Here is a 115,343-nt window from a genome sequence, read left to right as displayed (position 1 = left end):
ATGCCGCGAATGGTATCGTTGGTCTGTTGCAGCCCCTCAATGGAAATGCGAATGCCCACTTTTGGAAATCGGCGGCAAAGCTCTAAGATACGGTCCGTAAAATACCCATTGGTGGAGATCACAATGCGGTTGCTCTTTTTGTACAGCGCCTCCACAATATCGCCAATGTCCTTGCGAATAAAGGGCTCGCCGCCGGTGATGTTGGTAAAGGCCATTTCCGGCAGCAGGCGAATATCATCCAGGGTGATCTCTTCCTCCGGTCGGGTGGGATCCTTAAAGCAGTCGCACATATTGCAGTGGGCGTTGCACCGATAGGTAACAATCACAGTGCCGTATAGAGTTCGTTTAGCCATACTGATCTTCTTTCTTCAGTTTGATTTTATGCGTTATAGTCAGACAGTAACTTGTCTGTATAATCCTGTACGGAGAGGAAGGCGTCTGCCCGGCAGGCGGCGGTCATGGCCGCCAGTCGCTCCGGCTCCAGGTCCAGGCGGCACAGCGCCGCGCCCAGGGCCTTGGTGTCGCCGGGAGGCAGCAGCACGCCGGTCTTGCCGTCCTCGATCAGCTCCGGTATGCCGCCGATATTGGTGCCCAGCACCGGTGTGCCCAGCGCAATGCTCTCCATCACGGAGTAGGGGCAATTCTCATACCATACGCTGGGATAAATGCTGCATTTGGCTGCGGCAATGCGGCGGTATAGGTCGTCCCCGGTGCAAAAGCCTACATCTGTGGCATTGGGCAGTTGCTGAATTTCCTCTGCCATGGTACCGCTGCCGGCGAACACAAAGTGCAGCTGAGGCAGCGCTTTGGCGGCGGCCAAAAGGGTATCAATACCCTTTTCTTTGTCATAGCGGCCAAAGTAGAGCACATAGTCTTCTTTTTCCACCTGCGGGCGGGGCGGCACGGTGCAGAAGTTGTGCAGCACCCGGGTGCGCCCGGCCAGATCCGGGTGTTTTTCTATCTGGCTTTGCATAAAGGCAGAGCAGCAGATCACGCGGTCGATCTCTTTGTACGTATGCGCCTTGCGGTACAGGGTAGCCTCGGCAGCGCCAAGCAGGCTCTTAGCCCGTGAGCCGTGCATGCATCGGTGTTGCACGCAAGGGGTGTACTTGCCGCCCAAGCAGGCAGTGCAGTTCTCCATGGTGTCCGGCCGATTGAGCATGTGGTTGGGGCACAGCAGTTGGTAGTCGTGGGCGGTGTACAGGATCTTGGTGTGTCGTCCGGTGGCTTTGTCCCAGGCGCGTATTTCCAAGATCACCGCAGGGGTCAATTGGTAGTTAAAGTTGTTCAGGTGTACCACTTGGGGCTGCAGATCCTCCAGCACCCGGCGCAGCTGCCGCCGGGCGTGGGTGGAGTATACCGTGCGCAGAGCGTAGCTCACTTTTTTTACAGGGTTGGCGGTGTGGTAGTCGGTATCTTTGGTGTAGGCACCGACGCGGTTGCCCACGCAATTGCCCCGGTGCTCCATACCAAAGTATTCTACCCGGTGGCCTCGGTGGCTCAGCTCCGCCCCCAGCCCCATCATATAGGTTTCTGTTCCTCCTTTGGGGTACAGAAATTTGTTAATAAAGAGAATATTCATCTCATGGCTCCCTCGCAGGCCAGCAGCTTGGTGTTGTCTACCCATTGCAAGTGGGTTTTATTTTGCGCTTTTAACCTGTTCATACAGTTCCAGCGTCCTCTCGGTGACTTGGTCCCAGTTGTATTTTTGTAAAATATAGTCTGCGGCAGTGGCCTTGCAGCGCTTCACCATGTCTGGCTGAGATAGCAGCTGCTCCAGCAGTCGCTTTAAGTCTGCCGTGTTGCCTTTTTGGAAGGCAAAGCCGTGGTCACCGCATACTTCCGTGCACTCGGGTATGTCCGAGGTGACGCAGCAGTTGCCGTAGCTCATGGCCTCCAGCAGACTGATGGGCATACCCTCTAAGTCCGAGGGCAGGCAGTAAAGATAGGCACCGGCGTACAGCGCAGCCAGGGGCGCGCCCTGCACAAAGTCCGTAAAGACGATACGCGCATCTCCGGCGGCCTTGGCTTTCAGCTGATTGAAATATTCCTCTGAGTGGCTGGCACCACCGGCGATCACCAGCTTTTTATCCGTTTGCAGTGTGCGGTAGGCGTCGATTAAATAGTGGATGCCCTTCTCCGGGACAATGCGACCGAGAAACAGGATATATCCGTCCTTTTTCAGCCCAAAGCGGGACAGAGGGGACAGGTCCGCCGTCTCCGGTGGGTCAATGCCGTTTTCAATCCGCACGGTCTGGCGGTGATAGGTGTCAGCAAAATACTGCTGCATACTGGCAGACAGCACGATGATCTCGTCTGCATACTTGGCGGCCATACGCTCGCCAAAGCGGAGAAAGCGGGTGGCAAAGCCGCCCCACTTGGCCCGCTGCCAGTCCAAGCCATGAATGGTGACCACGCATTTTTTGCCAAAGCACTTGGCCAAGGGTACCATAGCCGCCGGACCCTCTGCGTGGAAGTGAATGATGTCGTACCCACCGAACAACGCCTGCACCGTGGCAAAAAAGCTGTATACAATGGCATTGAGCTTTTTGCTGTTCGGGGTGGGCACCCAGCGGATCTGTACCCCGTCCAGGTTGTGCAAGTGGCTGTGATCATCAAAGGCGGTTCCGGCCACATGGCGGCTTTTGCGATTATAAACGGTGACCTGGTGGCCCCGCTGTACCATACGGCGGGACAGGGCTTCTACCACAATCTCAACGCCGCCCTCTCGGGAGGGAATGCGCTTGTGACCGATCATTGCGATTTTCATGGTCGCCCTCCTTACTGTGCCCCGTGGCCGGTAAACACCACGCCTAAGGTTTTGAACAGAATCTTAATATCCAGGCTGGGGGACCAGTTGTCTATGTACTGGCAGTCCAGGCGCACCACTTCTTCAAAGTCCTCAATCTGGGATCGGCCGCTAACCTGCCACAGCCCGGTAATGCCCGGTCGCATGGACAGCCGCCGCTTGTGGTGAGAACTGTACTGCTCAAATTCGTCCAGTGTGGGCGGGCGGGTGCCAACCAGGCTCATATCTCCCCGCAGTACATTGTAGAACTGGGGTAGCTCGTCGATGCTGAACTTGCGGATAAAGCGGCCCACTTTGGTAATGCGCGGGTCATTGTCCATCTTGAACATCAGGCCTTGCATATGGTTTTTTTCTTCAAATTCTTTTTTGCGTTGCTCTGCGTCCGCGTACATGGAGCGCAGTTTATACATATAGAACAGACGGCCGTTTCTGCCCACCCGCTGCTGCTTAAAGAACAGGCCACCCCGGCTTTCCAACAGCAGGGGAACGGCCACCAGCAAAATAATGGGAGCAGAAACGATTAGCCCCACAATGGCGCCTATAATGTCTATAAATCGCTTCAGTCCCAGCATCTTGGAATTTTGCACGGCGGCAGATACGCCCACCATTGGGTAGCCGGCCACAATATCGCAGCGCATGTGGTTAAACTTACTTTCTTCTACAAACTGCTCCAGGGTGGGGATGTTGATGTGCACCAGCACACCCATATCTTCCAGTTCTTCAATAAAGGCGTTTAGGTTTTCCGTAGACCAGTTGGCCTTCTTGCCGGAGAAGTTGATGTACACCTCGTCAATGGAGGACAGGCGCACCCAGCTTAAAAAGCTGCTCAGATCCGGCAGAACTGCCACGCCGCAGCAGCGCTTCTCCACCGTGCGGCTGTGCATGGCCCGGTATGCGCCCGGGTTACCCACGGAGGCTGTGGCAGCAAAGGCTTCGGCATTTAGGATCGTAACGCCGTCTACCCGCTTGGTCCAGTCCTCTTGCAGCGATTGCACAAAGTGCTCTGCCCGGTCCGGGGTGGCGACCACACCCACCAGCGTGGCATTGCGGGAATTGGAGAAGTTGTTGGTCAGCACGCGCTTGAGCACATAGCGCCCCAGGCAGGAGAATAGGAAGAACAACAGGTAGGAACCGATAAACAGGTAACGAGAGTCGATCATCGGATTCTTAAACAACAGCAACAGTACCGCAAAACTCATGTAGGTTAGCGAGCAGTTACGCAATACAGCGAGCAGCTCCATTACCCGCTCCCGTTTGGCCAGATCAATGGAGGAGGCAAAGCCGACCGCGATGGCCGAGTAGGCCAAAAACATCATAAAGCAGTAGGATTTCCACTCGTCCGCGGTGTAGAGCAAAATGCGGTGCAACCCTTTGCCGAATACCAGATAGGTGATCAGGGTCGCCAGCACCAGTGCAATCCCATCGACGAAATATTCAGTTGTTTGCTGAACTTTTTGCCACTTTTTCAAGTTTGATCATTCCTGTGTTTATTTGTAGTTGTAGCTGTAACCGTAGTCGTAGCCGTATTTGTACTTTTGGCCATATTTATGGTAGTAGGAGTAGTATTTCTTTCGGTCCGGGGTGGCGTCATTGAGGATGAAGCCCACCACCTCCGCGCCGATGCTTTCCAGCGCGTCAACGGCGGATCGCACCTCGGGAATGTCCGTATTGCCGGCCTTAACGATCATCACATAGCCGGTGACCTTGCCTGCAAAGGCGCTGGCGTCCGTTACCAGGTTAATCGGCGGGGTGTCGATAAACACGCAGTCGTAATGCCCCTTGACAAAACTCAGCAGCAGATCCATTCTGGAGCTGGCTAGCAACTCTGCCGGATTGGGCGGGATTTTGCCGGAGGAGAGAATGGATAAATTTTCCACATTGGTCTTGGATACAGTGATGTTGTCTGTCAGCCCGGCCAATATTTCAGACAGGCCGTTGGTCACCGGAATATTGAACATACGATGAATGGTGGGGTTGCGCATATCTGAGTCAATGATCAGGGTGCGCTTGCCCATTTGGGCAAAGCTGATAGCCAGGTTAATGGTGTTGATGGTTTTGCCGTTGTTGGCGTCCGGACTGGTGACCACGAATACCGGACAACTTTCACCCTTTTGGGTAAACAGCAGGCTGGTACGGATGGTATTGTAGGCCTCTTTGATCACAAAGGGGGTGTCTGCTGCCAGCATTTTCTTTTGATCGTTACGGCTGAACCCGCGCTCGTCCGGGTTTTTCTTGTTGCGTCTCAGTGCCATGGTTACGCATCTCCTTTCATGGATACAGGGGGTTCCGGCGGGGCAATTTGGCCGCTGTCTGTAGGCGGTGCCTGCTTGTCGCGGGTGGCCACCAAGCGGGGAATGGTGCCCAGTACCGGAATTTGGAATTCACGCTCCAGATCCTTTACAGAGGTGATGGTGGCATTAAACGCCTCGCGTACAAAGAAGTAAACGAAGGAGACGGCAAAGGCAATTAACAGCCCCAGAAAGATATTTTTCTTTAAATTGGGGGAGGAGGGGGTCTTTGGTTCCTTGGCATAGTCGATCACGTTGGCGCCGCCGGCTTTGATGATCCGGGCAATCTCACCGGGAGCCACCTCCGCTACGGCGTTGGCAATGGATTGACTGGTTTTGGGATTGGTCGTGGTGACGGACACATAAAACACATTGGTGTCCTCGTCCTGGGAAGTGGTAATGCTGTTCTTAATGGTGCTGCCGTCCGTTAGCCCTACTTTTTCCGCTACCTTGTCCAGCACTGCGTCGCTCTCCAGCACGGCAAGGTAGCTTTTCACCAAAGCGGTGGAGGCGGTGTAGTCGTTGTAACTGATGGAACTTTGGGTGCTTAGCTGATCCATATCACTGTACACATACAAGGAGATTTTGGCGGTGTACTTTTGGTCGATAAAGAACTCGGTAAAGCAACCGGCGGCAATGCCCCCCAGCAGGGTGAACAGCAGAATGTAAACGACCTTCTTGCGCATCATAAAGAAGATCTTTTTCAGATCAATGTCAATTTCCTTGGTTTGGTCCATAATTTGCTCCTCTTTTATATATAAATTTATATATTATATAGATACATTCATTTTATCATTTTGGAGGGGTCGTGTCAATGCAAGGCGGGGACAGCGACATATTTTCGGCAAAGCGGCAAAAATGGCACTTGTTTTTTGTCTATTTCCACGATAAAAAAAGGCAAAAAAATGGCAGATAGTCCCATAGTGACTATCTGCCGGTGCGGCGATCTTGTTTTTATTCCACCGTGTAATCCATGGCAATGCTGTTTTCTGCCACGGCGTGCATGTGTTTCTTGACCACGCCGCAGTGGTACGGGTCCTGCTGATAGGCGTCCAAAGCGGCCATATCGTCCAACAGTACCTGCAGGATCACATCGTAGGAGCGCCCGGAGCGCAGCTCATCGACCCCCACTTCAATCCCACGCAGCAGCGGTACATTGCCATCCATGGAGCGGAGCACTTCCGCTGCCTTTTGGCAATTTGCCGGGGCGGGGTCAGCCAGCTTAAAGCATACAATATGTTTGATCATTGCGATTCCTCCAAAAAAATAAGGGACGGAAAGACCGTCCCTTTTGTTTGTTATTTTGCCACATCGGAAGCACGGGACTCACGAATAATATTGACCTTGATCTGGCCGGGGTATTCCATCTCGGACTCGATCTTCTTGGCAATCTCGTGGGCCACAAAAGGCATACGGCTGTCGGATACCACTTCCGGCTTCACCATCACGCGGACCTCACGGCCGGCCTGTATGGCGTAAGCGCGCTCCACGCCCTCAAAGCTGCAAGAGATCTCCTCCAGCTGTTGCAGGCGCTTAATGTAGTTCTCCACATTCTCACGGCGGGCGCCGGGACGGGAGGCAGATACGGCGTCTGCCGCCTGAACCAGGCAGGCGACCACGGTCTTGCACTCTACATCACCGTGATGCGCCTCAATGGCGTGCACAACGGCTTCGCTCTCTTTATACTTGCGGGCAAATTCCACGCCCAGGGCAATATGGCTGCCTTCCATCTCGTGATCCAAAGCCTTGCCGATGTCGTGCAGCAGACCTGCGCGGCGTGCCAGGCGCTCATCAGCACCCAGTTCCGCAGCCATCAGCCCGGCAATATAACTCACTTCCAGGCTGTGCTTGAGCACGCTCTGGCCGTAGGAAGTGCGGTATTTCAATTTCCCAAGCAGGCGCACCAGCTCCGGGTGAATGGAACCGCAGTTGGCTTTCAGTACAGCCTTCTCGCCCTCCTGCTTAATGGTGGCATTTACCTCGCGCTTGGCCTTTTCGTACAGCTCCTCAATGCGGGTGGGATGAATGCGGCCGTCCTGGATCAGTCGCTCCAAGGTCAGGCGGGCAATCTCTCTGCGCACCGGGTCAAAGGCGCTGACGGTGATGGCTTCCGGCGTGTCGTCAATGATCAATTCAACGCCGGTAATGGACTCAATGGAGCGGATGTTGCGCCCCTCACGGCCGATGATGCGGCCTTTCATCTCGTCATTGGGCAGTGCCACAACGGAGACGGTGGTCTCTGCCGTGTGATCGGCGGCGCAGCGCTGAATGGCGGTGCCGATGATCTCCCGCGCCAGCACTTCGCTCTGGTCCCGGGTCATCTGCTCATATTCGAGGATTTTTTTGCTCTTTTCCGTGTCCAGTTCTTCTTCCAGAGAGGCCAGCAGTTGATTTTTTGCTTCCTCCTGGGTCAGACCTGAAATACGCTCCAGCATATCAAACTGGCTTTTCTTGATGCCATCGACTTCGAGTAATTTGTTTTCAAGTTCTTTTTGCTTTTCGCTGATTTTATCATTTTTTGCTTCCAGGGAATCCGCTTTTTTGTCCAGATATTCTTCTCTCTGGTTCAGGCGTTTTTCCTGTCTTTGCACTTCGTTCCTGCGCTCGCGGATATCCCGGTCTGCGTCGGAGCGGAGCTTGTGCACTTCGTCCTTGGCTTCCAATACTTTTTCTTTCTTAGAAGCTTCTGCCTCGGCCAAAGCGTTATTGATGATCTTGGTGGCTTCTTGGGTGGCAGAGCCAATCTCTTTCTCTGCGGTCTTGCGGCGATGCGCCACACCCAAAACGAAACCTAAAACGGCAAAAACAACGGCGCAAACCGCGCCTACGATCACCGGAATCACAACATTACTCATAATCAACAGCACCTCCTTCTGCATAAATTTCTCGTTTTTGAGATGGAACTCTCGAATCGAATATCATCAGAAAAGGTACAGTTTAATTACATTTTAACGCATTTCTGTAAAGAAGCCTTACATAACAAAATGTAAAACTTCTGTATAATAATACACCTATATATGGTATCTGTCAAGTTTTTGTTTGCGCCGGAGGCGGAGGAAAAGGCAAAAAATTCGGCCGTTTCGGTTGACAGGGACGGTAAAAGGTGCTACTATAAGCCATAAGAAATAGAGAAAGCTTTGATGGGGACAAGAGCGCCGCTTTTTTGCCGTTTTTCAGAGAGTGCCTGTACGCTGCAAGGGCACACGGTGCAGCTGTCGCTTACCACCCCGGAGCGCCGCCAATACCGGCCGGTCGCCTGCCGTTATCCGGGCCTTGAGGTACAGCATCTTGCTGTGCAATTCAGGTGGAACCGTGGATCTTCATTCACCCTGTGTATGCAGGGTGATTTTTTATTTTTTGGAGGAATTGTTATGAACATTACACTAAAGGACGGCTCCGTTAAGGTGTATGACGCACCCATGACGGCGGCGGACATTACAAAGGACATTTCTATGGGTCTGTACCGTGCAGCCTGCTGCTGCCGGATCGACGGCCAGGTGCGGGACTTGCGCACCACCGTCAGCGACGACTGCGCCTTTGAAGTGCTGACCTTTGATGAGGAGGACGGCCGCCGCACCTTTAACCACACCGCATCTCATATTATGGCCCAGGCGGTTAAGCGCCTGTACCCGCAGGTGAAGCTGACCATCGGCCCGGCCATTGAGAACGGCTTTTATTATGACTTCGACTGCGGCGACACGCCCTTTACCACCGACGATCTGGTTAAGATCGAGGCGGAAATGAAGAAGATTGTGAAGGAAAATCCGGAAATCGAGCGCTTTGAGCTGCCCCCGGCGGAGGCCACGGCGCTGATGGAGGAGAAAGGCGAGCCGTATAAGGTAGAACTGATCGCCGAGCACGCCGGCAAGGGCGAGCACATTAGCTTTTACAAGCAGGGTGAGTTTACCGAGCTGTGCGCCGGTCCTCATCTGATGAGCATTGCCGCCGTAAAGGCCTTTAAGTTAACCAACACCACCGGCGCTTACTGGCGGGGCGACGCCCAGAATAAAATGCTCTGCCGCGTGTACGGTACTGCATTCCCCAAAGCGTCTATGCTGGAGGCCCACCTGCAAATGCTGGAGGAGGCCAAGAAGCGGGATCACCGCAAGCTGGGCAAGGAGCTGGAGCTGTTTACCATTATGGAGGAAGGTCCCGGGTTCCCGTTCTTCCTGCCCAAGGGTATGATCCTCAAGAACCAGTTGATCGACTACTGGCGCCAGATCCACACGGCTGCCGGGTATCAGGAGATCTCTACCCCCATTATCCTCAGCCGCAAGCTGTGGGAGCGCAGCGGTCACTGGGATCACTATAAAGAGAATATGTACACCACCGTTATTGACGATGAGGACTTTGCCATTAAGCCTATGAACTGCCCCGGCGGTATTTTGGTGTATAAGAACAAAATGCACTCCTACAAGGATCTGCCTCTGCGTATGGGCGAGCTGGGCATTGTGCACCGGCATGAGCTGTCCGGCGCACTGCATGGGTTGATGCGGGTGCGTTGCTTTACCCAGGACGATGCCCACATCTTTATGACCCGGGAGCAGATTAAGGACGAAATCAAGGGCGTGGTACAGCTGATCGACAGTGTGTACAGCACCTTTGGCTTTAAGTATCACATTGAACTGTCCACCCAGCCGGAGGACTCTATGGGCGCCAAGGAGGACTGGGACATTGCTACCCAGGCCCTGCGGGACGCCATTACTGAGCTTGGCTATGACTTTGAGGTCAACGAGGGCGACGGCGCATTCTACGGCCCCAAGCTGGACTTCCACCTGACCGATTGCTTGGGTCGTACCTGGCAGTGCGGCACCATTCAGCTGGACTTCCAGCTGCCGGAGCGGTTTGAGTTGGAATATGTGGGCGCGGACGGCGAGAAGCACCGTCCCATTATGATCCACCGTGTGGTATTCGGCAGCATTGAGCGGTTTATCGGTATTTTGACCGAGCACTTTGCCGGTGCGTTCCCCACCTGGCTGGCGCCGGTGCAGGTGAAGCTGCTGCCCATCGCGGACCGTCATATTGACTATTTGAACACCGTGAAGGCAAAGCTGGAGGCTGCCGGTATTCGCTGCGAGGTGGATGACCGCAGCGAGAAGATCGGCTTTAAGATCCGCTCTGCGCAGATGGAGAAGGTGCCCTATATGCTGGTGGCCGGCGACAAGGATATTGAGGCCGGCACCGTGTCCGTTCGTTCCAGAAAGGACGGCGACGAGGGTGCTTCCAGCCTGGAGGACTTTATTGCCCGCATTACCCAGGAGATCGCCACGAAGGCAAAATAAAAAACGGCAACAAAAACGCCCTGTACAGCTTGTACAGGGCGTTTTTGTGTGTGATGTAATCGGATAGCGTAGAGAGTCGGTAGGGTCTGCAACTGCCGATGGCTGCTTTTTCGGTCAGTGGAGGCCGAACTTATTCGTGCTTTAATACAAATACCAGCCAGCCTTTGTCTTCAAAGCGCTGCTGCACGGTAAAGCCGTTGGCGGCGAAAGAGGCCAGCACCTCGTCCTCCCGCACATCGATAATACCGCCGGTAATGTAGGTGCCGCCGGGCTTTAAGAACTGCGCCACCTGGGGATTGAACTGCATAATAATGTCTGCCACAATATTGGCTACAATAATATCGTACTGCCCGTTGACTTTGTCGGACAGATTGCCCTCCACGGCTGTGAACCGATCCGGGCCAAAGCCGTTCTCCAGCGCATTGGCGTTGGCAGTCTTGACCGCCAGTTTGTCAATATCTACGCCAAAGGCAGTTTGCGCACCCAGCAGTAGGGCGGCAATGGAAAGAATACCGCTGCCGCAGCCGATGTCCAGTACTGTAGCGCCGGGGGTGACCACCTTTTCCAGCGTTTCCAGACACAGGCGGGTGGTGGGGTGCGACCCGGTGCCAAAGGCCAGGCCCGGCTCAATGTGCAGTACCTTGCGGCCGTCTGTGGGGTCTGCGTCCTCCCAGGTGGGGCGGATCAGCAGCTTGTCGCCTACCGGCATAGGGTGAAAATATTTTTTCCAGTTGTTTACCCAGTCCTCCATGGCGCACAGGTCCGTGCCCAGGGTGTAGGCGATACCGGCGCTTTGCAGCCGCTCCTCTAAGAAAGAAACGGCCTCTGCCGGGTTCTCCTCCGGGCTGATATAAATGTGGATAATGCCCTTGGTGCGGTCCTTTTGCAGCAGAGACGCCTCAATCAGATCAATATGGGCGATCTCCATGGTCTCCTCTTCCAGAGCAGAGTAATCCTCAATATAAATGCCGTAAGGCACTACCATATTGGCAATGTTGCCGGCGGTCTCAATGTCTTTTGTATCCACGGTGACGGTGATCTCTGTCCACTTTTCTTGCGTTACTTCCATTGTGTTATTCTCCTAAGTTAACCTTGTGCTCGGTGGTGGTGCGGCCGTGGTTAAACAGCTTGCGATTGTCCAGCGCCCACTGCCGGTCGGTAAATTTGCCCGGCTCCACCTTGGAGGTGGCAGCGTGAATTTCAAAAATTGTGGCGTCCAGTGCGTCCAGCTGAGAGAGAATCTCCGCCTCCAGGAACATGGGCCGCACGGGGGAGCCGTACTCCGGCTGACCGTGGTGGGACAATAGCATGTGTTCCAGCAGTGCCGCCTTTTCCGGTGCCACGCCCAGGTCGCGTGCCTTTTCATCAATATACATAGCGCCCTTGACCAAGTGACCGATCAGTTCACCCTCGGTGGTATAGCCCTTGACCAACCCCAGGTTGTTCGCCTCCAGTTCCCATGTCTTGGCCACATCGTGGAGAATGGCACCGGAGAGCAGCAGCTCTTTATCCACATTGGGGTAAATCTGGCACAGGGATTCGGCCAGACGCACGATGGACACGGTGTGCAGCATCAACCCGCCCACTATGGCGTGATGCAGCCGCAGGGCGGCAGGATAGCGCACCAGTGCCTCCTTATGGTCCTCCATAATGCCGGATACAATGGCCTTAAAATCCGCGTCCTGAAAGGCATTTACCCGGCGCATCAGCATATCATAGATCTGGGTGCCGCCCACCTCGCTGGCGGGCACCAGATCGGACAGGTTGTAGTTGTCGCTGTCCGCTGCCGGGCGGATCTGAGAAATGCGGAACTGATCCCGACCGTTATACTGCTCCACAGTGCCCCGCACCTTGACCACCATATCCGGGGCAAACAGGCCGTTGTCCGTATAGTCCCACAGCTTGGCAGGCAACTCATCACTTTTGTCTCCCAGTACAAGATCCAGGTAGGCGGCGCCGTTTTTGGTCTTTTTTACATCGCATTTTTTCAGTAGGGCAAAGCCCTCGCACATGCCGTTTGGCAACTGCTTAAAATTCATATTCAAAAACTCCTTCGGTTCATTTGTTCTGTATCCCTCATTATACACGAAAAGATGCGCGGTTTCAACCGGCGGGGTAGGGGATGTTTACCGATTGTTTACGAAAGTGCGGTTGACAAAAAATCAACCGGCTGTTATTATAAAACTGCTATAGTATAAGGTCTTGATTTGGAGGGATCTTTTTTGGAAAATACAGATCGACTGTGTATGAATTGTTTTGCGCCCCTGACCGCAGGCAGCGTTTGCCCCGGCTGCGGGTTTGATAACGATCAGGAGAACGACACCAGCTTTCTGCCCCTGCGCACGGTGCTTCAGGACCGATATGTACTGGGCCATGTGCAGGCTTGGGAGAGTGACGCTGCGGTGTATGCCGCCTATGATCGTACTTTGCAGGCGCCTTGTGTGGTGCGGGAGTTCCTGCCCAAGGGCATTGCCAATCGGTTGGAGGGCAACCGGGATGTGCATGTGCGGGAGCGTTTTCGTAAGAATTTTGACGGCTATAAGCGGTCTTTTACTACTTTGTGGCAGACCATGATGCAGCTGCGCACCCTGGCGGCGGCACTGCCGGTGTATGATGTGTTTCCTGCCAACGAGACGGTGTATGCCGTGTCTCAGCCGGTGGACGGCGTGCCCTTGCGGGAATTTTTGCTGCGCACCCCGGAGGGCTACATTTCTTGGGAGCAGGCGCGCATTATGTTTATGCCGGTGCTCACCACCCTGGAGGCACTCCATGACCGGGGTGTGATCCACGGCTCCATTACGCCGGACAATCTGCTGCTGTGCCCGGACGGTAAGGTGCGCCTCAAGGGCTTTTGTATCGCCCAGTGCAATACGGTGCAGTCGGATCTGGAATTTAATTTGAACGAGGGCTACACCGCCATTGAGCAGTACGACAATGACCGCAAAATGTGCCCGGCTACGGATATTTATGCCTTTTCCGCCTGTATTTATCGGGCATTAGTGGGTAGCAATCCGCCGGATGCTCCGTCCAGAGAGACCAATGACAAGCTGATGATTCCCAACAAGATCGCCGAGAGTATTCCCACCCATGTGATTCGTGCTCTTGGCGCCGGGTTGCAGATCTACCCGGAGAACCGGGCACAGAGCGCAGCACGTCTGCGGGAGCTGCTGAATGCGGCACCTTCTGTGGTGGCGCAAGCAGCGGAAGCAGCCCAGCCGCCCCAGCCGGAGCCAAAGCCTCAACCTGCACCCCAGCCGGATGTGCGCCACAGCGCCCCTCCGACAGAGAAGCCCAAGGGCGGCAAAAATAAGACCGTCATTATTATTTTGGTGGTGCTGATTGTGGCTGCCGTGGCAGCGGGTATTTATGTGGTAAAGTTTTCCGGCCTGGTGGATGGCAGAGAGAATACCACGCAGACTGTCTCCTCTGTAAATTATACTGTGCCGGACTTTGTGTCTGCCGGGTACACCCAGAGTGACATTAAGAACAACGGCGCATGGAACAAGCAGTTTTCCATCACCTATGACGCCCAGTATTCAGACAAAGCAGCGGAAGGTGTAATCATCGCGCAAAGCGTGAAGAAGGGCGAGAGTGTGGCCCAGGGCACGCAGATTGTGTTGACGGTGAGCAAGGGAATTCAGACAGAGGAAGTGCCGGATGTAGGCGGTCTGGATGTGGCAGAGGCCAAGAAGCAGTTGGAGGCAAAGGGCTTTAAGGTGACCACGGTAACTGTCTATAACGACGGCAGCTATAAAGAGGGCACCGTGAAGAGCGTGTACGGTATGACCCCGGACGCCAAAAGCACTGCTGCCGTGGGCAGCGAGGTAGTGCTTCAGGTGTACGGCGCCGAACAGACTACCACGGAGCCGGAAAGCACAACGAAGCCGGAGACCACCGTGCAGGAAGTGCAGTAATCAGATAAACGGAAAAAAGAATGCGTACAATATGGCGGCGGAGTCTTTTGACTCCGCCGCCGTGCATTTCATAAGCACATCATCAACTTTAGCACCGTGCACTTGCCGTAGCGCCGCGGGCATTTAAGCGAGAAAGCGGTGGGTTATCCCTTCCGGCCGCTCTCCGGGTGGGATTACAACAAATGTTTCCCGGCGAATGCGCGACTGCGTCATTTGTACAAAAATAAAAAAACAGATGGCAAAACGAAACGCTTCGTTGCCAGCCAACTGTAAAAATTTTTCAGTTTTATTTGTCTTTGCGACACATACACTATTGGTGCAAACGCAAGTTTACGAAAAAGGAGTGTATTCGCAATGGCAAGCAACAAGAGTGTTGTGCCCGAGGCTAAGGAAGCCCTGAACCGTTTTAAGATGGAAGCTGCTTCTGAAGTGGGCGTAAATCTGAAGCAGGGCTACAACGGCGACCTGACTTCTAAGCAGGCCGGTTCCGTAGGCGGCCAGATGGTTAAGAAAATGATCAAGGCCTACGAAGAGTCCATGAAATAAGCGGACAAATGTAGAACTGAGCCGCGTGCAGGGCGGCTCCCGGCGGCGTAAGCCGCAAAAAAAAGGCACGGAGGCGCCAAACGGTGCTTCCGTGTTTTTTTTTATGATTCTGTTTTGGTTGCGGACTCTGCTTTGCGGCGAGCCCGAAGGGTGGCAAAGAAGTCGCTGAGCACGCCGGCACATTCCACTTGCAGCACACCGGACACCAGTTCCGGCTTGTGGTTATAGGGCAGGGAATTAAAGTCGATCACGGAGCCAAAGGACCCGGCCTTAGGGTCCGCGGTGCCGTAGATCACCCGGCGCAGGCGGGCATTGATGATGGCACCGGCGCACATGGGGCAAGGCTCCAATGTGACATATAAATCACATTGCCACAATCGCCAGCCGTTTAAGGCTTTGCAGGCAGCGTCAATGGCCTCTAATTCTGCATGGGACAAGGCGTTGCGGCTCTTTTCTCGCCGGTTGCGTCCCTCGCCGATGATCCGGCCGTCCAGCACCACCACGGCGCCAACGGGTACTTCACCCTCCAGCGCGGCCTGCCGGGCCAGTTCCAGCGCCCGGGACATAAATTGTTGATCCGTTGTCATAAAATCACAGCTTTTGAATGGAAAAGATGGTCAATACCATCAGCGGAATAAAGGAAACGATCATACCCGGGGTGCCAAAAAACGCGCCCATGCACTGGCCAAAGGTTGGGGCTTCCGGGTTCGGTGCAACTTGGGTTTTGGGGGTGTACAGCTGTTTTTTTACCAGTAGGTAAATGGTGGCGGCAGCGCCTACCAGCAGCCAAAACACATACATACCCACGGTGACGGAGTCGGCGGCCGTGTCGGTGGCAGCGTAGCGCACAATGCTGGCGACTACGGACATACCGTTATTCAGTGCGTGCACCAGAATCGCAGGCACTACGCTGTCGGTTTTGACGGTGATATAGCCCAAAATCAGGCCCACCAAAAAAGCAAAGACAAATTGGATCACATTGCCATGGAGCAGGCCGAATACGATGCTGATGCTCAGCACCGCAAAGCCATTGCCATATTTGCGCAGCAATTGTACGCAGCAGCATCGCATGGCGAATTCCTCACAAATAGCCGGTACGATGGCCGTGCCGATTAAGGCGATCACGCAGGCAAAAACGGAGGTGGGATCGCCGGCGCTGTTGGAGGTCAGCCCATAGCCAAAGGCCTTAAACAGCGGGATCACTCCAAAGGTGACCGCAAAGTTGGCACCCACGCAACACAGCATACCAAAACTGACCCATAACGCCATTTGACCGGGGCGCAGGGAGCGGGTGGGGATCACCGGACCGGTGTAGCGGCGGCGGTTGATCAGTGCCATTACGCCAAAGGGAACCGCCACGCTGCAAACGGAGATGAACAGCAGGCTAAAGCAGCTTTGAAAAACCGTTGAGCCTTCATAGATATCCTTCAGGTGCAATACAGATAGCAGCTGGGAAAACAGCAGTTGTAAGATGAAGTAGGCTAAAATCGCCAGTCCAATGCAGTTGCCAAAGCGGCGCAATTCCTGCTTTTGGGAGCGCAGCGCCAGGCGACGCCGGTTCTCCCGCTGAAAGTAGGCAGCCTGCCGAGGGTCCTGCCCATAGGTGCCATACGGCGGTCGGTAGCCGGTGCCCGGGGGCGGATAACCGCCGGGATTGTTGTAGTTATTGTAGGGGTTTTGACCGGGCGGCGTTTGACCGTTATTGGGCGGCACAGCGCCGTTTGTGGGTCTGCCGAACGGATCGTATTGTTGGTTCATGGTGTTGTCAGTCCTTTGTATCTGCAATCAGGGTCTTAAAGTAAGGCAGCTCCAGCGCCCAGTCGCAATAGGTGTGCCACTCCTCCAGTTTATGGCTGCGGCGGGCAAAATAAATATTGGCTAAGGTCTCATAGTTTAGCGTACAGGTGCGCATTTGGTTATAGGAGCTGGGTAGCAGCTGGATCATGGTGTACCAGGTCTGTTTGTCCTTGGTCTCCAGGTATTCCAGACGCAGCTGCTCCAGGGTGCGGATTACCTTTTCCATTGCGTCCAGCCCCCGCTGATCCATGTGATCTACGGAGAAATCCGCCAACTCAAAGGGCTTGGAGGCAATTTTGTGCATGGTGGAGGTGGAATTGGCAACGGTCCCCACCTTGTAGGTGTCATACTCTTTCCACCAGTACATGGGGGCGGTTACATCCACGGTGACAAAGATCATACGAATGAATTTGCGGTGGTCGGTGCCGGCCTTGCACAGGCGCTTGGCCAGGCTCAGATCGTTGGGACCAAAGACAAAGTTGCCGTCTTCGTCATAGTAGGAGTCGTAACGACCCCAGGAGTTCATGGGATTGCGGGCACCGCGCATGGCATTGTCAAAATTGGTGACGGAAGTGCGTTCCAGTTTGATCATAAGTATTAAAGTTCCTTTGCTAAGTTCTTGATGTATTCTTTCAGGCGGGCACCGGTCTCCGGGTGCTGCAGACCTACCTCAATATTGGCCTGCAAAATGCCGAATTTGTTGCCCATATCGTAGCGGGTGCCGTTGTAGTCCACAGCCACTACGCCCTCTTGCCGCGCCAGGGTGCGCATGGCGTCCGTCAACTGCAATTCGCCGCCGGCGCCGTTGGGGGTGTGCTCCAAAATCTCAAAAATAGAGGGAGGCAGCACCACCCGGCCCAGAATGGAGTAGTTGCTCATTACCTGCTCCGGCCGGGGCTTTTCGATCATATCCGTGCAGGTAAAGCAGTTGCCCTCCAGCGGCGCAACCGCCAGGGAGCAGTATTTGGTAATATCCGCCGTGGGCACTTCCTTTACGCCAACAGCGCCCTTGCCGTATTTCTCATAGGCGCGGCAAAGCTGGCCGGTGACCGGGTCGTCGCTGATGATTACATCGTCCCCATACAGCACCGCAAAAGGCTCGTTACCTACAAAGTTCTTGGCGCACAGCACCGCGTGACCCAGACCCTTGGTCTCCTTTTGGCGGATAAAATAAATATTGCCCATTTGAGAGCATTGCAGCACGTCTCGATACAGATCCGCCTTATTTGGATCCCCAGAGAGCTTGTGCTCCAGCTCTACCGCGTGGTCAAAGTGGTCCTCAATAACCCCCTTGCCCCGGTTGGTGATGATCAGCACATCCTCGATCCCGGCGGCGAACGCCTCCTCTACGATGTACTGAATGGCGGGTTTATCCACAATGTTGAGCATTTCCTTGGGCACGGCTTTGGAAGCGGGGAGCACGCGCGTGCCCAGCCCTGCTGCGGGAATGATTGCTTTTTTAATTTTCATTTTTCTTTTCCTCGTTCGGTATTTTTACAATATGCTGGACAGCAGTCCGGAGATCATATCCAAGATTAGAAACGCCATAATTGGCGCAAACACGCTGGTGCCGCCCATTTTGGACAGATACATGCGGCGCATTTCATCCTGGGTCAGACGCATTTGCTCCGGTAGCATAGGCGCTTGACGAAAGATGGCGCCGTCCTGCAGTCGATCATCCACCGTTTGTAGCACGGTAAATACTTTTCTGTGGTACAGACGATTGGCAAACAGGGCGATCACCAGGTGGATCGCCAGCCCTACGCCCATCATGATGGCTACAGCCGGGTATAAGGGCTCCACCAGCGCTGCGTCCGGTTGCATTTTGCCCTGCATAAGGGCAGTGTAGTTGGTGCTCATAAAGTCGGTGAGCTTGGCAAATTGGCTGGCGTAGGCGCCCTGCACAATCAGTGACGCGGCAAAGCGAATGGCCAGCGCCGCCGTGCCCTCTTTATACATTTTGCGGAAGAACAGGTAGTAGGGGCCAAAGAGAAAGGCCGCCCAGTTCCATCCGACCTTTTTATTCCGTCTGAACCGGGAAAGGAAGTAGCCGGTGTTGGTGCGTACCACCGCTGCCACATCGGCGGCCGCTTCACCCTCGATGGTGCCCGGGTATTGACTGGGATCCGGTGTCGTATCCTGCAGGATCGGCGGGCGATACTTTTCGCCGGCACCCGGTTGTCGAGCGCCGCAGTGGGTGCAAAAGACGGCGTCTCCGTCCAGCTCGGCATTGCAGGCCACGCATTTCTTTTTTTGCTCCGGGGCAGCGGTGTGGGTATCGTCGGCAGGCGCGCTTGATTTTTGCTCCGCAGGCGGATCCGCCGGGGTAAAGGTATATCCATCACCGTGTAGTGCCTGGTGGGCGCAGTGCCCCAGCTCCCGGTAGCACGCCCGGTGATGGGGTGTGCCGCATTCCGGGCAGGTAACAATATCGTCACCCGGCTGGAACTGCTTGCCGCAGACCGGGCAGCTGTTGTTTTCATACAAAGCCATTTTGTGTACCTCGATCTATATGCTTTCTTATCATTATACATTAGATTATCACAATAAATCAACGATTTGGTTAAAATATCTTAAACAAAGTGTGAAAGCACCGTCAATTCCGCCAAAAATCCGTGCCCGGGTGTAAAATCAGCGGTAAAGCCCTTGCAATGCAGCAGAGATTTATATATAATATTACAGTTATAATCATAAATTTATACAGAGAACTGCACGGAGCGTGGATATGGTAGAATTTGAAGAACTGCGGCTGCGGCTGCTGGACAGCGAGAAGCCCATTGAAAACTTAAAGGAAGCCCTGGCCATTGACAGCTTAAAGGCCGAGGTGGAGGTGCTGGAGAAAGAGAGCGCCGCCCCGGACTTTTGGGACGATATGGAGAACAGCCAAAAGGTGATGCAAAAGATCGGTTCCTTAAAGGCCAAGGTCACCGGCTATGAGAGCCTGAAAAGCGACTATGAGGACGCGCTGGTGATGATTGAACTGGCGGACGAGGAGGGCGATCTGTCCCTGCTGGACGACTGCACCGCCTCTGTTAAGGATATTGAAACGCGCGTTGAAGATATGACCCTGTCCACCCTGCTCAGCGGCGAGTTTGACGGCAAAAACGCCTTGCTGACCTTCCACGCCGGTGCCGGCGGTACGGAGGCGCAGGACTGGGCGGAAATGCTCTTTCGTATGTACAACCGCTGGGGCGAGCGCCATGGCTACAAGGTGTCTACGCTGGATTATCTGGACGGCGATGTGGCGGGGATTAAGAGCGCCACGATTTTAGTAGAGGGCGAGAACGCCTACGGTTATTTAAAAGGCGAGATGGGTATTCACCGCTTGGTGCGGGTGTCTCCCTTTGACTCTTCCGGTCGGCGGCATACCTCCTTTGCGTCCGTTGAAGTGATGCCGGAGATTGACGACGATGTGAATGTGGAGATCCGTGAAGAAGATATTAAGATGGATGTGTACCGTGCTTCCGGTGCCGGCGGTCAAAAGGTCAACAAGACCTCCTCTGCCGTGCGCTTGACCCATATTCCCACCGGGATCGTGGTCAGCTGCCAGATTGAGCGCAGCCAGCACCAAAACCGGGAAGTGGCCATGCGTATGCTCAAGTCCAAGCTGGTGGAGATCAAAGAGCGGGAGAATTTGGAACGCATTGAGGACATTAAGGGCGATCAAAAAGAGATTGCCTGGGGCTCCCAAATTCGTTCCTATGTATTTATGCCCTATACCCTGGCCAAGGATCACCGTACCGGGTTCGAGATGGGCAATATCACCGCCGTGATGGATGGGGATATTGACGGCTTTATCAATGCTTACTTAAAACAAAAATCTGCCCAGGAGGCAGAAGAGAAAGCGGAGGCTTAATTTAAAATGGAACGCTATGCGCATTTGATGGATATTACGGCGTTGTCCGGGTTTTCCATTCGACTGGCGCTGGCCATTATTCTGGGCTTCTTTGTAGGCCTGGAGCGCCAGTGGACCAAGCACCAGGCGGGTATACTTACCAATGTGATCGTGTGTGTGGGGGCGTATGCCTACACGGCGTTTTCCTTTGTGATCCACCAGGACAACACGGACCTGACCCGTGTGGCTGCCCAGGTGGTCAGCGGTGTGGGCTTTTTAGGCGCCGGCCTGATTTTGCGGGACGGCACCAACATTCGCGGGCTGTCCACTGCCGCTACCATTTGGACCACGGCGGCCATCGGCATTCTGTGCACCCTGCCCAAGGTGCTGTATGCGGTGATTGTGGCAGCGGTTGTGGTGGTGATGCACCTGGTGCTGCATCCGCTAAGCAACAAGATTAACAAGCTGCGCAGCTATGATAAAGAAAAGCGGGCCAAAGATGAGTGTATGTACAAAATCTCAGTGACCTGTTTGGATAACTTTGAGGTGGATATTCGCGCCCATTTAATGAGTGCTTTGAAGGACGCGCGGGATATTATTTTGCACAATTTGGAGTCCTCGGAGACGGACGACGGCAATACCAAAATCCGCGCTTATGTGTCTGCCGCCAAGAAGAACGATGAGGCCATTGAGAATGTACTTAACCGCATTGGCAAGGATGAGGGCATTTTGCGCGCCGGGTGGAATATTATTAACGAATGATTTGCAGTTTTTGCAAACATCGCCAATTTTCGCTAATCAAAATTTAACAGGTGAATTTGCTCCCTTTTCAGCACAACCTATTGCTGAAAGGGGAGTTTTTTATGCTCAAAAAATGCAGCAGTTTGCTGCTGGCTTTAGCGCTGATCACCGTACTGTTTACCGGCTGCCGGGGCAATGCAAAGAATGAGAACCAAACCGGCGATCCGGGCACCAGTACCACCTCTGCCACCACTGCGACCAAGACGGCGGACACCACCGTGCGCCCCACCAATGTGGGCAGCCGCAGTTACAGCAAGGAAAAGGTGGTGTGGGGGCCGGGCAACATTACCGACCACGCCAGACCGCAGGAGCCGGAACGGCTGCAAAAGCAGTTTGGCGCGCTGGACGCTCGCTTCTTGCTGGACAATAAAAAGCAGTTGTGCCTGACCTTTGACGAGGGGTATGAGAACGGATACAGCGGCAAGATATTGGACACGCTAAAGGAGAAGCAAGTCCATGCTATATTCTTTGTGACCTATGACTTTGCCAGCCAAAACCCGGCGCTGATCAAGCGCATGATTGCCGAGGGTCATGTAGTGGGCAACCACACCTATCGCCACCTGACTATGGACGAGGTGACCCGCGCGGCAGCCACAGAGGAGATCACCGTGCTGCACCGGTATATGGAGAAGAATTATCAGTACAAGATGACTTACTTCCGCTTTCCAAAGGGGGAGTTTAGCGAGGACACGCTGGCGCTGGCACAGGAGCTGGGCTACAAGAGTATCTTTTGGAGCTTTGCCTATGCAGATTGGGATACCCAAAATGTGGCGGAACCGGCAGCGGCGCTGCAAAAGGTGACAGAGAGCACCCACCCGGGCGCCATCTTCCTACTTCATGCCGTCAGTCCCACCAATGCGGAGATTTTAGGTCAGGCCATTGACAGTATCCGCAGCCAGGGCTACACCTTTACCACAGCATTATAGAAAAAAGCAGGCAGTGATCGCAATCACTGTCTGCTTTGTTTCTTATGTGGTGCTACGGCGGAACAGATCCTGCGTTTCCGTCAGCAGCGGCTGATTTTCCGGTTTGTCCAGATTGGGGTCGTCGGCCAAAATGGTGTCTGCACAGTCCCGGCACAGGCGCAGGGTGTCCATATCCTCCACCATATCTGCCAGTCGCAGCTCCGGCAGACCGTGCTGCCGCTTGCCAAAGAAGTCGCCGGGGCCGCGCAGCCGCAGGTCCTCGTCGGCAATCTGGAAGCCGTCACTGTATTTTTTCATGGTCAGCAGCCGCTGGCGGGCCGTATCACCCTTGGCGTCGCTGACCAGTATGCAGTAGCTTTTGGCGCTGCCGCGGCCAATGCGCCCGCGCAGCTGGTGCAGCTGGGACAGGCCGAACCGCTCGGCGTTCTCCACGATCATCACCGTGGCGTTGGGTACATCTACGCCCACTTCCACCACTGTGGTGGTTACCAGTACCTGCACATCGCCCCGGGCAAAGGCCTGCATGATGGCGTCCTTTTGCTTGGGGGTCATTTTGCCGTGGAGTAGCCCTAAGTTGTAGCCAAACAGCTCCGTTTCGCTGAGTTGGGCGGCGTAGGCGGTGGCGGCTTTCATCTCGCTTTCGCCCTCGTCTACTAACGGGCAGACGATATAGCCCTGCTCGCCCCGATCCAGCGCCGCACGCAGAAAGCGAAAGATCCGTGCGTGGTAGGCGGAGGTGACCACATCGGTGCGGATCTCCTGCCGCCCGGGGGGCAGCTCGTCCAGTACGGATATGTCCAGATCGCCGTAGATCATCATGGCCAGGGTACGGGGAATGGGCGTGGCACTCATTACCAAGGTGTGCACTTCTTCACCTTTCATGGCCAAATCCGCTCGCTGCTGCACCCCAAAGCGGTGCTGCTCATCGGTGATGACCAGCCCCAGGTTGGCGAATTCCACATCATTTTGAATCAGCGCGTGGGTGCCTACCGCAATGTGTATATTGCCCTCCAGCAGATCTGCCTTCATTTGTCGCTTCTCCTTGGCGGTGCAGGCACCGGTGAGCAGGCATAGGCGGGTGTTTGTGCCTGCAAAGAATTTTTGCAGTGTGGCATAGTGCTGGGTGGCTAAAATCTCCGTGGGTGCCATCAGGGCGCACTGGTAGCCGTTTTGCACCATCGTGTCCAGCAGAGCGGCAGCCACGGCGGTTTTGCCGCTGCCCACATCCCCTTGTAGCAGTCGGTTCATGGGATAGCCGCTTTGCAGGTCGGCAATGCACTGGGCCACTGCCCGGCTCTGGGCGCCGGTCAGGGTAAAGGGCAGACGGGCCGCAAAGGCTGCGGTGCAGTCTTTTTCAATGACCCGGGTGGTGGGGGTGCGCTTGCGCCCCTTAAGTTTTTTCAATCCGACAGTCAGGGTCAGCAGTTCTTCAAAGATTAGCCGGCGCCGGGCCGCTTCCAGCGCTTTTGCATTGGACGGAAAGTGAATGTTGCGCACGGCCGTGTCCAGGTCTTCCAGACCGTATTTTTCCCGTAGGGCGGGGGACAGGGTGTCCGGCAGCGGCGCCATGTGTGCCAAGGCGTAGTCTACCGCCTTGGCGATCAGGTTTGCATTTAGGCTGCCGGTTTGGGTGTAAATGGGGTGGATCCGCCCAGCGGTGAGCGGTTCAATCTTGGGTGCGTTCATCTGCACGGTGGTGAAGTTGCGCTCTACCTTGCCCAGCAGCAGGTAGTCCTGGTACATACGCAACTTCTCTGCCAGGAATTTGGTGTTGAACAGGGTGACATGGATCAGCGTCTCCCCATCGGTAAAATCCGCTTTGTAGAGGGTCATGCCCTTGCGGATCAGGTGGGTGCGCATGGGGGTCACCATGGTGGCCTGCACGCACACAGTTGTGCCCTCCGGCGCCTGGGCGGCAGGGGTGGTCACGCTCCAGTCCTCATAGGTGCGAGGATAATAGCGCACCAGGTCCCCCACGACAAATATGCCCAGCTTATGAAAAAGCCGGGCTCTTTTGTCGCCAACACCTTTCAGGTATTGAATATCGCGTTCTAAAAACTGGTCCATATCACTCAACAGAAAGCAGGAAGTAGTAGATGGGCTGTCCGCCGTCTACAATGCTGATTTCCATATCGCTGCCGTATTTCTCGCTTAGGCGGTTTTCCAGTTCCTGGGCCTGTTCCTCGGTGGCATCTGCACCGTAGATCAGGGTCACCAGGGCATGCTCGCCCCGCTTAAACAGCTTGTCAACGGTCTTAAAGGCAATGTCCACAATGTCATCGCCCAGGAATTTGATCTTGCTGCCACACATACCCATAATTTCGCCCTGTTTAATGGGGCGGCCGTCCAGCTCGCTGTCTCTGGCGGCAAAGGTGACAGAACCGGTCTCCACATGGGCGGCGGCGTCCATCATGGCCATCTGATTGTCGTCGGCAGACTGGGTTTCGTCAAACACCAGCATGGCGCTGATCCCCTGGGGAATGGTTTTGGTTTGCAGCACCCGCACCTGGCGGTCCTTGGCCAGGGGAATGGCCTGCTCGGCAGCCATAATGATGTTTTTATTGTTGGGCAGCACAAACACCGTCTTGGCGGGGGTGGCCATAATGGCGTTCAAAATATCGTCGGTGGATGGGTTCATGGTTTGCCCGCCGCTGACAACTGTGTCGGCGCCAATGTCGGTAAACAGTTCCTTTAGTCCATCACCGGCGCATACGGCCACAAAGCCGTAGTCATTCTCCGGCTGCACTACGGTGGGTTGGGGCGGTGTGTCGTTCTGTTTCACGCCCTCCTCCGCATTGCGGTGCTGGTAGCGCATGTTGTCGATCTTAATATTGATCAGCTGGCCGTATTTCAGCGCAGCCTGGATCACATCGCCGGGGCAGTTGGAATGCACATGTACCTTGATAATATCGCTGTCGTCCACCACCACGACGCAGTCGCCGATGGACTCCAGGTACGCCCGCAGCCGCAGCGGATCCTGCTGAGGGGCGTGGCGATCTTTTTCAATCAAAAATTCCGAGCAGTAGCCGAATTCAATCTCACCGGAGGCGGCGGCCACGGTGCTTTTGTCCGGGGTTTGTACCGGCGTGACGGCGCTGCCGGCAATGGGCTGCACCACGGTACCTTTTTCAAGCACGGCACCCATACCCTGGAAAATCAGAACCAGGCCCTGCCCACCGGCATCTACCACGCCGGCCTTTTTCAGCACCGGCAGCTGTTCCGGCGTTTTTGCCAGGGCTTCCTCTGCGGCAGCCATGGCTGCGCAGCACACGGCCCAGGCGTCGTTATTGGAGGCGGCGATTTGCTCCGCCGCTTCCGCCGCCTTGCGGATCACGGTCAGAATGGTGCCCTCCGTAGGCTTCATAACCGCTTTATAGGCTGCGTCTACGCCCTTGCGAAAGGCAGCGGCCACGGCAGCGCCGTCCGCTTCTTCCATGCCGCGCAGCGCCTTGGAAAATCCGCGAAAGATCAGCGAAAGAATGACGCCGGAGTTGCCTCGAGCGCCCCGCAGCAGGGCAGAGGCGCAGCGGGAGGAGGCTTCCTCCACCGTGCAGTTTTCCGGCAGCACTGCCATTTCCTTGGCGGCAGCGCCGATCGTCATACTCATATTGGTGCCGGTGTCGCCGTCCGGCACGGGAAAAATGTTTAGTGCGTCTACGGCCTGGCGGTTGTTGGCAATGTTGTTTGAGCCGGAGATGACCCCGTCCCGGAACATAAGTCCTGTTATCATCATGTGATGTTCTCCCATTCTAAGGTTAGTTCAGTGCATCCACATACACATTGACGGTGTTGACCTTCAGGTCTGTGGCTTCCTCCACCGTGTAGCGCACCTTGTTGATGATGCTGTCCACAATGGCAGTGATGTTGACACCGTAAGAGACGGAGATGTGCAGCTCAATCTGCAACTGACCGTCCACGCTCTTGACGGACACGCCTTGGTTGAATTTTTCGCCGGTGGCCTTGCTCTTAATGGCGCTGACGATGGACTCGTAAGCACTGCCGTTAACCATACCGGTCACGCCAAAGCAGGACTGGGCGGCACGCCCTACAAGGGTGGCGAAATAGGCGTTGGTGATCTCAATGTATCCGTTGGGATTTTCAAATTTAATCATCAATATATCCTCCGTGATTTATTGCAAACGCCGGGGCGTTTTTATCCAAAATACCAGTCTTCTATATTGGCAAAGAAGTTGCCGTACTGCCCCTGAATATCGCCTCTCAGGGACTTGGAATAGCAGATCATCCCCTTGCGGTACAATAGGGGGGCAAATGGCATTTCCTCGCTAAACGAGAGCATAAATTTGCCCAGCTCCGTTTTGCCGGCGGTGTAGTCCCGGTACAGGGCGGCCGTACTGCCCTTGTCTTGGCTGATGCCGTAGCGGGCGGCCCCGTCGGTACTGAAGAAGGGGTAAAGGCACATATCGTTTTGCAGCTTGACCTCGCCGATATAGAGGTCATAGTTTAAATTTTTAATCCGCGCCTTATAGTCGCTGAATTTGCTCACTTGCAGTTGTACGGTAAAGCCTGCCGCTTCCAACGCCGTTTTGATCTGATTGGCGGCGGCCAGCCGGTTGTCGTTCTGATTGACCAGCAGCGTGATCTTTAAGGCACTGTCGCTGACTTTGGACAGGGCGATCTGCTGCTTGGCGGCTGCCGCGTCTGCTGCTTCTGCAAACAGGCGGGTGCTGGCTGCCAATCCGAAGGCGGGGTTATATACGCTGCGGGCAGCGGTGGCGTAGCCGGCATAGGCGCTCTTAGCCAGCGCGTTGCGGTCCACCGCCAGGCTCACGGCCTTGCGCAAATGAGCGTTTGCAAAGGCACCGGATCGGTTGTTAAAGCCGATATACACCAAGTTGTTTTGGCTAATCTGCTTTTTGGTGGCGGTCATGCGCTTCGCGCTGTTCTCGGACAGATCCCGATAGGCATAGGTGATGTTGCCGATATTCACAGCATTGTCAATGGAGTCCGCCGCCGCAATGTTCACCAGGTGAATGGTGGTGATGTGGGGGTTAAAGTCGGCGGTCACGTTGGCCGCCAGCACCGGACCGTTCTGGGTGGATTTGTAGCGGTAGCGCCCGCTGCCGATGGGATACTTGCCTTTGGTATTTGCCTTGGCGATGGGGAAGGTCAGCAGATTTTGCCCGTAAGGGGAGGGGTGGCGCAGGGTAAACACCACGGTGTTGTTGTCCTCTGCCGTGGCGGAGCGAATCCCTTGCAGAGCGCTGCCGTAGGCGGGGGAGTTCTTGGCCTGCTCAAAGCTGTACACCACGTCTGCGACGGTGAGCGCCGACTTGTCCGAGAAAGTCAGACCGCTGGGCACGATCACCTTGAGGGTGGTGCTGTTTGTAAATTCATAGCCGGTGGCCAGGTTGGGCTGGGCGGTATAGTTGCCGTCCAGGTCAAACAGACTCTCAAACACCAGGTCCGCCAGCACCTGATTGTTTTGGGTCTTGGCGGCAAAAGGATCCAGGCTGTCCGATTGGGTGTAGCTTAATTTGAAATTGTCATTGTCCGTAGCAAAGGTGGTTTGTGCCTTTGCGGTGGTCTCTGTTTGGCCGGTGGTGCCTTTGGTGCACGCCGAGAAGAGGGTGGCGGTCAGCACCAGCGCCAGCAAAAGAGCAAAACTCCTCTTGCCCATGGTTACCTCCTAATGCGCGTGCAGCTGCGGGTCTTGCCGGTTTTTTCGTCAATATCAAACAGGCAGCCTTCCAGCACGCAAGGTCCGTCCGGGTTGGTAAAGCGCACAGGCAGGCCGGTGCGCATTTTTTCAATGGCTGCCTGGGGGCTGACCCCCAGCACACTGTGCTGGGGCCCGGTCATGCCCAGGTCCGTAATGTAGCCGGTGCCGCCGGGCAGCACCTGTTCGTCTGCCGTCTGCACATGGGTGTGGGTGCCGAAAAGGGCAGACACACGGCCGTCTAAATAGTAGCCAAGGGCTCGCTTTTCTGCGGTGGCCTCGGCATGGAAGTCAATGAGAATGATATGCGCTCCCGCTTCTTTCAGGCGGTGTACCTCCCGGTCCGCCGCGTCAAAAGGGTTGGCAATGGGCTCCATAAAGGCGGCACCTAGCAGGCTGATGATCCCCACTTGAACGGCGCCCATATCCAGCAGTACGCTGCCCCGACCGGGGGCCGAGGGGTGGTAGTTGGCCGGACGGAGCAAAAACTCGTTCTCTTCCAGCATCGGGTAGATCTCCCGCCGGCGCAGGCCGTGGTTGCCCAGGGTAATCACATCGGCGCCGCTGTCAAAAATAAACTGGGCGCTGCCGGGCAGTATGCCGTTGCCGACGGCGGAGTTCTCACCGTTTACAATGGTTAATTTGGCACCCAGCTCTCGCTTTAAGCCGGGCAGTATATGGCGCAGGCAGTCACAGCCTTGCCGGGCGACTACATCGCCAATGGTTAAAATCTTCACTTGTACACCGTTTCTATCTGACGCAGGGTCAGGTGTTATAGCAGAAATATTATACTATATCCCCGGTGTAATTACAAGGATGGGGCTTAAATTTAATACTTTCGCAACTTTTGAATACGCGGGTGCATACAGAGTTTTACCGGTTGTATATTCTTTTGACAAATTGTGCGGCCGTCTATGGGGTGATGCGGCATCGTACCCTACATCGTGGGTATGCAAAGTGGATGGATTTACTTATGCTTTTATCCCCTCAGTCGCGCAAGCGCGCCAGCTCCCCTTAGAAAATAAGGGGAGCCAAGTTGTGTTGATTTGCCTTCCTTGTAAAGGGAGGTGCTGAGCGAAGCGAAACGGTGGGATTGCGCCTATCATTCGCTCGCTTTTAATACAATAACTCCCCTTGCATACACAAGGGGAGTCGATTGGGTTATTTTACTTTTTGAAAAGAGGTGAGCACGCCGTCTGCGTCAAAGGTTACATTGTAGTATGGATTGTTCTTAAAGTCCGTCACTGCAAATTCGCCCAGGTTCTGGTCGCCGGGGAAGGTACAGTCGGAGGCGATCTGTAAATTACACCGGGAGAAGTTCACCGCGTAAGGGGCGTCCGTGTGCTTTAAGGTCTTAACCCCATCGCCGCCGTAGCGGGCGTTAAAAGCAGCGGCCTTTTCCTTATTTCTAAAGAGAAAGCGCACTTGGCTGTCAATGTACCAATAGGTGGTGTCCTTTTTTTCTGTGTAGCTGAAGGCGTGGGTGCCCATACGCACCTGGGCAGCCTCTACGCCGTCCCATTTTTCCACATGGCGCAGAATGTCTACGCTGTCGCCGATCATAGCCTCGTTCGCGTCGGATTTGTTGTAAATCGGCTGGCTGCTTTCCTGGGTTACGCCGTTTTTGTCCGTGGTGTGGGTAAAGTGCTTGAACCCGCCTTTTTTGTCGTAGTAGTTGGCGCTGACCAGGGTGCAGGTGAGCTTGCCGTCGGCGTAGACCGCCTCGTAGGTACATTCGCTGTTAAAGGTGGCATTGTCCGCCTCCGGCGAGATCCAAATGGTAAAGCGGTCGGCACCGTAGGGAGATTGGGTGTTCAGCCCTTGGTCAAAGGTAACACGGTAGCTGCCCTTATCGTCCTCACAGAGAATGGACACGCCGGTGCGCTTGCCATCCGCGTCCGTATAGGTGACGGTCAGGTCGTTGGAGTGGGTGGAGCGCAGGTGGCACTCGGTCATCTGCTTGCCGCCTTTTTCGTATGCGGCGTACACCAGGTCCTCGTTTCTGTAATATTTGGTTACGGTGGTGTCCAGCTTCGTGCTTTTCACCTGTTTTTTGGTGTAGCTGTCGTTGGGCTGCATTTCTTTGTAGAAATCCACCTTACGAATATCGTCCAAAATGTAGCCTACAGTGTGCACATCGTCAAAGATCTTTTTAACATCTTTGTTGGCAACAAAATCAACTTGTGCCGTGGCCTCTGCACAGGCAGAGAACAGCAGTATGGGCAGCAAACAAAGGCAGAGTATGGTGCCCCATCGTTTCATAACCGAATCCCTCCATCTGTTGGAAAAAGGTGCTGCGTGGCGTTTGCAGCGGTTGTCAAACTCTAATTAAAGCACAATTTCTTTGTTTCGTCAACTAAAATTGCGGATTTCCCGGCTTTGCGTTGCGCATAGGGCAAGAATTTGCTATAATATGCCCGGTATTTGAAGAACGGAGGCGTGTTTATGTCCATCAAATTGATTGCCACAGATTTAGACGGCACCTTAATGTCCGGTGACCACCTGACCGTCAGTCCCCGCACGGTGGCGGCGTTGCAGGCGGCCCACGACCGGGGCGTGTGCTTGGCGATTGCCACCGGTCGCACCTTGGATTTTATTGACCATGTAACGGCGCAGGTGCCTTTTGTAGACTATGTGATCTACTCCAACGGCGCGGCGGTGTATGACCGGAAGAACGATGCCCATATTTGCCAGCAGCTGATCCCACCAAAGGCAGTGCAGCGCATTTTGCAAACCTTGGCGCCACAGCCGCTGTATTATAATGTGTATTGGGACGGCGGTATGTATTTGGAAGAAGCCCGTCTACCTTATTACAGCAGTAATAGTTTGCCCCATGCGGTTTTGGAGCAGTATATGGCCAAGGCGCACCGGGAGGAGAACCTGCTGGATAAAGCGGACAAAGGCGCAGAGAGTATTGCCGTTTATGATCTGAACCCGGAGCAAGCGGATTGGGTGCGGTCTGTGCTGGAGGGCCAGGGGCTGGAGGTGGTTTCCTCTCTGCCTAATGAATTGGAGTGTACCGCTCCCGGCGCCAACAAGGGCGCGGCATTGGCGGGTATTGCCCGGCAACTGAAGATTGAGCCGGAGCAGGTGATGAGTTTTGGCGACGCAGGCAACGACTGTCCCATGCTCGCCTTTGCTCACTACTCCTTTGCCATGGAGAACGGCGCGCCGGAATGTAAAGCCACCGCCCGCTACCGGGCAGAGGCCAATACCGCAGACGGCGTAGCCAAGGCCATTGAGCAGTATGTGCTTTCCGATTAAGCATTGTGGTGTAAGCAATAGAATAAAAGATAAAAATAACACCGCCGGCAGAGCAATCTGCCGGCGGTGGCTTTTGCTTATTGCAAAAGCGGACTGATATTTGCATTCTTGCAATGATTATAGAGAAAACCAAGCTCCGAAATGACAGGGAATTCAAAAACGAACCGGAACCTCTGCAAATGGCGGCGAAGGGAAAGATGGTTTTTAACCTTCCTTATGAAAAAGCGCAGCCTGTATGTTGTTGGCAAAAGGATCGCGGAGAGGTAAAAAGTGGACAAAAGTTACGAAATATGCTATAAATAATGAGCCGCTATCCTGTGACGCAGTATAATAGGATGTGTGCTTTGGATTTTGCGGTGGGAGAGCGGACCGGCTTGAAGAGATGCAATATATAAAGGAATGGACAATCTATGAAACAGGAAGAAAAGAATCGACGCAGTCGAGAATGTATTGAAGAAGCGGCGATTCGCAGCTTTGCCCGACAGGGACCGGACAATGCCAATCTGAACCAGCTGTGTCGGGAGAATGGTATTTCCAAGGGCAAGCTGTACCATTATTACGCTTCCAAGGACGATTTGCTTGTGGCTTGTGTGCAACGCATTGTGGATCGACTGGTTGCAGGTATATGTGCATTTTCGCCGGATCCGGAGCAGGGTGTTGCTGCCAATTTGCATGTGTATTACAAGGAATGTATTGATTTTTGGTGTGATGACCCGGAAGCGCTGTCTCTGATTTGGTATTGCCTGCATTTGACCAACGAAGCATTGCGTAGCCGACTAATGGAACAAAGTCATCGTTTTGATGCATGTATGAAGGATAAGACGCTGGAGATCATTCATACCGCCCATGAAAGAGTGAATGTGTCTGATGAGGAGCTTTACAGCACCATGCGGGTCATGTATAACCACTTGCTGATCCAGTATATGCACCGGGTGGTGGATTTGAAAGCCGAGGGCGATACGGCCGGAATGGAGCGGGAGCGGCAAGAACTTTTGCATCGTTACGATCGGTTCATCCAAATGCTGCTTTACGGCATTTTGGCATAAATGCTTTATTTGACTTGACTGCTGGGCAAAAGTGGATATACTTATAGGTACAAAGCAGGAAATCGGGAGGTACGGCAAGTGTTTTACCAATACAGCGACGAACTGACCACCATTGAGCCGCAGGACCGAGACCCCAATTTGGTGTGTGCGGCATACATTACCTTGGCGGAGTTGGACGCCCATTATGAGAAGTTCGGCTTTAGTCCTTCTACTGTACAGCAGTGCAAGGAGGAGAACCGCTACTTCCGCTCCAATATTGAGGTGTACGACGATTACAGCTTTGGCACCTTAAAGATTACGGACGCGGCCAATGCCCGTGCCCGGGAGGACTGCCTGGCCTTTTATGTTAAAAAGAATTTTTTGCTGCTGGTGGATATTAACGATGCGGACTGCTCCACCCGCAACAAATTTATCAGCGCCCTTCACCGGTTCAGTTGTGCCAATATTACGCTGGAAAAGCTGATCTATGCGTTTTTGGAAAGTTTGGTGTCCGGTGACAATAAGGCGCTGGAGGACACGGAATTTGAGATCAACCGGATGGAGGAGTATGTGCTTCAGGATAAGGCCGGTTCGGACTTCAACATGGAGTTGCTGCATAAGAAAAAGGAACTGTCCGTCTTGCGCAACTACTATGAGCAGCTAATTGACATCGGCGAGGCACTGGAGGAGAATGAGAACGAGATCTTTGAGCGAGAGGATCTGCGGTACTTTAAGATCTTTACAGACAAGGCTGTGCGTCTGCGGGAGAATGTGGACCTGCTGCGAGACAGTATCGTTCATTTGCGAGATGCTTACCAGGCTTATCTGGACTTAAAGCTGAACGAGACCATGAAGCTGTTTACCGTGTTGACAGCCGTGTTTCTGCCGCTTACGGTGATCGTGGGCTGGTACGGAATGAATTTTCGCAATATGCCGGAGTTGACCTGGAAATATGGATATTTCAGTGTAATTGTGCTTTCTGCGCTTGTGGTTGGCGTGCTTGTAGCCGTCTTTAAGCGCAAAAAGTGGATGTAAATAAAAAGTGAGCATTAAGAAGCAGAAAGCGTGTATCTTATGAGAGAAAAGACGTTGAAAAAGCGAGTGGTTACACCGGCCATGCTGCTGGTAACCATCGGGGTTGTGTATGGCGATATCGGCACATCGCCTATGTATGTGCTGAAGTCTATTATCGAAAATAACGGCGGTTTGCAAACGGTGAACCGTGCATTTATCATCGGGTCGTTATCCTTGATTATTTGGACAGTAACCCTGATTACCACCGTGAAGTATGTGGTGGTTGCCATGAAGGCGGATAATAACGGTGAGGGCGGTATTTTTGCACTTTACAGCTTGGTCAAGAACTATGGCAAGTACTTAGTCATTCCGGCCATGTTAGGCGGTGCGGCGCTGCTGGCAGACGGTGTGCTCACGCCGGCCGTTACCATTACTACGGCCATTGAGGGCTTGCACAGCATTTCTGTTTTTGACCAACTGCTGAATAATGACCAAAATCGTGTCATCTTGATTACATTGATTATTATTTCTGTTTTGTTTGCCTGCCAAAAAGCCGGTACCAGTTTGCTGGGCAAAGCATTCGGCCCGATTATGTTGGTTTGGTTTCTGTTTTTAGGCATAACCGGCGTGGCGCATATCAGCGGGAACTTGTATATTTTGCAGGCGCTGAATCCCATTTATGCGGTGCGCATCTTGTTTAGTCCTTACAACAAAGCCGGCTTTATGATTCTGGGCAGCGTATTTTTGGCAACAACCGGTGCAGAAGCGCTATATTCCGATATGGGCCATGTAGGAAAGCAGAATATTTATACCAGCTGGCCGTTCATCAAGGTGTGCTTGTTGCTGAACTATATGGGTCAAGGCGCCTGGATTCTTTCAAACAAAGACAATGCTGCGCTGCAGGCTATGGACGGTATGAATCCGTTCTTTCAAATGCTGCCGCCGCAGTGGCGTCCCTTTGCGGTTATTTTAAGTACCGTTGCTGCCATTATTGCTTCGCAGGCGTTGATTACCGGCTCGTTTTCGCTGGTTTCAGAGGCGATTCGCCTGGATTTGATGCCGCATATGCAAATTACATATCCGTCTCAAACAAAAGGGCAGTTGTATATTCCGCTTGTAAATTCCGTTATGTGGGTGGGTTGCTGCGCGGTGGTCTTGCTGTTTCGGACGGCGGCGCATATGGAAGCAGCCTACGGTTTGTCCATTACCGTGACCATGTTGATGACCACATTTTTGCTGACGGTTTATTTGTTTAAGAGAAAGAAACGCCGGATTGCCGCTGTGGTTATCGGTTTGGTGTTTGCATTTATAGAGCTGTTCTTCTTTGTCTCCAGTTTAACCAAGTTCTTCAAGGGCGGCTATTTTGCCGTGCTGATTGCGGCAGCGCTGTTTGTTGTTATGTTGTCTTGGTACTTGGGCACGCAGGTGGAGCGTATGCAGGGCGTGCCGTTGAAGATGCGGCAGTACTTGCCAATACTTCAGGCTTTGCGCCAGGATGCGTCTGTGCCGCAAATTTGTGAGAATTTGGTCTATATTACCAACAACAGTGATCCGGAGTATATGGATCGGGATATTCTATATTCCATCTTAGATAAGGGACCGAAGCGTGCCTCTGCTTACTGGTTTATCCACATTCAGGTGACGGATGAGCCGTTCACCTCAGACTATACGGTGGAATCTTACGGCACCGACTATGTGTTTTTTGTCACCATTCGGTTAGGCTTTAAGGTGCCCCAGCGCGTCAATGTGTATCTGCGTCAGATTATTTCAGATCTGGTGGCCACCGGCGCTTTGCCGCAACAGGTGCGAAAATATTCGATTTACAAAAACGCAACCACCGGGAGCTTTCGGTTCTATCACATTCGTAAAACCCTGGCGCCGGAAAGCGACATATCCCATTTGCAAAAGCTGGCTGTGCGCTTAAAGTACAAGATCAGAAAAATGGCAGGCTCGCCGGACAAATGGTACGGGCTGGAAAATTCAAACTTAGTGATTGAATATGTGCCGTTGTTTATTCGCAGCAAGCATTTTAATCCCTTTGTGAAAACAAAATAAGGCAAATAAAAAACGAACACCGTGCGGTGTTCGTTTTTTTATTTGCCTGTGTTTAGTCTTTCAGCAAAGAGCGGTACATACGGATATATTCGTTGGCAGATTTGCCCCAACTCATATCGCAGTCCAGCGCCCGCTGTACCAGCACCTTCCAGTCCTTGGGTTGGTTATAGACTTCCACTGCTCGGTAGATGGCGCCCAGCATATCGTAGGCGTCATAGGTCTTAAAGGTAAAGCCGTTGCCCTCGCCGTCACCGCTGTCGGTGATAGAGTCTTTCAGCCCGCCGGTCTCCCGCACAATGGGTACGGTGCCGTAGCGCAGCGCCACCATCTGGGACAGGCCGCAGGGCTCGCTTTTGCTGGGCATTAAGAACATATCCGCACCGGCGTAGATTTTGTGTGCCAGATCCGGCACAAAGCCCAGGGTCAGACCCACTTTGTCCGGGTACTTGTCATGCAACTCACGGAAGAAGCTTTCATACTGCCACTCGCCGCTGCCCAGTATCACATACTGCACATCCCGCTCCCACAGGCTCTTTTCCAGCACTGCCTGCATCAGGTCCACGCCCTTGTGCCCTACCAGGCGGGTAACGATACCGATAACAGGCACATCCGGCCGCACGGCCAAGCCCATTTTCTTTTGCAGCTCTTCTTTATTCTTGGCCTTGTTGGCAAAGTCTGCACTGCTGTAATTGGCCCAGATCATTTTATCCGTCTCCGGGTTGTACAGCTCGGTGTCAATACCGTTTAAGATGCCGCACAGCTTCCAGCTGCGTTGATTCAAAATGGGATCCAGCCCGTAACTGTACCAGGGATCCAGGATTTCTTTGGCATAGGTGGGGGACACGGTGGTCACTTTATTGGCGCACTCAATGCCCGCCTTCATAAAGTTCACCAGTCCGTCGTAGAGAATGAGATTGTTGTCCTCCGGGGCGATGCCCAGCACATCCTCCAGCAGCTCGTCGCCGTACTTGCCCTGGTACTGAATGTTGTGAATGGTGAATACGGTTTTAATGTTTTCATACCCCATTCGGTTGGCATAATAGCAGCTGTAATACAGGGGCGTTAAGGCGCTTTGCCAGTCGTTGCAGTGAATAATGTCCGGCTTCCAGTCAATGGCGGGGATGATTTCCAGTACCGCACGGGCAAAGAACGCAAAGCGCTCTGCATCGTCATAATGGCCGTAAATACCGTCCCGCTTAAAGTAATACTGGTTATCCAGCAGATAGTAAATCACGCCGTTGTGCTTGGCCTCAAAAATACCGCAATACTGGCGGCGCCAGGCCACCGGCACGGAGATGGAGGTGATGAACTGCATTTGGTCCTTCAGCTCCTGAGGAATGCTGTCATACAGGGGCATAACGACCCGGCAGCCGATCAGCCGCTTGCGCAGGGCGGCGGGCAGCGAGCCGGCCACATCGCCCAGCCCACCGGAGGCCATAAACGGCAGTGCCTCCGAGGCAACAAAAAGAACTTTCATAATATTTGCCTCCTTAAATTCTGGTTTTTTTGCTCAGGTACACCGGGAAGTTGGGCGCGCCGCTCAGCTCTACCGAGTGCTTAATGGATACATCTTTGTCTGCGATCACGCAGTTTACCTTAGCGTTGTCGCCGATCACCGTGTCCTGCATCAGGATGGAGTCCTTGACCACGGCGCCCTTGCCGATCTTGACGCCCTTAAAGATAATGCAGTTTTCTACCGTGCCGTCAATGATGCAGCCGTCGGCCACCAAAGAGTTCTTGGTGGCGGAATCCGGGCCGTACAGGGAGGGCATATCGTCCCGCTCCTTGGTAGAAATGGGCTTGTTCGGATTGAACAGACGGCGGCGGCTCTCCTTCTCCAGCACCCGCATGGAGATGTCGTAATAGCTTTGCAGGGACTGAATGGTGCCCACAAAGCAGTCGCTGGCGTCATAAGCGTGGATCTTTAAGTGATCTACATTCTTCAGCAGCACATTGCGCTGGAAAGAAATTTCGTTTTTGCTGTGGGCGGCAGTGACCAAAGACTCAAACAGCGCCTTTTGCATCAGCACGATGTTGCAGCTGTAAAAGACTTCGCCCCGGCCCTCCGGGCACAGGCTCATGCCGGTAATGCGGCCGTCCTCTGCCACCTGGTCAAACACCAAAACAGAGCCAACATGCGTGGGCATTTCACCGTGCACGCCGACAATGGTCACATCGGCGCCGCTTTGCTCGTGGGCGTCAAACAGCTTTTCGTAGTCCATATTCAGCACTTGGTTGCAGTCGCTCATCAGCACATAGTCCTGGTTGGACTGGTTCAGGAACTGAATGTTGCCGAAAATGGCGTCAATTCGGTTCCCCCACATGGTAGCGGAGTTAACAGAGAACGGAGGCAGCAGATACAGTCCGTCGTTCTTGCGGCTCAGGTCCCAGGGCTTGCCGGTGCCTACATGATCCATCAGAGAGCGAAAGTTGGCATTGGTGATCACGCCGATCTTGGTAATGCCGCTCTCCACCATGTTGGACAGGGGAAAGTCAATGAGCCGGTAGCGGGAGCAGAAGGGCACGGAGCCCATGGTGCGCTGTGCCGTTAGGGTATCCAGCGCCTCCTCATGAATATTGGCAAAGATAATGCCCAGTACAGATTTTCCGTTCATGCTTATACCTCCTCGCCGCTTTTGATCATTTCACCGGGTGCAATGTCCCTCTTGCCGGTGACGGTAGCGCCTGCACCGATAACGGCAATGCCCCAGTCTGCCGGATTTTGCAGCTGCTCTGGAATTTCGCCGACCTTGGCGTCCGCCTGAATGACCGCGTTCTCGGCCACGATGGAATAATACACCTTGGCACCCTTTTGAATATGCGCGCCGGGCATCACCACGCTGTAACGCACATCGGCACCGGCCTCAATGGTCACATTGGAGGAGATCACGCTGTAATCCACGTTGCCCTCGATCTCGCAGCCCTCGCTGATGGAGCTGTTCTCCACCACCGCGCTTTTACCGATATAGTGGGGCGGCGCCATGGGGTTGCGGCTGTAAATGCGCCAGCTTTTGTCGGACAGATCCAGATCTACATTGGGATTGATAATATCCAGGTTGGCCTCCCACAGGCTGTCAATGGTGCCCACATCTTTCCAGTAGCCGGAGAAGGGATAGGCAAACAGCCGCTCGCCGGCGTTCAGCATGGCAGGAATCACATTCTTGCCAAAGTCGTTGGCAGAGTTGGGGTCTGCCTCGTCCAGCTCCAGGTACTGGCGCAGCTTGCTCCAGCTGAATACATACACGCCCATAGAGGCTTTGTTGCTCTTGGGCTGGGCCGGCTTCTCGGCAAATTCGTAAATACGGTCGTCCTCGTCGGTAGCCAGAATACCAAAGCGGGAGGCCTCCTCCCACGGCACCTCCAGCACAGCGATGGTACAGTCCGCATTGTGTTTTTTGTGGAAGTCGATCATCTTGGCGTAGTTCATCTTGTAGATGTGGTCGCCGGAGAGCACCACTACATATTCCGGGTCGTACTTCTCAATAAAATTGATGTTTTGGTAAATGGCGTTGGCCGTGCCCTTATACCACTCGGCGCCGCCGATGGCCTCATAAGGGGAGAGAATATGTACGCCGCCGTTTTGGCGGTCCAGATCCCAGGGCTGACCGTTGCCCAAATAGTCGTTCAATTCCAGCGGCTGATATTGGGTCAGTACGCCAACGGTGTAAATACCGCTGTTGACGCAGTTGGATAGCGGAAAGTCGATGATGCGGTAGTTGCCGCCGTAGGGTACGGCAGGCTTGGCAATGTTTTTGGTGAGCACGCCCAGTCTGCTGCCCTGGCCGCCGGCCAGCAGCATTGCAACAACATTTGTTTTGTGTGCCATAGTGGTTCTCCTTACTTTATTTTTTCAAGATACAAGGCAGACAGTCCGCTGAGTTTCAGGCTGATGCTTTGCTCCATATTGTGCATAGGTATTTTTTTCGTTTTGTAGGTGCCGCACAGTCGGGGTTTGGTGCCGCCGTATTTTTTCAGCGCCGTGTCCATGACCACTTTATAAGTGCCCTTTTCCGGCACACCGATGCGGTAGTCCTCGTGATCGTTGGGGGTGAAGTTAAATACCGTGATCAGATCCTTGCCGTCTCGGTCTATGCGGCGGAAGGCGATCACCGAGTTGCTGTTGTCGTCGGAGCTGATCCACTGGAATCCCTCCCAGCTGTAATCAATCTGCCACAGCGCCGGGTGCGCGGTATAAAAGTGGTTCAGTTCCTTAGAGAAGGCTTGCAGCTGGCGGTGCTTTTCGTAATCCAGCAGCAGCCAGTCCAGTCCCTCTTTGTACGCCCATTCCTTGAATTGGCCGAATTCGCTGCCCATAAACAGCAGCTTCTTGCCCGGGTGGGCCATCATATAGGCAAAGAACAGACGCATACTGCTGAATTTATCGTCGTATTCGCCGGGCATTTTGCCGATTAGGGAGCACTTGCCGTGCACCACCTCGTCGTGGCTGATGGGCAGCACAAAGTTTTCGCTAAAGGCGTAGAAAAAGCTAAAGGTAATGCAGTCGTGGTTGCCCTTGCGGAACAGTGGATCCAGGCTCATATACCGGAGCATATCGTTCATCCAGCCCATATTCCACTTAAAGTTAAAGCCCAGGCCGCCTACATCCGGGGGCATGGTGATCATGGGCCAAGCAGTGGACTCCTCGGCGATCATCATCATGGACGGGTGGCGGGTGAGCACCGCACTGTTCAGCTGGCGGAAGAAGTCCACCGCCTCGTAGTTCTCGTTGCCGCCGTCCTTATTGGGGGTCCATTCTCCCGGCTCTCTGCCGTAATCCAGGTACAGCATACTGGCCACTGCGTCTACCCGAATACCGTCAAAGTGGAACAGATCGGCCCAGTACATGGCAGAGCTGATGAGAAAAGAACGCACTTCATTTTTGCCGTAGTCAAAGACCCGGGTGCCCCATTCCTTGTGCTCGCCTTTTTTCAGGTCGCTGTACTCGTAGGTGCATTCCCCATCAAATGCGTACAGCCCGTGCGCGTCCTTGGGAAAGTGGGCGGGCACCCAGTCCAGGATCACGCCGATCCCCGCCTTGTGACAGGTGTCCATAAAGTACATTAAGTCCTCCGGTACCCCATAGCGTGAGGTGGGGGCAAAGTATCCGGTGACCTGATAGCCCCAGGAGCCGTCGAAGGGATACTCCATAATGGGCATCATCTCAATATGGGTGTAGCCCATATCCTTTACATAGGGCACCAGCGTGTCTGCCATTTCCCGGTAGGTAAGAAATGTGCCGTCCTCGTGCTGCTTCCAGGAGCCAAAGTGAATTTCATAAATATTCACCGGTTTGTCCAGCACAGAGACTTCTTTTTGCCGGGCAAACCAGTCGCTGTCCGTCCACTTGTAGCTGGGCAGGTCATAGACCTTGGAGGCGGTGCCCGGTCGGGTCTCTTGGTGCACGGCGTAGGGGTCCGCTTTCATCAGCAGGCGACCGTCCGTCGTTTGAATGGCGTATTTGTAGCAGTCATACTTGGAAACACCGTCCACCACCGCTTCCCAGATCTCCGGTGCAATGAGGGTCATGGGGTTGGCTGTCTCGGACCAATCGTTAAAGTCACCGGCCACAGCCACACCCACGGCGTGGGGCGCCCACACGCGAAAAGCGTAGGTACCTTTTTTTATTTTATGAACACCGAAGAAACGGTATGCTTCATAGTTTTTGCCCTCGTGGAAGAGGTAGACCGGCAGCTGATATTCTTCTTTAAGTTGTTCCATTCTATCATCTCCCTTTTCAGTTTGGTTGTAGTCATTCTCATTTTAACACATTGGCACCGGTCAATCAAGGGATTTTCGTATAGTTTGTTACAAGAATTTGTAAAATTTGTCGCATTTTTGTGTATATTGTTACAAATCTTTCAGACTGTAAAGAATAGACAAAAATTTTTGTCCCCACAGGGCGCAACTGTGCACATTTTGTATTGAACCCAGGCGTATTTATATGGTATAATAACTTTTATCTAATGGGGGAACGGGAGCGGAAGATGAAGGACATCATTATTGCGTACCCGAACAAAGAGGTGGCACTGCGCCTGCGTGCCTTGCTGGTTGGCGAGGGGTTCCGGGTGTCGCATATTTGTGCCCTGGGTTCCAGCGCGTTGGGCGCTGCCGGTGAGAAAGACGCCGGCGTGATCATCTGTGCCTCTTTGCTGCGGGATATGGGTGCCGGTACTTTGGCAGAGCAGTTGCCTGCGGACTTTGATGTGGTAGCACTGTCGAAGAACGGCAAAACAGAATATATGGGCAACCTGATCACCCTGACCCTGCCCTTGGATCGGCAGGAGTTTTTGCAAACGGTGGCGGTGCTTGTCTCCAGCAAAAGCAGCTTTACCCGCCGTAAGGAGGCGGATGAGGATTTGATCTCTAATGCCAAGCTGGTGCTGATGAACACCCAGGATATGACGGAGTTGCAGGCCCACCGTTTTCTCCAAAAGGAGAGTATGCGCACCGGGCTGAAGATTACGGACCTGGCGCAAAAGATCATCAACGATTTTCGCTAACGAAAGGACGGCTTTCTGATGGAATTTACCAAGATGCACGGCTGCGGCAACGACTATATTTACTTTGACTGCACCCGGCAGCCCATGGACCGGGACCTGGCTTCTCAGCTGGCGGTGCGGCTCTCCGACCGGCACTTTGGCATCGGCGGCGACGGCATCATTCTCATTGAGAAGGGGCAGAACGCCGATTTTGAAATGGTGATGTACAATGCGGACGGCTCCCGGGGCGCTATGTGCGGCAACGGGATCCGCTGCGTGGCAAAATATGTGTACGACCACAAGCTGACGGACAAGACCACCGTGACCATTGCGTCCATGGGTGCGGTTAAGACCATTGACATTCAGGTGCAGGACGGTGTGGCCGTGGGCGCCAGTGTGGATATGGGTGCGCCGATTTTAGATCCGGCGGCCATTCCGGTGGTGACGGACTGCAAACCGCCGGTGGATGTACCTATTACCGTACACGACACAGTGTATAAAATGACTTGTGTCTCCATGGGCAACCCTCACGCGGTGGTGTTTATTGACCGCTCGCCACGGGAGTTCCCGCTGGAGCAGGTAGGACCGCTGTTTGAGCACCATCCCTGCTTCCCGGATCGGACCAACACAGAGTTTGCCTTTGTACAGGACCGGCAGAACATCGAAATGCGGGTGTGGGAGCGCGGCTCCGGGGAGACTTTGGCCTGCGGCACCGGCGCCTGTGCCACCGCCGTGGCGGCGATTTTGGGCGGTTATGTAGACCACCGGGTGACGGTTCATCTGCTGGGCGGCGACTTGCAGATCAGCTGGAGCGGTAAGGCCCAGGACAGCGTCATGATGACCGGCCCGGCCACCACTGTCTTTAGCGGCAAGATAGATCTATAAAACACAGGAGGTTTTTTAGAATAATGAAGATCAACCAAAACTTTTTTAAGATTGAAAGCTCTTATCTGTTTTCAACGGTAGCCAGAAAGCAGCGGGAGTACCAGGAGGCGCACCCGGAGGCAGATATTATCCGTCTGTCTATCGGCGATGTGACCCGTCCGCTGGCGCCCAGTGTGATCGACGCCATGCACAAGGCGGTGGACGAGATGGCCAACGAGGCCACTTTCCGCGGCTATCCGCCGGAGCACGGTTACGAATTTATCCTGGACGCCATTCAGCAGCACGATTACGCTGCCCGCGGGGTCAAGATTGAGAAAGACGAGATCTTTTTGTCCGACGGCGCCAAGTCCGACTGCGGCAATATCGGCGACCTGTTCAGCGTGGACAACAAGATCGCTGTGTGTGACCCGGTGTACCCGGTGTATGTGGACGCCAACACCATGGACGGCCGCAGCGGCGACAAGAACGCCGACGGCTTTTACAGCAACTTTATCTATATGCCCTGCACAGAGGAGAACGGTTTTATGCCCGATCTGCCGAAGGAGACTCCGGATGTGATCTACCTGTGCTTTCCCAACAACCCCACCGGTATGTGCGCCACCAAAGCGCAGCTGAAAAAGTGGGTAGACTATGCGCTGGCCAATGACGCTTTGATCATCTTTGACAGTGCCTATGAAGCCTTTATTGTAGAGGACGATGTGCCCCATTCCATTTATGAGATTGAGGGCGCCGAGAAGTGCGCCATTGAGCTGCGTTCTTTCTCCAAGACTGCCGGCTTTACCGGCGTGCGCTGCGGTTATACCGTGGTGCCCAAGGCCTGTGTGTTTGAGGGCAAGAGCCTGAACCCCATGTGGGCACGCCGCCAGGCCACCAAGTTTAACGGCGTTAGCTACATTACCCAGCGGGCGGCCGAAGCGGTTTACACGGAGCAGGGGCAAAAGGAGATCAAGGAAACCCTGGCCTATTATCAGAAGAACGCCAAGGTGATCTTTGAGGGTATGCAGGCTGCCGGGTTTACTTGCTACGGCGCGGTGAACTCCCCCTATGTGTGGCTGAAGGTGCCGGAAGGCATGACCAGCTGGGAGTTCTTTGATCTGCTGCTGGACAAGACCCATGTGGTGGGCACCCCCGGTTCTGGCTTCGGTCCCTCCGGTGAGGGCTTTTTCCGGCTCACTGCTTTCGGCAATGCGGACAAGACCGTAGAGGCCGTGGAGCGGATCAAGGCATACTTTGCCCAAAACAAATAAGAACACACACCCTTTAATTTACCAATCTTTTTGCAGAGGAGAATGCGTTATGAATAAGACAGAACAGCTTTATGAAGGCAAGGCCAAGAAGGTATGGGCTACTGAGGACCCCGCCATCGTGATTGTGGACTACAAGGACGATGCCACCGCCTTTAACGGCCTGAAGAAGGGCACCATCGTAGGTAAGGGCGTTGTGAACAACAAAATGTCCAACTACTTAATGCAGCTTTTAGAGAAGCACGGCGTGCCCACCCACTTTGTGGAGGAACTTTCCGATCGGGAGACCGCTGTGAAGAAAGTGACCATCGTACCGTTGGAAGTGATTATCCGCAACCGGGCTGCCGGCTCTATCTGCAAGCGCCTGGGTCTGGAAGAGGGCATGGACTTTACCCAGCCGTCTATTGAGTTCTCTTATAAGGATGACGACTTGGGCGACCCGCTGATCAACGGCTACCACGCGGTCAGCTGCGGCTTTGCCACCCAGGCGGATGTGGACACCATTAAGGCGATGGCCTTCAAGGTGAACGATGTGCTGAAAGAATACTTTGCCTCCATCGGTGTGGAGCTGATTGACTTCAAGCTGGAATTCGGCAAGACCGCAGACGGCCAGATCGTGCTGGCAGACGAGATTAGCCCGGACACCTGCCGTTTTTGGGACATTAAGACCCATGAGAAGCTGGACAAGGACCGCTTCCGTCGGGACCTGGGCGGCGTTGAGGATGCATACAAAGAGATGATGAAGAGAGTAGGGCTGGACTAATGCAGACAGATACTTATAATTCTCCCTTTAACGCGCGCTATGCCAGCAAGGAAATGCAGTATATCTACTCCCCGGATTTTAAGTTCAAAACCTGGCGGAAGCTGTGGATCGCTCTGGCAGAAGCGGAGCACGAGCTGGGGCTGAATGTGACTCAGGCACAGATCGACGAGTTGAAAGCGCACGCCGAGGACATTAACTACGATGTGGCTCGGGAACGGGAGAAGCAGGTACGCCATGATGTAATGAGCCATGTATACGCCTATGGGGTGCAGTGCCCCACGGCTAAGCCCATTATCCACCTGGGCGCCACCTCTTGCTATGTGGGCGATAATACAGATGTGATCACCATGCGGGAGGCCCTGCTGCTGATCAAGAAAAAGCTGGTGAATGCCATTGCCAGTGTGGCCAAGTTTGCCGACCAGTATAAGGATATGCCCTGCCTGGGCTTTACCCACTTCCAGCCTGCCCAGCCCACCACCGTGGGCAAGCGTGCCACTTTGTGGCTGATGGATCTGGTCATGGATTATGAAGAGGTGTGCCATGTGCTGGACACCTTGATGCTGCTGGGCTCTAAGGGCACCACCGGCACCCAGGCCAGTTTCCTGGAGCTGTTTGACGGCGACCACGAGAAGTGCAAGGCGCTGGATCGTAAGATCGCGGAGAAGATGGGCTTTAAGGCCTGCTTCCCGGTCAGCGGCCAAACCTATGCCCGCAAGCTGGACACCATTGTGTGCAACTGCCTGGGGCTGATCGCTCAGAGCTGCTGCAAGTTTTCCAACGACCTGCGGCTGCTGCAAAATCTGAAAGAGATTGAGGAGCCCTTTGAGAAGAACCAGATCGGTTCTTCCGCCATGGCTTATAAGCGCAATCCCATGCGCAGTGAGCGGATCGCTTCTCTGTCCCGCTATGTGATGATCGACGCCTTGAACCCGGCATGGACAGCCTCTGCCCAGTGGTTTGAGCGCACATTGGACGACTCTGCCAACAAGCGGGTCAGCGTGGCCGAGGCCTTCCTGGCTACGGACGGGATTTTGGACCTGTATATCAACGTGACCTCCGGGTTGGTGGTGTATCCCAAGGTGATCCACGCCCGCCTGATGAGCGAACTGCCCTTTATGGCTACCGAGAACATTATGATGGACGCGGTGAAGAAAGGCGGAGACCGTCAGGAGCTGCACGAGAAAATTCGCCAGCACTCCATGGCCGCCGGTGCGGTGGTGAAGGTTGAGGGCGGCAAGAACGATCTGGTGGATCGCATTGCTGCGGATCCGGCCTTTATGACCACCAAGGAGGAAATTTTGGCCATTCTGAAGCCGGAGAACTTTGTGGGCCGTGCTCCGGAGCAGACCGTCGACTTCTTAAACGAAGTGGTGAGCCCCATTCTGGCTAAGGAAAAAGACCTGCTGGGCGTAGATGTGGAGATCAATGTATAACTTCTGCGCTGCATGCAAATAAGCAAAACAAAAACGCATCCTAATTACAGGATGCGTTTTTTCTATGGATTTGGCGGTTCAATGTGGGTATCGAACCCAACAAACGGCGTTTATTTCTCTTGTGCCAGGACTGCTTTGGCTTGGGGCGTGTTGGGGCCGACGGTGACCAGGTCAATGTCCGGGTCAATGTGGTAGAACATTTTGTACCGCTCCTCCCAAACAGAGCCGTCCCTGGGGGTGCTGCCTCGAATATAATCGCCGGTATAGGCCGGGTACATGGGCAGGTAAATCTTTTTTTCGCCCCGGTCAATCTGTGCCTGCACATAGGCCTCTCGACCGACGGAATAGTCCTTGATCTGCACAAAGACGGTGGCATAGAACACGCCCAGCGCAATCAGACAGGCGGCAAATACGGCGCCTGCGGTGCGGGTGGCCTTTGTCTTGTCCGCAGTATCTCGATAGATCAGGTCAAACAGCAGCGCGGCCAGCAGCATAAACATGGCATAGCAGGGGAGAAAGCAGCGAGCGGTCAGAGGGGTTACGATAAACAGTGGCGTGCAGAACACATACACGCTGACCAGCGCAAAGAGCATCTGCCCCTTGCGGCGACGGCTTTGGATGCCTAAGAGAATGCACAGCAGTAGCGCAATGGAAAACAACAGTGTAAAGGTAAAGCGCCACGCAGGGTCGATGGCATCCCGGGCGTTATTGTTGCCTGCGATCTTGGCCCATACGGTAAGCACGCAGCTATAAGCAGCATAGGCGACCAATATTCCTGCACTGACGATGAGCCACACCCGGCGCCCCTTGGTGACGCCGCCCTTCTTAAACAGGCGGTGCAGCACAATGCAAAACAGCGCAGCCAGCAGCACATTCATCAGAGCGTTGCACTCGGTCAGGTAGTTGGAAATACGAATGATATTGCCGCCGATGGTGTCAAAATACCGCTGTACGGTGCCGCCTACCGCCATGGAGCGATAGGTGAATTGGTCTTTGCCGGAAGAAATAAAGCCATAGGCGCTGTTGGTAAACATAATTCCGGCACCGATGACAGCGCCGGTCAGGAAACACCAGTGGGTGGCATAGGTCTTGTGGTGCTTGACCTTGGAAAAGATCAGCACCGCCACTGCCAGCGCCAGGTTGTATAGGGTCACATGCTCCATAAACAGCGCACCGCACCCGCCGATGAGTAAGGCACAGAGCGGTGTCCATTTGCTCTGTACCGGTGCTGTGTCATCCCACAGATCCCATACCAGCAGCAGATAGCACAGAGTGAGCAGCACCGGCGGCATATAGTTGGAAAAACCGCTGGCCCACACCACCGTTTGGCGGAACAGATCGGCGGGCATCACAGCTACACCCAGTAGGCTCAGAGGGAACAATAAAAATAGCTTTTTGTTGGCCAAGCGGCTGACCAGCAACGGCAGCGCCAGAACCCCGGCGGTCATCAAAATGATTTTCACCGGCAGGGAGCGGGTGAGGACCATGACCAGCAGATTGCCCAGATACCGGCCGTTGTAACCTGTGAAGTGGCTTTGCAGTCGTTCCAGTCCCACCTGGCTGCCCCAGGCCCAATCGTCCTTAAAGTAAGGCGCGCACCACAACATGGCAGCTACGGCCGCCACAGACAGCAGCACCGTCAGCAGGCGCAGGGACTTGCTCTTTTTTGTTTCTTCCATCATCGTTATTCTCCACTTGGCGATTCTCGCCGTTTTTTCTTTCTATAATTAAGTATAACAAATATACAACGCCTAAGTAAAATAGTCAATACTTTTTTATTTTTGCCGTAGGGTGGAAATGGAACGCCGGCTTGTGTATAATAGGTAGGGAGAACATACTGCGGAGGAAGATTATGAGAAAGTTTTTGCGGCGCTTTTTTTGCGCCCTGCTGTCGCTGGTTCTGGTGGCAGCAGTGAGTACGGCTATTGCCGTGCCGGCGGTGATTCGCAGCCGAGGTGATCTGTCGGATTATATGGTTAGCGAGGAGTTCCAGGAGAGCATCGGCAAGGCGAACGCCAAGCGTGCCAAGAATACATCCGCCCGCATTATGAGTGCCAATTTGCTGGTGCATTATGAGAGTTGGGGCGGCACGGACGCGCACAAGCGGGCCAAAATGTTTTTGCAGGTGCTGGACACCTACCGGCCGGATGTAGTGGCCGTGCAGGAAATGAGCGATCAGTGGTACTGTTGTTTGATGCAGAACCGGGGCAGTTATAAGCTGCTGTACCCGGTGCGTACCGGTGCGCTGGTACGCATGACCGGTCTGCTGTATGACAGCGATCGGGTAACCTTGCTGGAGCAAGGCGATGTGGCCTATGACCGGGGGGATGATGCGCGCTTGCGCCGCATTGTGTGGGGACTGTTCCGGAACAATCAGTCCGGCGAAAAATATATTGTATCTTCCACCCATCTGGACCTGATCCGCAGCGGAGAGGAAAAGGCGGAGCGGGCGGTGATGAAAAGCCAGGCAGATCAGGCCGCGGCACTTGCCAAATCCCTGGCGGCACAGTATAAGTGCCCGGTGTTTGCCTGCGGTGACTTTAACGCCATGGACGGCGGCGGGTACGACCCGGTGTATGATGCGCCGGAGATTTACAGCCGCCTGGCAAAAAAGATGCAGGACACCAAAGCCTTGGCCGCCAAGACCAAAAGCGGCAACAACAAAAAAGCCTCTGCCCCTACCTACGACCACATTTTTTTGACCGGCACCGCCAAGGTGCGATGCTACGGGATTCTCTCAGATGGGGCGATGGACGCCATGTCCGATCACTATCCCATCTATGCTGATGTGAAAATCTAAAACAGAAACCGAAAAAAGCCCCGGCGAAACGCAAATTCCGTCGGGGCTTTTTTTATTTTGTTTGGTAATCTTTTTTGTTTTGGCGGGAGGTTTGCTCGCCGTTGCTCACATAGATCTCCGGATACCATTTGTTAAAGGGCGCATAAGGGTTCTTTTTCCCTTTCTTGTCAAAGTACGCCTGCGGGTACTGTGGCGTTTGCACATCCCGCACATCCCGTACTTCGCCGTCCTTAGCGGCCACCAACACAAATTTCCACCCCGGGTGCAGCGCACTGTCCGTGGCAATGGTCAGCAGGTGATCCGCCCGATTTAAGGTGCGGTTGCTGGTGTAGATCATACGGTTGGTCAGTCGGGCGTAGAATTGCTTGTAGCTGTCTGCCGTCATGTTTCCGGTCACATTGTAGGGAAAGCAGTAGCCGTTGTCGTCCTTGGCCTTGGTGTTCACATACAGGGCGCCTACCACCTGCCACTGCCCGGTCTCAAACAGGGAATTGTAGGTGAGGGTGGTGCCGCTGTTGTTGCAGGCGGCGGCACTGCCATAGGCGGCTTCCAGCCCGGTCAGCTGCTGCGGGCTGCCATAGATTACGGTGTTAAACCCAAAGTGCAAAAAGTCGCTGTTGTTATCCAGGTACGGCTGGTTCTCATTTTTGGTCTTGGACACGGTGATCTCGCCGCTGCTGCCGTAGGTCAGAAAACCGGCAATCTGCCGATCCTTGCCGTAGGCGTCGCAATATTGTTCCAGCATACCCGCCGGGTAGTGAATGCCGTACTTGGTCTCGTAGGGCTTTAAGTAGGCGTTTTGGCGGCTGCTTTGTATGGCGGGAAGAGCAAAGGCCAGCGCCACAGCCACTGCCAGACACACCAAGGCGATCCACAGCCCCCGCTTTTGCTTTTTGTTCAGCGGGCGGCGGGGCGCTTTTTCCTTTTTTGGCGGCTTTGCTTCTTTGGAGGGCTTTTCTTTTTTTGACGGCGCTTTCCCTTCTTTTGCCGGAACAGGCGGCTCTGCCGGCGCCTCTGTTTGCCGCCGGGTACGGCTTTGCTGAAAGTCGGCCAAAATGCGGTCAATCTCCTCGTTGGGATCCTTGCGCGGCTCCATTATTTAATCACAACTTTCTTTACGCCGGCCACGGCCCGGTCCATCATTTCGTCCAGATTCTCCATATTTGCTTCAGCTTTCAGCACATCATCCAGCCGGGGCTTGGTCTTCGGGTGCTTGGGGGTAAAGACCGTGCAACAGTCCTCGTAGGGCTCAATAGAGGTCTCAAAGGTATCAATCTTGCGGGAGATGGCAATGATCTCGTCCTTGTCCATACCGATACAGGGACGGAACACCGGCATATCTGCTGCGCAGTCTGTGCACGCCAGGGCGTACATGGTCTGGCTGGCTACCTGCCCTACGGATTCGCCGGTAATCAGGGCGTGGCAGTTTTGACTCTTTGCAATGCGGGCGCTGATCATCATCATCACGCGGCGCATGATAATGGTAAAGTATTCCTCCGGGCACTTGTCCCGAATCTGCTCCTGGATTTCCGTAAACGGCACCACAAAGGTGGTGATCCAGCCGCTGTACCGGGCTACTTTCTTTAGCAGCTCCATCACTTTCATTTCTGCCAGCTCGCTGGTGTACGGGGGCGAGGCGAAGTGCACGGCTACCAATTCGATTCCCCGCTTGGCCATCATATAAGAGGCCACCGGAGAGTCAATACCGCCGCTGATGAGCACCGCCGCGCGGCCGCCGGTGCCGGTGGGCATACCTCCTGCGCCGTGCAGGTTGTTGCCCCGCACAAAGGCGTAGCGATCCCTTACCTCTACGGTAACGGTAATGTCCGGGTTATGTACATCTACCTTGAGATGATGAAAGCGGCGCAGAATACGACCGCCCATCTCTCGGCAGATCTCCGGCGATTTCATGGGGAATTTTTTGTCGCTGCGCTTGGCCTCTACCTTAAAGGTTTTGGCGTCCTCCAGCGGCTCCTTTAGGTATTCCAGTGCCGTGGCTGCAATGTCCTCTATATCTTTTTCACACACGGCGGCCCGGGACAGGGCGGCAATGCCGAACACGCGGGTCAGCGCGTCTACCGTGTCGTCCAGGTCCGTGTCCGGGTCCTCCGGCTCCACCATAATGGTGCTTTGACTCTTGGTAAACTGGAAGGTGCCCAAGGGCGCCAGGTGGCGACGCATATTCTTAATGAGCACATCTTCAAAGGAACTGCGGTTCAGTCCCTTTAGTGCCAATTCGCCGTTTTTAATCAGTACGATCTCTCGCATAGGTTACTCCTTTGGGTGTTTTTTTACCAGGTCGTGCAGCGCGTCTACAAAGGCGTCTGCTTCTGCCTGCGTGCTTTGGCCGCTAAAGCTTAGGCGAATGGATTTGTCAATCACCTGCTCCGGCAGCCCCATGGCGGTGAGCACATGGGAGCGCTTGCCCTTGGCGCAGGCGGAGCCGCTGCTGACGCAAATGCCGTAGTTGGCGGACAGTTCCTGAATAATGGTCTGGCTGCGCATAAAGGTGGGAACGCAAATATTGATGATATAGGGCGAGGCCTGGTTGCCGCTGTTAAAGGTCAGACCGGGGATCTCCGCCAGCCGTTCCTTCGTATAAGCGTTCAGTTCTTTGACGGCGGCGTTCTGCGCACGCAGATCCGGCAGTGCCGATACCGCAGCGCCAAACCCGGCGATCAGGGGCGCTGCCTCCGTACCCGGACGCAATTTTTTCTCCTGCTCGCCGCCAAAGGTGCGGGGCAGAATACGCACGCCCTTGCGCACATACAGAGCGCCTACCCCCTTGGGACCGTGGATCTTGTGGGCGGTGACGGTCATCAGGTCTACCCCCAACTTGTCCGGTCGCAGGGGCACCTTGCCAAAGGTCTGCACACAGTCGGTATGGATCAGCGCCGGTGCGCCGGCCTTTTGTACCGCCCGGCGAATGCACTCCACCGGCAGAATGCTGCCCACTTCGTTGTTGATGCGCATGACGGAGACCAGAATGGTGTCCGGAGTGATGGCGCTTTCAATCTGCTGTTTTGTAATATTGCCGGTTTTGTCCGGTTGCAGGCGAATGACCTCAAAGCCCTCTGCCTCTAACTGGTCGGCGGTTTGTATAATGCTCTCGTGCTCTATGGCGGTGGTCACAATGCGCTTGCCCCGCCGCCGGTTGGCATAGGCTGCGCCGAACAGAGCCAGGTTGTTGGCCTCTGTGCCGCCGGAGGTGAAAGTCAGCGTGTCTCGCTCCACCCCCAAAGCGTCTGCTAATGCGCTGCGGGCGGCGATGATCTCTTTCATGGCGTCAATCCCCGGACCGTGCAGGCTGGAGGGATTGGCAAAGTGGTCAGTGAGCATGCTGCTCACGGCCGCCACACAGGCCGGGCAGGGTCGGGTGGTGGCTGCGTTGTCTAAATAGATCATGGATTGATTCGTTCCTTTAATTTCAGAATGGCGATGGCGGTTTTGGCGTCTTTGATCTCACCGGTCATTACCCGGCGCACCGCTTCGTCCAGAGGCATGCGCACCACATCCAGGTACTCGCCCTCATCTAAATGCTGCTGTCCAAAGTGCAGCCCGGCAGCGCCATACAGGTGAATGATCTCGCCGCAGTAACCGGGGGAGGGGTACACCTCTCCCAGGGAAAAGTAGCTGTCTGCCGTAGCGCCGCATTCCTCTTTGAACTCCCGCTTGCCTGCTTCAAAGGGATCCTCGCCCTTTTCCAGCTTGCCGGCGGGGATCTCCAGCAAAATCTCTTTGTAAGGATAGCGGAACTGGCGCACCAGCAGCAGTTCTTTGCTTTCTGTCAGTCCGGCTACGGCCACGCCGCCCGGGTGGTCGATAACCTCCCGCTTTTCCTCTGCGCCGTCCACCATAGTCACCGTGTCGCAGTGAAGGGTGAGAATGCGGCCATTATAAATGCCGCCGTATTCCTCCGTTTGTTCAAAAAAGCCCAGTGCAATGGCTTCAACATCCATGGGCTTCTCCGCTTGAAAATCGGCGCCGGCTTCAATAAATTCAAACTTGCTGCCGTAGCCCCAGTTTACGCCCACGGTCTTTAAGCCATTGGCCTTGCCGCCGTTGATGTCGTAGCTTTTGTCGCCGACCATCAGTGCCTTTTCCGGGGCGACCCCCAGCTCTTGCAGGCAGCGGGTGATAATGCTGGCCTTGCTTTCGCAGTCGGTGTTAAAATCTACACCGCACACTGCGTCAAAGAATTTGTTAATGGTAAAGTGTGCCAGCAGCTGGTCAATGTAGCGCTTGGGCTTGGAGGAGGCGATGCCAATGCGTATGCCTGCCGCTTTTAAGTTCTCCAGCAAGGTCACAATACCCCGGTAAAGCATGCTCTCGTTGAGAATGGCGTCGTTGTAGCGCTCTCTGTATTTTTGTACCAGCGCTTGGGCTGTGGCTGCATCTGCGCCGAATTGCTCCTGAAAGGTCACCAGCAGTGGCGGTCCGATAAAGCAGCGCAGGGCGCCCGGTTCCCGGGGCACTTCAAAGCCGTAGGCCTCCAGCGCATAGGCGGCGCTGTTCATAATGCCCGGACCGGTGTCGCACAGGGTACCGTCAAAGTCAAAGATTACCGCAGAAAATCTCATTTTCCCTCGACCTTTCTTAAGAATTTTTCCGCCAGTACCACAAAGCGCTCTACGGTGCCACTGCCCACCAGCTCATTTTTGTCGTTGCGGGCGGTTACATGGAAGGTGAGCTTGCGCCCGTCCACCTCTGTCAGTATAGCCTTGGCGGTGATTACCTCGCCAATGGCACTGGCCTTGATGTGGGTAATGTTCATGGCCGTGCCCACGGTGGTCTCATCGTCCTCCAGCAGGTCTGCCACCGCCTCGCAGGTGGCCTTTTCCATCAGGGCCAGCATAAAGGGGGTGCCCAGTACCGGCAGCGAGCCGGACTCGGCGGCAATGGCAGTGTTGGTGGTGTTTACAAGGGTCAGGGCCTCACCCTGCACTTCGCCCACAGCGGTTTTCATATACATGCTCCTCTCGGCGGATCGCCGTTTTCTGTATTTTTAAGACTTCACCGTATTATAGCACACTTCCATTTCATATACAATTATAAAGCGCAATTCTTTGCCACGGTGTGCCAAAAATTGCGTGTACAAACCGCCGCTTTTGTGGTAAAATAACCCAAAGCCTTGGAACAGGAGGTGCTCCGGTGAGACAAAAACGCCAAAAACAGCCCAAATCTGCCCGTCCCCGCATTTATTTGCTGGACGAGCTGCGGGGTTTTGCCATTCTCTGTATGGTGGTGCACCACGCCTTTTTGGATGTGGGCGATGTGTTGCAGCTGTCCTGGGGCTACCGGGTGTTTGACGCTCTGTGTACCGTGCAGCCTATCTTTTGGGGGCTGTTTATTCTGATATCCGGCATTTGCTCCCGCCTGTCCCGTAATCCGGTACGCCGGGGCGCAGTGGTGCTGGGCTGCGGTTTGGTGATCACCGGGGTTACCGTTTGGGTGCTGCCCTTAATGGGCATGACCGGTGCGGAGATCTACTTTGGTATTCTTTCCTGCCTGGGCTGCTGCATGATCCTCACCGGTCTGCTGCTGCCGGTGATGAAGAAGATTTCGCCACGTTTGGGCATGCTTGTTTGCGGTTTGCTGTTCTTTTTGACTTATGGGGTCAGTGAGCCGAAGCACACTATGGTCTTTGGTTTGGTGCATTTGCCTGCGGCACTGTTTCGTACCAACTGGCTGATGCCCTTGGGCTTTTTTAACAGCAGCTTCCGGTCCGCCGACTATTTTGCTTTGATCCCTTGGTTCTTTTTATTTCTGTTGGGGGCCTTTGCCGGAACCTATGTGCGGGACGGCCGTCTGCCGGCGCCTTTTTACCGCCGCCACAGCCGGGTGCTGTGCTGGCTGGGGCGCAACAGCTTGTGGGTCTATATGGGCCATCAGGTGGTGCTCTATGCCGTCTTTTTCCTGATCGCCATTCTGATGTATAGATAAAAATACACACAAAATATAGCGCACCTCATAGGATGAACTGAGGTGCGCTGTTCTTTTTTGCGGCGCACCGTGTGCAGGTGCGCTTTTCAGGTGTTGGCGGCGGTAACGCCCTGGGCGTTCGCAGACTTGCCGCTGCTGTATCGTCTGTGCAGATAGAGGGATCAGAGTCCGTTGTTCTCTGCTTCCAGCCAGCAGTCATTGGCTTTGGCCACGGCAATTTGGCAGTAGTGCAGCAGCCGGTTGGCTGCCGCCTTGGCTGCATGGATATGGTAGCTGACCGTAGCTTGAGACAGACCCAGCCTCCGGGCAATTTCCGTTTGGCTTTTGCCGTCTACATAAAAAGCACGCAGGCAGGTGCGCTGCCGTGGGCTCAGCTCCTGTTCCAGCACCATGGGCAACACGGCCAGTAAGGCACGGCGGGTAATGGTTTGGGTGTCCGGTTCCGTTTGGGACGGGGAGGCAAAGCAGCAGTTTTCAATCATATCTGTCATACGCCGTCCTCCTCATCGTAGTAGCTTTCCAATATGGTAGCAATGTGGCGGCATTCGCAGGCCATTTCGTAGTAGGTGCGCAGCTTTCTGCGCAGGCGGTATAGATCCTCTCCGCCATAGACGGAAAGCAGTGGGCGCAGTCCGTCCATTTTGGCGCACAAAACATTATATTGTGTTCGATATTCCTGAGCGAGTTCTTCAATAAGCATGATTTTTCCGTCCTTTTTTCATTTTCAAAGCAGCAGACATTGCAGGCGCTTATTTTTTTCTGCTGTTTCAGCTCTAATAATAGAGAATTCGACTCGTAATGTCAACCAAATTGAGAAAAAAATTGGAAATTTGTGGATTTTTTATACAAATCTGCCGGGTATGACGGTTTGCCGCAGGGTTTGACAAATTTTGCGTACAAATGCTGATATACTGTATCCGGCTTTTGCAAAAGGGGCGCGATCTCGGTCGGAAACGGGGGTGTAATTCGGTGTCGGACGGTAGTCGGATAAACACCTTGTGCGGATTATCTTCTGGTCATCTTTACTTTTGCGCTGGAAAGTGATATAGTATTGGATAAGGGCAACGGAGCTTTTTTCGCTTTGGTGCCCTATTGTCTTTTTTTTGGAGGATATGGGATATGGAGAATTTAGGTTATTACAACGGTAAGTTTGGCCCGCTGGAGGAAATGCAGGTGCCCATGCTGGATCGTGTGTGCTTTTTCGGCGACGGTTGCTATGATGCCACTTACAGCCGCAATCATGTGATTTATGCGCTGGATGAGCATCTGGATCGCTTCTATAACAGTGCGGCACTTTTGGGTATTCGCCTGACGCAGACCAAGGCGGAGATGGGTGCCCTGCTTACGGAGATGGTGGAAAAGGTGGACTGCGGCGAGCAGTTCGTCTATTGGCAGGTGACCCGTGGCACCGCGATGCGCAACCACGCGTATCCGGATCCGGACAAAGTACCGGCCAATTTGTGGATTGTGCTGACCCCCTGTTCTGTACAGGAGACCTATAAAAAAATCAATCTGATTACCACGGAGGATACGCGCTTCCTCCATTGCAATATTAAGACTTTGAATCTACTGCCCTCTTGTATGGCAGCCCAGCGCACGGCGGTGGCCGGGTGCGATGAGTCCGTGTTCCATCGGGGCGATATTGTCACCGAGTGCGCGCACTCCAATGTGTCTATTATCCAGGACGGCGTGTTTAAGACCCATCCCACCGATCATTATATTCTGCCGGGTATTGCGCGTGCCCATTTGATCAAAATGTGCAAGAAGCTGGGCTATGCAGTAGATGAAACGCCCTTTACTGTGGCAGAGATGATGGCGGCGGATGAGGTCATCGTGTCCTCCTCCGGTTCCTTCTGCCTGGCAGCAGAGAGCATTGACGGCCAACCGGTGGGCGGTAAAGCGCCGCAGATGCTGAAAGATTTGCAGGACGCTTTGGTAGCGGACTTTATGGACGCAACGGCCCGCTAAATCGGACGAGAGGGGACAACTGCAATGACCAATGAAGAACTGACACTGTATAATATCGGTGAGAATTTGGACAGCTTAATGACTCTGGATCCGCGAGGGTACGGTGTGTGCCGTATTCTGTACCGGGCGGCTAGGGACTATGCCGGAGAACCGCTGTCTGTGCATGCGGCCAAGGGCCTGGTGGCGCATATCCACTCGGGCGATTTGGTATATATCATCACCGGCTTTGTACTGTTGCCCTGGAAGCAGCCGGAGACGGATGGCATGGTGTCTTCTATGATGCTGGCGCGCTTCCTGATTAAAGCCTTTGACTGCACCCCGGTACTGGTGGTGCCGGAGGAATGTATGGAGGCGGTGCGGCGGTTGGCCAGGGTACTGGGCTTCCATTTGTATGACACGGTAGAGGAGGCGCAGGAATACCCGTTCTCCATGTGCGCCGTGCCCTTTACCAAGGACGACCGAGAGGCGCCTGCCCAGGCAGAGGCGCTGCTGGCAAAAGGCGTTCCGGCGGCGGTGATCACCAATGAGACACCCGGGCGCAATGCCAAGGGTGCGTACCATAACGCGGTGGGCAAATGCTTAACGGAGCTGGAGGCCAAGAGCGATGTGCTCTTTAACGCCTGCAAGGCGCGGGGCATTTACAATCTTTCCATCGGTGATTTGGGCAACGAGATCGGTATGGCGGCCATCGGCGACCATATCCGCAAATATGTGCCCCATGCAGACGATGGTGAGTGCGAATGCTCCTGCGGCGGCGGTATTTTGGTGGAAAGCACAGCGGATAACCTGATTACTGCTACTTGCTCTGACTGGGGCTGCAATGCCATGATGGCAGCTACGGCGTATTTGCTGGGCAATGCGGATCTGTTCCAGTCTGAGGAGGTGCAGCAGCGGGCCATGGAGGAGGCGGCGCGAGCCGGGCTTTTGGATATGTATGGGCGCAATATTCCCAGCATAGACGGCTTTGGCCGCAGCATCAACCTTCCGTTGGTGAAGTTGATGAAAGAGCTGATCAGCTACCCGCCCAAGGTGGTGCAAAAGACCAGTGGCTGGTTTGCAGACACCATTGCCAAGGGCTATTTTGACGGCTATTACGGAGAATAACCGATGAACTATTCCTTTTTACAGTGCGGCGAGGGCGCCCTTACTGTGCACTTGGGGGACGGAATCGACCCGGCAATCAATCGCCGGGTCACCGCCCTGCAAGGAGCCATTGGCAGCGCCGGCCTGCGTGGGATTACAGACTTGATCCCCGCCTATGCGGATCTGACCGTGTGCTATGACTGCACGGTGATTTCTGCAAAGGCGTTGCAGCGGCAACTGCGGCGACTGCTGGACAGTCTGTCTGTGGCCGGGCAGGATCGGCGGCGGGTGTTTCGGCTGCCGGTGTGTTACGGCGGCGACTATGGGCCGGATTTGGACTTTGTTTGCCACCACAGCGGTCTGTCTGCGCAGGAAGTGATTGCGCTGCACAGTGCACCGGATTATTTGATTTATATGCTGGGCTTTTTGCCCGGCTTTGCCTATTTAGGGGGGCTGTACCCTCGGCTGCATACGCCGCGGCTGGACAGCCCACGCACCTGTATTCCTGCGGGCAGTGTGGGAATCGGCGGTGCGCAGACCGGGGTGTACCCGCTGGCTTCTCCCGGCGGCTGGCAGCTGCTGGGGCGCACACCGGTGCCTGTATTTGACCGGCAGCGGCAGGAGCCGATCCTGTACCGGGCAGGGGATTTGGTGCATTTTGTGCCCATCTCGCCTGCCGAGTATGAAGAAATCGCTCGGGCAGTGGCAGCGGGCACTTATACGGTACAAGTGGAGGAGGTGCCGGTATGCGACTGATGATCGACGCCCCCGGTGCTTTGACCACTGTGCAGGACCTGGGGCGCACCGGGGTGGCACACTTGGGCTTTTGCACCTGCGGGGCAATGGACTTAACTTCTATGCAGATTGCCAATCGGCTGGTGGGTAACTGCCGAGGCTGTGCGGTACTGGAGATGACGCTTACCGGTATTTCTGCCCGGTTTGTCGGAGAGGGCTATTTTGCTCTGGCAGGGGGTGACTTTGCCCCCACATTAAATGGAAAACCCATTGAAAATTACCGTGCCTATGGGGTGCGCAGTGGCGACCGTCTGCAACTGGGCGCTGCCCGCACCGGTTTGCGGTGCTATTTAGCACTGTCCGGCGGCATAGATGTGCCGGTGGTGTTGGGCAGCCGCTCCACGGATCTGAAAATTCAAATGGGCGGACTGGACGGTCGTGCCCTGCAAGCAGGCGATGTGCTGACCACCGGCGATTTTTGTTTGCCGATCGGCGATCCGACGCCTTGGCATATTCCGCCGGTGACCTTTGCACCGCCGTTTACGCTGCGGTGTATTGACGGCCCTCAGGCAGCCCGGTTTGACCCGGCTGCACGGAAGGATTTTTACAGCAAGCCTTATATCGTGACGCCAAAGAGCGACCGTATGGGCCTGCGGCTGGAGGGTTCAGCACTGACGGCAGACGGTGGAGTGGATATTTGCTCTGACGGGATTGTACGGGGCAGTGTGCAGGTGCCCGGCAGCGGTCAGCCCATTGTACTGATGAGCGATCACCAAACGGTGGGCGGCTATGCCAAGATCGCCACGGTGATCGGCTGCGATGTGTCGCTGTTGGCGCAGGCACGGCCGGGGGATGCGGTGCGTTTTGTGCCCATTACGGTGCAAGAGGCGGAGAAGATCGCCCGGCAGCAGGAAAAATGGCTGGACAATTTGCTTTTTTGGTAAAAAATATTGCCTTTCGGCATAGGAGGATATAGAATGGATTACAGCGATTGGGCGCCTCGGGATGTGCGGGCGCTGATCAGCGCAGGCAAGCTACAGGGCCAGACCTCTGGCATGTGCGCCGGATATGCCCAGGCCAACCTTTGCATTTTGCCGAAGGCACAGGCCTTTGACTTTTTGCTTTTTTGTATGCGCAATCCCCGACCTTGCCCCATTTTAGAGGTGGGCGAGGCGGGCTGCCGCCAAATGGGCGCCATGGCCCGCGGTGACGATGTGTGTACCGCCTTTACCAAGTACCGCATTTGGCGGGCAGGGGAGCTGGTGGAAGAAGTAACGGATATTTCCGCCTATTGGCAGGACGATTTGGTGTACTTCCTTATCGGCTGCTCCTTTAGCTTTGAAAGTGAGCTTTTGCAGGCGGGGGTGCCGGTGCGGCATATTGAAGAAGGGCGCAATGTGCCCATGTTCAATACCAATTTGGCCCTGGAGCCAGCAGGCGTATTCCACGGCAATATGGTGGTTTCCATGCGTCCCATTCCCCATGATTTGGTGGTGCGCAGCGTGCAGGTCACCTCTGCCATGCCCCGCGTGCACGGCGCGCCTGTGCAGATCGGCGACCCGGCAGCCATCGGCATTGCCGATGTGCACTGCCCGGATTACGGCGACAGCGTGACCATTCGATCGGGCGAGGTGCCGGTGTTTTGGCCTTGTGGGGTAACCCCTCAGGCAGCGGTGATGGCGGCCAAGGTGCCCTTTGCCATTACCCACGCACCGGGGCATATGCTCATTACCGATGTGCCCAATACCATGCTGAAATATTGATTTTTTGGAGCTTGATTTATGTATAAAGTGGATTTGAATTCGGATTTGGGCGAGAGCTTTGGCGCCTACACCATCGGGTCGGATGATCGGGTGCTGGCGCTGGTGTCCTCTGCCAATGTGGCTTGCGGTTTCCATGCCGGTGACCCCTCTGTGATGGGGGCCACGGTGGCAGCCTGCCGGGCGCAGGGTGTGGCGGTGGGCGCCCACCCCGGGTTCCCGGATTTGGTGGGGTTCGGTCGGCGGCAGCTGGCGGTGACCCCGGACCAGGCCTATGGGGATGTGCTGTATCAGATTGGCGCGCTTGCCGGCTTTTGCCGGACAAACGGCGCTCTCTTGCAGCATGTGAAGCCCCACGGTGCTTTGTACAATATGGCTTGCAAGGATTTGGAACTGGCGCGGGCGGTGACCCGCGCGGTGCGGGATTTTGACCCGGCGCTGGTGCTGCTGGCACCGGCGGGCTCCTGTCTGCAACAGGCAGCGAAAGAGCAGGGTGTGTCCTTTGGCTGCGAGGTGTTTGCCGACCGTGCTTATGAGGCGGACGGCAGCCTGCGGGATCGGCGCAAGCCCGGCGCTATGATTACAGATACCGCCACGGCCATTGACCGGGTGGTGCGTATGGTTAAAGAACAGAAAGTGACGGCTTATACCGGTGAGGATATTCCGGTGGTGGCGCACTCGGTGTGCGTTCACGGTGACGGTGCCCGTGCACTGGAATTTGTGCAGGCGCTGCGCAGCGCCTTTGCAGAGAATGGCATTGCCGTTGCGCCTTTGGCGGAGGTGATTGCAGATGTATGAGAGAACCCAAGCGCAAATTAACTTAAATGCGTTGGAGGCGAATATTGCCGCCATTCGGCAAAAGATCGGGCCGGATACTAAGCTGCTGGGTGTGATTAAAGCGGACGCTTACGGTCACGGTGCGGCATATATCGGCCGCCGGTATGAAGAGAACTTTGATTTTTACGGCGTGGCTTGTATTGAAGAAGCATTGGAACTGCGCCGAGCAGGTGTAACCCTGCCCATTTTGGTACTGGGACCGGTATTTCCGGACGATTTTTCTCGGGCGGTAGAACATAATGTGCGACTGCCGATCTTCTCCATGGAGGCAGCCAAGGCACTGTCGGCGGAGGCGGTTCGCCAGGGCAAGCAGGTGCCTTTTCACTTTGCACTGGACACGGGTATGAGCCGTATCGGCTTCCAGGTGAATGAAGATAGCGCGGATATTTGCAAGGCCATTTGCGATTTGCCGGGGATTTACCCGGAGGGGCTTTTCAGCCACTTTGCCACGGCGGACGAAACCAGCTTTGTTAAGGCGGAGGCCCAGCGGCAGCGGTACTTGCAGTTTTGCGATTTGCTGGAGCAGCGCGGGGTGGAAATTCCGATTAAACACCTGAACAATTCCGCCGGGATTATGCGCCTGGGCGGTAGCTTTAATATGGTGCGGGCGGGGATTATTTTGTACGGTCTGTATCCCTCGGAAGAGGTGGACAAATCCCTGTTGCCCTTGCAGCCTGTGCTGCGCTGGGTGGCTCGGGTCAGCCATGTAAAGACCTTGGAGCCGGGACGGGAGATCAGCTACGGCGGTACTTACACCACCCCATCTCCCCGCCGAGTTGCTACCATTCCGGTGGGTTATGCAGACGGTTATCCCCGCTGCTTATCCGGCATGGGCCAGGTGCTCATTGGCGGCAAGCGCGCACCGATTCTCGGGCGTGTGTGTATGGACCAGTTTATGGTGGATGTGACGGAGATACCCGGTGTGCAAGTAGGTACGCCGGTAACCTTGGTGGGAACGGACGGCAACGAAACCCTCAGCATGGAGGAGGTGTCCGGTCTGGCGCACAGCTTCAATTATGAGCTGCCCTGCCGCATTGCCCGCCGGGTGCCCCGGGTGTATTACCGGGACGGTGTGCCGGTGGACGCAGTAGAGTATATACCCGTATAAGCGTATAAAAAGGAAAACCGCTTGACCGGTAGGTCAGGCGGTTTTTTTAGATTGCAAGGGCAATTATACAGAGCTTGTTTTATCCCCTCAGACGCGCAAGCGCGCCAGCACCTAACCGGTGCCCGTCCCCTCGTCGCTACGCGACATCGCCCCGCACTGCGGGGAGTCACCTCTTGCAACAAGGGGTGCCAAATTCTGTTTATGCTTACCTTACAAAAAACACCTGTGGGGTGGCCACAGGTGTGAGTGATGTACGTTGCTTATTTGTCTGCAGGGATGTATGAGAAGTTGGAGGCGTTGTAGCCAAAGTATTGCTCCACAATGGGGGTGAATTCGTCTTTGTCGTTGTACTTGGGGTCTTTCAGCTCCAGCAGCGCCTCGTTGATATCGTCCTTCAGTCGGTCATACTTGGCGGTGGCAAAGGCGTATTCCACCGTGTCCAACTGACCGTTCAGCTCTGTTGTCCAGTCAGACAAGGCTTTTTTCTTTCCGTCTAAGATAAAGTCCAAGGTGCGCAGGTCAAACTCGTCGATGACCACAGCGTCTGCCTTATCTTGGTACAGGGCGGTAAAGGCCGCTTGTGCCGTCTTGTAAACGGTGGTGGTCTTTGCGCTGCGATCGGCGATCACGGCGTTATCTGCCAGTGCATTCTGCGCTGCCTTGCTCACCACAGCCAGCTTGGCGCCGCCCAGATTGCTGTAATCTTTAATCTTGCTGTCTTTCTTTACCAAGGTCACCACTCGGTTGCTGATGACCGTGTTGGTGAAACTGTAATCCTCGTTGTTGGTGCCGTCGTTCTTTTGCAGTCCGCCTACGGCCATGTAGGCAATATAGGTCTTGCCGTCCTTGTCTGTATAGGCGGTCTCCTCACCCAGACGGTAGCCCGGCTCCACCTTCACATAGGCGTAGTTTTTGCAGTCGTCCTTAATGCTGTCAAAAATCTTAGCGATCAGGTCGGCCTCAAACCCGCTGGCGTTGCCCTTTTCATCTATCTGGAAGAAGGGGGCGTTGTCTGCCGTGTAGGCGATCAGCAGGGTTTCGTCTGTAATTTCCGTGGTCTGTTCTGCTTTCTTGCCGGAGCAGCCGGCAAATACGCTGCCCAGCAGCAGTACGCACAGAGCCACAGCAAGGATCTTTTTCATCTTGGTCATGTGGGTGTCCTCCAACATATAATATCACTTTCCATTTTATAGGAGTTGAACGGCAAAGTCAATAGAAAATAGCGGAAACCTGCCGGGGGATTGACAAATGGGCGCCGGTGGGGTAGGCTTTATGTATGCAGTATTCAGATATTCATAAAGCGGTGTTTTTGGAGCGGCCCAATCGGTTTATTGCCCACTGTATGGTGGACGGTAGGCTAGAGACGGTGCATGTGAAGAACACCGGCCGTTGCCGGGAATTGCTGGTGCCCGGCGCTACGGTGTATTTGGAAAAGAGCAGCAACCCAAATCGTAAGACCGCCTACGACCTGGTGACGGTGGAAACGCCTTTTGGCCTGGTGAATATGGATGCGGCGGCGCCCAATCAGGTGGCCGGGGAGCTACTGCGCGCCGGGACGATCTTGTCGTCGCCTACCTTGGTGCAACCGGAGGTGCGCTTTGGCGCCTCTCGGCTGGATTTTTATGCGGAAAATGACCGACAGCGGCTGTTTGTGGAGGTGAAGGGCGTGACCCTGCGGCAGGGAGAGTGGGCAGTGTTCCCGGACGCACCCACGGTTCGGGGTACCAAGCACATGGGAGAGCTGGTGCAGGCGGTGGCGCAGGGCTACCGTGCCATGGCGCTTCTTATTGTGCAGATGGGCGGGTGCACCGCATTCCGACCCAACTGGGAGACGGATCCGGCTTTTTGCCGGGCACTGCGTGACGCCCGAGCTGCCGGTGTAGAGGTGCGAGCTGTGGACTGCCGGGTGACCCCGGATACGGTAACTGCCAACCGGGAACTGCCGGTGGACCTGGACGGCATAAAAAGTGTTGACAAAACCCCGGCAGCGTATTAAAATCTTATATTATATATAGAGTCGAAAGAAGGAATGTTTGTGTTGACGCTGGATAAAGTGTATCAGGCCTCCCAGGTGTTGCGTGAGGTGATCCGTGAGACGGATATGATCCTGGCGCCCAATATTCACCCGGGTACAAATGTGTATTTAAAAACAGAGAATTTGCAGGTCACCGGTTCGTTTAAGATCCGGGGCTCCTACTATAAGATCAGCAAGCTGACCGATGAGGAAAAGGCGCGGGGCGTGATTGCCTGCTCCGCCGGTAACCATGCCCAGGGCGTGGCGCTGGCTGCTACCAAGAATGGTATTCAGTCTCTGATCTGCCTGCCGGACGGCGCACCCATCAGTAAGGTGGAGGCCACCAAGCGCTATGGCGCCAAGGTGTGCCTGGTCAAGGGCGTGTATGATGACGCTTACAAAAAAGCGCTGGAGCTGAAAGAGGAGAAAGGCTACACTTTTATTCATCCCTTTGATGATGAAGATGTGATTGCCGGTCAAGGTACCATCGGTCTGGAGATCCTGAATCAGTTGGAGAATGTGGATGTTGTGGTGGTGCCTATTGGCGGCGGTGGTCTCATCAGCGGCGTGGCCTTTGCCATTAAACAGATGAATCCCCGTGTGCGTGTTTACGGCGTGCAGGCGCAAGGTGCACCTTCTATGCTGAATGCGGTGCAGGACGATCAGATCGAGACCCTTGGCAAGGTGCAGACCATTGCCGACGGTATCGCTGTAAAGACCCCGGGCAATAACACCTTTGAACTTGTTAAGCAGTATGTGGACGGCATTGTTACCGTCAGCGATGATGAGATCGCCCTGGCGATTCTGACCCTCTTAGAGCAGCAAAAACTCATTGCAGAGGGCGCAGGCGCTGTGCCGGTGGCGGCAGTGATGGCCGGCAAAATTCCGGATATTGAGGGCAAGAATGTGTGCTGCCTGCTCAGCGGCGGCAATATTGATGTGACCATTCTTTCCCGTGTGATTGAGCGCGGGCTGAAGATGGGCGGCCGCACGGCGGACATTACCATTGCACTGTCCGACCAGCCGGGCCAGCTTAGCGGCGTGTCCTCCATTATTGCGGAGCAGGGCGCGAATGTGGTCAGCGTCAACTACGACAGTACGGATTTGGATATGAATATTACCGACTGTTTCTTAAAACTGGGGATTGAGACACGGGACAACGCCCACATTGAGTCTATCAAACAGGCATTGACAAGCGCAGGCTTTGAGGTCTGCAGCTGAGATAAAGGAGAATGATTATGGAATATGTAAGCACCAACAACGCCCCCGGCGCCATCGGTCCGTACAGCCAGGCGGTGAAAACCGGCAATTTGTTGTTTACCAGTGGCCAGATCGCCATTAATCCGGCCACCGGCAATGTGGAGGCCACCACCATTGAGGCCCAGACTCGCCAGGTGTGTGAGAACCTGAAAGCCGTGGTTGAGGCTGCCGGTACTTCTCTGGATAAGGCAGTAAAGACCGTTTGTTTCCTGGCAGATATTGCGGATTTTGCCAAGTTCAATGAGGTGTATGGCACTTACTTTACCGCCAAGCCTGCCCGCTCCTGCGTGGCCGTTAAGGACCTGCCCAAGGGTGTGCTGTGCGAGGTGGAAGTGATCGCCGAGTTGTAAGCAATCAATAATAAAAAGGAAGTGCCGAACCGTTATGGTTCGGCACTTCCTTTTTTATGCGCGGTTAATTGCCTTTGCTTTCAATCAGCTTGCAGTCTACCTTAAAGGTCTTGATCTGGTTGCCCTCAATGCGGGCAATGGTCAGCTTGATGGTGTCGCCGGGCTTGCTATCGGAAAGCACCTGCGTCATCACATCGGTGGAGGTCATGGTCTTGCCATTGACGGCTACGATCATATCGTACTGCTTTACCTGTTTGCCGGCCAGGTCAGAGTCACTGCTCACTTGGTTGATTACCATGGTGCCCTTGGCGTTCTTAAAGCCCTTTTCTGTCAGGGCGGAGAGGATGGCGTCAGCGTTGTTGTAGCTGGTAATGGTGTTGTAGGTGACGCCGATCTTGGCGCGACCGGCTACATAGCCGTTTTTAATCAGGCTGTTGGCGGTATCCACAGCGGTGGAGCTGGGCACTGCAAAGCCCATACCCTCGTACTCGGTGGAGGCGATCTTAGAGGAGTTGATGCCGATCACCTGACCCTGCATGTTAAACAGCGCGCCGCCGGAGTTGCCCGGATTGATGGCTGCGTCCGTTTGGATACACTCGTTGTCGTAGCCGATGGAGCTTTCCACCGGGCGATCCAAAGCGGAAATATAGCCGCTGGTGACGCTGTTCTTGAATTCCAGACCGCCGGGACAGCCGATGGCCACCACTTGCTCGCCGACGGTCAGGCTTTTGCTGTCGGCAAAGGTGGCTGCTTGCAGCCCGGTGGCTTCAATGGAAAGCACGCCGATGTCCGTTTGGCTGTCGGCACCCACCATTGTGGCGGTGTATTCTTTGCCGTTATTCAGGGTCACCTTAAAGCTGCTGCCGTCGGCGATCACATGGGCACAGGTCATAATATAGGTCTTGCCGTTCGCTTCCTTCATAATCACGCCGGAGCCCTCGCCGCTGGCTTGCTGGTCGTCACTGCTGTCGGAGCTGTTATTGGAGCCGTAGCCGTAGAAGTTGCTGTAGGAATTCTGCTTGGAATAGACGGTAATACCCACGCAGGAGTCCATGGCTTTTTTGGCTACGCCGGCAACAGTCAGGTTGCCGCTGTCGTCCTTGGTTGCCACGCTGCCGCCGCTGACGGTCTGTGTGTCAGATCCGCTGTCCTGAGAGGTGGAGGTGCCGTCTGTTTTTTCTTCCTTATCCCCGGAGAGTACGCCGGTGGCTGCCAGTACAATGCCGGTAACGGCGATCACCACACACACCACCAGCACGCTCACCACGATGGCAATTGTCTTTTTGTTCTTCTTTTTTTCCGGCTTGCCCGGCTCCGGCGGCTCTGTGGGGGTGCCGTAAGTCTGGCCGGTGGACTGTGCCTGGGTGGTATGGTCAGCGGCACCGGTCTGCTGGCCGTTGTAGGCTGCGCCGGGCTGGTTGCCGCTGTGGTAGGCGTAGTGATAGGTGGTGCCGTTGTCGCCGGTGGGCGGCGTTTGGGACTGCTCCGGTTGGGGTGGTGTGTAATAGGTGCCCGGTTGTTGATATGGCGTATAGCCGGTGTTCGGTTGGCTGTCCCCCTGGGGGGGCTGGCTGCCGTTTATCGGGTTCTGTTCATAGTCGCTCATGCTTCTTTTGCTCCTTTTTTATTGACGGGGGTGAATGTCTTGGGTAGGGTGAATACGAATTCCGCGGTGTTTTCGTCTTCACTCTTGGCATAAATTCTGCCGGAGTGCATTTCCACCATCATTTTTACGATATATAATCCCAGTCCGGCACCCTTGGCGTCCAGGCTGCGGGATTTGTCAACTTTATAGAAGCGCTCAAACACGCGGGACAGCTCCTCGGCCTTAATGCCGGCGCCGCTGTTCTTAATACTTACACGAATTTGGCTGCCCAAATCCTCCAGCGTAACCTTGATAAAGCCGTCCTCGTTGGTAAACTTCACTGCGTTGTCAAACAGGTTGTAGATCACCTGGTAGATCATATCCGGGTCCGCCACAATGTACTGGGGCTGCAGGTCCTCCAGCCCGATGATCTCAATATTCTTCTTCTCGATCTTTTGTTCAAAGGTCAAAAGAATACGGATGATTTGGTCAGAGATGTCATAGTTATTGGGCTTCATTTGGAATTCGCCGGACTCGATCTTGCTCATATTTAGCATGGCCACCACTAAGCGGCTCAGTCGGCGCACCTCGGTGCTTACCAGTCCCAGGTAATAGTTTTGTTTCTCTTTGGGGATGGTGCCGTCCAAAATACCGTCAATAAACCCGGCAATGGAGGTCATAGGCGTTTTTAATTCGTGGGACACATTGGCCACAAAGCTGGCGCGGGAACTTTCTGTTTTATCCAGTGCGTCCGCCATATCGTTAAAGGCAATGCCCAGATCCGCCAGCTCATCGCAGCCTCGCACCTTGACTCGGTAAGAGAAGTCGCCGATGGCAAATTGCTTGGCGGCAGCGCTCATTTGCTGCAAAGGGGTCACCATCTTTTTGGTCAGGTGCCAAATGCAGATGAAGGCCAGCATCAAACAGGCCAGCGCGCTGAGCAGGAAAATGCGGATTACCGCCAGTGCCAGGGACTGCACGCCGGTTTGGGTCTGCGCAAAGGTGTAGCCGATCACATCGCCGTCGCTAACGATGGTGGTGCCTACAATATAATTGGTTTGACCGCGTACGGTAATACGCCCGGTTACGGTGCCGGTCTCGTACACCCGTTGCAGCAGTGCGGAACTGATGGAATAGCTGTCGTGCAGGGCGCAGGTGGTAAACTCCCCAAAATACGGGGTGGAATAGGCCCGCTCCTTACACAGAATAATATTACCCTCCACATCACAGACAAATACATCTGCGTCGATAGAGTTGGAAATAATATACAGGGATTCGCACATCAGCTCTTTTTCCACGCTGTAGCGACTGTTAATGTCCTGCATGATCAATGAGGAACTGATGGTACCGGATACGCTTTGCACATTCTCTTTCAGCAGGTTGGTGCGTTCATTTTGAGAATAGGCGTTGACCATCAGGGTCAGGGCGGTGCCCAGCACGGTCAAAGTGACCAAAAAGATAGCGGCAAACAGCAGGAAGTATTTGGCAAAGATATTGCTTTTGACCGGCTTTTTACCGACGAGTACATCCTTAAACGCCATTACTTATTCCTTGGTCTCAAACTTGTAGCCGACGCCCCAAACGGTTTTCAGCTCCCATTTGTCACTGACGCCCTCTAACTTTTCACGCAGGCGCTTCACATGCACATCCACCGTGCGGGAGTCACCGTAAAACTCAAAGCCCCATACCTCGTCCAGCAGCTGGTCGCGGGTAAAGACGCGGTTGGGGTTGGAAGCAAAGTGGTAGATCAGCTCCAGCTCTTTAGGCGGCGTGTCAATCTGCACGCCGTTGACTTTCAATTCATAGTTGGCAATGTTGATCTCCAGCTTGTCATAGGTGACCACTTTCTTGCTTTCCTCGGCGTTGTCATTTTTGCCTTGGGTGCGGCGCAGCACAGCTTTCACCCGGGCCACCACCTCTTTGGCGTCAAAGGGCTTGACCACATAGTCGTCGGCGCCCAGCTCCAGTCCCAGCACCTTGTCAAAGGTCTCGCCCTTGGCGGTGAGCATGATGATGGGGGCGGAAGAGGTCTTGCGGATCTCTCGGCACACCTGCCAGCCGTCCATCTTGGGCAGCATAATGTCCAGCAGTACCAAATCCGGTGCCTTCTGCTGGAAGGCGGTCACGGCGGCTTGGCCGTCGTTGGCGGTAAACACCGTGTAGCCCTCATTCTCTAAGTATAGTTTCAGTAATTCGCAGATGTTTAATTCATCATCCACTACCAGAATTTTGCTCATTGTTTTCGCTCCTTTTCTTTGATACTGCTATCATAGCAGGTTTTTTTGTTCATAATTTTAGAATTCGGTAAACAAAAAATGAAATTTTTTAATAATTTGCGAACGAATTTTTACCATTCTTTGCCCCGGCGCAGAGCGCTCTCCACATGATCGATAAACTGGCGGGCGCAACGGGGAGAACGACCGCCTCGGCGCACGGCCCACTGCTCGGCGGCAGCGTCCAGCCGCTGGGCGTCCACTTGCAGGCCACGATCGGCGGCAATCTTTTCCACAATGTCCAGATAATCCTTTTTGTCCGGGTTAATAAAGGTAATGGTCAGCCCAAACCGATCGGACAGAGACAGTTGTTCCTGGCGGGTGTCATTTTTGTTTACATCGTCCTCCCGGTCAGAGAAGTTCTCTTTGATTAGGTGGCGCCGGTTGGAGGTGGCATAGATCAGCGTATTGGGCTGGCAGGCAGACAGGCCGCCCTCCAGCGCCGCTTTCAGCTCTGTAAAAGCGTTGTCCTGGCTGTCAAAGCTTAGGTCATCAATATAGATGATAAATTTCATCGGGCTGTCCGCCAGGTACTCCCGAATCAAGGACAACTCCTCCACCGCGCTTTTGGGGATCTCGATCATGCGCAGACCCTGTTCTTTGTATGCATTCAGGATGGCGTGAATGGTGGAGCTTTTGCCGGTGCCCCGGTCACCGTACAGCAGCACGTTGTTGGCGGGCAGTCCGCAAACAAAGCTCTCTGTATTGTCCACCACCTGGCTCCGCTGCAATTCATAGTTCTTCAGATCGGACAGCTGGATCGGGTCCGTGGCGGAGATGGGGGAGAGGGCGTGATCCCGCCACTCAAAGGCGGCGTAGCTGGCAAACAGACCGTAGCCGTTTCTTTTATGGAATGCAGCCAGTACCTCCGTTTGCTCCGCCCAGTTTTGGCTCAGGGGCGGCAGCGCTTCGCCGTTCTCCCATCGGGGCAGGGTGCCCAGCACTTCCCGCAGGTCCTTATTTTCTACTGCATGCAGAATATCTTCCGGGGTCAGGTCGGCAATAGCCTCCAGCTTGGCAAGGTCGCTTTTAACACCATCCAGGATCGCAGGGTGCAGACGGTCTGTCGCATCGCCGGCGGCGGCTTTGCTGAATACATTGTCGTCGGTGAGGATCAACTTGGAAATATACCGGCGCAGCGTGTCTCGAGGTGCCAGTGTGCTGAAAAAGGCACTTTGCGCCTCCAGCACAGCCTCGCCGTCTTCTATGCTGCGCAGCAGGTGCAGTAAACTGTGCATCACCGGGTCTGTCTTGAATTGATAGATGCATAGGGACTCCATATTGTATCGTAATTGGGTTGCTTTGTTCATTTTTTACGCTCCATTATATATATTCTCTTATTTATATCCTTATCATATAGCATTTGTTCACAATTTACAACCCCCGCAGGGCAAATTCGTGCAGGGTGAACAAAGAACAGCAGAAAATCAGTTCTATAATTGTAAGATGTCAGACAACGCCTTGACTTTTGCATACAACTTGTGTTATGATGTGAGCAGAGGTGAGGAATATGCCAAGATCGGCAATGCTACCGGAGAGTACGGCACAGCAGATTTTGAATATGATCGAGACTCAGCACCGCTTTACGGTGGGAGATAAGCTGCCTAATGAGAATGACCTGGCGGCGGAATTGGGCGTTAGTCGTTCCACCTTGCGGGAGGCCATTCGAATTTTGACCACCAGCGGTGTGTTGGAGATTCGGCGGGGCAAGGGCACCTTTGTCAGTGCCAATACGGTGATCGACTCGGCGGATCTGAGCGACATTGCTTCCGGCTTGGACGATCTGTTTGAGATGCGGCTGATGTTTGAACCGGATTGCGCTTTTTTGGCTGCACAGCGGGCAACACAGGAAGAAATTGACGCGATTTGCTACTACGGTGAGCAGGTGGAAAAGAAGATCTTAAGCGGCGAGGACCGCACGGCAGAGGAGCAAAAGTTCCATGAGAGTATTGCCAATGCCACGCACAATGCGTTTGTGAAGCAGTTTATGCCGGTGATTTTCAATGCCATCAAAAAAGGCGTGATCGTCATGACCCGGGACAAGGATGTAAGCGCTGATAATCTAAACGACGATCGGCTGATTATGGACTTCATTAAGAAGCGCAATGCCGAGGGCGCCCGCACCGCCATGCGGCTGCACATTCTTCATGCAATGGAGCATCTATAAAAAATTTAAATTGCCTATTGACAACAGACATCATACAGGATATAATGTGAATTGTTAAGAAACCACAGCGACATCATACAACACTGTGACTTCAATTAAACTTATTTTTTAGGAGGAAACTACAATGGCAGAAGCAAGACTTTTCCATCAAGAAGATTGTAATCTGGATTACCTGAAGGGCAAGACCGTTGCCGTGATCGGCTTTGGTTCTCAGGGCCACGCCCATGCGTTGAACTTGAAAGAGAGCGGTGTGGACGTAGTTGTTGGTTTGTACGAGGGCTCCAAGTCCTGGAAGCATGCAGAGAGCGTTGGCCTGAAGGTTATGACCACCGCTGAGGCTGCAAAGGCCGCTGACATTATCATGATCCTGACCCCGGATGAGAAGCAGGCTTCCATCTATAAGAAGGACATTGAACCGAACCTGACCGCCGGCAAGGCTTTGGCTTTCGCCCACGGCTTTAACATTCACTTTAAGCAGATCGTGCCTCCCAGCGATGTAGATGTGTTCATGATCGCTCCCAAGGCTCCGGGTCACACCGTTCGCTCCGAGTACAAAGAGGGCAAGGGTACGCCCTGTCTGGTAGCTGTATATCAGGACGCTACCGGTCATTGTGAGGATATTGCTCTGGCTTACGGCGCCGGTATCGGCGGTGCTCGTGCCGGTATTCTGGAGACCACCTTTAAGTGCGAGACCGAGACCGATCTGTTTGGTGAGCAGGCTGTGCTGTGCGGCGGCGTAACCGCTCTGATGAAGGCCGGTTTTGAGACCCTGGTTGAGGCCGGTTATGACCCGAGAAATGCTTACTTTGAGTGCATTCATGAGATGAAGCTGATTGTTGACCTGATTTACAACGGCGGCTTTGCCAAGATGCGTTACTCCATCTCCAACACCGCTGAATTCGGCGATTACGAGACCGGTAAGCGTCTGATCACCGATGAGACCAAGAAGGAAATGAAGAAGGTTCTGGAAGAGATTCAGGACGGCACCTTCGCTTCCAAGTTCATCACCGAGAGCAACAACGGTTGGGCACACTTTAAGGCCAAGAGAGAGATGGAAGCCAACCATCAGCTGGAGAAAGTCGGCGCCGAGATCCGTAAGCTGTATTCCTGGAACGGCGAGGACAAGTACGCAGAGAAATAATTCCTGTTCGCTTCATAAATACCAAACGAACAGCCATCACCTTTACGGTGATGGCTGTTTTTTTGCGTGTGTTCGTTATGCTTATCGCCCAACCGGCACTTTATTCAAGCCACCCCGATTGCCGTGGAGGTGGATCTTGTTTGCGCCGCTTGATCACAGATGCCTGCCGCGCAATCTGCGCAGCGTAGAGTTTAGAAAAGCAAATAAAGCTCGCAGTCAACGGCTATTGATGGCTTTTACAAACATTCTGGATAAACGCGCCCATTTCGTCCAGCAGGTCCTCGGCCTGGGGAAAGACGCCCATGGCGTTTAAGAAGCCGTGACCCATACCGTTATACATGACCAGGCGGGTGGGCACGCCGGCGTCGTGCAGCTTGTGGGCCCAAGCCACCGTGTCGTTGCGCAGGTAGTCCAGCGCACCTACGGAGAGAAAAGTGGGCGGGTTCCCAGCCGGGTCGGAGGTGTAGGGATTGCACAGATCGTCCGGCTTCGGAATACCCAAAAAGGACTTGCCGGAGCGAGAGAGCAGCTCCATTTGCCGCACCAGTCCCATAGCCAGCTTTTGCTGTCCCGGCGCCGGGTGGTAGTCTGTTTCTTTTGGGTGATAGTAGCGGTCTGTGCTGCCAAACAGGTTTAGGGTGGGGTAGAGCAGCAGCTGCCCCCGCACCCGGTGGGTGCCTTTGTAGCGGGTGGCGCAGCCTTGGGCCAGGTTGCCGCCGGCGCTGTCACCTACCACAAAAACGGCCCTTGGGTCAATGTGCAGCTCCCGGGCACCGTCGCCGCCCAGCCATTCCAGTACGCGGCAGCAGTCATCGTACAGCGTGGGATATGGGTGCTCCGGCAGCAGTCGGTAATCTACTGCCACCACGGGCAAGCGGAACTTTTCTACAAACAGCTTCCACCCCTCGTCATAGGGGCGCAGGGTGCCGCCTACAAAGGCACCGCCGTGGATAAAATACAGGCAGGGGCTGCCCGGCGCACATTGGGCGCTGTTGTACATGCGAATGGGAATGGGATAACCGTCCGCCGCCGGTACGGTGCTGTCCCGCACTTCAATCTTTGCCTGTACGCATTTGGCATAGGAAACACGGTCACACCCGGCACGGAATCCAGCCAAGATCTTCGGTGTTACCGGAATCTTGACCCGGTCCAGAATGAAATTTGGCACCAGCTGCGTGGACCGCGCCATTTTGCCCATGGGTCCGCCCAGCAGCCGCGGGTCAATCCCATTTGGCGAACCGGCGTCCGGTGCATATTTGGTGATGTAGGGCAAATCGCCGTCCATCTCCACCGCCGCCGTTGCCTTTAGTTGTTGCAAAAATTCCTCCGTGTACCACTTGTGATCCCATTGCTTTTTCGGTTTCATTCCCGTACCCCCCGTCCATCGATTGCGCCTCTAAACTCGACCGCTTTCTGTTCTCATCATACCAAAACCCTTGCCAAATTGCAAATCAAGGTGAAAGTGATTTTAAACTGGAAAAATATACAGAAATTGACAAATCACGCGTAGAAATATGCAAATTTAGGCAAAAAATTGCCAATAGTACGCAAACAGCATATAGAAGTGAACAATTCGTTACTGTAAAATAAATATGAATATGTAGTCGCAACAAAACCGCAGCCTCAAAAGAGAATGCGTATAGAAAATCATAGGACTAAGGAAAAATGAGTCTTTTTAGATTTGGAAAGAAAAAGAAGAAAAATCAAAGTTGCGGTGATGTGGTCGGTTCACCGGATATGTGGGCAGCGGCGAATGGTATAGGTATGCAGGCGCCTTATGAAACTGCCAGAACTTTTGGTGGCGCTGCACAGAAGAATATGGCGGAGATGACAGAGCCAATTTCGCTGCCGGGTCAAAACCAGTATGGCGCAACGGAACCGCTAATGGCACCGGCCTATGATTCCGTTGGCGCAACGGAGCCGTTGAACACGCCGGTGCAGCACTTACAAAGCGCAGCACCGATTTTGCCTTTTACAGACGGCAACTATGGCGGGGCAGAACCTTTGCATGTTCCGGTGGAGGATTTTTATGGCGTGACAGAGCCACTGGATATGCCGGACAACGGTAAGTACAGCGCAGCAGAATTGCAGGGAGCGCCGACGCCAAACGGTTTCGGTGAGACGGAGCCTCTCGTTCCACCAAGTGGATATGTGCCGGGCTTTGTGCCTCCTAATCCGGCTTCGCTTATGCAGGATTTGTCTAATCACTCCGGTGATACGTGTGTTTTAATGCCCCAAATGCCTACAGCTACCTTTTTTGTGGTGCGCACCGGTCAGTCCGTACCGATGCAGGGAACAGAATTTTCCATTGGCGCAGACCCGAGTTGCTGTAATCTGGTCTTACAAAATGATTATATCAGCAAGCGCCAGGTAACCGTTTCTATTACAGAGGGCGGCTATACCGTTGTTGATCACGGCTCAACCAATGGTACAACGCTGAACGGTGCCAAGCTGCAACCCAATCGGCATTATCCCATGCGGTCCGGTGATCGGTTAATTTTGGCTAACGAGATCGTAGATTTTGAAATCCAGGGGGACTCCAAATGAATTATTTAATTGCGGCACAAACGGATATTGGCCCGGTCAAAAAGACCAATCAGGACAGCTACTGTATTCAAACCGCCCGGAGCAAGCGATATGGGAATTTGTTGTTCGCCGTAGTGTGTGACGGTATGGGCGGATTAAAAAAAGGCGAGGTGGCCAGCGCAACCGTGGTCGCACGCTTTACAGATTGGTTTGCGCAGAGCTTGCCGATTCTGCTCAGCCAGCGCACAATGGATTTTGCATTATTGCGCAAGGAATGGACCCATTTGTTGAATCGGCTCAATGCCGATATTGGCAATTATGGACTGGATCACAATATTTCTCTCGGTACGACTGTGGTGGCTGCACTTTGCATTGGCAATAAACTGTATGTGGTCAATATCGGCGACTCCAGATTATATAAGATACAAAATAATGTCTCGCGTCTCACGCAGGATCAATCCCTGGTGGCTCGGGAGATCAGCGCCGGAAAATTGGCTCCGGATCAGGAAGAAAAAGATACGCGGCGCAATGTACTTTTACAGTGCGTGGGCGCCTCTCATGTGTTGCAGCCGGAATTTTTAGAATACACATTGGAGTCCAATACGGTTTACCTGTTGTGTACAGATGGTTTTCGTCATGAAATCCAAGAGGAGGAGCTACTGGGACTGCTCTCACCGCGGGTGGTACGGTCTGAGCGTGGAATGCAAGATGTGTTAGTTGAGATCATCGGTCTGTTGCAACAACGGAATGAACAGGACAATATGACTGGTGTCGCTTTTAAGACAGTGCATTAAGGGGGCAGTTATGGCAGAGATCGGATCCATTATAGATGGTAAATATGAAATTTTAACAGAACTGGGACATGGCGGTATGTCTGTTGTGTATTTGGCCATGGATCGACGCTTAAAAAAGCAGTGGGCCGTAAAGGAAGCGAAGAAGAAACCGCCGGGCCAAAGCAATATTGTCGGTTTAACGCCGGTGTCAGAAGCAGAAATGCTCACCAAGCTGAATCACCCCAATATTGTGCGCATTGTGGACATTGTGGATCAAAACGATACGATCTACATTATTGAGGATTTTGTAGAAGGCAAATCCCTGGCAGAAGAAGTGAAGCACGGTCCTTCCACACCGGAAGATGTGGTGCTTTGGGGCTCCCAGCTTTGCGATGTACTGGAGTATTTGCATACCCAGTCCCCAAAAATCATTTACCGAGATATGAAGCCGGCCAATGTGCAGTTGTTGCCGGACAGACAGCAGATCAAACTGCTGGATTTTGGGATAGCAAAGAAATACAAGCCGCAGAATGTGGGCGATACCACCAATGTGGGTACGCGCGGGTATGCGGCGCCGGAACAATTTGATGCTAAGGTGCAGTCGGATGCGCGCACAGATGTGTATTCGCTGGGCATCACGCTGCGTTCCTTGCTGATGGGAAAAACGCCGTATGATGTGGAATTTTACGACGATATTCGCAAGCAGAATCCGGCGGTAACAGACGGTCTGATTAAAGTGCTGAATAAAGCTACGGCGCAAAACCCGGCCAATCGGTATCAATCGGCGGCGGATTTTAAGTATGCGCTTCAGCATTATCATGACCGGGACGAGGCTGTCATTCGCATTCGACAACGCAAACTCAATGCCTTTCGCGGATTGATTGCTGCGGCTATTTCCTTTTTTATGATCGGTGCGATTTTGATGCCGCTTTCGTTTGTGGTACGCAATCACGATTATCAGGACAAATTAAGTAGCGGCAAGTATGAGGAGTGCATTGCTATTGACCCCACCCGGGCAGACGCTTATCAGGGCTATGTAGAGAGCGCCAGCGCAAACCAGTTGGCAACTTTACCGGACTATATTGGGCAATATACACAAATCAAGGACACGGAGGATCGTAATACGGTCGGCTTTGAAATTGCCCTGCGTGTGGAACTGAATAGCAACTTGGATAAGAAAGATGCGCTGGATAATGCCTGCAAATATTATCGTTCCTTTGCCAGTACAGATCCGGACAGCATTCGCATTTTGCCCAATCAGCCTTTTGATATTAAAAATGGCCTAGAATCTGTGGATATGCCGGCGAGTATTGCAACCATTAAATTGTATTACGCCCAGATTTATCAGGCTGCCGCCAATTACAGCAACGACCCAGACGCCAACGGCGCAGCGAAAAATCTGGACGAGGTGATGAAAAATCTGCAAACCATTCGCAGCTTTTTGGAAGAGAACAAGGATCAGCTGGCCGCGTATGATGCACTTTATAACAGCGCCAATACCAGTGACGCAGAGTGCCAGGGTATATATGATTTTATGGTGAAAAGCCAGGCAAATTGTCTGATCGACAACAAAGCCTATTTCCTGCCCAAGCGAGCGGCAGCGCTGCAATGCTTCTTTGATGATAGCATCTCGCAAAAAGCCAAGCAGAATTTTAAGGAAAATACATAAGGAGGTAGTATTTATGTACAGTGCAATGATCGGACTTTCTATCTCTTTTATGGTGCTTGGCGTGATTTTAGCAATTACGGCCGTTTTTGTGTTCTTCAAGAAAAATATGGCCCAGGTGTACGATGCCCTGCTGGATCGTGGGTATCAAGAGCGGCTCCGGCACCACAAACATACAGCCGCTCCTGCTCCGGCAACTCCCAGTGGGCCTGCGGTGCAGCCCAGGCAGGTGCAACCTCGTACAGTGCCTACCGGTAGTGCAGCGGCACCTGCCGGTGACCATAGCGGTAACACAATGCCACTTGATCAAAATGCAGCAGTGAAAACACCTGCGGAACACTCCGGCCAGACCACATTGCTGCAAGCAGATGCACAGGCGGATTTTCAGATCATGAAGAGCCTGCGCTATGCGTACTCTAAAGAGATCATTGAGTGACTTCATATAAAACATAAAAAATTAGAAATGGGGAAAGAATGATGAAAGCAAAAATCTTGCAAGTAAAAATGACTTCTAAAAAGGGATTGGCCTGTCTGTTAGCAGTGCTCATGTTGTTGACGGCTTTGCCTTTGGGTCTGGTGACCTCTGCTATGGCTGCCACCAAAGACTGTATGGTTGTGGAGGTGCAGGGCAAAAAGGTGTACTTCTTCGGTGCGGAAACTTTGGAAGTAACCGGCAGCAAAGTCGCTTATACAGCAGAAAGCGCAGAGGTGCCGACCATTTATGTGGATGGCGCGGTAGATCCGGCAGACGATGTGCGGATCAGTGACGGTGTCATTGACTTTGGTACTTGGTTAGCCGATCAATCCGCTTGGGTAGGTGTGTTGTGTGACCCGGACGGTACTGTGACCGGCACAGAGCCGTCTGTGCAGCCGGATGCCCAGGCGCCAAGGGTGACTGTAAGCGGCAATCCCACCGCATGGGGAAAAGCTCCGGCCACACTGACGGTGCAGGCAGATGATGGTAACGGCTATGGTGCAGTTGCCTATCGGATGGATAACGGCCAGTGGCAAAAAGCGCCTGAATTCCGGGTGAAAGCAAATGGGACTTACACCTTTTATGCAAAAGACGCTGTGGGTAATGTGTCCACAGGTGAGACCGTAGAGGTGCAGTATGTAGATGCAAACGCACCTGAAATCGGTGTGGTGCTGGACCCGCCGAATGCGGGCGAACAGTGGACAAACGGTAAAGTAAAGGTAACCGTTACCGGTAAGGACAGCGAATCCGGCCTAGCAGAAAAAGCCTTTAAGATGGACGAAGGCCAGTGGCAGGAGACCGGCACATTTGTGATCCAGGATAACAAAGAACACAACTTTTATGTACGGGATGCTGTTGGCAATGAAGCAAAGCAGCAGGCAAAAGCGGACAAATACGATAACATTGCACCTGTGATTCAGAAGGTGCAGGTTAAGCTTGGAAACTTGGCCTTGAAGCAGGGCACTCCTATCAGCGACAAAATCACATACACATACCATATTGACGCTGCTGATAATGAAGGCGGTTCCGGTATTAAGGCTTTTAGCTGCAATGGCGGTGAAACATGGCAGACTTCCGGTGACTTTGAACTGAAAGGTGGAAAATCGTACGATTTTCGCGTGAAAGACCAGGCTGAGAACGAGTCTGCTGTTTTATCCTATATGCCTAATTATGACACCACGGCGCCAACAATCAATGATGTGCAGCAGAGCACGGATAAGCCTACCAACCAGGCCGTTACAGTGACGGTAACCGCCAATGATGTGCAGTCCGGTCTGAACAAACTCGGGGCATATAAGTTGGATAATGGCGATTGGCAAAAGAAAAATTCCTTTGATATCCAGGACGATAAAATACATACCGTATATGTGTGTGACAATGCGAAACCGGAAAATGTGGCTGAAAAGAAAATTCAGATCAAGAATTTTAATTCTACACCGCCGACTGTTACAAATGTAACGCTCTCAAATGTGGGTGCAGACGGGAAAGAACTTTGGACCAATGAACCGATTACCGCTACGGTAGAGGCAAAGGGAAATACCAATAATGCACAGGTGGAATTCCCGGTTGTTGCTTATAAGATGGATGACGGCGATTGGCAGTATATAACGGATAGCAAAACTGCAAATCAGTTTACGATTGAAGATAAAAAAGAGCATAAATTCTATTGCCTGGATAATGCCGGCAATGCGTCAAGTGCGTCTTCCTGTGCGGCAAAGCTTTATGACAAAAAAGCACCGGAATTAGAACCCAAAAAAGCACCGGAATTCTATCCAGTTGAATTTAGTCAAAGCAATAATGGTCCGTTTGCAAAATTCCTGAACAAGTTGTCTTTTGGCCGCTTCTTTAATGAAGAACTGAAGATTACGGTGCACGCCACAGATGGTGTGGATGAGTACAGTAATGCCAGCGGTTTTTCAGATAAGAAAGTGCAGTCCTTGATTTTTAAGGACCCAAGTAAGGACACAAGCGACCAGGTGGTAACCACCATTCCGGCAAAAGTAGCAAAAAGTGGCGAAGTGGGTAACGCCGTATCCGCCGAGTTTACTGCAGAGATTACTGCCGAAGAACTGAAAAACTTTAAGGGCTCCTTGTATGTACAACTGCAAGATCAGTTAGGAAATCAAACGAAAGAAATCCAGGTGACAACAGCCAATTCCAATTTGAATGATCTGACAGACGATCTGGAAAAATTTGGGGATTGTAATTTTGTATTAGAGAATAACGCACCGCGGATTTTGGCGGCGGGGCAGAATGCAGAGCTAAAAGCAGAAAATGCGGTTTCTGCTTCTCCCAGCACGACTATCTTTAAGAACGACTATACCGTTTCTTTCCATGTATCTGATCAAACAGATAAAGATAAAGAAAAAATTTCCGGTGTGGCCGGTGTGCAGGTAGATGTGAATGGCACGGTTGTATACAGTACGCAATACAACAACGAGAAAACGCCGAAAACCGACACAATTGATCTGCATGCTGTGGCCCAGGCGGATGATGAGAAAAACGCCTATCATCAGGTCAATGGAGAAAGAATTGAAAATTGGAATGGCGGCGAACTCACTTACACAGTGGTAGCCTGGGACAACGCAGGCAATGCCTCCAAAGTCTCTTTTACCTTGAACGTTGACCAGACTGCGCCCACAGTCCAGTTCGCAATTCCCAGTGGGAACGCTTGTGAGAAAGTGACTGTTAGCGATTACGGCTTCTTCTTTAACAAGGATACCGATGTGGTGATCTCCGCGTCGGATCCGCGCAATGATAAACAGGAGGCAACGGCATCCGGCGTCAAGTCCATTACCTATAAACTGGTGCCCTTCAATCAGGAATTCGATGAGGTAGAGGCAATCCCCGTGGACGATAGCTCTGTTACCGTGACGGTGCAGGCAGGCTTTAAGGGCCAGATCTATGCCTACGCAACGGATAATGCCGGCAACTTCCCCGGCACACGGGAAGATGGAAAATGGAGCGGCTGTAAATATTTTGCAGACAGCAACGAGGCAAATGACCAGGGCTATGTGCACCCGGACGGTACGATCGTAGAGAACGCCCAGCAGCATCAGGATTCTTCCATTGTGATCGCCCGGAAGAATCAGCCGGCCGGTACGCAGAATAACAAAAAAGCGTACAAGGCCGGTGGCCAAAATGCACCTCAGCAAGACAAAAAACAGAGCTACGATGCAACGAAGAATGTACCGCTTTATGACACCAACGCCAAGTTTACCGTCACGGTTAAGGACGCCCAGTCTGGTATCCGCACTGTAAAATACACTTTGATAGAGGGCGGCAAGACCTCGGTGAATACGCTGGAGGTGAACACACCTTACGGTAAAGCAGACGCGCAGGCTGCCTTACAGGCAGAAAACTTGGAAAGCAGTACCGGCAATGCGACCCGGCATGCCAAAGAGTTGTGGCGGGTGGATGATGCCAAGATCACCGGTCGGGATGCTAACCTGGCCACAGAACTGACTAGCACCGTTACCGTAGATGCCAACTACAATGATATTTTGCTGATCGTGGAGCTGACGGACAATGCCGGAAACACATCTTATGATTATGTGGCCTTTGGTATTGATAAAACTGCACCGCAGATTCAGGTGGAGTACACTTCTGCCGTGGCACCGCAGTCCGGTAGTTATTACAGCAAGACGCGTACAGCACATATTACCATTACAGAGCGCAATATTCGTACCGAGCAGGTGGCACTGTTGATTGAAAAGTGCCTGGACAGCGCCAGAACTTTTGATAAGAAAGATACAAAGGCCTATCGCGAGGGCTTTAAGATCACCGGCAAAACTCTGCTTCAGAAAGGCAGTGGGAACGGAGACAACCGACAGTATCAGATTAAGGTGGACTTTACCGGCGACGGTAATTATCGAATCAAGACCTTAAAGTGCACCGATAATGTAGGTCATGCCAACACGGCTGTAACTTATGGTAAGTACAATGCAGCCGGCAACCGGGATGCGGTAAGCGGTAGCAACAAGACCCGCTTTACCATTGACAAGACTGCACCGAAAATTCATGTGGCCTTGAACCTGAATGACCAGGTAAAGAATAAAAAATACTTTAACGCTACCCGCACGGCGACCGTTACCGTAACGGAACACAACTTTAATGCCAAGGCTTTTGAAAATCAGTTAAAGGCCACCTTAAACGGTAAGGGAATTGCAGTACCCAGTGTATCTGCGTTTCGTCAGGAGAACGGCACAGACCGCTGGACAGCGACCGTTACCTTTGTGGCAGATGGTGATTATGTACTGAACTTTAAGACCACGGATAAGGCCGGCAACAGCTATAAAACAGTGGCCGGTGACTTCTCCGGTGCGGCTGCGCAGGACTTTACCATTGACAAGACGGCACCGCAGCTGACTATTGGCGGTATTACCACCAATACGGCTTACAAGAAAGTGCCGACGATTGTGGTCAAAGAGGCAGACAATAACGCCTCTACCATTACCTCCAGCGTGGTGGGCACCTGCTTTGACAGTCAGTCCAAGATGGCTAAACGCACGGTGAAAGTCTCTGCCAAGAACAGCGGGCAGCTGACGGCGGACCACCAGCTGCAAAACACAGTAACTTACACGGCTGTGGAGCAGGATGGTTATTACATTGTTACCGCACAGAGCGTGGATATGGCCGGTAATCAGTCGCAGGTGCAACGCAAGGTGTTTACCAAGAATGAAAAAGGCGCTGTCTATGTAGTTAGCGATGATTTGGCTGCACTGAATAACGGTTATGCCAATAAGACGGCTGTTGCCAAGCAGAGTCTGGTGGTGACGGAGTATTCTCCTACGGAAATTCAAAGTCCGGAGTATTACATCAATATCAATGGTAAGAAGAAGGACGGTTTGGTCACGATGGAGAAGGGCCAGCACCATGCAGGCGAGTGGTATGTAAATACCTATACCATCAGCAGCAAGGACATTTTGGCTGAGGGCAAGTATGCACTGTACATTAAGTCCACAACCAAGTTGGGCGGCAAAAATACAGTGGTCAACAACAGTTCTGAGAATAAGGACTTGCATCGCTTAAATATCCAGTTCACCATTGATAATACCAATCCTTATGTGCGCATTACCGGATTGGAAAAACACCTTTATTCCAATACAAAGGTGCAGACGGTTACTTTCTCTGTGTCAGAGAGCAATTTGGCCAGTATTGTTATCCACATGACCCGGGACGGTCAGGCACTGGATCCGCTGGTTTGGGATCACGCGCAGGACAAAAAGCACCCCAATGGTTGGACGGTAGAAAACGGTATTGCTGTGGTTCAGGTTCAGCTGGAGAATGGCAAGAGCGATTTGACCTTTGAGATCACGGATTTGGCCGGGAACAAGTGCTCCACTGCCAACGACTACAATAAGCAGGAATTGTTCGTTTCCGGCACCACCGGCAACAAAAATAACTGGCTGGAAGAAAAGGACGGCAAAATCGTGCTGAAAGATATTTATGTGGACAAAGGTTTTAGTGCCAATGCCTTTGCCGCTTTGATCCGCAACAACCTGGCGATCTCCGTGGTGATCTTTGTGGTGATCGGTTTGGTGTTGCTGGCGGTGATTATTCTGCCGATTCTATCCAAAAAAAGAAAGAAAATGGATGCGGCGGATGCCGAAAAATTGAACTGATCTAAAATACCTGTACACGGTGCCATCGGCGCTGTGTACAGGTTGCAAAGCAGGTGAGAAAATGGCGATCTGTCAATGCGCAGTTTGTAGCCGGTATTATGATGACACGCGGTTTGCGGTCTGTCCATACTGTAATGCCCAGGGCAATGCCATGGCGGACGAGATGAAAACGGAGGCTTATGGTGATGCTGTGCGCAGCGAAGAAAAGACGATTGGCCTTTATTTCCAGGAACAGGATTTTGACCCGGTTACCGGTTGGCTGGTGTGTGTTTCCGGCACGGTACGGGGCAGGAGCTTTGAGCTGCACATGAATCGAAATTTCATTGGCCGGGACAGAATGATGGATATTGCCATTACGGATGATCCCCGGTTGTGCAGGCAAAAGCATTTGTCTGTGACCTATGATCGGCGCTCGGATCACTTCTATATCAAGAACGAAAACGGTTCCGTTTTTGTAAATAATTCGCCGGTGCAAAAAGCCATGGAATTGAAAGAAAATGACACAATCCGCTTTGGCAGCGGGTGCTATGTGTTTGTGCCCTATTGCAAGCAGGAAAGAGGTTGGCAAGCAGATGAGAATAGGTAAGGGAATCGGCGCTGCCGTATTGTCCGCTTTGCTTTGCACGGCGATGTTATTTCTTCCGACTACTGCTTTTGCGGAGAATTTGAATGCTACGGATCAGATCGGAATGGTGCGCAGCAATGTGCCGTATTTGCAAGTGGAGATCAAATCCCAGGATGTACATGCTGCGGAAGTGCAGGGCAAACTGGGTAATGCTGAAATGACTCTGTACAGTTTGGACCGTACGGATAATCAAAAAACACTGACCTGTGTTTTGCTGGATAATTCCGCCTCTATGACCCAGGACAACATTTGCCCGCGGGGGTCCTTTGATCAACTGAAAACCGGTGTGCAGGCGCTGTTAAAGCAGGCGAGTGCCGACCATCAGATCGGTGTTTATTCCATCGGTGCAGGGCTGCCCAAGTGCTTGGGTACGGCCAAAGATGCGGACAGCGCCAAGAAAGTCGCGGCGAGTGTAGCTGCCTTAAAAGGCGATGAGGACGCGACGGATTTGAACACGGCGCTGGATCAACTGTTTGACCAAGTGTCTGCATTGAGCGACCAATACCAGGTGCTACATTTTATTTTACTCACCGATGTGAGTGCGGATTACAGCAACGGAATAGATCTGAGTGAGGTGCAGGTCAAGTATCAATACAACAAGGTCCCACTTTATACTGTGTGCAATACTCGAGCAGTGAATAGCAGTACCTATAAACGCTTGCGCACGCTCAGCCGGGTATCCGGTGGAGAAGCTCAAATTTATGACTATCAAAAAACGCCGTCCTTTACACCGGTTCTGGAGCAATTATACAAGCGCACCTTACAATCATCGGTTGCCTGTTTTGTGACGGATCAAGCGGTGGATAATCGTGCAAGAGAATTGGCATTGACCGTGGGCGGTACGGTGTATAAAGAGACTGTGCTGTTGGACACAGCGGTAAAAACCCAGGCACCGGTGCAGGCAGAGATTAGTGTAAGTGCGGATCATCAGGCTTTTCAGATCTGCTATCAGCAGGATGGATTGAATGGGGCTGTGCCCGTTAATGCTAAGGCGCTGGAAAACGGAGCGTATCAAATTACCCGCACCGGCAAAGACAAGCCACTGGCTGTCAAGAAAGCAGAGAAGAATGCGGATGGCAGCTATACCGTCTGGATGGACAAGGAGATTTATTCCGGTACATATGATTTTACCTTTCTTGGTATTACGGATTTAAGTCAAAATGCCAATGCGGTACAGCCTATAAAGGGTCTGGAGTTGCAGGGCAAAAATCCATTTTTGCGCGTGTTGCCGTATTTGCTTGTTGCTCTTGCGGTTTTGCTGGTGCTGTTGGCATTTTATTTGATCCTTTTAGGACTGAAAAAGAAGAAAAATGTAAAGACCATTAAGGAGCTTTTTGAAACACAGGAAGTGCAGGTGGTGGAAGAACGCCACCATGTACGCGCGGCTGTACCAGCGACGATGAATATTACACTGCATATTCAAACGGCGGGTGCCCCGCTGCATACGGTGCAGTTGGCTGTGCAGGGCAGCGCTTTTGTTGGTCGAAGCAGTGTTTGTGATGTGTATATTGATGACCCTAAATTATCCCGGCAGCATTTTGCGCTGGAAGTGAAGGACGGCGTTGTTTTGATTGCAGATTTGCACTCGGCAAACGGCACATTTGTTAATGGCGCAAGGGTGAAAGATAAGCAAAAATTGCAGCCCGGTTATACAATTACAGCCGGTTTGTCAACGATTAAAGTGGAATTTTAAGGAAATAACTATGTATTGTCCAAATTGTTTTTCTGTATTGCAGCCCGGTGCCACACGGTGTAGTCATTGCAGCTTTGATACAAGGGAATATGCACACAGTACGGACGCTTTGCCGCTATACACTTCCTTAAATGACCAGTATATGATCGGTCGCGTGTTGGGTCAGGGCGGATTTGGCATTACCTATAAGGCGCTGGACACCTTTAAGAATCGTGTGGTTGCCATTAAAGAGTATATGCCCTCAAATTATGCGCAGCGCACAGGCTGTCAGGTGGTGCCGATCCCCGGCGATACCAAGGCAGCCAGGATTTTTGAGCGCGGTAAAATCAGCTATATTGATGAGATCAAAACCTTGTATCAGTTTGAGAATGTGCAAGGTATTGTGCAGATTTTTACCCATTTTCAGGAGAATAACACTGCCTATTTGGTGATGGAATACCTGGATGGCTGCAATTTGAAAGCGTATGTAAAGAGCCACGGCGGGCGCCTGGATCCGGCTTTGGCCGGGAACTATATTGTGAAAGCGGCCCGGGCGCTGCAACAAGTGCACGCCGGCCATATTTTGCACCGGGACATTAGCCCGGAGAATATTTATATTCTGCTTGGCGGAACAGAGATTAAGCTTATTGATTTTGGCGCGGCAAGAAAGTGCGTGGAAGATAGCGAACAGGAGAACAGCGTGCTGCTGAAACCCGGGTTTGCCCCTCCGGAGCAGTATTCCAAGAATGGCAACCAAAATACCTGGACCGATGTGTACGCGTTGGCGGCAACACTTTATTATATTGTTTCCGGCAAGGTGCCACAGGATTCTCTGTCCAGAATGCAGGCGGATCAGTTGCAGCCGCTGGACCAAATGGGATTGCCCATCTCTGCCTCTATGGCACAGGCGGTGCGCCATGCGTTAGAGATTGATTATGCCAAGCGTACTCAAACTTGTATGCAATTTATTGATGAATTGGTCTGTGGCGGTTGGACGGAGCGGACAATTCCGCAGCCACCGCCAAATCCACCTGCCTTGCCGACCTGTATAGTAACTTGTGTGGCCGGCACCAATGTGGGGCAGCGGGTGTGGTTTAAGCCTGGTGAGACCGTGTCTGTGGGTCGTTTGGCCGCTTGCAATGCGTTGGTACCATCCACGGATATGATTATCAGCAAGCGTCATTGCCTGATTACATATAATGCGCAAAAGCAGCGCTTTATTGTGACGGATGTGTCTACCAACGGCACATATATGCAAAATGGTAAGCGCTTGCGCTACAATCAGCCGGAGCAGATTGTGCCCGGGTCTATTTTGTACCTGGCACGGGAACACATTATTATCCAACTGGTGGCAACATAAAATGGGCAACGATCGTCAGAATATAGGCGGAAAAAGCGATGAAAAACAGTGAACGACGCAAAAAGAATGAAGCGTATTTGGAATTCGCTCAGGCCTATCTGGAGCGTACACAAATCCAAAGCACGGCGAATTTGGCAGAGACGGAAAGCACGCCGGAAGACACACAGATGGCAGTACAGAATACCGGCGGCTATAATGTGAAAACGGAGCTTCTGGTAGAAAATGACCATGTTTTAGTGGGCAGTTCATCGGTGATCGGTCGGCGTCAAAGTCAGCAAGACAGTGTGACCATTCCCTGTGATACGCAACTTTTGTTAGAAGAACACCCCAAATTCCTATGTGTACTCAGCGACGGTATGGGCGGCTTGCGCGGCGGAGAGCAGGCCAGCGCCTGTGCAACGCAAACCTTGTTTGATGATTATTATCGCATCATGTGGCGGCATTGTACCCACAGTTATCTGGATTTTTTTCGCACAGAAGCAGAAAAAATCAACACGCTGGTGCGTGGGCTGAAAGATGAAAACGGCGTGCCGTTGCAAGCCGGTGCCACTTTGATTGCTGCTGCGGTAGACGGCGAGGAACTGCATTTTTTGAATATCGGCGACTCCAGAATTTATTTGGTTCGCGATGGCAAAATGTTGCAGCTGACACATGACCAAAATTACCTGACCCGATTGATGGAGAAGGTGCGCAGCGGCGAGATCACAGAGCAGGAGGCCTTGAGTCACCCAAAGCGAGAGGCGCTAATCAGTTATTGCGGTATTCGTGAACTTAGCATGGTGGAGATCAATTTGCAGCCGTTGCAGTTAAAATCAGGCGATGTGATTGTGCTGTGTTCCGATGGCCTGTACCGCTTGCTTTCCCGGCAAGAAATGATTGATGTTTTGCAGGAGACGGCAGAAGATATGAACCTGGCTGCGTTTAAGTTGACAGCAGCCGCCACAGATAAAAATTTCAGAGGGCAAGACAATACCTCTGTGATTTTAATAAAAATCAAGTAGTAAGGAGAGAAAACAATGAACCTGATTAAATGTAACAACAACCACTACTATGACGCGGACAAGTTCCCGGCATGTCCCTATTGCAGTGATATGCAATCCGGATTTTCCCAAACGATGCCTGCAAACGAGCAGTCGGACATTGGTCCCACACAGCCGGAGACGGAAGTGACCACTACAACTACGCAGAACACGGTGCCGCCTACGGTCCTGGATACAGACATTCAAAAGACGGTCGGCTTTTATGAAGAAGATATGGGTCTGGAGCCGGTAGTCGGCTGGCTGGTCTGCATTGAGGGCAATCTGATCGGCAAGGACTTTCGCCTAACCTCCGGGCGCAATTTTATCGGCCGCGGCTCAGATATGGATGTTGTGCTGGAGGGCGACCCGTCCGTGTCCAGAACAGCGCACGCCATTGTGGTGTATGAGCCTAAGGAGAATGTGTATTTGATCCAGCCCGGCGCTTCTAAGGAGCTGTCTTATCTGAATGATAGCGTGGTGCTGGAGTCTAAGGTGATTGCCCCCAATGATGTGATCACCGTAGGTGCAACAAAATTGTTGTTTGTTCCTTGCTGTTCCAAGGCATTCAACTGGACAGACGGCAAAAAAACCGAGAAAAAATAATTCCCATGAGCCAAAAGAAAATAAGCCGAAAACGGGATGAAAAGTGGCGCAAGCTGGCAGGTGGTTTGCAATTTGCGGCTGTTTGCCTCAGTCTGTGTACTGTGCCATTTTACTTCTTAGCCATGTTTTTTCAGCAGGAGCAAAAGAAATGGATCACATTGATTGATCTGTTTCAGCAGGCTTCTTTGCTGCAGGGAAACACGGCGTATATTTTGCGGACCCATGCAGTGCTGTTTGTGGTATTGCTGCTTCTTACGGTGGTGGCTGGGGTGCTTAGTTGGGTGCCGACCCGGGTGTTTCGGATCATTGGTACGACAATGACTGCCATTGCGGCAATCAGTCATACTGTGCAGTCCATTTTGCTGTGTACGGCAAAGGACTTGCATCTTGTGCTTGCTTATGCAGAAGTGGTGATACTGGTTTTGCTGGTGTTTTCCACCGTATGCAATGGCTTGTCCATTGCTTTTTTATGCAGGGCGCGTAAACAACGGGCAGTACAGGCGATACACGCAGAGTTGCAGCGGCCGGATTGCCTTGGTGACCACAAAATCTGCTTTGTTTCCGGTGCCTGTAAAGGGTATCAAATTCCGGTGCGCAATGCGGAGCAGGTGGTGATCGGTAAAGATCCGTCCTTATGCTCTGTGGTGATTGATCGTCGGTACACCAAGATCTCTCGCGTGCAGTGTACCATTAGCTACGATTATGCGCTGGAGCAGTTTGTAGTTACAGATCATTCTACCAATGGTACATTTATGGAGAACGGCAAGCGCCTAACACCGGAGCAGCCGATTGCACTGCCAAGCAACGCATTATTATCCCTGGCACGAACGGATACAATTATTCGATTGATTTAACGGTTCTTCAGAAAGGAAAAATTATGGTTGATGAAAATATCGCAGGTGTTGTTCCTGTAGTAGATGATAAGATTCAAAAAAAGGCAAAAACCGCAAGAGTGCTTGGTTTTGTAGCGATGGGCTTGTCCATTGTGAGCATCGCGATGCTGTTTTTGCCTATTGTTACAACGGAAAGCTTTTTAGGCCTTTCTGCCGGCATAAACCTTGTAGACCTTGGAAGTATTATTCAAAGTATTGACGGTGCAGTTGATGTAATGTTTATTGTGGCCGTTATAGCGGATTTGGTACTTCCTATTGTTTCAGCTGTTTTGGATATTTTTAAGAACAAACCATGCAAAGTTATTAGCTGTATTTTGAATGGCGTAACAGTTGTAATTAGTCTTGTATTCATAATTATGATTTTTGCAAACGGAGAAGGTTTGTTGAAGCCAGGGATTGGCCTTTGGCTGAATACGGTGCTGTTGTTGACTTCATTTGTTCTCACAATCATTGCCGCTGCATTTACAGCAAAAAAGGTAGAGGATATCTCCGGATTTGAAGTTGATCCGAATAATATTGGTGGGTCTGCATCAACAACAGTTCTTACAGGTCGAGTAACTTTTACAAGTGGTTGCTGTGCGGGATATAGTATTCCTGTTGTGTCCGGTGAGCGCTTGGTTATTGGTAAAGATCCAGCACAGTGCTCTATTGTGATTGATCGTAGCTACAAGAAAGTGTCTCGCGTACATTGCATTGTAGAATATGATACGATGCAAGATATTTATATTGTGACAGATCGTTCGACGAATGGAACAAGCGTAGTCGGCGGACACAAATTACAGCCGAATTCCCCGTCATATTTGCAGGCAGGTACGCTGTTGAATCTTGCCGGAACAGACAACACCTTTAAATTAGGCTAACAATCGACAAAAATGTGTTAAGAAGTACCCAAGGCTTTTTAACACATTTTTTTAGAGGTGAATTTGTGAAATACAAATATGAATTCTTGTCTGTACTTTTATTTGCGTGCAGTGTGCCGTTTTATTTCTTTGGTCTGTTCTCCTTACATACGGATCGAGGGGCCAAACTGGTTGGCTCTCTACGGTTTTGGCAGATGGGTTTAACGGGCGATTACGACCCGTATCAGCAGTATTTCTATACACGGCTGGCGAATTTTGCACAGGCTGTGGTGGTACTTTTGATTTTTTCGCTGCTTTTTATGGTTGTATTTTTTATATTGGCTGCTGTACGAGATAAAATCAAAGACCTGGTCGTGGCGGAACGGGCCTTGTTTGCGTTTGCGCTTTTGTGTTTTGCATTCTATTGTACGGCTGTTTTGATTGAGATCTTATTCTATACCAATCGCTTTCATGCTTCTTATATCTTAGAGGGGAAGGGACGGTTGGGGTTTGGTGTGCCGCTGGCTTTTCTTCTGCAATGTGTAGCTTTTGCTTTGCAGTATCATCGGTATGCGGAGCTGGTGCTTGGTCCCTTCTTAGAACGGCGGCGTGCGCACGATCAGCCAGAGCCGGTCAAGGGAAAGCAGATGCCGGGGAAAGATCCGCCGGTGAGTAGAAAAATTCCGGTTGGTCCGGCTGTGCCGGCATTACATTATTATTTGTGTTGCTGCGGTGGATCTTACGCCGGTGCACAGGTGGAATTGCCGGACCAAACAGAAGTGAAGATCGGAAAAGACCCGGCCAGGTGCCAGATCGTGATTGATCGTAGGTACAAAAAAGTCAGTCGTGTACACTGTGGCGTTTTGCGCAAAGGCAAAAGCTTTTATGTGCGGGATTATTCCACAAACGGCACTTTTATGAATGCCGGAAACGAGCGACTTCAGCACCGTGAGTTTTTGAATCGGGTGCGAACAGGACAAGTCTTTAATTTGGCGCAGACTGAAAATGAATTCTACTGTGAAATATCAAAAGAAGGAGGAACAACCCATGAAGGTATGCATGAATTGTAAGCGTGGTTACGATGATTCAATGAGTTATTGTCCACTGTGTGGAAATCAGAACTTAGTTTATTATCCTTCAACACAGGCTATGCCTGTAAAAAAGTCAAATTTCCAGTTTGGTAAGTTCTTTAAGGATTATTTCAAATCGCCTAAAAAAGCAAAAATGGAGACGATTCAACGCAATGATTTCGGTACGGCACTGCTTATGAACGGAATTGTTCTTGTGTTGTCGTATTTGATTGTTTTAAGTATAGAGGGTGGGTATGGTCATTTTGGCGTAGGCACATCCTTGCTTTTAGCCCCATTGGTTTGTCTTTTTGTATTTGGCTTTAAGTTCCTTGATATATTTCTATATGGTTTGTATGTGCGTAAGGGACAGCAGGCGGCTGAAACCGCAAAGTATAGCTACTATATGTGCTCACTGACAAATCGAATCCCATTTATGTTTTCAGCGCTGTTTGTTATGCTTTTTTCACTGCTTTTATATGGTGCGGGCTTAGTAATCTTGGTAATTGTATTGTTAGTCGATGTAGTTGGCGTAATAGAAGCAAAGCTGAATTACGGCAGAATGCCCAGTACATTTATGGATTCTTTTATGCTATCCTTGACGAGCGTAGTGGCAATTGTGTTTGCGGTTGGTCTTTCTGCTTTGTTTACCAGTTTACTGGCGTTTCATGATGGAGGTTCGTTAATCAGTGATTTTGCTGGTTCATTATTTTAACAAGGGAAGGAATGTACGATGAAAGTATGTAAAATGTGTGGCAAGCCGGAAGATGGCTTTGGGCCATGTAAAAATTGTGGTTCTTACAGTTTTATCGAAATTGGAGGGCAAAAACAAAATCGTTCATCTGTACAATCGGTGGTGCCACCCAATGGATTGGTGTCACCAAATATGTATGCAGTACCAAACGGTCTAACGCCGCCTGTGACATCAAATGTGGCCGGTGTACCTTCTTCGATTGGATCTTCCGTTGCAGTTGTTGCAAAAGGGAAAGCGGCAATGGGTGCAGGAAAAATTGTCGCCATCATATTGAGCTTATTGCTTGTTGTGGCTGTTGGTATTGCCGTTCCGGTTGTTGTAACACAAACCAATACACCGGAAGCTACAATTGCAAAACTGGAAAAAGCCTTTAATGACGGCAACATTAATGAAGTCATGGAATGCTTTGATTCTGAAACGCGCAATGCGTACAAGGGTGCTGACGATTTGTTTAATAGTTTTGCAGGATTTAGCTTTTCATCGGCTGCAAATGTTTTCCCATTTTTAGCAGAAGCAATGGGCGAAGACTTACCAAATATGAAGATCACTGTCAATAGCATCGAAAAGGAAGACTCCAAGAATTGTATTGCACATGTGACAGTACAGTATAGTGATGAAATGGATCCGGAAGATGATACAATTGAAATGGTCAAAGAAAACGGAAAATGGTATGTATCCAGTGATGATTTGCTATCCTCTTTTTAAGCACTTTTACTGAACAAAGGAGTAAGACATGAAATGTGCGTATTGCGGTAAGGAAACGCCGGACGGACTGCCGAATTGTGTGCACTGCGGTCATCCGTTTACCTCGGCGCAGGTGCAGGCGGCTAAGCAGACCGGTGCGCAGCGCGCGGCCGCTGTGCCGGCCAAAAGTACAAAGACGGCAGATGCCGAGCAGCAAAAGAAACAAAAAGTAGTGGTGATCGTGATTGCCGGCGTGTTGGCAGCGGCACTTTTGATCGGCGGCATTGTGGGCATTACCATGAAGGCGCGTTCCGATCGGTTAAAGAAATTTGAAACACAGATCACCACCCAGTGGCAGGCGGCGGTTACGGATAAGCAGCCGGATTTTTTGGATGCGCTGGACAAGCAAGCCAGCTTGACCTGCACCGGTGCAGAAAAGCAGCAAAACGGCTATTATACAGTGACTGTGCAGGTCACTTCACCGGATATCAGCGGAGATTTGAAAAAGTACCAGGCACAGAAGACGAAAAAGTCGGCTAGCGATTCGGATATGGACCAGGCGATCTGCAAAATGATCGAGACGGCCACACCCAAGACCACAACCCAAACATTAGATGTGATCGTGGACGATGCCGGAGAGTACCATGTACAGTTTAATGACGCATTTGCAAATGCGATGCTGGGCTATGCGTACACAGATGCGATGCAGGCCCTGACGGAGGCACTCAAATGATGAAACAAAGGTGCAAAACGCTCTCTGCCCGGGTGTTGGCGGTGGTGTTATCTCTGGTGATGCTACTGGGCAGTCTGCCGGTCAGTGCGGCGGAGAGTCGGTTCCTTTCTTTCCAGGTGGAGAGCGTAAGTGAAAACGGCAGCAAAACAGAGAGCCGGGAAGCGGCGTATGTCGTTGGGCAGGAGCTGTATGTTTCTACCAATTTCTTGGCCAAGTACACGCTGTTTTATTATAACGGCGATACCCACGCTTTTGTGCGCAGAGGGCAAGAGGCAAACAGTAAGTTCGGTAGGGTAGAGATCAACCCGGACAGCCAAAAAGCCACGGTATATATGAACCCGTTTTCGTCCAAAGAATATACTCTTCATGGTGTTTATACCTTTGGCCAAACCACATTTTTGCCTCTCGATCAAATGGCGGCTTACTTAAAATGCAGTTTGACCATTAAAGACGATGTAATGCGGGTGGTCAACAGCGGTTACAGCTTGGTAGACGCAGAATATGCCATGAGCAAAATTCAGAGTAAATCGGATTTGCTGCGTTACGATGTTGGCAATATTGTGGACGATATTTTTGATGGTAGTGAAATGCTATTCAAGCTCTCCGGCATATTGGGCTATTTCGGCTCTACCGTATTTGAACGCCGGATATCTAAGCTGGACTTTATTTTCCATACCGGCGACATCAAAGAGTATGAGAGCTTTTTGGACAAATGCGTTACGGACAATCAGGCGTACATGGATGCGCTGACCTCCGGCGATGATCTGATCAATCGGTTTAGCACCGTAGCCGGGCTAAATAAAGATGTGCACGATACGTCCAAAAAGCTGGCGGATTTGACTTCTATCATAACGGATGTGACGCAGCCGCTGAAAGAGGACAATTTGAGCGCATCGCTGCTTTGGAAAGATGCCAGCGACTGGAACACCGCATTTTCCGATTTGTCCAAGATTACGCAGTTTGCGGATTATTATCTAAAGCTGGGCAGTATGTGTGAAGACAATCAGAATATGCTGGCGCAGTTTGGTGATCGCCAGTTGAAGTCTGATACGGATTTTCCATTCCGTGTGGCTTTGCTTAAGGTCAAGTCCAGATATGGCGGCAGCACCGTCTCCAATATTATGGGCCAGGTGGGACAGCAGCTGATCAAATACGGCGCAGACGATGCGGTGAAAACGGCGCTGAAAAAGGCGGCTTCCGATGTGGTGCTTTCACAGCTGGCGATTGTAACCACAACCATGGATGTGATCACCAAGGTTTGCCGAGCAGCCGGGTGTGATATTGCGTCAGATGCCAATTATTCCATTATGTTGGATTTAGCGGTTCGGACCATGCTGTTTAATGACTTTAACGATTTAGACAATACACTCCGCCACACCAACGAACCCCAGACGGAAAACTATCGCCAGGCTGCCATTTTCTACCTGATTGCTTGCAAGCAGACTTTTGATGCTGCCAACAAATTGGCAGCAAAATACGATATGTCGGCTACATATTATAAGAACAGAATTAAGACCATTAACACGGTCCTTTCACTGTATTATTTGGCTATCCAAAGCAAACATTTTGATAATTTTGCAGAGATGGAGGAGAACATAGCCAATAATCAGCAAGAGATCCGGGACGCAGGCCTTTTGCAAAGCGGCAAAACCGTCTCCCAGGACGAGGCTTTGCAGATTGATACCAGCGCAGATGATGACCTGCAAAAACGCCAGTGGAATGCACAGAATGCCAGACTGGATTATACTGATGATGGCATGTATTATGCTTATCTTGATCCAGCTGAAAATGTAAATGATGAAGCGGGATATGACTTGGTCGTTCATGCTCTTAATGGACATGAAACGGAAATTGATTCGTGCTCAGGCAGTTTCGTCTTTGTAAATAAGCGAATTTATTATTGCAAATGTGGAGTTATATATAGTGCTAATTTTGATGGAAGCGATAACAAAACAGAATACCGATTAGACTATGCCGATGATGATTGGTCCGTCTACTATACAGAACTTATTCCCTTACCGAATAAGCAAATTCTATTATATACGGGTATTGGGGATGCTTTAGGCGGAACGGCTCGTTTATGTATTTTTGACGCGAATAATGGTCAGGTATCAGATATTCAAAAACAAAATATGGACCATTTGTCATTTTATACCTATAAAAATGATTTGTATTTTGAAGGTATTGACTATATAGATGATACATCCAGTGCTAACCATGTTTTGTACAAATGCAATTTGAGTACCAAAAAGATTGATAAGATGAATATAGATATGGAAAATAAGATCGTGCAATCAATTAGCGGTAATGTTCTTTATTGTATCCAGGATCAATGGAGAGGTGAAGAAGGTACTTGGATGGTGTACAAAATTGATTTGGAAAGTGGAAAAATGCAAGAATGGCATACCATTCACAGTGATACTCCAATATGGTCAATGATGATTTATCAAGATAAGGTGTTTGCAGCCACTGGTCACTATGATAAGGCGCATTTTGAAATCCTGAACGCAGAAGATTTTGAACAAAAGAATTGGACAGTCACGCACGGTCTATTGCAGCCCAACAGCCTTGCATTTAGGAACAATGAAATTTTCATACGAGAAGTTGAATCAAATCAGTGGTTAGCCGTACATTATCTGTAATGTGAATAAAACATTAAAGTTGATGAGATTGAAAGTAATAATGGAAAGAAAAGGTGATTCTAATGATGAAAAGGATGATGTCAACCGTTCTTGCGATTATTCTGGTGATTACCAGTTTGATGGGAACCACCATGATTGCGCAGGCTGCCAATTATTCCGCGTTTCCGGTTTGCCAGGAGGAAAAGGAAGATGCCTTGCAGACTGCACCGGAATTAAAACTCAATCAAAGCTACCGCGTGAGCTTTAAGAACGGCGTTTATACCAATCCAGAGCGAACGGAACTGTTCAATGTGTATGAGCCGAACAAGGTGCTAAAGTTTATTCCCACATCAAATGGGTACTATGAGGCTTCCATTTATATTGCCGAGCGGAACCAGCACATGACGGTACAGTTCGCTTACAGTGATGCAGAGAGCATAAAGGACAACAAGTATTATTCTGTTTCAAATGGAAGTTATGAATACAATATCCATACCTCAAAAGAGGCGTCCATTGCATCTTCCACCTATAATGTGTACAGAAATACGGCCCGTGGCGCGGCATATCTTCAAAAGGGCAAGACCTACTATATTGTGGCCTATGCAGCCTATGATGATTACGATGTGGAAAAGACCATGAAAACAGAGGTGCAGGGCTACGCTTACCATACAGTCCCTGCAACCATTAAGGTCTACAAACACAGCCACGATTATGAAGTGAAAACTTATAAATACAGCGATTACACCTCTGCATACTATAATTGCCGGGTATGCTCTCATTCCACATCTTCATATTTCTATAAGCCCAAGACGCTGACCCTGTCGGCTACCTCTTATACCTATGACGGTAAGGTGAAAAAGCCGTCTGTTACCGTGAAGGATAGCAACGGGAAGAAAATTTCCAGCGCGTACTATAATGTGACTTATTCCGGCGGTTGCAAGAATGTAGGCAAGTACACAGTTAAGGTGAAGTTTAAGAAAGAGTACGCCAGATTTGGCTCCATGTCCAAAACCTTTACCATCAATCCCAAGGGCACCAGTGTGTCCAAGGTCACGGCGGCCAAGAAAGGCTTTAAGGTCACCTGGAAAAAGCAGACTACCCAGACTAAAGGCTATGAAGTGCAGTATAGCACATCTTCTAACTTCAAAAAGGGCAATAAGACCGTAACGGTAGGCAAGAATAAGACCACTTCTAAGTCGGTAAGTAAACTGTCCGCCAAGAAGAAATATTATGTGCGGGTACGCACCTATAAGAATGTGAAAATCAATGGCAAAAATGTAAAGCTCTGTTCCGGGTGGAGTAAGGCGAAGAGTGTGACCACCAAGAAATAAGCAGTAAGCTTTGACTGATAAAATACAATGCACCAACAAAAAGAGCGGGCAGTTATGTCTGCTCTTTTTGTTGTACAGGGTAGAAATAAAAAATATGGCAGTATAAATAGAGACTTTTGGCAGCGTTGCTACAAATTGACAGGATTGGCAGGATGGAGTATAATGCGGATAGATATTTTAGGGGGAATGGGTATGGAAACAAAGGAAAAGGCTGTGCAGGCGCAGACCGGTGCGGCGAAGGGGAAAAAGAGCAGAAAGAAGGTATGGGCTGTGGTGATCGGCGTTTTGCTGGCGGTGATTGTGGTGGCTATTGCGTTTATTGAACTGAGCACTTTGCCCCGCAAGGACACGGCGGACGATGTGATTTACATTGGCGGTATGGTCTCCTCAGACACCGTGGAGTACGCCGACGGCAGCGGCAAGGGGCTGCTGCGCAATCCGGTGGTGAAGATTATGCAGATGGTGTGGCGCTACTGCGATGGGGGCGACAAAGCCAAGCACGCGGCCCAGAATCCGCCTACGGTGACGGAAGTGAACGATCTGGCCTATATAGAGGACGGCAATCTGTACCATACATTAGATGTGCTGTACCCGGCGGATACACAGCCCGGTGCTAAGCTGCCGGTAATCATTGACATTCACGGCGGCGGCTGGATGTATGCGGAAAAGGGGCTGAACCACCACTACTGCGCCGCTCTGGCGGATCGGGGGTATGTGGTTTTTAATATTAACTACCGACTGGTGCCGGATGTGACGGTGAACCAGCAGTTGCAGGATGTGGCCCGGGCGCTGCGCTGGATTCGTGACCACGGCAGCCAATATCCTTGCGATATGCAAAATATTATGCTTACTGGCGACTCTGCCGGCGGGCAGCTGGCGGCATACAGCGCGGTGCTGATGCAAAGTGCCCAGCTGCGCAAAACCTTTGACACCGTGGATCCGCAAATGGAGCTGACGGCGCTGCTGCTTACCTCGCCGGTGGCCTTTATGCGGGACGGCGGGCTGTTTAGCCTGTACACCAAGCCCATGTGGGGCACGGATTACAAAGACAAAGCCACTTATCCGTACATGGATTTTGACCAAATCATTGACTATGCCCAGGCACTGCCGCCTACGTATTTGATCACCAGCAGCGGCGACACTCTGGCTAACAAACAGACCCATCGATTGTACGAAGTGCTGCAAGCCCATGGGGTGCAGGCAGAGATCAAGGACTACGCCAAGGCGGAGTATAACCAGTCGCTGCCCCATGTGTTCAGCGTGTTACAGCCCTTTGAACCGGCAGGCACGGCAGCCATTGATAAAGCGCTTGCTTTTTATCAACAGGCCATGACCGCCAAAGCGGCGCAATAACAGGATAAAAATTGCACCTGTGTATCACTGGATACACAGGTGTTTTTGTTTTTATGCAGCACGCGGCGCTTTCCTTTACGCGACAAAAGCGGCAAATTGCTTTTTATGCAACAAAAGGGCCACAAAGGGTCGGTTGCCTTTTGGTTGTCGGTTCGGTATAATGAGAGTATCAAAACAAAGGAGGGGGAGCCTTATGCGAACGGTATTTCAAAATTGTACGCTGCTGGACGGTACGGAGCAAATGACGCCCCGCCCCGGCACGGATGTGGCAATAGAAAATGACAGAATTGTACAGATCGGCAAGATCACACCCAATAAGGGGGACCGGGTGGTGGATCTGACCGGCAAGTATTTGATGCCCGGTCTGATCAATCTACATGTGCACTTGCCTGCGGGGGGCAAGCCCCGGAACAAGCCCATGAACACCAATCGACTAACCAAAATCGCCTTGTCCTCCGGTTTGTCCCGGGCGCTGGTGCTGCGCATGTGCCACGCCTATGCCATGCAGGGCCTGCTGTCCGGTGTGACCACGGTGCGCGCGGTGGGCGGTCTGGATAATTTGGACACCCGGCTGCGGGATCGGATCCATGCGGGCAAGCTGGACGGTCCGCGGATCTTAGCAGCCAACTATGCCATCGGTGTGCCCCACGGCCATATGGTAGGCTCCGTGACCCACCCGGCTGAGACGGTGGAGGACGCAGTGCGCATGGTGGATCAGCTTCACGGCCAAAATGTGGATCTGATTAAGTTGATGATCACCGGCGGCGTGATGGACGCCAAGGTGAAAGGCGAGCCGGGTCGGCTGATGATGCAGGCGGATATGATCAAGGCTTGCTGCGATCGCGCCCACAGCTATGGTCTGAAGGTGGCTGCCCATGTGCAAAGCCCGGAGGGGGTACGCACAGCGGTGCTTAACGGTGTGGACTCCATTGAGCATGGCTCTACTTTGTCAGAGACGGAGCTGGCTGCCTTCCATAAAAGCGGCGCGGTGTTGGTGTGCACCCTGTCTCCGGCACTGCCCATGGCCAAGTTCCAAAGAGAGACTCTGGGCATTACCGAGGCGGTGCAGTACAATTCCAATTTGGTGTATAACAATATGATCCTGGGCGCAAAGGCTGCGTTGGCAGACGGCGTGCCGGTAGGTATGGGCACAGATACCGGCTGCCCGTACACCACTCATTACAATATGTGGCGGGAGCTGCATTATTTCCAAAAGGAAGTGGGCGTTACACCGGAGTTTGCGCTCTATACTGCCACATTAAACAACGCTCGTATTCTGGGTCTTGGGGATGTGACCGGCAGCGTAGAGGTGGGCAAGTGCGCCGACTTGCTCATCGCAAACAGCGACCCGCTGGCAGACTTCCGTGCCCTGGAGCAGCCATATATGGTGGTGGCTCGCGGCAAGGTTTACGACCATCCGCAAATCAAAAAATACCCTGCCTGCGATGCGGAACTGGACAAGTATTATGATTGATTGAAACTCCTATATGTGCAAAGCGCTTTGCAAATGAGAAATCGCCACCTTTTTGGGTGGCGATTTTTTATTTGCTTTAAATGATTTGTTTCTTACCATGATAATTTTATATCAGCCATTTGTCTTTTCATATTCTGCATGAACGACAGGGGATAAAGAAAAAACAGAGAGAGACATAGCAAGCAACTTAAGAAGAGCATTCTTCATTCTGTTGTTTTGCGGTGGTTGATTTGAAAATTGTGATTATCGGTCTGCCGGCCGATAGGGCGGGCAGGTGTAGATCCGGCGGGTGCGGCTTTTTTTGCCGTAGGCGATGGCTGCCTTGGGGCAATAGCTGATGCAGGCCATACAGTGGGTGCAGTGGCCGTTCCACCGAGGCTTGCCGCCTTGCAGTTCAATGTTGTTCATGGGGCACAGGGTGGCACACTTGCCGCAGCCGATGCAGCTGTCGTCCACCGTAAACGCCCGGTCATGGACACAGGTGGCGTAAAAAATCGGGTTGACGATATAGGTCATAAACTTGCCAAACACCGTGGGTTTCGGTTCCGTTACCGGACAGCCGCTTTCTATGGCAGCAGCGGTGTGCTCCAGTGCAGGCACCGCAGCGGCAAGAATGTGGTTCACTTCTTCCGCCGAGTTTGGGGTGGAAAACAGGGCAATGTAATTTTCCGGCATAACGATCTCTGCTGTGCCCATATAGTCCAGCCCCAGTCGGGTGCAGAGCTTCCGGTTTGTCTCCGGGGCGTTGTGTATTTCACCGCCGCAGGTCATCACAAAGTATGCCTGCCTGCTGCCGGAAAAATGGCATCGGGTCAGAAAATCCGCAAAAATATGGGGGATCTGCCAGGCATAGGTGGGGCAAACAAATACCCATGGAGTTACGGAATGGAACCGGGGTGTGGTGCCGCCTTGCATAAAGGGGGTGCAGTCCCGAACCGTGTCGTTCAGCCGGTGCCCCAGCAGTTCCGCCGCATAGCGGCTGTTGCCGGTGCCGGTGTAGTACAAGATCATAAAAAGCTCCTTTAAAAAATCAAAATCAGCAAATTCTGGGCAAACCTTCGCCGTACAGCACGCTGACCCGGCGCTTGCCGCCAATGGGAGTCAGTGCCACCACGCCCTCTCCATCCGTTACGGTGCCGATGACGGCGGCCTCTGCACCGTAGCGACTGGCGCGCAGCAGCTCCAGCGCTCGATCCGCCTGGTGGGCAGGTACGGCAGCCAGCAGCTTGCCCTCGTTGCCCATGTGCAGCAGCTCCAGTCCTAAGATGTGGGCAAAGGCACGCACATCCTCGTGCACCGGGATCGCCGTTTCGTCGATCTCTATGCCGCGGTTTGCCGCCTCTGCCAGCTCGCACAGTACGGTGCCCAGGCCGCCCCGGGTAATGTCCCGCAAGGTGTGCACTTCAACGCCCCCTTGCAGCAGGGCAGCAACCATATTGCCCAGAGGGGCGCAGTCGGATTGAACGGTATTGTCCATGCCCATGCGGGCAGAGAGAATGGCTGCGTGGTGGTCGCCCATGGCGCCGCTGACCAGCAGAGCGTCTCCCGGCTGTAACGCAGTGGCGGCAATGTGTGTGTCGGTGGGCAAAAAGCCCACGCCGGCCGTGTTGATATAAATATTGCCGCTGCCCTCTACCACCTTGGTGTCGCCGGCAACGATGGTCACACCGGCTTCGTCGGCGGTGGCTGCCATAGACCGGGCAATGCGGCTCAGGTCCTGAGTGGTGCATCCGGTCTCCAAAATAAAACCGGCGGTCAGGTACTTGGGCGTGGCACCACGCATCAGCAGGTCATTGACTGTGCCGCACACCGCCAGGCGTCCAATGTCGCCGCCGGGGAAAAACAAGGGCTGCACCACAAAGCTGTCTGTGGTAACAGCCAGCTGCCCGCTGCCGGGCACCACGGCGCTGTCATCCATTTGGCGCAGAATGGGATTGTCAAAAGCCTTGGCAAACACGGTGCGAATCAGTTCTCCGGTGGCTGCGCCGCCACTGCCGTGGGCAAGGGTAATTTCCATAACGGCTCCTTTTATTCTATGGGATACATCTTCTCTAAATGCGCCAGCACATTTTGAATAAATTGCAGTTGTGCCGGGTCGGTGATCGGCCGCCCGGAGGCAAAGTAGGTGACTCCCGGGGCGCTCGCATGAGTGGCAGGCAGGTCAACCGTTCTGCGGATCAGCTGGCGCACGGTGCCGGCGTTGCCGTCTACAAAGTGCATTTGGGGCGGCAGCAAGGTGCGCAGTTCCTGCTTAAACAGATTAAAATGGGTGCATCCCAGCACAAAGGCGGCGTAATCTTCCAAGTTAAATTCGGCCAGTTGCTCGCTTAAATAAGCGTGTACCTGGGCGCCGGAGTAAATGCCTTTTTCTGCAAAGCGCACCAGTCCGGGCAGAGGCAGCAGATCCACCAAGTGGTGGCCGTCATAGTGCTCTACCAAGCATTTCAGCTTGTTGCCTCGAATGGTGATGGGCGTGGCTGCTACCAGTACCCGGTGGGTATCGTCTTGATTTAGCGCCAGCTTGACCGCCGGCTCCATGCCGATGATGGGCAGTGGGTAGCGATCCCGCAGGGTGGCTGCCGCCACGCTGGTGGCAGTGTTGCACGCCAGCACAATGGCGTCCGCTCCCCGGTCCAAGAGAAAGCGCACCGCTTCATCTGTGTAAGTTAAAATTTGTTCTCTGGTTTTTTCGCCATAAGGCACATGATCCTCATCGGCATAGTACAAAAAATGGGCCTCCGGCAGCATACGCCTTGCCTGGTAGAGAACGGACAGGCCGCCGATACCGGAGTCAAAAATAGCAATGTTCATAATAGGTTACATCCTGTGATTAAGATATGCGTTGTGGCAGCTGCCCTCACCGGACACCATACAGGCGCCCCGCGGGGTGCCGGGGGTACAGGCCGTGCCAAACAGGGAACAGGCCGTTGGGGGGATTGCACCGGTGATCACTTGCGCGCACCGACAGCCGCTTTGGGCCGCCGCGTCTGTGGTCAGTTGGGCACTGCCGGCGTCTAAATGTTGGTACTGGGGGCGCAGCACCAGTCCGGAGCCGGGCAAAATGCCCAGCCCTCGCCAGGCGGCGTCCGTAGGCTCAAAGTATTGGTCCACCAGCGCTCGGGCCGCAGGGTTGCCCTCCGGTCGAACGGCGGTAGGGTAGAGGTTTTTGCACACACCTTGCCCGGCTAAGCGAACCAGCGCGTACAGGCTGCATAGTAACTCCTCTCCGGTAAACCCGCTGATTACAAAGGGCAGACCTTGCGCCGCAGCCAGTTGATGCCAGGGGCCCTCGCCGGTGATGACCGCCACATGGCCGGGAGCCAGGAAACCGTCAATCTTCGTTTCGCCTTTGCATAGGGCACGCACCGCCGGGGGCATGGTCTTTAGCGCCGTCAGCAGCTGCACATTGGGAATCTGTTCTTTTATAATGGTGTCTGCCAGCACCGCATACACCGGGGCGGTGGTCTCAAATCCCACGGCGGCAAACACAAACCGGGTGCCCGGTTCCGCCTTGGCAAGAGACAGCACTTCCAGCGGAGAATAGACCATTTGCACCCGCCCGCCGACAGCCACGCACTGCTCTAACGCCCGGGTACTGCCCGGCACCCGCAGCAGATCGCCAAAGGTGCACACACACATACCCGGTTCCATGGCCAAGTCGCACAGCCGGTCAATATAGGCTGATACGCTGACGCACACCGGGCAGCCCGGACCGCTGATCAGGTGAATATGGGGCGACAAAATGGCGGGTATGCCGTTCTCACTGATGGCGGCAGTGTGGGTGCCGCAAATTTCCATAAAAGTCAGGGGCGGACCGTGGTAGTCGACCAGCGCCCGGCGAATGTTCAGCAGGTTCATTGCAGGGTCTCCAGTTCTGCTAACAGGTTGTTTATCTCCTGGGCTTGGCTTTCGCTGAGCACCTGGATCACCAGCCCGGCGTGCACCAGCACCCAGTCGCCCACTTGGGCTTTGACAACGCCCAGGTTGGCAGGCACCCGGTTGCCGCTGTATGCTACCGTGGCGGTGGTGCCGTTGATGGATAAAATTTTGCCGGGAGCGGCAACGCACATAGTCATTCCTCCAGTGCCGATATATATGCCTGTCCCAGTGCCAATGCTCCGTCACCGGGGGACACCTTGCAGGCGGTATAAACAGTGTAGCCGTTGCGCCGCAGCAGATCTGCCGTGCAGCGGGTCAAAATTTGGTTGGTAAAGCAGCCGCCGGAGAGCACCACAGTGCTGCGTCGGTAGGCTTGGGCTTGGTTCAGGATCCATCGGGCCAGCCAGTGGTGCAGCCCCAGTGCCAGGGCGGGCACATCTGCCCTTTGGCACTGCATTTCCTCCAGCAGCTCCCGCGGGGTGCAGCCCGGGTCAAAGGGATAAGCGCCGCTTGCCCGGCGAGCCGCTTGCTCTACCGTGGCGGCGCATTGCCCCTCATAGGTGTTGGTATCGCACAGCCCCAGGGCGGCAGCCGCAGCGTCAAACAGGCGCCCTGCGCTGCTGTTTTGCAGTAGGGGTACGCCGGCGTCTTTCGCTTGGTTCACCAGCGGTTGGGTGCCTAGATAGCAGCTAAGGCACAGTCGGGCGTCCGTTGCCACGCTGTCTCCGGGGGGACAGGTAAAGGGCGGCAGATGCCCCAGGTGGGTAAAGCGCCCACCGTCAAAGTCAAATACCTCGCTGCCCCAAATTTGGCCGTTGGTGCCGTAGCCGGTGCCGTCCAGGGCAAAGCACAGAGCCGGTTCGGTCAGTTGGTGCTCCGCCAATACGGCGGCAGCGTGGGCAATATGGTGCTGCACCTGCATATCCGGCGTATAAAACCGGCGGGCGGTATAGCCCGGGTGCAGGTCTGCTACCACTTTTTCTGTCGTAAAGCCGTGAAGGGCGGCGAAGCGCTCTATATTTTCTTGGTAGGCAGCCAGGCAGTCCGGGTGCTCCAGGTCGCCAAAGGGTTGGGACAGAAACACATAGCGCCCGGCGTGGTAGCCGAAGGTGGCTTTTAGATCACCGCCCAGGCACAGGGTGGTCTGTTTGGCGGCAAAGGGCAGTTCAACGGCCAAAGGCACATAGCCCCGCGCCCGGCGCATAAAGGCAGGATTGCCCTCTGTCACTTGCAGTACAGAGTCGTCAATAGGGGTCAGAATTGGACGATCGTGACCCAGCACCGGCACGCCGAACTGCTGCACGGCTGTATCGTCTGTGCACATAGGCGCGCCGCTGATGTTGGCACTGGTGGCCACCAGGGGCGAGATCGCCTCCAGCAGCAGAATTTGCAGCGGATTGCAGGGCAGGAACGCCCCCACCCGGTCACTGCCGCAGGTGATCTCTGTGGGCAGCGGTCGCTTGCTATGCAGCAGCACAATGGGTCGGGCAGCAGACAGCAGCAGTTTCTCCTCTGCCTGGCTCACCCGGCAATACTGCCGCACTTCTTCTATATTGCGAAACAGCACCGCAAAGGGCTTTTGCCCCCGGTGTTTGATTTGTCGTATTTTTGCCACGGCTGGCGGATTTGCAGCGTTGGCGCACAGGTGATAGCCGCCAATGCCTTTGACGGCTATCACTTCTCCCTGCCGCAGCAGTTGGGCAGCTGTCTCTATGTCCATGGTTAGCTGCGGTCCACAGTGGGGGCAGGCAATGGTTTGGGCGTGGCAGCGCCGGTCTGCGGGGGTGGTGTACTCCGCCCGGCAGTCCGGGCAAAGGGGAAAGCGCCCCATCACCGTGCGTTCCCGGTCATAAGGCAGGGCCTCCATAACCGTGTACCGCGGTCCGCAGTGAATACAGGTGATGAATGGGTGCCGATAGCGCCGGTTCTTCGGATCCAGCAACTCCCGCCCGCAGTCCGGACAGGTGGCCAGGTCCGGGGGCAGAAAAGGCAGACCCCGGGCACCACGGCTGTGGGTGATGGTAAAGCCCGGAAATGGCTGGAACGGCAATTCATTCACTTCATATTGGTAGATGGAAAAGGCGCGGCACAGCCGCTTTGCGAAGGCAGTGAGCGCCGCGCCCTCTCCGGTGGCGGTGAGGGTCACCCGGCCGCCGGTGTTGCACACCGTGCCGGTGATTCCCAGTTCCGTAGCCAGTCGCAGGGCGGTGGGGCGAAAGCCCATACCCTGCACAATGCCGCTAAAGATATATTCTTTCGTGATCATACGGGTTTGGTATAGGTTTCCGTGCCGGCAGCGCCGTCGTCCGGGGCAAAGGAGAGGGCGTGAAACTTGAGGCACGCATCCATACATGCGCCGCACTGCACGCAGGCGCTGCGGTCAATGGCCCAGGTGCGACTTCCTTTCCGGTCCACGGTGATAGCCTCCTGGGGGCACTTGCGGGCACACAGGCCGCAGAGAATGCACTTCTCCATATCGTTGACGATCTTGCCGCCTTGGGGTGCCGCTTCTTCTTTCTGCTCCGGCTGGGGCTTTTGGTACACATCCACCAGCTTTTTCGGCCCCGGCGGGGTGTAGCCCGGCTGCATGGTCAGGCAGTGCTTGGGGCAGCCGGTGGTACAGTCTGCGCACTGCACGCAGCCCATACGGTCAATGCTCCAAGTACCGGCAGCCCGGTTCACGGTAATGGCACCGGAGGGGCACTTGCGGCTGCACAGGCCGCAGAGAATGCAGGCTTCCATATCAATTTCCACATGGCCGCGGCTGCGTGCCGGATATTCCCGGGGCACCTGCGGGTACTGCCGGGTGGCAGGCTTGGAAAACAGGTTCTTCAGCGCCGTGCGTGTAAAATCCATAAATGCCATAGGAACCTCCTTACCGCTCCGTGCAGCTGATGCACGGGTCAATGGTTAGGATCTGCAACGGCACATCTGCCAGCTCGCTGCCGGGCAAAATGTGCAGGAGTGCATACAAATTGGTAAAGGTAGGGGTGCGCACACGAAAGCGCTCCAAAAACTTGGTGCCGTTGGCTTTCGTATAATAGAACGCCTCGCCCCGCGGCTGCTCCACCCGCACAATGGCCTCGCCCTTGGGCATCCCCTTGATGGGCACGGTCAGCTCGGAGTCGGGCACCTTGGCTGCCAGCTGGCGGATAATACCAATGGACTGGAACAGCTCGCCAATGCGTACCCGGCAGCGGGCGTAGCCGTCGCAGTCGGTGCTGGTGATGATATCAAATTCCGCATCGCCGTAGGCTTCATACCCCAGCTTGCGGGTGTCGATCTCTATGCCGGAGGCACGGGCCATGGGCCCTACGGCGCCGTACAGCAGTGCCTGCTCCTTGGTGAGCACGCCCACGCCCCGCAGGCGGCTTTGCACACTGTAATCGTTCAAAAAAACATGGGCAAGGCTGTGCAGTTCTTTTTCCATATCGTCAAAGATGGCAACAAAGCTTTTGAGCATATCGCTGTCCATATCTTTCAGCACGCCGCCGATGGTGTTGACGCTAAAGATCACTCGCCCGCCGGTGGAGGCCTCAAACATATCCAGCACTTTTTCCCGCATACGCCAGCACTGCATAAACAGGGCGTCAAAGCCAAAGGCATCTGCCAAGAGACCCAGCCACAGCAGGTGGGAGTGGACCCGGCTCATTTCGCCCCAAATGGTGCGCAGATATTTGGCTCTGGGCGGCACTTCTGCGCCAAAGATCTGCTCCAGGGTCTCGCAATAGGCCATGCCGTGCTTAAAGGAGCAAATGCCGCAAATGCGCTCTACCACATATTGATAGTCATGGAAGTCCCGACGACCGGCCAGTTCTTCCAGTCCCCGATGGACAAAGCCGATGGAGGGGATGGCCTCAACTACCTTTTCGTCCTCCAGGACTAAATCCAGATGAATAGGCTCCGGCAGCACCGGGTGCTGAGGGCCAAAGGGCACGATGGTGCGATTAGCCATTCTCTGCACCTCCCTCCGTTTTTTTCACGATGGTTACGTTCTCACCCATAGGGGCCTTGCAAAAAGGCGTTTCTTTGTCTATTCGGTAAAATTTGCCATGGAAGTCCAGGTTAATACAGTCAATATCCACCCCGAACAGCTCGGCAATCTCGTTCTCAAACAGCGCCGCAGAGGGAAAAATATCCGAGATGGAGTTGATGATCTCACCTGACTCCACAAATACCCGAAAGTTGTCCATTTGGTAGTCCTTGGCAACGGAATAGATCAGTTCCGTGCCATCTTCTCTTCCAGTGGCGCCGATCTGTACCAGCCGAAAGCCGGCGCGCAGGTGCTCCAGCATCATCCGGTACAGGGTCTTGATGTCCACATCTTCAATGGTGTAGCTTGGGTTCATTCTGCGGCCTCCTTTCGGCGTTCGCTTTTTTCTTGCAGCAGTGCCAGGGATTGTACCACGCCGTCAATAATACTCTCCGGCCGCGCGGCGCACCCGGGCACATAAATATCTACGGGGATCACTTTGTCCACCCCGCCCAGCACATTGTAGCAGTCCTTGAACACGCCGCCGTTGCAGGCGCACACCCCAATGGCGCACACCACCTTTGGTTCGTTCATCTGCTCGTAGATCTGGCGCACGACCGGCGCGTTTTGGTGGTTGACGGAGCCGGTGATCAGCAAAATATCCGCGTGCTTGGGGTTGCCGGTGTTGATAACCCCAAACCGCTCTACATCATAGAGGGGGGTCAAACAGGCCAGCACCTCAATGTCGCAGCCGTTGCAGGAGGTGCCATCGTAGTGCATAATCCACGGAGATTTGGTTACATTCGGCATACTTATACCCCCTTTAGCACTTGTAAAACAAAGATGTTGATGACCCCGATGATCATGGTCACCGCCCAAGTGGTTTTGAACATACGCTGCCACTTGAGGCGGGCGTTGGTGTTGTCAATGAGGATCTCCAAAAAGTAAGACAGCACCACGGCCACCGCTGCCAGCGCATAGCTCCAGGGCTTGCCGTTGATGAAAAACAGGGCGATGATGCCCATTAAAAATACGTTCTCATACCAGTGGCTCACCTCCACAATCAGGAGGGTTACGCCGTTAAATTCGGTGGTCAGCCCCTTGACCATCTCTTGATGGGCGTGGTGGCTGGTGGACAGGTCAAAGGGGTGCTTGCGCAGCTTGATGGTGAGAATGAACAGAAACCCGCAAAACACACCGGGCAGGTACACAATCGGCGGCAGGCCGCTTGACCGCACAATGTCGCTGACCTTAAAGCTGCCGGTGGCCAGATAAAAGCCAACGGCGGTGAGCAGCACCATAGGCTCATAGGCCATGGTTTGCAGCATCTCCCGATTGGCACCCATCGCCGCATAGGGGCTGTTACAGGTGGTGGCCGCCAGGATCAGACACAGGTTGGCGGTGGTCAGGGCAAAGAAGATCAGCAGCAGATCTCCGCCGCCGAAAAACAGCGCGCCGGTAAAAATAACGAAAATCAAGAAGCTTACATGGCAGACGATCTGAATGTGGTTCATATACTTGGTTTCTTTGCCCAGCAACTTGCCCACATCGTAGAAGGACTGGAGCAGCGGCGGACCTTGGCGCCCTTGCATACGGGCGGTGGCTTTGCGGTCCACACCTTGCAGCAGACCGCCCACGCCCGGTGCCAGCAGAATATACAGCGCCACACTGATGGCGGCAACAGCAGCATTGCTCATCGCACCGCACCTCCTAACGCTATGACGGTATAAATCAAGATGGCTGCCGTGGAGAGCACCACGCTGGGGTTCCACAGCTTGGTCTCACCGAACAGGTCGGTCAAGTACCAGTTGGTGATCCAGGAGTGCTTGGGCTCGCCCATGGCGTCATAGAAATAAGTCTGCTTGCCGGTATTCACGCCGGCAAGGTATGTGTCTTCAAAGGTAATGTGAGAGCGGCGCAGCAGAATCATCGTCACCATAGGCACCACAAAGATCAGCACCAGCATTATGATCATAATGAGAATATTGTCGCTGGACAGCACCGCCGAGGCGTGGCCGTACACACCGGCCAGGTACGGGGTAACCACGAATTTAGACACTGCCGGGAATGCAAAGCACAGCAGCACCATTAGTACCGAGTGAATGAGCAGAGAAGTCCACTGATCCCCGGAGGTTGTGTTTCTTTGGCGGGTGTCCTTTCGGTTCCAGGAAAGCACGGTGGCCACCCATTTGGTCCAGTAAAACAAAGTGGTGGCGGAGCCGAAGCAGATAAACAGCACCAGGATAATGGAGCCGCTGTCCACAAAGGCTTTTAGCGCCGCCCACTTGGAGATGAGCATGCCAAAGGGCGCCAGAAACATACCGGCAATGCCGATGGAAAGGGTCAGCGCCAGGCGTGGGTGCCGGGCAATCAGTCCGTGCATGGACTCAATATCCCGGCTGCCGGTGGCGTTCTCAATGGCACCCACTGTTTGAAACAGCAGGGATTTGGATACTGCGTGGAAGATCAGCAAAAGAACAGCGGCCCATACCGTCTCCTGTCGGCCCACACCGGCACAGGCGGCGATCAGTCCCAGGTTGGAGATGGTAGAGTAGGCCAGCACAGCCTTGCCGTCACTGACGGTAATGGCCAGCATGGAAGTGATCAGGAATGTAAAGCCCCCGACCAGGCTCACCATAGAGCCGGCATAGGTGCCGTACATCACCGGCGCCAGGCGGATCAGCAGGTACACACCGGCCTTTACCATCGTGGCGCTGTGCAACAGTGCAGAGGAGGGCGTGGGTGCCACCATGGCTCCCAGCAGCCAACGGGAGAAAGGCATTTGTGCGCTCTTGGTCAGTGCAGCAAAGGCCAGCAAAATCACCGGCGCCACCACCAGCTTGCCGTCGCACAGGATCAGGCTTTGCAGGTCTGTGATCCCAAAGCGCACCCCTGCCCAAAAGATGGCTGCTGCAAATCCAAGTCCGCCCAGCAGATTCATCCACAGGGCACGGAAGCTGTTTTGCACCGCCTCTTTGGTGCGGGTGTAGCCGATCAGCAGGAAGGACACAAGGCTGGTGATCTCCCAAAAAAAGTAGAGCCATAACAGACTGTTGGACAGCACCAGACCAAACATGGCACCTAAGAATACATACAGCATGGCAAAGAAAAAGCGACGCCGATCGGTATATTCCTTATGATGGTTATGGTAATCGCGCATATAGCCGACTGCATATACTGTGATGAGTGTGCCTACAACGGCGATGATCAGCACCATAATCACGGTCAGTTGGTCTGCAAACAGGTTGTAGGGCTGTACGGCAGGCTTATAGCCTCCCAGTTCATACACAAAGGTCAGCACTGTTTGGGCAATGGACAGCACCGCCACATAGTAGCGCCGGTACTTGATGCTAAGGACGGTGATCAGCACCGCAAAGCCGGCCTCCAGCGCCAGCATGGTATGGTCAATGATCCCGCCGCTCTGTAAAAAGCGCAGCTGCAAATTCTCCCCCGAGAAGAAACACACGGCAAAGGCCACGGCGCTGATCATCAGCACGCCGGCGCTGCCATAGACGACAAGCCGGCGCATACGGTCGCTGCCGCACAGTGCCAGCAACAGGGCGCTGACAAAAGGCAGAAGTACCAGGATTGCCAGCAAAATCTGCATCTGTTCCATGGTGTTCGTCTTTCTCCTTGCATAAGTTATAATATTATAATTATAATATTAACACGAACGAAAGCACCGGTCAATAAGGAAAAAATATTGGGCGACGAATCGGCAATTTTGTCTGACTTTTGACGCCAAAAAACACCAAAGGTAAAATGCACAAGAAAAGGCAAAAAAAGAGTGACAATTTAGTTACAAATTTCTGTTGCCTTTTTGTGTCGGGTGCTATATAATCAACTTGATTATAAGAGAGGAGGTTGTCTGGTTATGGCAAACAAAGTGCGGGTGACGGCACTGTTTTTGGTTTTGGCAATTTTAATCGCAACCTTTGGCGCCGTGTCTGTGGTTCAGGCCAAGACGGTGGGGGATGTGGAGAAGCTGGAAATCATCGAAGAAGGCCAGCAGACGGACTGCACCCTGCGTTGGCACCGGGTCAAGGGCGCCGATGGGTATCAGATTTTTCAATCCGTAAGCGATAAAAAGGCCTTTGATAAAGTTAAGACGGTGGAGGGCAAAAAGAACACACATGTGCAGCTGACGGATTTAACGCCGGCCACTGTGTACCGCTACAAGGTGCGGGCATATAAGATTTACAGAGACCAGGAATATACCGGCGATTTCAGCCCGGAGATGACGGCATACACTTTGCCCGGTGCACCTAAGGTGGAGGCGTCCTCCCTTTCGGAGGGGTCTATGAACCTGCGCTGGTCTACGGATACCGGAGCAGCGGGCTATCAGCTGCAGTATGCAAAGGATAAGGACTTCAGCGCAGATGGTGCGCAGACCATGGACTTTAAGGCCGGTCAAAACAGTGCAGTGCTGGAGAAGCTGACGGAGAAGGCCACCTACTATGTGCGTATGCGCGGCAGCATGGCTGTGGGCAGCAGCACCAAGTACGGCCCCTGGAGCGAGGTTAAGAGCATACAGATCGCGGAGACGGTGAAACTGCCTGCGAATATTGACAAGGACAAGCCGATGGTGGCCCTGACCTTTGATGACGGCCCGGCCTTTGACGGTTCCACCGGCCGCATTTTAGATGTGTTGGAGAAGTACGGTGCCCGCGCCACCTTCTTTATGGTGGGTACGCGGATCAATGACAACACCAAGAAGTATTTGAAGCGAGAGTTGGAGCTTGGCTGTGAGCTGGGCAACCACACCTACAATCACGATCACTACGGCAAGGCGGTGACGGAGGCAGATGTGGTTAAGTGCTCAGATGCCGTATATAAGGCCTGCGGCAAGCGGCCCACGGCATTCCGCTGCCCCGGCGGCAATATGAGCAGTGTCATGCAGAACACTGCCAAAAAAGAGGGCATGATCATTGCCTACTGGTCGGTAGATACGGAGGACTGGAAATCCAGGAATCCGGCACAAATTATCAGTCGGGCAGAGCACGGTGCCTATGACGGCAGCATTATCCTGATGCACGATATTTACGGCTCCACCGCAGACGCGGTAGAGAAAATTGTACCGGCGCTGGTGAAAAAGGGCTATCAAATTGTGACGGTGTCTGAGATGATCCAGGCTAAAACCGGCAAGGCACCGCAAGCCGGTCAGCAATATATCGACTACAAGACCATTAACAACAATACCCACTGATGATGCACTTTATAACAAAAGCGAAACAAACGGAAAAAGACCTGCGCACCCGCTTTGCAGACGATAAGTTTGCCGAGTGGGAGGCGCAGGTCATTGACGCTTTGGATGTGGATTTTTCCCTGGTGCGCCGAGAGGTGCACACAATGGAAGAATTTGAGCAGCAGCTGAAAGCACCGTTTTTGGAGAACAAAGAAAAGATTTTCTACCGCGGCGAGCGGGTGGACGATCGTGCCCGACCGCTGATCCCCACCATTTTTCGCAACCGGCAGGCCCTGTTTGATAATGGGGATGCGGTGGCCAAGGTGACGGCGGATTTTGTGTATGACTTTTACAGCCGGGACGGCAGCTATATGCACCTTTATGAGAAGGTGATGGATCCGCATCCGCGGCAAAATCTGTATCGGCTGTTTGCTTTTTCCCAGCATTATCTGGATGTGTCGCCCTTTGTGGATTTTACCAAGAGTCTGTATGTTTCTCTGTCTTTTGCGCTGAAGAATCGGCAGGTCTATCCGGCGCCGTTGGCGCTTTATACGGTAAAAATTCGGGACGAAGGGGATTATACCGAGTCCTTAGCTACGGCTAATGCCTGGCTGGAGGATTACAAGGTGTATGTGTTCCGCCGTCGGGAGGATTACATTAAGAGCCTGATGCAAAGCGGCGCCGCCGGGCTGCGCCAAATGCTTCGACAAATGGAGCGAGAGCGTCAGGATATGGTTTTAATGGGCAACGCGCCCAGCGCCAAGCTGATCGGTATTCCAACCAATGATCTGATGCGCTACCAGCAGGGTGTGTTTTTGCTGCTGACGGATTTTTCCCTAATGTTCAACGGCTATCCCACCAAGAATATTCGGGAGGATTTTGAAGTTACCAAGTGGATCCTGGATGCCGAGATCTGCCCGGCATTGCTGCAAATGATCGAGCGGGAGGCTCCCTGGTATAATTACGACTGCCTGCTGGATGTGAAAACCGGGTTTGAAAAGGCCGCCAAATTTGATTTGTAATAGAATTTGTAAATGTAAAAAGGACCGTACAGTGTACGGTCCTTTGATTTTATATTGCGTGTATTTCCACCAGCCACGCGCCTTTTATCTTTTACTTATGCACCAGGATCTTACGGTACAGGGCTTCCACA

The 115,343-nt window shown here is 53.2% G+C and carries 103 protein-coding genes and 1 pseudogene (2 of these 104 only partly in view); 51 read left to right on the top strand and 53 right to left on the bottom strand.

The genetic code is table 11. The features are described from left to right. The 8 genes from OGM59_06595 to rny form a co-directional block, all read right to left on the bottom strand. Positions 1-353, bottom strand: the start of a protein-coding gene (locus OGM59_06595; protein ID UYI90371.1) for a radical SAM protein. It extends 667 nt beyond the left edge of the window; only the first 353 of its 1,020 coding nucleotides appear in the window; its start codon is at positions 351-353; its stop codon lies beyond the left edge, outside the window. A gap of 26 nt (positions 354-379) precedes the next feature. Further along, a complete protein-coding gene (locus tag OGM59_06590) occupies positions 380-1,582 on the bottom strand; it encodes a glycosyltransferase (GenBank protein ID UYI90370.1) in 1,203 nt (400 codons plus the stop codon). A gap of 57 nt (positions 1,583-1,639) precedes the next feature. Beyond that, positions 1,640-2,770, bottom strand: coding sequence for a glycosyltransferase family 4 protein (locus OGM59_06585; GenBank protein ID UYI90369.1), 1,131 nt, complete (start codon positions 2,768-2,770; stop codon positions 1,640-1,642). 11 nt (positions 2,771-2,781) lie between these two features. Continuing rightward, the gene (locus OGM59_06580) at positions 2,782-4,278 is read right to left on the bottom strand and encodes a sugar transferase (protein ID UYI90368.1); all 1,497 of its coding nucleotides are present in this window, start codon (positions 4,276-4,278) and stop codon (positions 2,782-2,784) included. Positions 4,279-4,296: 18 nt separating this feature from the next. Beyond that, positions 4,297-5,061 (bottom strand): CpsD/CapB family tyrosine-protein kinase, encoded by a 765-nt coding sequence (locus OGM59_06575; protein UYI90367.1) that lies wholly within the window; start codon positions 5,059-5,061, stop codon positions 4,297-4,299. Between the two features lie 2 nt (positions 5,062-5,063). Further along, positions 5,064-5,834 (bottom strand): Wzz/FepE/Etk N-terminal domain-containing protein, encoded by a 771-nt coding sequence (locus tag OGM59_06570; protein UYI90366.1) that lies wholly within the window; start codon positions 5,832-5,834, stop codon positions 5,064-5,066. A gap of 217 nt (positions 5,835-6,051) precedes the next feature. Further along, positions 6,052-6,345: a Dabb family protein gene (locus OGM59_06565; protein ID UYI90365.1), complete on the bottom strand. Its 294-nt coding sequence runs from the start codon at positions 6,343-6,345 to the stop codon at positions 6,052-6,054. 50 nt (positions 6,346-6,395) lie between these two features. After that, entirely contained in the window at positions 6,396-7,952 is a 1,557-nt protein-coding gene (gene rny / locus OGM59_06560; protein ID UYI90364.1) for a ribonuclease Y, read from the bottom strand. A gap of 516 nt (positions 7,953-8,468) precedes the next feature. On the opposite strand from rny, the gene thrS reads away from it, so the two are divergent. Next, positions 8,469-10,379, top strand: a complete 1,911-nt coding sequence (thrS, locus tag OGM59_06555) for a threonine--tRNA ligase (protein UYI90363.1) — start codon at positions 8,469-8,471, stop codon at positions 10,377-10,379. A gap of 130 nt (positions 10,380-10,509) precedes the next feature. On the opposite strand, the gene prmA is transcribed toward thrS, so the two are convergent. Beyond that, positions 10,510-11,448, bottom strand: coding sequence for a 50S ribosomal protein L11 methyltransferase (gene prmA / locus OGM59_06550; GenBank protein UYI90362.1), 939 nt, complete (start codon positions 11,446-11,448; stop codon positions 10,510-10,512). Positions 11,449-11,452: 4 nt separating this feature from the next. Beyond that, entirely contained in the window at positions 11,453-12,418 is a 966-nt protein-coding gene (locus OGM59_06545) for an HD domain-containing protein (GenBank protein ID UYI90361.1), read from the bottom strand. A gap of 183 nt (positions 12,419-12,601) precedes the next feature. Between OGM59_06545 and OGM59_06540 the strand changes: the two genes are divergently transcribed. Both OGM59_06540 and OGM59_06535 read left to right on the top strand, forming a co-directional pair. Next, positions 12,602-14,293, top strand: a complete 1,692-nt coding sequence (locus tag OGM59_06540; protein ID UYI90360.1) for a PASTA domain-containing protein — start codon at positions 12,602-12,604, stop codon at positions 14,291-14,293. Positions 14,294-14,647: 354 nt separating this feature from the next. After that, positions 14,648-14,839: an alpha/beta-type small acid-soluble spore protein gene (locus OGM59_06535; GenBank protein ID UYI90359.1), complete on the top strand. Its 192-nt coding sequence runs from the start codon at positions 14,648-14,650 to the stop codon at positions 14,837-14,839. A 101-nt stretch (positions 14,840-14,940) separates the two neighbouring features. On the opposite strand, the gene tadA is transcribed toward OGM59_06535, so the two are convergent. From tadA to OGM59_06510, 5 genes are read right to left on the bottom strand one after another with little or no spacing between them, the layout of a single operon-like run. Then, the gene (gene tadA, locus OGM59_06530; protein UYI90358.1) at positions 14,941-15,426 is read right to left on the bottom strand and encodes a tRNA adenosine(34) deaminase TadA; all 486 of its coding nucleotides are present in this window, start codon (positions 15,424-15,426) and stop codon (positions 14,941-14,943) included. A 4-nt stretch (positions 15,427-15,430) separates the two neighbouring features. Further along, positions 15,431-16,597 carry a CPBP family intramembrane metalloprotease gene (locus tag OGM59_06525; GenBank protein ID UYI90357.1) on the bottom strand — a complete coding sequence of 389 codons (1,167 nt, stop codon included), beginning with the start codon at positions 16,595-16,597 and terminating at the stop codon, positions 15,431-15,433. A gap of 7 nt (positions 16,598-16,604) precedes the next feature. Beyond that, positions 16,605-17,228, bottom strand: coding sequence for a hypothetical protein (locus tag OGM59_06520; GenBank protein UYI90356.1), 624 nt, complete (start codon positions 17,226-17,228; stop codon positions 16,605-16,607). 5 nt (positions 17,229-17,233) lie between these two features. Next, positions 17,234-18,106 (bottom strand): UTP--glucose-1-phosphate uridylyltransferase GalU, encoded by an 873-nt coding sequence (gene galU / locus OGM59_06515; protein UYI90355.1) that lies wholly within the window; start codon positions 18,104-18,106, stop codon positions 17,234-17,236. Between the two features lie 24 nt (positions 18,107-18,130). Beyond that, entirely contained in the window at positions 18,131-19,129 is a 999-nt protein-coding gene (locus tag OGM59_06510) for a DUF2628 domain-containing protein (GenBank protein ID UYI90354.1), read from the bottom strand. A gap of 232 nt (positions 19,130-19,361) precedes the next feature. On the opposite strand from OGM59_06510, the gene prfB reads away from it, so the two are divergent. The 3 genes from prfB (at position 19,362) to OGM59_06495 (ending at position 22,198) form a co-directional block, all read left to right on the top strand. After that, positions 19,362-20,492 (top strand): peptide chain release factor 2, encoded by a 1,131-nt coding sequence (prfB, locus tag OGM59_06505; GenBank protein ID UYI90353.1) that lies wholly within the window; start codon positions 19,362-19,364, stop codon positions 20,490-20,492. 6 nt (positions 20,493-20,498) lie between these two features. Then, positions 20,499-21,233, top strand: a complete 735-nt coding sequence (locus tag OGM59_06500) for an MgtC/SapB family protein (GenBank protein UYI90352.1) — start codon at positions 20,499-20,501, stop codon at positions 21,231-21,233. 101 nt (positions 21,234-21,334) lie between these two features. Beyond that, positions 21,335-22,198 carry a polysaccharide deacetylase family protein gene (locus OGM59_06495; protein ID UYI90351.1) on the top strand — a complete coding sequence of 288 codons (864 nt, stop codon included), beginning with the start codon at positions 21,335-21,337 and terminating at the stop codon, positions 22,196-22,198. Between the two features lie 42 nt (positions 22,199-22,240). Here OGM59_06495 and recG read toward each other — a convergent pair whose 3' ends face one another. The 6 genes from recG to OGM59_06465 form a co-directional block, all read right to left on the bottom strand. Next, positions 22,241-24,265 carry an ATP-dependent DNA helicase RecG gene (recG, locus tag OGM59_06490; GenBank protein UYI90350.1) on the bottom strand — a complete coding sequence of 675 codons (2,025 nt, stop codon included), beginning with the start codon at positions 24,263-24,265 and terminating at the stop codon, positions 22,241-22,243. A gap of 1 nt (position 24,266) precedes the next feature. Then, positions 24,267-25,928 (bottom strand): DAK2 domain-containing protein, encoded by a 1,662-nt coding sequence (locus OGM59_06485; protein ID UYI91765.1) that lies wholly within the window; start codon positions 25,926-25,928, stop codon positions 24,267-24,269. A 25-nt stretch (positions 25,929-25,953) separates the two neighbouring features. After that, a complete protein-coding gene (locus OGM59_06480; protein UYI90349.1) occupies positions 25,954-26,310 on the bottom strand; it encodes an Asp23/Gls24 family envelope stress response protein in 357 nt (118 codons plus the stop codon). 41 nt (positions 26,311-26,351) lie between these two features. Beyond that, the gene (locus OGM59_06475) at positions 26,352-27,836 is read right to left on the bottom strand and encodes an ABC transporter substrate-binding protein (GenBank protein UYI90348.1); all 1,485 of its coding nucleotides are present in this window, start codon (positions 27,834-27,836) and stop codon (positions 26,352-26,354) included. Positions 27,837-27,838: 2 nt separating this feature from the next. Next, the gene (locus OGM59_06470; GenBank protein ID UYI90347.1) at positions 27,839-28,612 is read right to left on the bottom strand and encodes a YmdB family metallophosphoesterase; all 774 of its coding nucleotides are present in this window, start codon (positions 28,610-28,612) and stop codon (positions 27,839-27,841) included. A gap of 424 nt (positions 28,613-29,036) precedes the next feature. Continuing rightward, entirely contained in the window at positions 29,037-30,137 is a 1,101-nt protein-coding gene (locus OGM59_06465) for a hypothetical protein (protein UYI90346.1), read from the bottom strand. Positions 30,138-30,320: 183 nt separating this feature from the next. On the opposite strand from OGM59_06465, the gene OGM59_06460 reads away from it, so the two are divergent. The 4 genes from OGM59_06460 (at position 30,321) to OGM59_06445 (ending at position 35,233) form a co-directional block, all read left to right on the top strand. After that, complete coding sequence (locus OGM59_06460; GenBank protein ID UYI90345.1) at positions 30,321-31,139, top strand: Cof-type HAD-IIB family hydrolase; 819 nt, start codon at positions 30,321-30,323, stop codon at positions 31,137-31,139. A gap of 410 nt (positions 31,140-31,549) precedes the next feature. Then, positions 31,550-32,185 carry a TetR/AcrR family transcriptional regulator gene (locus OGM59_06455; GenBank protein ID UYI90344.1) on the top strand — a complete coding sequence of 212 codons (636 nt, stop codon included), beginning with the start codon at positions 31,550-31,552 and terminating at the stop codon, positions 32,183-32,185. A gap of 78 nt (positions 32,186-32,263) precedes the next feature. Next, on the top strand, positions 32,264-33,199 hold the full coding sequence (locus OGM59_06450) for a hypothetical protein (protein ID UYI90343.1): 936 nt from the start codon (positions 32,264-32,266) through the stop codon (positions 33,197-33,199). Between the two features lie 39 nt (positions 33,200-33,238). Continuing rightward, positions 33,239-35,233, top strand: a complete 1,995-nt coding sequence (locus tag OGM59_06445) for a KUP/HAK/KT family potassium transporter (GenBank protein UYI90342.1) — start codon at positions 33,239-33,241, stop codon at positions 35,231-35,233. Positions 35,234-35,285: 52 nt separating this feature from the next. Here the strand turns inward: OGM59_06445 and glgA are convergent, their stop codons facing one another. Genes glgA through glgB form a run of 4 tightly spaced genes read right to left on the bottom strand, consistent with a single transcriptional unit; the run spans position 35,286 to position 40,951 of the window. Then, entirely contained in the window at positions 35,286-36,710 is a 1,425-nt protein-coding gene (gene glgA, locus OGM59_06440) for a glycogen synthase GlgA (GenBank protein ID UYI90341.1), read from the bottom strand. A gap of 13 nt (positions 36,711-36,723) precedes the next feature. Further along, positions 36,724-37,848 carry a glucose-1-phosphate adenylyltransferase subunit GlgD gene (glgD, locus tag OGM59_06435; GenBank protein ID UYI90340.1) on the bottom strand — a complete coding sequence of 375 codons (1,125 nt, stop codon included), beginning with the start codon at positions 37,846-37,848 and terminating at the stop codon, positions 36,724-36,726. A gap of 2 nt (positions 37,849-37,850) precedes the next feature. Further along, a complete protein-coding gene (locus OGM59_06430; GenBank protein UYI90339.1) occupies positions 37,851-39,059 on the bottom strand; it encodes a glucose-1-phosphate adenylyltransferase in 1,209 nt (402 codons plus the stop codon). Positions 39,060-39,070: 11 nt separating this feature from the next. Continuing rightward, a complete protein-coding gene (glgB, locus tag OGM59_06425) occupies positions 39,071-40,951 on the bottom strand; it encodes a 1,4-alpha-glucan branching protein GlgB (GenBank protein ID UYI90338.1) in 1,881 nt (626 codons plus the stop codon). A gap of 266 nt (positions 40,952-41,217) precedes the next feature. Between glgB and OGM59_06420 the strand changes: the two genes are divergently transcribed. Genes OGM59_06420 through purB form a run of 5 tightly spaced genes read left to right on the top strand, consistent with a single transcriptional unit; the run spans position 41,218 to position 46,037 of the window. Continuing rightward, the gene (locus tag OGM59_06420; protein UYI90337.1) at positions 41,218-41,733 is read left to right on the top strand and encodes an ANTAR domain-containing protein; all 516 of its coding nucleotides are present in this window, start codon (positions 41,218-41,220) and stop codon (positions 41,731-41,733) included. Between the two features lie 18 nt (positions 41,734-41,751). After that, positions 41,752-42,597, top strand: coding sequence for a diaminopimelate epimerase (gene dapF, locus OGM59_06415; protein ID UYI90336.1), 846 nt, complete (start codon positions 41,752-41,754; stop codon positions 42,595-42,597). Positions 42,598-42,617: 20 nt separating this feature from the next. Next, entirely contained in the window at positions 42,618-43,844 is a 1,227-nt protein-coding gene (locus tag OGM59_06410; protein ID UYI91764.1) for an LL-diaminopimelate aminotransferase, read from the top strand. 49 nt (positions 43,845-43,893) lie between these two features. Then, positions 43,894-44,604, top strand: a complete 711-nt coding sequence (locus tag OGM59_06405; protein UYI90335.1) for a phosphoribosylaminoimidazolesuccinocarboxamide synthase — start codon at positions 43,894-43,896, stop codon at positions 44,602-44,604. Next, positions 44,604-46,037 (top strand): adenylosuccinate lyase, encoded by a 1,434-nt coding sequence (purB, locus tag OGM59_06400; GenBank protein UYI90334.1) that lies wholly within the window; start codon positions 44,604-44,606, stop codon positions 46,035-46,037. Before OGM59_06405 ends, purB begins: the two co-directional genes overlap by 1 nt. Before the next feature lie 110 nt (positions 46,038-46,147). Here the strand turns inward: purB and OGM59_06395 are convergent, their stop codons facing one another. After that, positions 46,148-47,719: a DUF6056 family protein gene (locus OGM59_06395; GenBank protein ID UYI90333.1), complete on the bottom strand. Its 1,572-nt coding sequence runs from the start codon at positions 47,717-47,719 to the stop codon at positions 46,148-46,150. A 170-nt stretch (positions 47,720-47,889) separates the two neighbouring features. Here OGM59_06395 and OGM59_06390 point away from each other — a divergent pair, with 170 nt between their 5' ends. Beyond that, positions 47,890-48,837, top strand: a complete 948-nt coding sequence (locus tag OGM59_06390; GenBank protein ID UYI90332.1) for an endonuclease/exonuclease/phosphatase family protein — start codon at positions 47,890-47,892, stop codon at positions 48,835-48,837. Between the two features lie 52 nt (positions 48,838-48,889). On the opposite strand, the gene OGM59_06385 is transcribed toward OGM59_06390, so the two are convergent. The 6 genes and pseudogenes from OGM59_06385 to OGM59_06360 form a co-directional block, all read right to left on the bottom strand. After that, positions 48,890-49,933 carry a hypothetical protein gene (locus OGM59_06385; protein UYI90331.1) on the bottom strand — a complete coding sequence of 348 codons (1,044 nt, stop codon included), beginning with the start codon at positions 49,931-49,933 and terminating at the stop codon, positions 48,890-48,892. Next, complete coding sequence (gene thiI, locus OGM59_06380) at positions 49,933-51,105, bottom strand: tRNA 4-thiouridine(8) synthase ThiI (GenBank protein UYI90330.1); 1,173 nt, start codon at positions 51,103-51,105, stop codon at positions 49,933-49,935. The genes OGM59_06385 and thiI overlap by 1 nt, the downstream gene beginning before the upstream one ends. Before the next feature lie 3 nt (positions 51,106-51,108). Continuing rightward, the gene (locus OGM59_06375) at positions 51,109-52,242 is read right to left on the bottom strand and encodes a cysteine desulfurase (GenBank protein UYI90329.1); all 1,134 of its coding nucleotides are present in this window, start codon (positions 52,240-52,242) and stop codon (positions 51,109-51,111) included. Beyond that, positions 52,239-52,796 carry an NUDIX hydrolase gene (locus tag OGM59_06370; protein UYI91763.1) on the bottom strand — a complete coding sequence of 186 codons (558 nt, stop codon included), beginning with the start codon at positions 52,794-52,796 and terminating at the stop codon, positions 52,239-52,241. The genes OGM59_06375 and OGM59_06370 overlap by 4 nt, the downstream gene beginning before the upstream one ends. A 108-nt stretch (positions 52,797-52,904) precedes the next feature. After that, positions 52,905-53,354: pseudogene (locus tag OGM59_06365) on the bottom strand (HAD hydrolase-like protein). Between the two features lie 59 nt (positions 53,355-53,413). Further along, a complete protein-coding gene (locus OGM59_06360) occupies positions 53,414-53,803 on the bottom strand; it encodes a thioesterase (protein UYI90328.1) in 390 nt (129 codons plus the stop codon). A gap of 185 nt (positions 53,804-53,988) precedes the next feature. On the opposite strand from OGM59_06360, the gene OGM59_06355 reads away from it, so the two are divergent. Continuing rightward, positions 53,989-54,780, top strand: coding sequence for a DUF1624 domain-containing protein (locus OGM59_06355; GenBank protein ID UYI90327.1), 792 nt, complete (start codon positions 53,989-53,991; stop codon positions 54,778-54,780). 161 nt (positions 54,781-54,941) lie between these two features. On the opposite strand, the gene OGM59_06350 is transcribed toward OGM59_06355, so the two are convergent. Both OGM59_06350 and OGM59_06345 read right to left on the bottom strand, forming a co-directional pair. Continuing rightward, the gene (locus OGM59_06350; GenBank protein UYI90326.1) at positions 54,942-55,271 is read right to left on the bottom strand and encodes a sigma-70 family RNA polymerase sigma factor; all 330 of its coding nucleotides are present in this window, start codon (positions 55,269-55,271) and stop codon (positions 54,942-54,944) included. Next, positions 55,268-55,480, bottom strand: a complete 213-nt coding sequence (locus OGM59_06345) for a hypothetical protein (GenBank protein ID UYI90325.1) — start codon at positions 55,478-55,480, stop codon at positions 55,268-55,270. Before OGM59_06345 ends, OGM59_06350 begins: the two co-directional genes overlap by 4 nt. A 419-nt stretch (positions 55,481-55,899) precedes the next feature. Between OGM59_06345 and OGM59_06340 the strand changes: the two genes are divergently transcribed. Genes OGM59_06340 through alr form a run of 7 tightly spaced genes read left to right on the top strand, consistent with a single transcriptional unit; the run spans position 55,900 to position 62,271 of the window. Next, positions 55,900-56,748 carry an aminotransferase class IV gene (locus tag OGM59_06340; protein UYI90324.1) on the top strand — a complete coding sequence of 283 codons (849 nt, stop codon included), beginning with the start codon at positions 55,900-55,902 and terminating at the stop codon, positions 56,746-56,748. Between the two features lie 24 nt (positions 56,749-56,772). Further along, the gene (locus OGM59_06335) at positions 56,773-57,852 is read left to right on the top strand and encodes a DUF4392 domain-containing protein (GenBank protein UYI90323.1); all 1,080 of its coding nucleotides are present in this window, start codon (positions 56,773-56,775) and stop codon (positions 57,850-57,852) included. A 3-nt stretch (positions 57,853-57,855) separates the two neighbouring features. Next, positions 57,856-58,587 carry a 5-oxoprolinase subunit PxpB gene (pxpB, locus tag OGM59_06330; protein ID UYI90322.1) on the top strand — a complete coding sequence of 244 codons (732 nt, stop codon included), beginning with the start codon at positions 57,856-57,858 and terminating at the stop codon, positions 58,585-58,587. Beyond that, positions 58,578-59,510: a biotin-dependent carboxyltransferase family protein gene (locus OGM59_06325; protein UYI90321.1), complete on the top strand. Its 933-nt coding sequence runs from the start codon at positions 58,578-58,580 to the stop codon at positions 59,508-59,510. Before pxpB ends, OGM59_06325 begins: the two co-directional genes overlap by 10 nt. A 33-nt stretch (positions 59,511-59,543) precedes the next feature. Beyond that, complete coding sequence (locus OGM59_06320; GenBank protein UYI90320.1) at positions 59,544-60,329, top strand: putative hydro-lyase; 786 nt, start codon at positions 59,544-59,546, stop codon at positions 60,327-60,329. 18 nt (positions 60,330-60,347) lie between these two features. After that, complete coding sequence (locus tag OGM59_06315; protein UYI90319.1) at positions 60,348-61,124, top strand: LamB/YcsF family protein; 777 nt, start codon at positions 60,348-60,350, stop codon at positions 61,122-61,124. After that, positions 61,117-62,271 carry an alanine racemase gene (gene alr / locus OGM59_06310; protein ID UYI90318.1) on the top strand — a complete coding sequence of 385 codons (1,155 nt, stop codon included), beginning with the start codon at positions 61,117-61,119 and terminating at the stop codon, positions 62,269-62,271. Before OGM59_06315 ends, alr begins: the two co-directional genes overlap by 8 nt. A gap of 260 nt (positions 62,272-62,531) precedes the next feature. Here alr and OGM59_06305 read toward each other — a convergent pair whose 3' ends face one another. Next, on the bottom strand, positions 62,532-63,422 hold the full coding sequence (locus OGM59_06305) for a transporter substrate-binding domain-containing protein (GenBank protein UYI90317.1): 891 nt from the start codon (positions 63,420-63,422) through the stop codon (positions 62,532-62,534). 125 nt (positions 63,423-63,547) lie between these two features. On the opposite strand from OGM59_06305, the gene sfsA reads away from it, so the two are divergent. From sfsA to OGM59_06290, 3 genes are read left to right on the top strand one after another with little or no spacing between them, the layout of a single operon-like run. After that, on the top strand, positions 63,548-64,267 hold the full coding sequence (gene sfsA, locus OGM59_06300) for a DNA/RNA nuclease SfsA (protein ID UYI90316.1): 720 nt from the start codon (positions 63,548-63,550) through the stop codon (positions 64,265-64,267). A 39-nt stretch (positions 64,268-64,306) separates the two neighbouring features. Continuing rightward, positions 64,307-65,506 (top strand): threonine ammonia-lyase, encoded by a 1,200-nt coding sequence (ilvA, locus tag OGM59_06295; GenBank protein ID UYI90315.1) that lies wholly within the window; start codon positions 64,307-64,309, stop codon positions 65,504-65,506. Between the two features lie 17 nt (positions 65,507-65,523). Beyond that, positions 65,524-65,895: a RidA family protein gene (locus OGM59_06290; protein UYI90314.1), complete on the top strand. Its 372-nt coding sequence runs from the start codon at positions 65,524-65,526 to the stop codon at positions 65,893-65,895. A 64-nt stretch (positions 65,896-65,959) separates the two neighbouring features. Here OGM59_06290 and OGM59_06285 read toward each other — a convergent pair whose 3' ends face one another. The 4 genes from OGM59_06285 to OGM59_06270 all read right to left on the bottom strand — a co-directional run bounded on the left by OGM59_06285 (position 65,960) and on the right by OGM59_06270 (position 71,063). Continuing rightward, complete coding sequence (locus tag OGM59_06285) at positions 65,960-67,501, bottom strand: trypsin-like peptidase domain-containing protein (GenBank protein UYI90313.1); 1,542 nt, start codon at positions 67,499-67,501, stop codon at positions 65,960-65,962. Next, positions 67,498-69,021, bottom strand: a complete 1,524-nt coding sequence (locus OGM59_06280; protein UYI90312.1) for an ATP-binding protein — start codon at positions 69,019-69,021, stop codon at positions 67,498-67,500. The genes OGM59_06285 and OGM59_06280 overlap by 4 nt, the downstream gene beginning before the upstream one ends. Before the next feature lie 3 nt (positions 69,022-69,024). Then, positions 69,025-69,717, bottom strand: coding sequence for a response regulator transcription factor (locus OGM59_06275; protein UYI90311.1), 693 nt, complete (start codon positions 69,715-69,717; stop codon positions 69,025-69,027). A gap of 110 nt (positions 69,718-69,827) precedes the next feature. Then, positions 69,828-71,063 (bottom strand): ATP-binding protein, encoded by a 1,236-nt coding sequence (locus tag OGM59_06270; protein ID UYI90310.1) that lies wholly within the window; start codon positions 71,061-71,063, stop codon positions 69,828-69,830. 200 nt (positions 71,064-71,263) lie between these two features. Between OGM59_06270 and OGM59_06265 the strand changes: the two genes are divergently transcribed. Together OGM59_06265 and ilvC are read left to right on the top strand one after the other, a co-directional pair. Further along, complete coding sequence (locus OGM59_06265) at positions 71,264-71,920, top strand: FadR family transcriptional regulator (GenBank protein UYI90309.1); 657 nt, start codon at positions 71,264-71,266, stop codon at positions 71,918-71,920. Between the two features lie 124 nt (positions 71,921-72,044). After that, complete coding sequence (gene ilvC, locus OGM59_06260; protein ID UYI90308.1) at positions 72,045-73,061, top strand: ketol-acid reductoisomerase; 1,017 nt, start codon at positions 72,045-72,047, stop codon at positions 73,059-73,061. Between the two features lie 223 nt (positions 73,062-73,284). Here the strand turns inward: ilvC and OGM59_06255 are convergent, their stop codons facing one another. Then, positions 73,285-74,427 (bottom strand): alpha/beta hydrolase, encoded by a 1,143-nt coding sequence (locus OGM59_06255; protein ID UYI90307.1) that lies wholly within the window; start codon positions 74,425-74,427, stop codon positions 73,285-73,287. Between the two features lie 299 nt (positions 74,428-74,726). On the opposite strand from OGM59_06255, the gene OGM59_06250 reads away from it, so the two are divergent. The 20 genes from OGM59_06250 to OGM59_06155 all read left to right on the top strand — a co-directional run bounded on the left by OGM59_06250 (position 74,727) and on the right by OGM59_06155 (position 101,153). Next, positions 74,727-75,608 carry an FHA domain-containing protein gene (locus OGM59_06250; protein ID UYI90306.1) on the top strand — a complete coding sequence of 294 codons (882 nt, stop codon included), beginning with the start codon at positions 74,727-74,729 and terminating at the stop codon, positions 75,606-75,608. After that, a complete protein-coding gene (locus OGM59_06245; protein UYI90305.1) occupies positions 75,605-76,381 on the top strand; it encodes a protein phosphatase 2C domain-containing protein in 777 nt (258 codons plus the stop codon). Before OGM59_06250 ends, OGM59_06245 begins: the two co-directional genes overlap by 4 nt. Positions 76,382-76,391: 10 nt before the next feature. Further along, positions 76,392-78,029 (top strand): serine/threonine protein kinase, encoded by a 1,638-nt coding sequence (locus OGM59_06240; protein ID UYI90304.1) that lies wholly within the window; start codon positions 76,392-76,394, stop codon positions 78,027-78,029. Positions 78,030-78,042: 13 nt separating this feature from the next. Next, on the top strand, positions 78,043-78,462 hold the full coding sequence (locus OGM59_06235; GenBank protein UYI90303.1) for a hypothetical protein: 420 nt from the start codon (positions 78,043-78,045) through the stop codon (positions 78,460-78,462). A 38-nt stretch (positions 78,463-78,500) separates the two neighbouring features. Beyond that, positions 78,501-84,125: a hypothetical protein gene (locus tag OGM59_06230; GenBank protein ID UYI90302.1), complete on the top strand. Its 5,625-nt coding sequence runs from the start codon at positions 78,501-78,503 to the stop codon at positions 84,123-84,125. A gap of 61 nt (positions 84,126-84,186) precedes the next feature. Continuing rightward, positions 84,187-84,711, top strand: coding sequence for an FHA domain-containing protein (locus OGM59_06225; GenBank protein ID UYI90301.1), 525 nt, complete (start codon positions 84,187-84,189; stop codon positions 84,709-84,711). Further along, positions 84,698-86,443: an FHA domain-containing protein gene (locus OGM59_06220; protein UYI90300.1), complete on the top strand. Its 1,746-nt coding sequence runs from the start codon at positions 84,698-84,700 to the stop codon at positions 86,441-86,443. The genes OGM59_06225 and OGM59_06220 overlap by 14 nt, the downstream gene beginning before the upstream one ends. 10 nt (positions 86,444-86,453) lie before the next feature. Then, complete coding sequence (locus OGM59_06215) at positions 86,454-87,782, top strand: FHA domain-containing serine/threonine-protein kinase (protein UYI90299.1); 1,329 nt, start codon at positions 86,454-86,456, stop codon at positions 87,780-87,782. A gap of 38 nt (positions 87,783-87,820) precedes the next feature. After that, positions 87,821-88,783: a protein phosphatase 2C domain-containing protein gene (locus tag OGM59_06210; protein UYI90298.1), complete on the top strand. Its 963-nt coding sequence runs from the start codon at positions 87,821-87,823 to the stop codon at positions 88,781-88,783. Between the two features lie 15 nt (positions 88,784-88,798). Continuing rightward, positions 88,799-89,404, top strand: coding sequence for an FHA domain-containing protein (locus OGM59_06205; GenBank protein ID UYI90297.1), 606 nt, complete (start codon positions 88,799-88,801; stop codon positions 89,402-89,404). Positions 89,405-89,409: 5 nt separating this feature from the next. After that, positions 89,410-90,258 (top strand): FHA domain-containing protein, encoded by an 849-nt coding sequence (locus OGM59_06200; GenBank protein UYI90296.1) that lies wholly within the window; start codon positions 89,410-89,412, stop codon positions 90,256-90,258. A gap of 23 nt (positions 90,259-90,281) precedes the next feature. Further along, a complete protein-coding gene (locus OGM59_06195; protein ID UYI90295.1) occupies positions 90,282-91,157 on the top strand; it encodes an FHA domain-containing protein in 876 nt (291 codons plus the stop codon). Positions 91,158-91,222: 65 nt separating this feature from the next. Continuing rightward, positions 91,223-92,206 (top strand): FHA domain-containing protein, encoded by a 984-nt coding sequence (locus OGM59_06190; GenBank protein UYI90294.1) that lies wholly within the window; start codon positions 91,223-91,225, stop codon positions 92,204-92,206. Beyond that, positions 92,184-92,918, top strand: coding sequence for a hypothetical protein (locus OGM59_06185; protein ID UYI90293.1), 735 nt, complete (start codon positions 92,184-92,186; stop codon positions 92,916-92,918). The genes OGM59_06190 and OGM59_06185 overlap by 23 nt, the downstream gene beginning before the upstream one ends. Positions 92,919-92,936: 18 nt before the next feature. Beyond that, the gene (locus tag OGM59_06180) at positions 92,937-93,662 is read left to right on the top strand and encodes a hypothetical protein (GenBank protein UYI90292.1); all 726 of its coding nucleotides are present in this window, start codon (positions 92,937-92,939) and stop codon (positions 93,660-93,662) included. Positions 93,663-93,690: 28 nt separating this feature from the next. Next, complete coding sequence (locus OGM59_06175) at positions 93,691-94,374, top strand: hypothetical protein (GenBank protein ID UYI90291.1); 684 nt, start codon at positions 93,691-93,693, stop codon at positions 94,372-94,374. Continuing rightward, the gene (locus tag OGM59_06170; GenBank protein ID UYI90290.1) at positions 94,371-97,016 is read left to right on the top strand and encodes a hypothetical protein; all 2,646 of its coding nucleotides are present in this window, start codon (positions 94,371-94,373) and stop codon (positions 97,014-97,016) included. Before OGM59_06175 ends, OGM59_06170 begins: the two co-directional genes overlap by 4 nt. A 62-nt stretch (positions 97,017-97,078) precedes the next feature. After that, a complete protein-coding gene (locus OGM59_06165) occupies positions 97,079-98,326 on the top strand; it encodes a fibronectin type III domain-containing protein (GenBank protein ID UYI90289.1) in 1,248 nt (415 codons plus the stop codon). 192 nt (positions 98,327-98,518) lie between these two features. Beyond that, positions 98,519-99,679, top strand: a complete 1,161-nt coding sequence (locus tag OGM59_06160) for an alpha/beta hydrolase (GenBank protein ID UYI90288.1) — start codon at positions 98,519-98,521, stop codon at positions 99,677-99,679. Between the two features lie 193 nt (positions 99,680-99,872). Continuing rightward, positions 99,873-101,153, top strand: a complete 1,281-nt coding sequence (locus OGM59_06155) for an amidohydrolase family protein (protein UYI90287.1) — start codon at positions 99,873-99,875, stop codon at positions 101,151-101,153. A gap of 243 nt (positions 101,154-101,396) precedes the next feature. Here OGM59_06155 and OGM59_06150 read toward each other — a convergent pair whose 3' ends face one another. From OGM59_06150 to OGM59_06095, 12 genes are read right to left on the bottom strand one after another with little or no spacing between them, the layout of a single operon-like run. Further along, complete coding sequence (locus tag OGM59_06150) at positions 101,397-102,164, bottom strand: EFR1 family ferrodoxin (protein ID UYI90286.1); 768 nt, start codon at positions 102,162-102,164, stop codon at positions 101,397-101,399. A gap of 25 nt (positions 102,165-102,189) precedes the next feature. Continuing rightward, the gene (gene hypE / locus OGM59_06145; protein UYI90285.1) at positions 102,190-103,170 is read right to left on the bottom strand and encodes a hydrogenase expression/formation protein HypE; all 981 of its coding nucleotides are present in this window, start codon (positions 103,168-103,170) and stop codon (positions 102,190-102,192) included. 11 nt (positions 103,171-103,181) lie between these two features. Next, entirely contained in the window at positions 103,182-103,964 is a 783-nt protein-coding gene (murI, locus tag OGM59_06140; GenBank protein ID UYI90284.1) for a glutamate racemase, read from the bottom strand. Between the two features lie 6 nt (positions 103,965-103,970). Next, entirely contained in the window at positions 103,971-105,011 is a 1,041-nt protein-coding gene (hypD, locus tag OGM59_06135) for a hydrogenase formation protein HypD (protein UYI90283.1), read from the bottom strand. Further along, positions 105,008-105,229: a HypC/HybG/HupF family hydrogenase formation chaperone gene (locus OGM59_06130; GenBank protein ID UYI90282.1), complete on the bottom strand. Its 222-nt coding sequence runs from the start codon at positions 105,227-105,229 to the stop codon at positions 105,008-105,010. The genes hypD and OGM59_06130 overlap by 4 nt, the downstream gene beginning before the upstream one ends. Continuing rightward, positions 105,226-107,298 carry a carbamoyltransferase HypF gene (hypF, locus tag OGM59_06125; protein UYI90281.1) on the bottom strand — a complete coding sequence of 691 codons (2,073 nt, stop codon included), beginning with the start codon at positions 107,296-107,298 and terminating at the stop codon, positions 105,226-105,228. Before hypF ends, OGM59_06130 begins: the two co-directional genes overlap by 4 nt. Continuing rightward, complete coding sequence (locus tag OGM59_06120; protein UYI90280.1) at positions 107,295-107,897, bottom strand: 4Fe-4S binding protein; 603 nt, start codon at positions 107,895-107,897, stop codon at positions 107,295-107,297. The genes hypF and OGM59_06120 overlap by 4 nt, the downstream gene beginning before the upstream one ends. Before the next feature lie 10 nt (positions 107,898-107,907). Continuing rightward, positions 107,908-108,987 carry a nickel-dependent hydrogenase large subunit gene (locus OGM59_06115; protein UYI90279.1) on the bottom strand — a complete coding sequence of 360 codons (1,080 nt, stop codon included), beginning with the start codon at positions 108,985-108,987 and terminating at the stop codon, positions 107,908-107,910. Then, on the bottom strand, positions 108,980-109,381 hold the full coding sequence (locus OGM59_06110) for an NADH-quinone oxidoreductase subunit C (protein UYI90278.1): 402 nt from the start codon (positions 109,379-109,381) through the stop codon (positions 108,980-108,982). The genes OGM59_06115 and OGM59_06110 overlap by 8 nt, the downstream gene beginning before the upstream one ends. Continuing rightward, positions 109,378-109,815 carry an NADH-quinone oxidoreductase subunit B family protein gene (locus OGM59_06105; GenBank protein UYI90277.1) on the bottom strand — a complete coding sequence of 146 codons (438 nt, stop codon included), beginning with the start codon at positions 109,813-109,815 and terminating at the stop codon, positions 109,378-109,380. Before OGM59_06105 ends, OGM59_06110 begins: the two co-directional genes overlap by 4 nt. A gap of 2 nt (positions 109,816-109,817) precedes the next feature. Then, on the bottom strand, positions 109,818-110,702 hold the full coding sequence (locus OGM59_06100; protein UYI90276.1) for an NADH-quinone oxidoreductase subunit H: 885 nt from the start codon (positions 110,700-110,702) through the stop codon (positions 109,818-109,820). Beyond that, entirely contained in the window at positions 110,699-112,621 is a 1,923-nt protein-coding gene (locus OGM59_06095; protein UYI90275.1) for a proton-conducting transporter membrane subunit, read from the bottom strand. Before OGM59_06095 ends, OGM59_06100 begins: the two co-directional genes overlap by 4 nt. A 258-nt stretch (positions 112,622-112,879) precedes the next feature. Between OGM59_06095 and OGM59_06090 the strand changes: the two genes are divergently transcribed. Both OGM59_06090 and OGM59_06085 read left to right on the top strand, forming a co-directional pair. Beyond that, positions 112,880-114,211 carry a polysaccharide deacetylase family protein gene (locus OGM59_06090; GenBank protein ID UYI90274.1) on the top strand — a complete coding sequence of 444 codons (1,332 nt, stop codon included), beginning with the start codon at positions 112,880-112,882 and terminating at the stop codon, positions 114,209-114,211. Continuing rightward, a complete protein-coding gene (locus OGM59_06085; GenBank protein ID UYI90273.1) occupies positions 114,211-115,212 on the top strand; it encodes an FRG domain-containing protein in 1,002 nt (333 codons plus the stop codon). The genes OGM59_06090 and OGM59_06085 overlap by 1 nt, the downstream gene beginning before the upstream one ends. A gap of 91 nt (positions 115,213-115,303) precedes the next feature. Here OGM59_06085 and OGM59_06080 read toward each other — a convergent pair whose 3' ends face one another. After that, positions 115,304-115,343, bottom strand: the final stretch of a protein-coding gene (locus OGM59_06080; GenBank protein ID UYI90272.1) for a phosphonoacetaldehyde reductase. Its footprint extends 1,061 nt past the window's final position; the window shows 40 of its 1,101 coding nt (coding positions 1,062-1,101); its start codon lies beyond the right edge, outside the window — the gene reads right to left on this strand; the stop codon is at positions 115,304-115,306.

The organism is Oscillospiraceae bacterium, from assembly GCA_025757685.1.
Lineage (GTDB): Bacteria > Bacillota > Clostridia > Oscillospirales > Acutalibacteraceae > CAG-217.
The sequence above is the reverse complement of the archived record's forward strand: the minus strand, read 5'-3'. Positions and strand labels throughout refer to the sequence as shown.

Coding starts and splice junctions, on each gene's coding strand:
- hypD (UYI90283.1), bottom strand. CDS start 105,011: ATGAACCTGCTGAACATTCGCCGGGCGCTGGTCGACTACCACGGTCCG.
- OGM59_06110 (UYI90278.1), bottom strand. CDS start 109,381: ATGAACCCAAGCTACACCATTGAAGATGTGGACATCAAGACCCTGTAC.
- OGM59_06235 (UYI90303.1), top strand. CDS start 78,043: ATGTACAGTGCAATGATCGGACTTTCTATCTCTTTTATGGTGCTTGGC.
- OGM59_06220 (UYI90300.1), top strand. CDS start 84,698: ATGAGAATAGGTAAGGGAATCGGCGCTGCCGTATTGTCCGCTTTGCTT.
- OGM59_06340 (UYI90324.1), top strand. CDS start 55,900: ATGGAGAATTTAGGTTATTACAACGGTAAGTTTGGCCCGCTGGAGGAA.
- OGM59_06215 (UYI90299.1), top strand. CDS start 86,454: ATGTATTGTCCAAATTGTTTTTCTGTATTGCAGCCCGGTGCCACACGG.
- rny (UYI90364.1), bottom strand. CDS start 7,952: ATGAGTAATGTTGTGATTCCGGTGATCGTAGGCGCGGTTTGCGCCGTT.
- recG (UYI90350.1), bottom strand. CDS start 24,265: ATGGACCAGTTTTTAGAACGCGATATTCAATACCTGAAAGGTGTTGGC.
- pxpB (UYI90322.1), top strand. CDS start 57,856: ATGAACTATTCCTTTTTACAGTGCGGCGAGGGCGCCCTTACTGTGCAC.
- OGM59_06385 (UYI90331.1), bottom strand. CDS start 49,933: ATGGAGCCGCGCAAGGATCCCAACGAGGAGATTGACCGCATTTTGGCC.
- OGM59_06575 (UYI90367.1), bottom strand. CDS start 5,061: ATGGCACTGAGACGCAACAAGAAAAACCCGGACGAGCGCGGGTTCAGC.
- OGM59_06205 (UYI90297.1), top strand. CDS start 88,799: ATGAACCTGATTAAATGTAACAACAACCACTACTATGACGCGGACAAG.
- OGM59_06585 (UYI90369.1), bottom strand. CDS start 2,770: ATGAAAATCGCAATGATCGGTCACAAGCGCATTCCCTCCCGAGAGGGC.
- OGM59_06180 (UYI90292.1), top strand. CDS start 92,937: ATGAAAGTATGTAAAATGTGTGGCAAGCCGGAAGATGGCTTTGGGCCA.
- OGM59_06360 (UYI90328.1), bottom strand. CDS start 53,803: ATGAAAACCGCTGTGGGCGAAGTGCAGGGTGAGGCCCTGACCCTTGTA.
- murI (UYI90284.1), bottom strand. CDS start 103,964: ATGAACATTGCTATTTTTGACTCCGGTATCGGCGGCCTGTCCGTTCTC.
- OGM59_06545 (UYI90361.1), bottom strand. CDS start 12,418: ATGAATTTTAAGCAGTTGCCAAACGGCATGTGCGAGGGCTTTGCCCTA.
- OGM59_06510 (UYI90354.1), bottom strand. CDS start 19,129: ATGGCTTTGTATGAAAACAACAGCTGCCCGGTCTGCGGCAAGCAGTTC.
- OGM59_06335 (UYI90323.1), top strand. CDS start 56,773: ATGACCAATGAAGAACTGACACTGTATAATATCGGTGAGAATTTGGAC.
- OGM59_06195 (UYI90295.1), top strand. CDS start 90,282: ATGGTTGATGAAAATATCGCAGGTGTTGTTCCTGTAGTAGATGATAAG.
- OGM59_06405 (UYI90335.1), top strand. CDS start 43,894: ATGAATAAGACAGAACAGCTTTATGAAGGCAAGGCCAAGAAGGTATGG.
- hypF (UYI90281.1), bottom strand. CDS start 107,298: ATGATCACGAAAGAATATATCTTTAGCGGCATTGTGCAGGGTATGGGC.
- OGM59_06445 (UYI90342.1), top strand. CDS start 33,239: ATGAGAGAAAAGACGTTGAAAAAGCGAGTGGTTACACCGGCCATGCTG.
- OGM59_06160 (UYI90288.1), top strand. CDS start 98,519: ATGGAAACAAAGGAAAAGGCTGTGCAGGCGCAGACCGGTGCGGCGAAG.
- OGM59_06265 (UYI90309.1), top strand. CDS start 71,264: ATGCCAAGATCGGCAATGCTACCGGAGAGTACGGCACAGCAGATTTTG.
- alr (UYI90318.1), top strand. CDS start 61,117: ATGTATGAGAGAACCCAAGCGCAAATTAACTTAAATGCGTTGGAGGCG.
- OGM59_06565 (UYI90365.1), bottom strand. CDS start 6,345: ATGATCAAACATATTGTATGCTTTAAGCTGGCTGACCCCGCCCCGGCA.
- OGM59_06255 (UYI90307.1), bottom strand. CDS start 74,427: ATGAAACCGAAAAAGCAATGGGATCACAAGTGGTACACGGAGGAATTT.
- galU (UYI90355.1), bottom strand. CDS start 18,106: ATGAAAATTAAAAAAGCAATCATTCCCGCAGCAGGGCTGGGCACGCGC.
- OGM59_06175 (UYI90291.1), top strand. CDS start 93,691: ATGAAATGTGCGTATTGCGGTAAGGAAACGCCGGACGGACTGCCGAAT.
- OGM59_06285 (UYI90313.1), bottom strand. CDS start 67,501: ATGAGCGACTATGAACAGAACCCGATAAACGGCAGCCAGCCCCCCCAG.
- OGM59_06500 (UYI90352.1), top strand. CDS start 20,499: ATGGAACGCTATGCGCATTTGATGGATATTACGGCGTTGTCCGGGTTT.
- OGM59_06290 (UYI90314.1), top strand. CDS start 65,524: ATGGAATATGTAAGCACCAACAACGCCCCCGGCGCCATCGGTCCGTAC.
- thrS (UYI90363.1), top strand. CDS start 8,469: ATGAACATTACACTAAAGGACGGCTCCGTTAAGGTGTATGACGCACCC.
- prfB (UYI90353.1), top strand. CDS start 19,362: ATGGTAGAATTTGAAGAACTGCGGCTGCGGCTGCTGGACAGCGAGAAG.
- tadA (UYI90358.1), bottom strand. CDS start 15,426: ATGACAACGGATCAACAATTTATGTCCCGGGCGCTGGAACTGGCCCGG.
- OGM59_06305 (UYI90317.1), bottom strand. CDS start 63,422: ATGACCAAGATGAAAAAGATCCTTGCTGTGGCTCTGTGCGTACTGCTG.
- OGM59_06100 (UYI90276.1), bottom strand. CDS start 110,702: ATGAGCAATGCTGCTGTTGCCGCCATCAGTGTGGCGCTGTATATTCTG.
- glgA (UYI90341.1), bottom strand. CDS start 36,710: ATGAAAGTTCTTTTTGTTGCCTCGGAGGCACTGCCGTTTATGGCCTCC.
- OGM59_06120 (UYI90280.1), bottom strand. CDS start 107,897: ATGGCATTTATGGATTTTACACGCACGGCGCTGAAGAACCTGTTTTCC.
- OGM59_06495 (UYI90351.1), top strand. CDS start 21,335: ATGCTCAAAAAATGCAGCAGTTTGCTGCTGGCTTTAGCGCTGATCACC.
- ilvC (UYI90308.1), top strand. CDS start 72,045: ATGGCAGAAGCAAGACTTTTCCATCAAGAAGATTGTAATCTGGATTAC.
- OGM59_06240 (UYI90304.1), top strand. CDS start 76,392: ATGGCAGAGATCGGATCCATTATAGATGGTAAATATGAAATTTTAACA.
- sfsA (UYI90316.1), top strand. CDS start 63,548: ATGCAGTATTCAGATATTCATAAAGCGGTGTTTTTGGAGCGGCCCAAT.
- OGM59_06210 (UYI90298.1), top strand. CDS start 87,821: ATGAAAAACAGTGAACGACGCAAAAAGAATGAAGCGTATTTGGAATTC.
- OGM59_06350 (UYI90326.1), bottom strand. CDS start 55,271: ATGACAGATATGATTGAAAACTGCTGCTTTGCCTCCCCGTCCCAAACG.
- OGM59_06320 (UYI90320.1), top strand. CDS start 59,544: ATGGATTACAGCGATTGGGCGCCTCGGGATGTGCGGGCGCTGATCAGC.
- OGM59_06225 (UYI90301.1), top strand. CDS start 84,187: ATGGCGATCTGTCAATGCGCAGTTTGTAGCCGGTATTATGATGACACG.
- OGM59_06275 (UYI90311.1), bottom strand. CDS start 69,717: ATGAGCAAAATTCTGGTAGTGGATGATGAATTAAACATCTGCGAATTA.
- OGM59_06395 (UYI90333.1), bottom strand. CDS start 47,719: ATGATGGAAGAAACAAAAAAGAGCAAGTCCCTGCGCCTGCTGACGGTG.
- OGM59_06185 (UYI90293.1), top strand. CDS start 92,184: ATGAAGGTATGCATGAATTGTAAGCGTGGTTACGATGATTCAATGAGT.
- OGM59_06345 (UYI90325.1), bottom strand. CDS start 55,480: ATGCTTATTGAAGAACTCGCTCAGGAATATCGAACACAATATAATGTT.
- OGM59_06570 (UYI90366.1), bottom strand. CDS start 5,834: ATGGACCAAACCAAGGAAATTGACATTGATCTGAAAAAGATCTTCTTT.
- OGM59_06315 (UYI90319.1), top strand. CDS start 60,348: ATGTATAAAGTGGATTTGAATTCGGATTTGGGCGAGAGCTTTGGCGCC.
- OGM59_06475 (UYI90348.1), bottom strand. CDS start 27,836: ATGGGCAAGAGGAGTTTTGCTCTTTTGCTGGCGCTGGTGCTGACCGCC.
- OGM59_06105 (UYI90277.1), bottom strand. CDS start 109,815: ATGCCGAATGTAACCAAATCTCCGTGGATTATGCACTACGATGGCACC.
- OGM59_06430 (UYI90339.1), bottom strand. CDS start 39,059: ATGGCACACAAAACAAATGTTGTTGCAATGCTGCTGGCCGGCGGCCAG.
- OGM59_06250 (UYI90306.1), top strand. CDS start 74,727: ATGAGTCTTTTTAGATTTGGAAAGAAAAAGAAGAAAAATCAAAGTTGC.
- prmA (UYI90362.1), bottom strand. CDS start 11,448: ATGGAAGTAACGCAAGAAAAGTGGACAGAGATCACCGTCACCGTGGAT.
- dapF (UYI90336.1), top strand. CDS start 41,752: ATGGAATTTACCAAGATGCACGGCTGCGGCAACGACTATATTTACTTT.
- OGM59_06150 (UYI90286.1), bottom strand. CDS start 102,164: ATGATCTTGTACTACACCGGCACCGGCAACAGCCGCTATGCGGCGGAA.
- OGM59_06270 (UYI90310.1), bottom strand. CDS start 71,063: ATGAACAAAGCAACCCAATTACGATACAATATGGAGTCCCTATGCATC.
- OGM59_06245 (UYI90305.1), top strand. CDS start 75,605: ATGAATTATTTAATTGCGGCACAAACGGATATTGGCCCGGTCAAAAAG.
- glgD (UYI90340.1), bottom strand. CDS start 37,848: ATGAACGGAAAATCTGTACTGGGCATTATCTTTGCCAATATTCATGAG.
- OGM59_06165 (UYI90289.1), top strand. CDS start 97,079: ATGATGAAAAGGATGATGTCAACCGTTCTTGCGATTATTCTGGTGATT.
- OGM59_06085 (UYI90273.1), top strand. CDS start 114,211: ATGATGCACTTTATAACAAAAGCGAAACAAACGGAAAAAGACCTGCGC.
- OGM59_06325 (UYI90321.1), top strand. CDS start 58,578: ATGCGACTGATGATCGACGCCCCCGGTGCTTTGACCACTGTGCAGGAC.
- OGM59_06280 (UYI90312.1), bottom strand. CDS start 69,021: ATGGCGTTTAAGGATGTACTCGTCGGTAAAAAGCCGGTCAAAAGCAAT.
- OGM59_06520 (UYI90356.1), bottom strand. CDS start 17,228: ATGATCAAACTGGAACGCACTTCCGTCACCAATTTTGACAATGCCATG.
- OGM59_06155 (UYI90287.1), top strand. CDS start 99,873: ATGCGAACGGTATTTCAAAATTGTACGCTGCTGGACGGTACGGAGCAA.
- OGM59_06095 (UYI90275.1), bottom strand. CDS start 112,621: ATGGAACAGATGCAGATTTTGCTGGCAATCCTGGTACTTCTGCCTTTT.
- OGM59_06200 (UYI90296.1), top strand. CDS start 89,410: ATGAGCCAAAAGAAAATAAGCCGAAAACGGGATGAAAAGTGGCGCAAG.
- OGM59_06460 (UYI90345.1), top strand. CDS start 30,321: ATGTCCATCAAATTGATTGCCACAGATTTAGACGGCACCTTAATGTCC.
- OGM59_06485 (UYI91765.1), bottom strand. CDS start 25,928: ATGATAACAGGACTTATGTTCCGGGACGGGGTCATCTCCGGCTCAAAC.
- glgB (UYI90338.1), bottom strand. CDS start 40,951: ATGGAACAACTTAAAGAAGAATATCAGCTGCCGGTCTACCTCTTCCAC.
- hypE (UYI90285.1), bottom strand. CDS start 103,170: ATGGAAATTACCCTTGCCCACGGCAGTGGCGGCGCAGCCACCGGAGAA.
- OGM59_06230 (UYI90302.1), top strand. CDS start 78,501: ATGATGAAAGCAAAAATCTTGCAAGTAAAAATGACTTCTAAAAAGGGA.
- OGM59_06535 (UYI90359.1), top strand. CDS start 14,648: ATGGCAAGCAACAAGAGTGTTGTGCCCGAGGCTAAGGAAGCCCTGAAC.
- OGM59_06115 (UYI90279.1), bottom strand. CDS start 108,987: ATGGCTAATCGCACCATCGTGCCCTTTGGCCCTCAGCACCCGGTGCTG.
- OGM59_06090 (UYI90274.1), top strand. CDS start 112,880: ATGGCAAACAAAGTGCGGGTGACGGCACTGTTTTTGGTTTTGGCAATT.
- OGM59_06420 (UYI90337.1), top strand. CDS start 41,218: ATGAAGGACATCATTATTGCGTACCCGAACAAAGAGGTGGCACTGCGC.
- OGM59_06455 (UYI90344.1), top strand. CDS start 31,550: ATGAAACAGGAAGAAAAGAATCGACGCAGTCGAGAATGTATTGAAGAA.
- OGM59_06375 (UYI90329.1), bottom strand. CDS start 52,242: ATGATCTATTTAGACAACGCAGCCACCACCCGACCCTGCCCGGCCTGT.
- OGM59_06525 (UYI90357.1), bottom strand. CDS start 16,597: ATGAACCAACAATACGATCCGTTCGGCAGACCCACAAACGGCGCTGTG.
- purB (UYI90334.1), top strand. CDS start 44,604: ATGCAGACAGATACTTATAATTCTCCCTTTAACGCGCGCTATGCCAGC.
- OGM59_06370 (UYI91763.1), bottom strand. CDS start 52,796: ATGGATGTTGAAGCCATTGCACTGGGCTTTTTTGAACAAACGGAGGAA.
- OGM59_06390 (UYI90332.1), top strand. CDS start 47,890: ATGAGAAAGTTTTTGCGGCGCTTTTTTTGCGCCCTGCTGTCGCTGGTT.
- OGM59_06465 (UYI90346.1), bottom strand. CDS start 30,137: ATGAAACGATGGGGCACCATACTCTGCCTTTGTTTGCTGCCCATACTG.
- OGM59_06170 (UYI90290.1), top strand. CDS start 94,371: ATGATGAAACAAAGGTGCAAAACGCTCTCTGCCCGGGTGTTGGCGGTG.
- OGM59_06590 (UYI90370.1), bottom strand. CDS start 1,582: ATGAATATTCTCTTTATTAACAAATTTCTGTACCCCAAAGGAGGAACA.
- OGM59_06480 (UYI90349.1), bottom strand. CDS start 26,310: ATGATTAAATTTGAAAATCCCAACGGATACATTGAGATCACCAACGCC.
- OGM59_06130 (UYI90282.1), bottom strand. CDS start 105,229: ATGACTATGTGCGTTGCCGCTCCCGGCAAAATTTTATCCATCAACGGC.
- thiI (UYI90330.1), bottom strand. CDS start 51,105: ATGCGAGAGATCGTACTGATTAAAAACGGCGAATTGGCACTAAAGGGA.